This is a genomic window from Gallibacter sp. Marseille-QA0791 (assembly GCF_965119705.1).
GTDB classification, from domain to species: domain Bacteria; phylum Bacillota; class Clostridia; order Peptostreptococcales; family Anaerovoracaceae; genus Lentihominibacter; species Lentihominibacter excrementipullorum.
Genome location: NZ_CBCPMH010000001.1, coordinates 2,709,445 through 2,824,787 on the forward strand (window position 1 = coordinate 2,709,445; position 115,343 = coordinate 2,824,787).

124 protein-coding genes and 2 pseudogenes (2 of these 126 only partly in view) are annotated in these 115,343 nt (G+C 45.6%); 112 read left to right on the top strand and 14 right to left on the bottom strand.

The window, feature by feature from the left end; all coding sequences use genetic code 11:
* From ACQY69_RS12445 to ACQY69_RS12600, 32 genes are all read left to right on the top strand, one after another.
* Positions 1-467, top strand: partial view of an AAA family ATPase gene (locus ACQY69_RS12445; protein ID WP_138271652.1) — the 3' end only. Its footprint begins 565 nt before the window's first position; 467 of the gene's 1,032 nt are visible here — the last part of the coding sequence; its start codon lies beyond the left edge, outside the window; the stop codon is at positions 465-467.
* A 429-nt stretch (positions 468-896) separates the two neighbouring features.
* A complete protein-coding gene (mobV, locus tag ACQY69_RS12450) occupies positions 897-1,862 on the top strand; it encodes a MobV family relaxase (RefSeq protein WP_117515764.1) in 966 nt (321 codons plus the stop codon).
* An 8-nt stretch (positions 1,863-1,870) separates the two neighbouring features.
* Positions 1,871-2,725, top strand: coding sequence for a ParB/RepB/Spo0J family partition protein (locus tag ACQY69_RS12455; RefSeq protein WP_117515763.1), 855 nt, complete (start codon positions 1,871-1,873; stop codon positions 2,723-2,725).
* Between the two features lie 76 nt (positions 2,726-2,801).
* Positions 2,802-3,032, top strand: coding sequence for a YdbC family protein (locus ACQY69_RS12460; RefSeq protein ID WP_117515762.1), 231 nt, complete (start codon positions 2,802-2,804; stop codon positions 3,030-3,032).
* Between the two features lie 70 nt (positions 3,033-3,102).
* A complete protein-coding gene (locus ACQY69_RS12465) occupies positions 3,103-3,294 on the top strand; it encodes a stage II sporulation protein R (RefSeq protein WP_117515761.1) in 192 nt (63 codons plus the stop codon).
* A gap of 54 nt (positions 3,295-3,348) precedes the next feature.
* Positions 3,349-5,235, top strand: coding sequence for a recombinase family protein (locus tag ACQY69_RS12470; protein WP_428260825.1), 1,887 nt, complete (start codon positions 3,349-3,351; stop codon positions 5,233-5,235).
* Positions 5,236-5,276: 41 nt separating this feature from the next.
* A complete protein-coding gene (locus ACQY69_RS12475) occupies positions 5,277-6,134 on the top strand; it encodes a hypothetical protein (protein ID WP_428260826.1) in 858 nt (285 codons plus the stop codon).
* A 64-nt stretch (positions 6,135-6,198) separates the two neighbouring features.
* Positions 6,199-6,864, top strand: coding sequence for a PC4/YdbC family ssDNA-binding protein (locus ACQY69_RS12480; protein ID WP_428260827.1), 666 nt, complete (start codon positions 6,199-6,201; stop codon positions 6,862-6,864).
* Positions 6,865-6,874: 10 nt separating this feature from the next.
* Positions 6,875-7,846, top strand: coding sequence for a DUF3991 domain-containing protein (locus ACQY69_RS12485; protein ID WP_428260828.1), 972 nt, complete (start codon positions 6,875-6,877; stop codon positions 7,844-7,846).
* Entirely contained in the window at positions 7,830-8,252 is a 423-nt protein-coding gene (locus ACQY69_RS12490; protein ID WP_428260829.1) for a DUF3846 domain-containing protein, read from the top strand. Before ACQY69_RS12485 ends, ACQY69_RS12490 begins: the two co-directional genes overlap by 17 nt.
* 102 nt (positions 8,253-8,354) lie before the next feature.
* Positions 8,355-8,852, top strand: a complete 498-nt coding sequence (locus ACQY69_RS12495; RefSeq protein ID WP_428260830.1) for a JAB domain-containing protein — start codon at positions 8,355-8,357, stop codon at positions 8,850-8,852.
* 102 nt (positions 8,853-8,954) lie between these two features.
* Positions 8,955-9,281 carry a plasmid mobilization protein gene (locus tag ACQY69_RS12500; protein WP_428260831.1) on the top strand — a complete coding sequence of 109 codons (327 nt, stop codon included), beginning with the start codon at positions 8,955-8,957 and terminating at the stop codon, positions 9,279-9,281.
* Positions 9,281-10,609, top strand: coding sequence for a relaxase/mobilization nuclease domain-containing protein (locus ACQY69_RS12505; RefSeq protein WP_428260832.1), 1,329 nt, complete (start codon positions 9,281-9,283; stop codon positions 10,607-10,609). The genes ACQY69_RS12500 and ACQY69_RS12505 overlap by 1 nt, the downstream gene beginning before the upstream one ends.
* Before the next feature lie 127 nt (positions 10,610-10,736).
* On the top strand, positions 10,737-10,997 hold the full coding sequence (locus ACQY69_RS12510; protein WP_428260833.1) for a type II toxin-antitoxin system Phd/YefM family antitoxin: 261 nt from the start codon (positions 10,737-10,739) through the stop codon (positions 10,995-10,997).
* Positions 10,987-11,301: a type II toxin-antitoxin system RelE/ParE family toxin gene (locus tag ACQY69_RS12515; RefSeq protein ID WP_428260834.1), complete on the top strand. Its 315-nt coding sequence runs from the start codon at positions 10,987-10,989 to the stop codon at positions 11,299-11,301. The genes ACQY69_RS12510 and ACQY69_RS12515 overlap by 11 nt, the downstream gene beginning before the upstream one ends.
* A 67-nt stretch (positions 11,302-11,368) precedes the next feature.
* On the top strand, positions 11,369-12,118 hold the full coding sequence (locus ACQY69_RS12520; protein WP_428260835.1) for a PcfB family protein: 750 nt from the start codon (positions 11,369-11,371) through the stop codon (positions 12,116-12,118).
* An 8-nt stretch (positions 12,119-12,126) separates the two neighbouring features.
* Positions 12,127-12,318: a hypothetical protein gene (locus ACQY69_RS12525; protein ID WP_428260836.1), complete on the top strand. Its 192-nt coding sequence runs from the start codon at positions 12,127-12,129 to the stop codon at positions 12,316-12,318.
* Positions 12,305-14,113, top strand: a complete 1,809-nt coding sequence (locus ACQY69_RS12530) for a VirD4-like conjugal transfer protein, CD1115 family (RefSeq protein WP_428260837.1) — start codon at positions 12,305-12,307, stop codon at positions 14,111-14,113. The genes ACQY69_RS12525 and ACQY69_RS12530 overlap by 14 nt, the downstream gene beginning before the upstream one ends.
* Positions 14,114-14,154: 41 nt before the next feature.
* Entirely contained in the window at positions 14,155-14,430 is a 276-nt protein-coding gene (locus ACQY69_RS12535) for a glutamyl-tRNA amidotransferase (RefSeq protein WP_428261060.1), read from the top strand.
* Positions 14,431-14,671: 241 nt separating this feature from the next.
* Entirely contained in the window at positions 14,672-15,508 is an 837-nt protein-coding gene (locus ACQY69_RS12540) for a hypothetical protein (protein ID WP_428261061.1), read from the top strand.
* Positions 15,509-15,521: 13 nt separating this feature from the next.
* Positions 15,522-15,908 carry a PrgI family protein gene (locus ACQY69_RS12545; RefSeq protein ID WP_428260838.1) on the top strand — a complete coding sequence of 129 codons (387 nt, stop codon included), beginning with the start codon at positions 15,522-15,524 and terminating at the stop codon, positions 15,906-15,908.
* A complete protein-coding gene (locus tag ACQY69_RS12550; RefSeq protein WP_428260839.1) occupies positions 15,880-18,222 on the top strand; it encodes a VirB4-like conjugal transfer ATPase, CD1110 family in 2,343 nt (780 codons plus the stop codon). The genes ACQY69_RS12545 and ACQY69_RS12550 overlap by 29 nt, the downstream gene beginning before the upstream one ends.
* Positions 18,222-19,763 (top strand): lysozyme family protein, encoded by a 1,542-nt coding sequence (locus tag ACQY69_RS12555; protein ID WP_428260840.1) that lies wholly within the window; start codon positions 18,222-18,224, stop codon positions 19,761-19,763. Before ACQY69_RS12550 ends, ACQY69_RS12555 begins: the two co-directional genes overlap by 1 nt.
* Positions 19,764-20,097: 334 nt before the next feature.
* Positions 20,098-20,688: an MptD family putative ECF transporter S component gene (locus ACQY69_RS12560; protein WP_187301817.1), complete on the top strand. Its 591-nt coding sequence runs from the start codon at positions 20,098-20,100 to the stop codon at positions 20,686-20,688.
* Positions 20,688-21,410, top strand: coding sequence for an energy-coupling factor transporter transmembrane component T (locus ACQY69_RS12565; RefSeq protein WP_428260841.1), 723 nt, complete (start codon positions 20,688-20,690; stop codon positions 21,408-21,410). The genes ACQY69_RS12560 and ACQY69_RS12565 overlap by 1 nt, the downstream gene beginning before the upstream one ends.
* Positions 21,411-21,423: 13 nt before the next feature.
* On the top strand, positions 21,424-22,887 hold the full coding sequence (locus tag ACQY69_RS12570; RefSeq protein ID WP_428260842.1) for an ABC transporter ATP-binding protein: 1,464 nt from the start codon (positions 21,424-21,426) through the stop codon (positions 22,885-22,887).
* A gap of 7 nt (positions 22,888-22,894) precedes the next feature.
* On the top strand, positions 22,895-23,848 hold the full coding sequence (locus tag ACQY69_RS12575; protein ID WP_187301820.1) for a helix-turn-helix domain-containing protein: 954 nt from the start codon (positions 22,895-22,897) through the stop codon (positions 23,846-23,848).
* A gap of 111 nt (positions 23,849-23,959) precedes the next feature.
* Positions 23,960-25,726: an ABC transporter ATP-binding protein gene (locus ACQY69_RS12580; RefSeq protein ID WP_428260843.1), complete on the top strand. Its 1,767-nt coding sequence runs from the start codon at positions 23,960-23,962 to the stop codon at positions 25,724-25,726.
* A 2-nt stretch (positions 25,727-25,728) separates the two neighbouring features.
* Positions 25,729-27,477, top strand: coding sequence for an ABC transporter ATP-binding protein (locus ACQY69_RS12585; RefSeq protein WP_428260844.1), 1,749 nt, complete (start codon positions 25,729-25,731; stop codon positions 27,475-27,477).
* Between the two features lie 22 nt (positions 27,478-27,499).
* Positions 27,500-27,880 (top strand): metal-dependent transcriptional regulator, encoded by a 381-nt coding sequence (locus tag ACQY69_RS12590; RefSeq protein ID WP_428260845.1) that lies wholly within the window; start codon positions 27,500-27,502, stop codon positions 27,878-27,880.
* Positions 27,881-28,093: 213 nt separating this feature from the next.
* Positions 28,094-29,059, top strand: a complete 966-nt coding sequence (locus tag ACQY69_RS12595) for a helix-turn-helix transcriptional regulator (RefSeq protein ID WP_428260846.1) — start codon at positions 28,094-28,096, stop codon at positions 29,057-29,059.
* A gap of 11 nt (positions 29,060-29,070) precedes the next feature.
* On the top strand, positions 29,071-29,565 hold the full coding sequence (locus ACQY69_RS12600; RefSeq protein ID WP_428260847.1) for an N-acetyltransferase family protein: 495 nt from the start codon (positions 29,071-29,073) through the stop codon (positions 29,563-29,565).
* A gap of 265 nt (positions 29,566-29,830) precedes the next feature.
* Here the strand turns inward: ACQY69_RS12600 and ACQY69_RS12605 are convergent, their stop codons facing one another.
* The 4 genes from ACQY69_RS12605 to ACQY69_RS12620 form a co-directional block, all read right to left on the bottom strand.
* Complete coding sequence (locus ACQY69_RS12605) at positions 29,831-32,341, bottom strand: ABC transporter permease (protein WP_428260848.1); 2,511 nt, start codon at positions 32,339-32,341, stop codon at positions 29,831-29,833.
* Between the two features lies 1 nt (position 32,342).
* Complete coding sequence (locus ACQY69_RS12610) at positions 32,343-33,017, bottom strand: ABC transporter ATP-binding protein (protein ID WP_428260849.1); 675 nt, start codon at positions 33,015-33,017, stop codon at positions 32,343-32,345.
* A gap of 119 nt (positions 33,018-33,136) precedes the next feature.
* On the bottom strand, positions 33,137-34,054 hold the full coding sequence (locus ACQY69_RS12615) for a sensor histidine kinase (protein ID WP_428260850.1): 918 nt from the start codon (positions 34,052-34,054) through the stop codon (positions 33,137-33,139).
* Entirely contained in the window at positions 34,055-34,735 is a 681-nt protein-coding gene (locus ACQY69_RS12620) for a response regulator transcription factor (protein ID WP_428260851.1), read from the bottom strand.
* A 285-nt stretch (positions 34,736-35,020) separates the two neighbouring features.
* Between ACQY69_RS12620 and ACQY69_RS12625 the strand changes: the two genes are divergently transcribed.
* The 18 genes from ACQY69_RS12625 (at position 35,021) to ACQY69_RS12710 (ending at position 45,011) form a co-directional block, all read left to right on the top strand.
* Positions 35,021-35,215, top strand: coding sequence for a hypothetical protein (locus tag ACQY69_RS12625; protein WP_428260852.1), 195 nt, complete (start codon positions 35,021-35,023; stop codon positions 35,213-35,215).
* 18 nt (positions 35,216-35,233) lie between these two features.
* On the top strand, positions 35,234-35,881 hold the full coding sequence (locus ACQY69_RS12630; RefSeq protein ID WP_428260854.1) for a flavin reductase family protein: 648 nt from the start codon (positions 35,234-35,236) through the stop codon (positions 35,879-35,881).
* Positions 35,882-35,982: 101 nt separating this feature from the next.
* On the top strand, positions 35,983-36,393 hold the full coding sequence (locus ACQY69_RS12635) for an ester cyclase (protein WP_428260855.1): 411 nt from the start codon (positions 35,983-35,985) through the stop codon (positions 36,391-36,393).
* 40 nt (positions 36,394-36,433) lie between these two features.
* On the top strand, positions 36,434-36,829 hold the full coding sequence (locus ACQY69_RS12640; protein WP_428260856.1) for an SRPBCC family protein: 396 nt from the start codon (positions 36,434-36,436) through the stop codon (positions 36,827-36,829).
* A 28-nt stretch (positions 36,830-36,857) separates the two neighbouring features.
* Positions 36,858-37,040: a DUF4177 domain-containing protein gene (locus tag ACQY69_RS12645; RefSeq protein WP_428260857.1), complete on the top strand. Its 183-nt coding sequence runs from the start codon at positions 36,858-36,860 to the stop codon at positions 37,038-37,040.
* Positions 37,041-37,061: 21 nt separating this feature from the next.
* Complete coding sequence (locus tag ACQY69_RS12650) at positions 37,062-37,394, top strand: DUF3795 domain-containing protein (RefSeq protein ID WP_428260858.1); 333 nt, start codon at positions 37,062-37,064, stop codon at positions 37,392-37,394.
* Between the two features lie 45 nt (positions 37,395-37,439).
* On the top strand, positions 37,440-38,033 hold the full coding sequence (locus tag ACQY69_RS12655) for a hypothetical protein (protein WP_428260860.1): 594 nt from the start codon (positions 37,440-37,442) through the stop codon (positions 38,031-38,033).
* 42 nt (positions 38,034-38,075) lie between these two features.
* The gene (locus ACQY69_RS12660; RefSeq protein WP_428260861.1) at positions 38,076-38,534 is read left to right on the top strand and encodes a GNAT family N-acetyltransferase; all 459 of its coding nucleotides are present in this window, start codon (positions 38,076-38,078) and stop codon (positions 38,532-38,534) included.
* A 25-nt stretch (positions 38,535-38,559) separates the two neighbouring features.
* A complete protein-coding gene (locus tag ACQY69_RS12665; protein ID WP_428260863.1) occupies positions 38,560-38,994 on the top strand; it encodes a GNAT family N-acetyltransferase in 435 nt (144 codons plus the stop codon).
* Positions 38,995-39,019: 25 nt separating this feature from the next.
* A complete protein-coding gene (locus tag ACQY69_RS12670) occupies positions 39,020-39,187 on the top strand; it encodes a hypothetical protein (protein WP_428260864.1) in 168 nt (55 codons plus the stop codon).
* Between the two features lie 137 nt (positions 39,188-39,324).
* The gene (locus ACQY69_RS12675; RefSeq protein ID WP_428260865.1) at positions 39,325-39,771 is read left to right on the top strand and encodes a helix-turn-helix domain-containing protein; all 447 of its coding nucleotides are present in this window, start codon (positions 39,325-39,327) and stop codon (positions 39,769-39,771) included.
* Between the two features lie 170 nt (positions 39,772-39,941).
* Positions 39,942-40,385, top strand: a complete 444-nt coding sequence (locus tag ACQY69_RS12680; RefSeq protein ID WP_428260867.1) for a hypothetical protein — start codon at positions 39,942-39,944, stop codon at positions 40,383-40,385.
* A gap of 133 nt (positions 40,386-40,518) precedes the next feature.
* Positions 40,519-40,890: a helix-turn-helix domain-containing protein gene (locus ACQY69_RS12685; protein ID WP_428260868.1), complete on the top strand. Its 372-nt coding sequence runs from the start codon at positions 40,519-40,521 to the stop codon at positions 40,888-40,890.
* 178 nt (positions 40,891-41,068) lie between these two features.
* The gene (locus ACQY69_RS12690; RefSeq protein WP_428260870.1) at positions 41,069-42,361 is read left to right on the top strand and encodes an IS110 family transposase; all 1,293 of its coding nucleotides are present in this window, start codon (positions 41,069-41,071) and stop codon (positions 42,359-42,361) included.
* Between the two features lie 51 nt (positions 42,362-42,412).
* Complete coding sequence (locus ACQY69_RS12695; RefSeq protein ID WP_428260871.1) at positions 42,413-42,541, top strand: hypothetical protein; 129 nt, start codon at positions 42,413-42,415, stop codon at positions 42,539-42,541.
* A 365-nt stretch (positions 42,542-42,906) separates the two neighbouring features.
* Positions 42,907-43,533, top strand: coding sequence for a CatB-related O-acetyltransferase (locus ACQY69_RS12700; RefSeq protein ID WP_428260872.1), 627 nt, complete (start codon positions 42,907-42,909; stop codon positions 43,531-43,533).
* A 255-nt stretch (positions 43,534-43,788) separates the two neighbouring features.
* Positions 43,789-44,397, top strand: coding sequence for a class I SAM-dependent methyltransferase (locus tag ACQY69_RS12705; protein WP_428260873.1), 609 nt, complete (start codon positions 43,789-43,791; stop codon positions 44,395-44,397).
* 53 nt (positions 44,398-44,450) lie between these two features.
* Positions 44,451-45,011, top strand: coding sequence for a TetR/AcrR family transcriptional regulator (locus tag ACQY69_RS12710; protein ID WP_428260874.1), 561 nt, complete (start codon positions 44,451-44,453; stop codon positions 45,009-45,011).
* A gap of 2 nt (positions 45,012-45,013) precedes the next feature.
* Here the strand turns inward: ACQY69_RS12710 and ACQY69_RS12715 are convergent, their stop codons facing one another.
* Complete coding sequence (locus ACQY69_RS12715; protein ID WP_428260876.1) at positions 45,014-45,520, bottom strand: helix-turn-helix domain-containing protein; 507 nt, start codon at positions 45,518-45,520, stop codon at positions 45,014-45,016.
* Between the two features lie 156 nt (positions 45,521-45,676).
* Between ACQY69_RS12715 and ACQY69_RS12720 the strand changes: the two genes are divergently transcribed.
* Positions 45,677-46,057 carry a GNAT family N-acetyltransferase gene (locus ACQY69_RS12720; protein ID WP_428260878.1) on the top strand — a complete coding sequence of 127 codons (381 nt, stop codon included), beginning with the start codon at positions 45,677-45,679 and terminating at the stop codon, positions 46,055-46,057.
* Positions 46,058-46,070: 13 nt separating this feature from the next.
* Here the strand turns inward: ACQY69_RS12720 and ACQY69_RS12725 are convergent, their stop codons facing one another.
* Positions 46,071-46,394, bottom strand: coding sequence for a helix-turn-helix domain-containing protein (locus ACQY69_RS12725; protein WP_428260879.1), 324 nt, complete (start codon positions 46,392-46,394; stop codon positions 46,071-46,073).
* 102 nt (positions 46,395-46,496) lie between these two features.
* On the opposite strand from ACQY69_RS12725, the pseudogene ACQY69_RS12730 reads away from it, so the two are divergent.
* Positions 46,497-46,622 (top strand): annotated as a pseudogene (locus ACQY69_RS12730) (TnpV protein); the annotation flags it as partial.
* Between the two features lie 61 nt (positions 46,623-46,683).
* On the opposite strand, the gene ACQY69_RS12735 reads toward ACQY69_RS12730, so the two are convergent.
* A complete protein-coding gene (locus ACQY69_RS12735) occupies positions 46,684-47,682 on the bottom strand; it encodes a helix-turn-helix domain-containing protein (protein ID WP_428260880.1) in 999 nt (332 codons plus the stop codon).
* Between the two features lie 182 nt (positions 47,683-47,864).
* Between ACQY69_RS12735 and ACQY69_RS12740 the strand changes: the two genes are divergently transcribed.
* From ACQY69_RS12740 to ACQY69_RS12800, 13 genes are all read left to right on the top strand, one after another.
* A complete protein-coding gene (locus ACQY69_RS12740; RefSeq protein ID WP_428260882.1) occupies positions 47,865-49,667 on the top strand; it encodes an ABC transporter ATP-binding protein in 1,803 nt (600 codons plus the stop codon).
* On the top strand, positions 49,660-51,414 hold the full coding sequence (locus ACQY69_RS12745; RefSeq protein ID WP_428260884.1) for an ABC transporter ATP-binding protein: 1,755 nt from the start codon (positions 49,660-49,662) through the stop codon (positions 51,412-51,414). Before ACQY69_RS12740 ends, ACQY69_RS12745 begins: the two co-directional genes overlap by 8 nt.
* A gap of 5 nt (positions 51,415-51,419) precedes the next feature.
* Positions 51,420-52,010: an MptD family putative ECF transporter S component gene (locus tag ACQY69_RS12750; protein ID WP_428260885.1), complete on the top strand. Its 591-nt coding sequence runs from the start codon at positions 51,420-51,422 to the stop codon at positions 52,008-52,010.
* Positions 52,010-52,759 (top strand): energy-coupling factor transporter transmembrane component T, encoded by a 750-nt coding sequence (locus tag ACQY69_RS12755; RefSeq protein WP_204682490.1) that lies wholly within the window; start codon positions 52,010-52,012, stop codon positions 52,757-52,759. The genes ACQY69_RS12750 and ACQY69_RS12755 overlap by 1 nt, the downstream gene beginning before the upstream one ends.
* Positions 52,756-54,237: an ABC transporter ATP-binding protein gene (locus ACQY69_RS12760; RefSeq protein ID WP_428260886.1), complete on the top strand. Its 1,482-nt coding sequence runs from the start codon at positions 52,756-52,758 to the stop codon at positions 54,235-54,237. The genes ACQY69_RS12755 and ACQY69_RS12760 overlap by 4 nt, the downstream gene beginning before the upstream one ends.
* Positions 54,238-54,240: 3 nt before the next feature.
* Positions 54,241-54,612 carry a metal-dependent transcriptional regulator gene (locus tag ACQY69_RS12765; protein WP_428260887.1) on the top strand — a complete coding sequence of 124 codons (372 nt, stop codon included), beginning with the start codon at positions 54,241-54,243 and terminating at the stop codon, positions 54,610-54,612.
* Positions 54,613-55,078: 466 nt separating this feature from the next.
* Complete coding sequence (locus ACQY69_RS12770) at positions 55,079-55,582, top strand: hypothetical protein (RefSeq protein WP_428260889.1); 504 nt, start codon at positions 55,079-55,081, stop codon at positions 55,580-55,582.
* A gap of 484 nt (positions 55,583-56,066) precedes the next feature.
* Entirely contained in the window at positions 56,067-56,372 is a 306-nt protein-coding gene (locus ACQY69_RS12775) for a helix-turn-helix domain-containing protein (protein ID WP_084730545.1), read from the top strand.
* 364 nt (positions 56,373-56,736) lie between these two features.
* Complete coding sequence (locus ACQY69_RS12780) at positions 56,737-57,588, top strand: ABC transporter ATP-binding protein (protein WP_428260890.1); 852 nt, start codon at positions 56,737-56,739, stop codon at positions 57,586-57,588.
* Positions 57,585-58,334: an ABC transporter permease gene (locus ACQY69_RS12785; RefSeq protein WP_428260891.1), complete on the top strand. Its 750-nt coding sequence runs from the start codon at positions 57,585-57,587 to the stop codon at positions 58,332-58,334. The genes ACQY69_RS12780 and ACQY69_RS12785 overlap by 4 nt, the downstream gene beginning before the upstream one ends.
* A 210-nt stretch (positions 58,335-58,544) precedes the next feature.
* Positions 58,545-59,147, top strand: coding sequence for a transcriptional repressor LexA (lexA, locus tag ACQY69_RS12790; protein ID WP_428260893.1), 603 nt, complete (start codon positions 58,545-58,547; stop codon positions 59,145-59,147).
* 22 nt (positions 59,148-59,169) lie between these two features.
* Positions 59,170-59,331, top strand: a complete 162-nt coding sequence (locus ACQY69_RS12795; protein ID WP_428260895.1) for a hypothetical protein — start codon at positions 59,170-59,172, stop codon at positions 59,329-59,331.
* 535 nt (positions 59,332-59,866) lie between these two features.
* Positions 59,867-60,337, top strand: a complete 471-nt coding sequence (locus ACQY69_RS12800) for a sigma factor-like helix-turn-helix DNA-binding protein (protein WP_428260897.1) — start codon at positions 59,867-59,869, stop codon at positions 60,335-60,337.
* A 42-nt stretch (positions 60,338-60,379) separates the two neighbouring features.
* Here ACQY69_RS12800 and ACQY69_RS12805 read toward each other — a convergent pair whose 3' ends face one another.
* A complete protein-coding gene (locus ACQY69_RS12805; RefSeq protein WP_428260898.1) occupies positions 60,380-61,771 on the bottom strand; it encodes an ATP-binding protein in 1,392 nt (463 codons plus the stop codon).
* 610 nt (positions 61,772-62,381) lie between these two features.
* Between ACQY69_RS12805 and ACQY69_RS12810 the strand changes: the two genes are divergently transcribed.
* The 16 genes from ACQY69_RS12810 (at position 62,382) to ACQY69_RS12885 (ending at position 75,768) form a co-directional block, all read left to right on the top strand.
* Positions 62,382-62,756, top strand: a complete 375-nt coding sequence (locus tag ACQY69_RS12810) for a type II toxin-antitoxin system PemK/MazF family toxin (RefSeq protein WP_428260899.1) — start codon at positions 62,382-62,384, stop codon at positions 62,754-62,756.
* Positions 62,757-62,859: 103 nt separating this feature from the next.
* A complete protein-coding gene (locus ACQY69_RS12815) occupies positions 62,860-63,099 on the top strand; it encodes a helix-turn-helix domain-containing protein (protein ID WP_428260901.1) in 240 nt (79 codons plus the stop codon).
* An 11-nt stretch (positions 63,100-63,110) separates the two neighbouring features.
* Positions 63,111-64,298, top strand: a complete 1,188-nt coding sequence (locus ACQY69_RS12820) for a tyrosine-type recombinase/integrase (protein ID WP_187301848.1) — start codon at positions 63,111-63,113, stop codon at positions 64,296-64,298.
* A 349-nt stretch (positions 64,299-64,647) separates the two neighbouring features.
* A complete protein-coding gene (locus ACQY69_RS12825) occupies positions 64,648-65,088 on the top strand; it encodes a hypothetical protein (RefSeq protein ID WP_428260903.1) in 441 nt (146 codons plus the stop codon).
* 80 nt (positions 65,089-65,168) lie between these two features.
* A complete protein-coding gene (locus ACQY69_RS12830; protein ID WP_428260904.1) occupies positions 65,169-65,555 on the top strand; it encodes a hypothetical protein in 387 nt (128 codons plus the stop codon).
* Positions 65,556-65,723: 168 nt separating this feature from the next.
* On the top strand, positions 65,724-66,236 hold the full coding sequence (locus tag ACQY69_RS12835; RefSeq protein ID WP_428260905.1) for an L-2-amino-thiazoline-4-carboxylic acid hydrolase: 513 nt from the start codon (positions 65,724-65,726) through the stop codon (positions 66,234-66,236).
* 36 nt (positions 66,237-66,272) lie between these two features.
* Positions 66,273-67,571, top strand: a complete 1,299-nt coding sequence (locus tag ACQY69_RS12840) for a serine dehydratase subunit alpha family protein (protein ID WP_428260907.1) — start codon at positions 66,273-66,275, stop codon at positions 67,569-67,571.
* Between the two features lie 75 nt (positions 67,572-67,646).
* Positions 67,647-68,630, top strand: coding sequence for a MerR family transcriptional regulator (locus ACQY69_RS12845; protein WP_428260908.1), 984 nt, complete (start codon positions 67,647-67,649; stop codon positions 68,628-68,630).
* Between the two features lie 5 nt (positions 68,631-68,635).
* Positions 68,636-69,088, top strand: a complete 453-nt coding sequence (locus tag ACQY69_RS12850; protein ID WP_428260910.1) for a hypothetical protein — start codon at positions 68,636-68,638, stop codon at positions 69,086-69,088.
* 129 nt (positions 69,089-69,217) lie between these two features.
* Positions 69,218-70,495 carry a sigma-54 interaction domain-containing protein gene (locus ACQY69_RS12855; RefSeq protein WP_428260911.1) on the top strand — a complete coding sequence of 426 codons (1,278 nt, stop codon included), beginning with the start codon at positions 69,218-69,220 and terminating at the stop codon, positions 70,493-70,495.
* On the top strand, positions 70,456-70,626 hold the full coding sequence (locus ACQY69_RS12860; protein WP_428260912.1) for a helix-turn-helix domain-containing protein: 171 nt from the start codon (positions 70,456-70,458) through the stop codon (positions 70,624-70,626). The genes ACQY69_RS12855 and ACQY69_RS12860 overlap by 40 nt, the downstream gene beginning before the upstream one ends.
* Before the next feature lie 241 nt (positions 70,627-70,867).
* Positions 70,868-71,293, top strand: a complete 426-nt coding sequence (locus tag ACQY69_RS12865) for a hypothetical protein (RefSeq protein WP_428260914.1) — start codon at positions 70,868-70,870, stop codon at positions 71,291-71,293.
* An 84-nt stretch (positions 71,294-71,377) separates the two neighbouring features.
* Complete coding sequence (locus ACQY69_RS12870) at positions 71,378-72,592, top strand: CaiB/BaiF CoA transferase family protein (RefSeq protein ID WP_428260915.1); 1,215 nt, start codon at positions 71,378-71,380, stop codon at positions 72,590-72,592.
* On the top strand, positions 72,589-73,791 hold the full coding sequence (locus ACQY69_RS12875) for a CaiB/BaiF CoA transferase family protein (protein ID WP_428260917.1): 1,203 nt from the start codon (positions 72,589-72,591) through the stop codon (positions 73,789-73,791). Before ACQY69_RS12870 ends, ACQY69_RS12875 begins: the two co-directional genes overlap by 4 nt.
* A 15-nt stretch (positions 73,792-73,806) precedes the next feature.
* Entirely contained in the window at positions 73,807-75,177 is a 1,371-nt protein-coding gene (locus tag ACQY69_RS12880; protein WP_428260918.1) for a Na+/H+ antiporter NhaC family protein, read from the top strand.
* 108 nt (positions 75,178-75,285) lie between these two features.
* Positions 75,286-75,768, top strand: coding sequence for an N-acetyltransferase family protein (locus ACQY69_RS12885; protein WP_428260920.1), 483 nt, complete (start codon positions 75,286-75,288; stop codon positions 75,766-75,768).
* Positions 75,769-75,943: 175 nt separating this feature from the next.
* On the opposite strand, the gene ACQY69_RS12890 is transcribed toward ACQY69_RS12885, so the two are convergent.
* Positions 75,944-76,183: a helix-turn-helix domain-containing protein gene (locus tag ACQY69_RS12890; protein ID WP_428260921.1), complete on the bottom strand. Its 240-nt coding sequence runs from the start codon at positions 76,181-76,183 to the stop codon at positions 75,944-75,946.
* Between the two features lie 243 nt (positions 76,184-76,426).
* On the opposite strand from ACQY69_RS12890, the gene ACQY69_RS12895 reads away from it, so the two are divergent.
* The 5 genes from ACQY69_RS12895 to ACQY69_RS12915 all read left to right on the top strand — a co-directional run bounded on the left by ACQY69_RS12895 (position 76,427) and on the right by ACQY69_RS12915 (position 82,551).
* Positions 76,427-77,836: a sigma-54 interaction domain-containing protein gene (locus ACQY69_RS12895; RefSeq protein ID WP_428260923.1), complete on the top strand. Its 1,410-nt coding sequence runs from the start codon at positions 76,427-76,429 to the stop codon at positions 77,834-77,836.
* Positions 77,837-78,164: 328 nt separating this feature from the next.
* Complete coding sequence (locus tag ACQY69_RS12900; RefSeq protein WP_428260924.1) at positions 78,165-79,550, top strand: Na+/H+ antiporter NhaC family protein; 1,386 nt, start codon at positions 78,165-78,167, stop codon at positions 79,548-79,550.
* A 99-nt stretch (positions 79,551-79,649) separates the two neighbouring features.
* Positions 79,650-80,081 carry a hypothetical protein gene (locus ACQY69_RS12905; RefSeq protein ID WP_428260926.1) on the top strand — a complete coding sequence of 144 codons (432 nt, stop codon included), beginning with the start codon at positions 79,650-79,652 and terminating at the stop codon, positions 80,079-80,081.
* A 44-nt stretch (positions 80,082-80,125) separates the two neighbouring features.
* Entirely contained in the window at positions 80,126-81,340 is a 1,215-nt protein-coding gene (locus ACQY69_RS12910) for a CaiB/BaiF CoA transferase family protein (protein WP_428260927.1), read from the top strand.
* Positions 81,337-82,551, top strand: coding sequence for a CaiB/BaiF CoA transferase family protein (locus tag ACQY69_RS12915; protein ID WP_428260929.1), 1,215 nt, complete (start codon positions 81,337-81,339; stop codon positions 82,549-82,551). Before ACQY69_RS12910 ends, ACQY69_RS12915 begins: the two co-directional genes overlap by 4 nt.
* A 213-nt stretch (positions 82,552-82,764) precedes the next feature.
* Here the strand turns inward: ACQY69_RS12915 and ACQY69_RS12920 are convergent, their stop codons facing one another.
* Together ACQY69_RS12920 and ACQY69_RS12925 are read right to left on the bottom strand one after the other, a co-directional pair.
* Positions 82,765-83,166, bottom strand: a complete 402-nt coding sequence (locus ACQY69_RS12920; RefSeq protein ID WP_428260931.1) for a hypothetical protein — start codon at positions 83,164-83,166, stop codon at positions 82,765-82,767.
* Complete coding sequence (locus tag ACQY69_RS12925) at positions 83,150-83,365, bottom strand: helix-turn-helix transcriptional regulator (protein WP_428261062.1); 216 nt, start codon at positions 83,363-83,365, stop codon at positions 83,150-83,152. The genes ACQY69_RS12920 and ACQY69_RS12925 overlap by 17 nt, the downstream gene beginning before the upstream one ends.
* A 618-nt stretch (positions 83,366-83,983) precedes the next feature.
* Between ACQY69_RS12925 and ACQY69_RS12930 the strand changes: the two genes are divergently transcribed.
* The 6 genes from ACQY69_RS12930 (at position 83,984) to ACQY69_RS12955 (ending at position 90,754) form a co-directional block, all read left to right on the top strand.
* Positions 83,984-84,559, top strand: a complete 576-nt coding sequence (locus ACQY69_RS12930; RefSeq protein ID WP_428260932.1) for an HDIG domain-containing metalloprotein — start codon at positions 83,984-83,986, stop codon at positions 84,557-84,559.
* The gene (locus tag ACQY69_RS12935; protein WP_428260933.1) at positions 84,560-87,055 is read left to right on the top strand and encodes an excinuclease ABC subunit UvrA; all 2,496 of its coding nucleotides are present in this window, start codon (positions 84,560-84,562) and stop codon (positions 87,053-87,055) included. It abuts the gene before it with no gap.
* 65 nt (positions 87,056-87,120) lie between these two features.
* A complete protein-coding gene (amrA, locus tag ACQY69_RS12940; RefSeq protein WP_428260934.1) occupies positions 87,121-88,509 on the top strand; it encodes an AmmeMemoRadiSam system protein A in 1,389 nt (462 codons plus the stop codon).
* Positions 88,509-89,414 carry an AmmeMemoRadiSam system radical SAM enzyme gene (gene amrS, locus ACQY69_RS12945; RefSeq protein WP_428260936.1) on the top strand — a complete coding sequence of 302 codons (906 nt, stop codon included), beginning with the start codon at positions 88,509-88,511 and terminating at the stop codon, positions 89,412-89,414. Before amrA ends, amrS begins: the two co-directional genes overlap by 1 nt.
* Before the next feature lie 51 nt (positions 89,415-89,465).
* Complete coding sequence (locus ACQY69_RS12950) at positions 89,466-90,206, top strand: metallophosphoesterase (RefSeq protein WP_428260937.1); 741 nt, start codon at positions 89,466-89,468, stop codon at positions 90,204-90,206.
* Positions 90,203-90,754 (top strand): GDSL-type esterase/lipase family protein, encoded by a 552-nt coding sequence (locus ACQY69_RS12955; protein ID WP_428260939.1) that lies wholly within the window; start codon positions 90,203-90,205, stop codon positions 90,752-90,754. The genes ACQY69_RS12950 and ACQY69_RS12955 overlap by 4 nt, the downstream gene beginning before the upstream one ends.
* Here ACQY69_RS12955 and ACQY69_RS12960 read toward each other — a convergent pair.
* Complete coding sequence (locus tag ACQY69_RS12960) at positions 90,751-91,512, bottom strand: 4Fe-4S binding protein (RefSeq protein ID WP_428260941.1); 762 nt, start codon at positions 91,510-91,512, stop codon at positions 90,751-90,753. The two genes, ACQY69_RS12955 and ACQY69_RS12960, sit on opposite strands and share 4 nt — an antisense overlap.
* Before the next feature lie 222 nt (positions 91,513-91,734).
* Here ACQY69_RS12960 and ACQY69_RS12965 point away from each other — a divergent pair, with 222 nt between their 5' ends.
* The 6 genes from ACQY69_RS12965 (at position 91,735) to ACQY69_RS12990 (ending at position 100,027) form a co-directional block, all read left to right on the top strand.
* Positions 91,735-92,595 (top strand): class I SAM-dependent methyltransferase, encoded by an 861-nt coding sequence (locus ACQY69_RS12965; RefSeq protein ID WP_428260942.1) that lies wholly within the window; start codon positions 91,735-91,737, stop codon positions 92,593-92,595.
* 97 nt (positions 92,596-92,692) lie between these two features.
* Complete coding sequence (locus ACQY69_RS12970) at positions 92,693-92,932, top strand: response regulator (RefSeq protein ID WP_428260944.1); 240 nt, start codon at positions 92,693-92,695, stop codon at positions 92,930-92,932.
* Between the two features lie 496 nt (positions 92,933-93,428).
* Positions 93,429-94,841: a Wadjet anti-phage system protein JetA family protein gene (locus ACQY69_RS12975; protein ID WP_428260946.1), complete on the top strand. Its 1,413-nt coding sequence runs from the start codon at positions 93,429-93,431 to the stop codon at positions 94,839-94,841.
* On the top strand, positions 94,838-95,485 hold the full coding sequence (locus tag ACQY69_RS12980; protein WP_428260948.1) for a DUF4194 domain-containing protein: 648 nt from the start codon (positions 94,838-94,840) through the stop codon (positions 95,483-95,485). Before ACQY69_RS12975 ends, ACQY69_RS12980 begins: the two co-directional genes overlap by 4 nt.
* A complete protein-coding gene (locus ACQY69_RS12985; RefSeq protein WP_428260949.1) occupies positions 95,482-98,796 on the top strand; it encodes an SbcC/MukB-like Walker B domain-containing protein in 3,315 nt (1,104 codons plus the stop codon). The genes ACQY69_RS12980 and ACQY69_RS12985 overlap by 4 nt, the downstream gene beginning before the upstream one ends.
* 19 nt (positions 98,797-98,815) lie before the next feature.
* Positions 98,816-100,027, top strand: coding sequence for a Wadjet anti-phage system protein JetD domain-containing protein (locus ACQY69_RS12990; RefSeq protein ID WP_428260950.1), 1,212 nt, complete (start codon positions 98,816-98,818; stop codon positions 100,025-100,027).
* Positions 100,028-100,058: 31 nt separating this feature from the next.
* Here ACQY69_RS12990 and ACQY69_RS12995 read toward each other — a convergent pair whose 3' ends face one another.
* Positions 100,059-101,396, bottom strand: coding sequence for an ATP-binding protein (locus tag ACQY69_RS12995; RefSeq protein WP_412118499.1), 1,338 nt, complete (start codon positions 101,394-101,396; stop codon positions 100,059-100,061).
* 124 nt (positions 101,397-101,520) lie between these two features.
* Positions 101,521-102,465 (bottom strand): DDE-type integrase/transposase/recombinase, encoded by a 945-nt coding sequence (locus tag ACQY69_RS13000; RefSeq protein WP_428260286.1) that lies wholly within the window; start codon positions 102,463-102,465, stop codon positions 101,521-101,523.
* 276 nt (positions 102,466-102,741) lie between these two features.
* Here ACQY69_RS13000 and ACQY69_RS13005 point away from each other — a divergent pair, with 276 nt between their 5' ends.
* The 14 genes and pseudogenes from ACQY69_RS13005 to tet(W) form a co-directional block, all read left to right on the top strand.
* Positions 102,742-103,197, top strand: coding sequence for a MarR family winged helix-turn-helix transcriptional regulator (locus ACQY69_RS13005; RefSeq protein WP_428260952.1), 456 nt, complete (start codon positions 102,742-102,744; stop codon positions 103,195-103,197).
* A 55-nt stretch (positions 103,198-103,252) separates the two neighbouring features.
* Positions 103,253-104,167 carry a radical SAM mobile pair protein B gene (locus ACQY69_RS13010; protein WP_428260954.1) on the top strand — a complete coding sequence of 305 codons (915 nt, stop codon included), beginning with the start codon at positions 103,253-103,255 and terminating at the stop codon, positions 104,165-104,167.
* Positions 104,160-105,032 carry a bifunctional DNA-formamidopyrimidine glycosylase/DNA-(apurinic or apyrimidinic site) lyase gene (gene mutM / locus ACQY69_RS13015; RefSeq protein WP_428260955.1) on the top strand — a complete coding sequence of 291 codons (873 nt, stop codon included), beginning with the start codon at positions 104,160-104,162 and terminating at the stop codon, positions 105,030-105,032. The genes ACQY69_RS13010 and mutM overlap by 8 nt, the downstream gene beginning before the upstream one ends.
* Complete coding sequence (locus tag ACQY69_RS13020) at positions 105,029-105,469, top strand: acetyltransferase (RefSeq protein ID WP_428260957.1); 441 nt, start codon at positions 105,029-105,031, stop codon at positions 105,467-105,469. The genes mutM and ACQY69_RS13020 overlap by 4 nt, the downstream gene beginning before the upstream one ends.
* Before the next feature lie 136 nt (positions 105,470-105,605).
* The gene (locus tag ACQY69_RS13025) at positions 105,606-106,505 is read left to right on the top strand and encodes a Fic family protein (protein WP_428260958.1); all 900 of its coding nucleotides are present in this window, start codon (positions 105,606-105,608) and stop codon (positions 106,503-106,505) included.
* Positions 106,492-106,647, top strand: coding sequence for a hypothetical protein (locus ACQY69_RS13030; protein WP_428260960.1), 156 nt, complete (start codon positions 106,492-106,494; stop codon positions 106,645-106,647). Before ACQY69_RS13025 ends, ACQY69_RS13030 begins: the two co-directional genes overlap by 14 nt.
* A gap of 79 nt (positions 106,648-106,726) precedes the next feature.
* Positions 106,727-107,620 carry a Fic family protein gene (locus ACQY69_RS13035; protein ID WP_428260961.1) on the top strand — a complete coding sequence of 298 codons (894 nt, stop codon included), beginning with the start codon at positions 106,727-106,729 and terminating at the stop codon, positions 107,618-107,620.
* A gap of 1,144 nt (positions 107,621-108,764) precedes the next feature.
* Positions 108,765-109,742 (top strand): DUF6017 domain-containing protein, encoded by a 978-nt coding sequence (locus ACQY69_RS13040; protein ID WP_428260963.1) that lies wholly within the window; start codon positions 108,765-108,767, stop codon positions 109,740-109,742.
* Between the two features lie 21 nt (positions 109,743-109,763).
* Complete coding sequence (locus ACQY69_RS13045; protein WP_087164009.1) at positions 109,764-109,982, top strand: DUF5348 domain-containing protein; 219 nt, start codon at positions 109,764-109,766, stop codon at positions 109,980-109,982.
* 75 nt (positions 109,983-110,057) lie between these two features.
* Positions 110,058-110,540, top strand: a complete 483-nt coding sequence (locus ACQY69_RS13050) for a PcfB family protein (RefSeq protein ID WP_428260965.1) — start codon at positions 110,058-110,060, stop codon at positions 110,538-110,540.
* Positions 110,537-112,321 carry a VirD4-like conjugal transfer protein, CD1115 family gene (locus tag ACQY69_RS13055; RefSeq protein ID WP_428260966.1) on the top strand — a complete coding sequence of 595 codons (1,785 nt, stop codon included), beginning with the start codon at positions 110,537-110,539 and terminating at the stop codon, positions 112,319-112,321. Before ACQY69_RS13050 ends, ACQY69_RS13055 begins: the two co-directional genes overlap by 4 nt.
* The gene (locus ACQY69_RS13060) at positions 112,318-112,539 is read left to right on the top strand and encodes a hypothetical protein (RefSeq protein WP_428260968.1); all 222 of its coding nucleotides are present in this window, start codon (positions 112,318-112,320) and stop codon (positions 112,537-112,539) included. Before ACQY69_RS13055 ends, ACQY69_RS13060 begins: the two co-directional genes overlap by 4 nt.
* A 187-nt stretch (positions 112,540-112,726) precedes the next feature.
* Positions 112,727-112,855 (top strand): annotated as a pseudogene (locus ACQY69_RS13065) (Maff2 family mobile element protein); the annotation flags it as partial.
* 652 nt (positions 112,856-113,507) lie between these two features.
* Positions 113,508-115,343, top strand: the 5' portion of a protein-coding gene (tet(W), locus tag ACQY69_RS13070; RefSeq protein WP_002586627.1) for a tetracycline resistance ribosomal protection protein Tet(W). Its footprint extends 84 nt past the window's final position; only the first 1,836 of its 1,920 coding nucleotides appear in the window; it begins with the start codon at positions 113,508-113,510; its stop codon lies beyond the right edge, outside the window.

Genomic DNA, 115,343 nt, shown 5'->3' on the forward strand with positions numbered 1-115,343 from the left:
TAACGGGGAGCGCCGACGCTACCTTTGTGTTGGAAAAGGAGAAACGGGCATCCGACACCGCCAAGCTGTATGTGACGGGCAGGGACACGCCCTATCAGGAATATACGCTCCGTTTCCGTGATTGCAGTTGGGAACTTGTGGAGAGGAAAACGCAGGAGCAGCTTGCGAAAGAAACGATACCAGATGTCCTTTTTCGGTTGGTGGATTTTATGAGGGATAAGGAAGAATGGGCAGGCACGGCAACGGAGCTGTTAGCCGCAATGGGGGAAACGGAAACCATACCCACGGTGATTACGAAATGGCTGAATGAATACCGCACCACATTTTTAAGTGAGAACTGTATCAGCTACCAGTACAGCCGCAAAAAGGATGGCAGGCAGATTGCCCTTGCAAGGCGGGAGGGTGACAGCGGTGACGGTGGTGACGGCGATATTGGGATACCCCCTGTTACTGTCATTGAAGCTTAAAGCCGTGTAAAGCGGGCGGCTCTGCCCTGCGGGTGACAGCGGTGACAGTGATTTTAGGATACCCCGCCGCTGTCACCCCTACGGGAGAACACCCCGTAAACGCAAGATACAGGCGTGGGATTTACCCGCCTTTTTCGGCGTGTAAAACCACCCCTGCGGTCAGAAAAATCCTTCCGATTTTTCCGACTGCGTTTACAGGGTGTAACACACTACACTTTGCCCTGCAAAGTCGTGTGCCAGACGTTCCCTCTGGACTCCCTTATGGCAGGTCTTACGCCCTGCTATCCTGCGCCGTGCGGCTTCGGATAAAAGAATGGCGGCATGACGGTGACGGCTCTTGTGAGGGGGTATCCCAAAACTGCTGTCACCGCCGTCACCGCTGTCACCCAAAGGGCAGTTTACCCGCCGAAGAAAGGAAGATGATGGATTATGCCCTATGCAATCCTGCGTTTCCAGAAACGCAAAGCGGGCGGCGTTGCGGCTTGTGAACGCCACAACGAACGGAAGAAAGAAGCCTACAAAAGCAATCCAGATATCGACATGGAACGCTCTAAAAATAACTATCACCTTGTTGCACCGCCACGCTACACCTACAAGAAAGAGATTAACCGAAAGGTAGCCGAAGCAGGGTGCAGGACAAGGAAAGACAGCGTGATGATGGTGGAAACGCTTATCACGGCTTCGCCAGAATTTATGAACCAGTTACCGCCCGAAGAACAGAAAGAGTATTTTACGCTGGCTCTGGACTTCATTTCGGAGCGTGTCGGGGAGAAAAATATCCTCTCCGCAGTCGTCCACATGGACGAGAGAACGCCGCATATGCACCTCTGTTTTGTGCCGATTACGCCAGACAACAAGCTGTCAGCGAAAACCATTTTAGGCAACCAGAAATCATTATCCGAGTGGCAGACCGCCTACCATGAGCGAATGTCTTCACGTTGGAATCAGCTTGAGAGAGGTCAATCTTCGATGGAAACCAAGCGGAAACACATCCCCACATGGCTCTATAAGCTGGGCGGCAGGCTTGATAAACAGTATGAAGAAATCGTGTCTGCCCTTTCTGACATCAACGCCTTTAATGCAGGGAAGAAGCGTGACAAGGCTCTGGAACTGATTGCGGCATGGCTCCCAGACGTGGAGAAATTCTCTAAGGAAATCAGTAAGCAGAGAGCCTATATCGACAGCCTAAAGGAGCAAATCGGGCAGGAATCGGATTATGCGGGGCGTATGCGTGATGAAAAGTACGAGCAGGAATTAAAGGTGCAGAAAGCGAATCAGAAGATATTTGAATTGCAGAGAACCAATGAGCAGATGGGGCGGCTATTAAAGAAAATCCCGCCAGACGTATTAGAAGAATTGCAGAAAACAGGAAGAAATAAATCAAGAGAAAGGTAGGAAACTGATTGAAGAAACAGGATTTTAAGGTGTTAAAGACTAAAGATTTGTACCCGTTTCCCGACAATCCGTTTCATGTGGCGGAAGATGAAACGCTGTCAGAATTAGCGGAAAGCATCAAGGAATTTGGCATTGTCACGCCGATAATCACACGCCCGAAAGAGGACGGGAACGGCTATGAAGTGATTGCGGGACAGCGGCGTGTCCGTGCGTCTGAACTTGCAGGGATAAACACAATCCCCGCTTTTGTCCTGCCCTTAGACCGTGACCGAGCCATCATCACCCTTGTAGACAGCAATTTGCAGCGTGAGAATATCCTGCCGAGCGAGCGGGCGTTTGCCTACAAGATGAAATCCGAAGCCATGAAGCGGCAGGGTTTCCGCACGGATTTAACCTCGTCACAAGTTGTGACGAAGTTGCGGACGGACGATAAGGTGGCACAGGGCTTCGGCGTGGGCAGGATGACCGTGCAGCGTTTTATCCGCTTGACGGAACTGATACCGCCGATTTTGCAGATGGTGGACGAGGGGAAAATCGCCCTCACGCCTGCGGTGGAACTGTCCTTTTTGAAGAAAGACGAGCAGGAAAACCTCTTTGCCACGATGGAGAGTGAAGAAGCAACGCCCTCACTCTCACAGGCACAGCGGATGAAAAGCCTAAGCCAGAGCAGGCGGCTTGACATGGATACGATATTTGCGATTATGACGGAGGAAAAGGGAAACCAGAAAGAAACCTTGAAAATCAACACAAGCAGGCTGAAAAAGTATTTTCCGAAGAACACAACGCCGAAGCAGATGGAGGAAACCATCATCCGACTTCTGGAACGTGAGTTGCAGAGGAAACGGGGCAGGGACAGCCGCTAATCTTCTTTTTTCGGTAGGTAAATGCAGAAATTTGGAACAGGAGAAAGACAGAATTTTAAGGAAAATGAGGTAAGGAATGAAAGAAATCCAGTATAAGATTGTAAAGGAAATCGCCGTATTGTCTGCGAGTGACAGCGGCTACACAAAGGAAATCAATCTTATCTCATGGAACGGGAGAGAGCCGAAATATGACATCCGCAGCTTTTCTCCGAACCGTGAGAAGTGCGGAAAAGGTATCACATTGAACGCTGATGAAGCGGCGGCACTCCTTAAAGCATTACAGAAAGAATTAAACAGCGGGGATTGATGGTATCTGATTGACAGGGTGGGGCGTTTCCAGACGTTCTCCTGCCCTGTCTGGAAAGGAAGATTTAAGTATGGGCGAGGATAAGAAAGCAGATAAAAAGAGTAAGCGTATCGTGCCGAAAGCACCAGTGCAGATGATAGTCAGCCGTGAATATGTCGGCACACAGACAGTCACAGAAGCATTTATCCCGATTATTTCCGAGGATATTCGGAAGAAGATTGCCGAGGGTGACACCTTCGACAAGGAGGGGCTGTCCGCTTAGAATGTACGCAATGGGACATGAAAACAGATAGGACAGATACGGAGGTTTTACAGTATGGCAGGAATAAGAACGGAGAATAAGGTTTACGAAGTCGGCATGTACTGCCGCTTGTCAAAGGACGATGGCACGGATAACGAGAGTGCGAGCATTGCGACACAGAAATCCATCCTCACGGATTATGTGAAAAAGCAGGGATGGCACTTAGCAAAAACGTATGTGGACGATGGTTACTCTGGTACGAATTTCCAAAGACCAAGTTTCCAGAACATGATTAAGGACATTGAAAACGGACTGATAAACTGCGTGATTACGAAAGATTTATCACGTCTGGGGAGGAACTATCTTGACTGCGGCTTATATCTGGAAGTGTTTTTCCCAGAGCATAACGTGAGGTATATAGCGGTCAATGACGGCGTGGACACGCTCAATAAATCGGCGATGGACATCACGCCCTTCCGCAACATCCTAAACGAAATGTATTCTGCCGATGTGTCGGTCAAGATAAAATCGGCGTACCGTGCGAGGTTTCAGCAGGGGAAATTCATGGGGACGACAGCACCATACGGATATGTCAAAGACCCTGCCGACCATAATCACCTATTGATTGATGATAAAGTGGCACACGTTGTAAGGGAAATATTTGACCTTGCGTTAGCAGGCAACGGAATCGCCAAAATCTGCAAGCACATCAACAAACAACATATCTTACGCCCCGCCGCTTATGCGGTGGAGCGTGGGGAAACAGGCTATGAACGGTACTTTGAGGGTAACGAGGAAAACCGTTATATTTGGAGCGAGAACAGCGTAAGGGGCATTTTAAGAAGCCCGATATATGCGGGAAACCTTGCAGGCTACAAGCGGATTGCCGCCAACATGAAAAGCAAGAAAAGACCATCCAAGCTACCCGAAGAATGGGAAGTGATATCTGACACCCATGAGGGGATAGTCACGCAGGAAGAATTTGATACTGTCCAACAGCTTATGACGAGCCGCAGGCGGGAGCAGAATGCAGGGGGATTTGAGAATATCTTTTCGGGCGTTATCAAATGTGCGGACTGCGGCTATGCGATGCGGGCGGCGAGTGCCAACAGGAGGAAACGCCCCGACATCATCGACTGCGTACAATACACCTGCAATAATTACGGCAGATATGGCAATGTTATGTGTACCGCACACAGCATTGAAGCGAGGGATTTATTCAATGCTGTCCTTGCTGACATCAACCGATTTGCGGATATGGCGGTCAATGATGAAAAGACGGTAAGGGTGATTGAAAAGCGGCTCACGGAAACAGACCAGAGCAGGGCAAGGACACTGGAAAAGGAGCAGAGAAAGCTGAACAAACGCCTTGCAGAACTGGACAGGCTGTTTTCCTCACTCTATGAAGATAAGGTGATGGAGCGTATTACGGAGCGGAATTTTGAGATGATGTCGGGGAAATACCAGAAAGAGCAGCTTGAAATTGAAGCAAGGCTGAAAGAGGTAACGGAAACGCTCAACGACAGCTATGAGAAATCGCAGGGTGTCCGTGACTTCCTCTCCTTAATCCGCAACTATCAAGGAATTAAGGAATTGGACGCAACCATCATAAACGCACTCATAGACAAGATACTTGTTTCGGAATGTGAGAAACTTACAGACGGAACAATACGGCAGGAAATCAAGATTTATTATAAATTCATCGGCTTTGTCGGTGAATTACATATCACACCCACAAAGCGGTGGACAGCGTTAAAGCCTAAGAATTGTACGGTGTGCGGTGCTGAATATGTTCCCCGCTCTGCAATATCAAAGTATTGCCCAGAGTGCAGGAAAAGGATAAGAAAGGTTCAAGGAACGGAAACGAAACGCAGGGGCAGGGAGCGAAACAGACAGGCATGTATTGAACTGTCCGCAAAAAATGACCGACTGACCTGGAGCAGAGATCAGGCAGAATCATAAGACAGGGGAATGAAAATGAGGAAGTTGAGATCTTCCGGTATGTGACGGAAGAAACATTCGACGCATATCTCTATCAGCTGGTGGAGAACAAACAGAAATTCATCAGCCAGGTCATGACGGGGAAATCCCCTGTGAGAAGCGCCGAAGATTTTGATGAGGCGGTTCTTTCCTACGCAGAAATCAAAATGCTTGCAACGGGAAATCCTCACATCAAGGAAAAGATGGATCTTGATATTCAGGTATCCAAGCTGAAGCTTTTGAAGCAAAATTTTCTAAGTGAAAAGTATTCCCTTGAAGATAGGATCGAGCGGGTTTTTCCTGCACAGATAAAGTACTATGAAGAGCAGATACAAGGGTTTAACGAAGATATTGCTTTCTTAAATTCACAGCCTTCCGATGAAAAGGAATTTGCAGGGATGTTAATAAAGGGAGAGAATTTTGTGGAAAAAGCGCAGGCGGGAGAGCGGATTTTACAGGAGTGCAAGGCGATGAAAAGTCCTGATCCGGTTTTTCTGGGTGAATACCGCGGCTTTAATATGGAGCTTTCTTTTGATACAGTTGCAAGGGAGTTTATGATTATTTTAAAACGCTCCATGCAGCATACGGTAAAACTCGGAAACGATGCAAGCGGCAATATCATAAGGATCGACAATGTTCTTTCAGGTATTGAAAAGCGGGCTGCTGTTGTAAAAGCGGAATATGAAAATGTTTTGACTCAGCTTGATAAAGCAAGGATAGAGACCAGCAAAACCTTTGAACATGAAGATGAGCTCAAGGAAAAGTCCGCAAGGCTTGATGAACTTAATATCCTTTTGAATCTGGATGAAAAGGAAAATACCGTAATTGATGTGGAGCCGGAAGAGCTTCAGGATGTGCCGGACAGAGAATATGAACGATAGGACATCATTATTTAATATATGAGCGTGCAGGGCAGAAAAAAGGCGCGCTCAGGATACATACCGGATGGCGATCCGAGGTCATTCGGTTTTTTTATTGCCCGGAAAGGAGGTGGAAGTTATAGGAGAAAGGCGTGATATTAACAGGGAACTACTTGAGAAAATGGAGGTGGAATATGGAAGGTATGTAAACGATTTGCTTGGAAAAAAGCCGGAGGAAATCATAAAAAGCTCTTATGAAACTGTGATCAGGGACGAGATTTTATTCATGATAGAAGGGAATTACTTTTCTCATGAACAGATGATGGATCTTCTTAGCTTTGAAAATCCGCTCGAAATCTGCACGACTGCATGGAAAGAGTGCAATGAGGTGGACACAGAAGAAATAAGGGAAAGTGTTGATGAGTATTTACAGGAATTGAAAGATGATATGAAAAGAAAGGAAGAGGAACTTATGATAAATAACAATGATATCAGTTTTGAAATCGTAGAACATATAGGAGTGATTTCTCAGAATCAGCATGGCTGGGCAAAGGAACTTAATGTCGTATCATGGAACGGCAAAAGACCTAAATTCGACATTCGCGATTGGTCGCCTGATCACACCCACATGTCGAGAGGGCTTACTTTAAGCGAGCATGAAATGAAAAATCTTAAGGATATTGTAGCAGACAAAGATCTGACAATACCTGCAGGCTCCCGTGATAAAAAGGAAAAGGATTATGAAAGATAAGGTGATATAAATGGGCTGGGTGACTACGCAAGAGATCGAAAAGACCAGACAGATCGATCTTCTGACATACCTGAAGCTTTATGATCCGAGTGAGCTTGTCAGGATCGGAAATGGTATTTATTCGACCAGAACTCACGATAGTCTTAAGATCAGCAACGGTGCATGGATGTGGTTTTCCAGAGGGATCGGAGGCTACAGCGCGCTTGATTACCTTATAAAAGTAAAGGAGATCCCGTTTGTTGAAGCCGTTAATTTATTAAACGATAAGGGGTGCGCATATCGCAGCACCCCTGCTTCATCTAAAGGAAAACTTCAGGATAAGAAGCTGCTGCTTCCGGAAAGAAACGAAAGGAGCAGCAGAGTAGTTGCATATCTTTGCAGGAGAGGAATCGATCTTGAGATCATAAAATACTGCATTGAAAATGACCTTTTATATGAATCCAGGGAATATGGCAATGCGATTTTTGTGGGATACGATAATGAGAATGTCCCAAGGTATGCATCTTTTCGTGCCACAAACGGGATGAGGATTTTAGGTGATGCTGCCGGAAGTGATAAGAGGTACTGCTTCAAAATATTAAGTCCGGCAAGTAATAGTACGCATATTTTTGAAAGTGCGATCGATCTGCTTAGCTTTGCTACCCTGCGAAAAATGGACGGATTTAACTGGAAAGAAGAAAACCTTGTATCCCTTGCTGGCGTATACAGACCGAGAGCTGACGGCACATCAAAAGTGCCTGTTGCTCTTCAGAAGGTCCTTTCGGAAAACTGCAGGACATATGATCTGCATCTTCATTTTGATAATGATTTTGCAGGAAGAACCTCTACAAAGGGACTTATGAAGGCTCTTGAGGGTGTGTATGCGGTCTACGATGAACCGCCGCCATACGGCAAGGATTTTAATGATTATTTATGTAGAAGAATACGATTTTCTGAAATAGAAGAGGAAAAGGAGATGATGAAAAATGGGAGAGAACGCTAAGCTGAAGGTACTGTATATTGAACCGATGAAAACTCCAAAAATCGTTGAAATCGATGGTGATTTAGAGTCTATGCAAAACCTTGTTGGAGGATATATTGAAGAGTATATGCCTTTTGAAGATGAGGTCGCGATCGTTTGTAACGATGAAGGAAAGATCAATGGACTTGAACCAAACCGAGGGATATTTGATAAGGAAGGCGAGCTGCAGGATATAATCTGCGGTTCTTTTTTTATCTGCTATGCGCCGGTAGAAAGCGAAAAATATCTTTCGCTTCCGGATAATCTCAGAAAAAAATATGAAGAAATGTTCCGTCATCCCGAGATGATCACGCGTAAAGACACAGGCGATATCAGGATAATGAGGTTGCCTTTGCCTGAAAAAACGATGGAAAGAGAGGAGAGATAGAGATGGAGATGACCCTTGCTCAGCTTAAGGAATATGTTGAAAGCATGCCAGAAGAAACGATGGTAGTGGTCGATATGTCGGTATATTTGGAGGATGATGAAGATGGAGAATAAGTATGAGCTCGACATGGTAAGTATAAGGCTTGTGAAGGAGCCGGGCATTTTTTCTGATAAAAAGGTAAGAGGTGTAGATGATGCAGTAGAGGTGATCGGAGAATATATCAGTGAGTATGACAGGGAGATATTTTGTGTCATGAATGTAAAAACGGACGGCAGCGTGATCAATATGAATATCGTAAGTCAGGGTACACTCAACAGTTCAGAAGTAAGTCCGAGAGAGGTTTTCAAGAGCAGTATCCTTTCAAATTCAGCAGCTGTCCTGCTTTTCCACAATCATCCGAGCGGTGATGTAAAGCCCTCTAAGCAGGATTACGAGGCGACTAAAAGACTGGTTCAGTGCGGTAAGCTCTTAGGCATACCGGTCATGGATCACATCATAGTCGGTGCAGGAAGAGGATATAAGTACAGTTTTTTGGCGCATAATGAATTGGGACTGTCATACAAACAGGCAGTTAAAAAGAGGGAGGTACAGGAGCGGTAAGCTCATGTACCTCTTTTAGCAAGCACTGCATTTCTACTCCTGCGGAGCAGAAATGCCTGCTTTTTAGGGGAGACCCCTAAGACCCCGGAAAGGAGAAAAGATATGAAACGAACAATCAAGAAACAGATATGGCTTAACAGAGAAGAGGCACAGCAGCTCCAGAAAAAATCAAAGAAGGCGTGCCTTACGGAAGCCGCGCTCATAAGACAGCTTCTTTCAGGTTACGAGCCGAGGGAAGCTCCGGGAGATGAGTTCTATAAATTCAACAGGGAGCTTTCCCATATCGGAAACAATCTGAACCAGATCGCCATAAAAGCAAACAGCAGCGGACAAGTAAGCACGCAGGATTTAGATACGGAACTCAGAAGGCTCCACGCATTTCAGGCGGCGGTGGAAGAAGCCGTTTTTGGATACGGAAAAGGCAAGTGATGGGAACCACGAAGATATGGAAGGTCAAGACCAATCTTGCGAGGGCGATCGACTATGCGACGGATTCAAGGAAGACTGCTCTGAAATCGGATATTGGGAATGTGATCGGGTATGCGTCGGATGAAGGAAAGACTTTGAGCGGAAGATATGTGACCGCGCTCAACTGCAATGTGACTTATGCAAAGGAGCAGTTCGAAACGATCAAGAAGCGGTTTGGCAAGGAAGATGGAATCTTAGCGTTTCATGCTTATCAGAGCTTTGCAGATTATGATGATATTACACCGGACATGGCGCATGAGATCGGGGTGAAGCTCGCCGAAGAGCTTTGGGGAGACCGTTTTCAGGTGATCGTGGCTACACATCTTAATACAAAGTGTCTTCACAATCATTTTGTGATCAACTCGGTATCATTCGCGGACGGGAAAAAGTATCATGACTGCCGGAGTACTTACCGGCATATGAGGGAGGTATCAGACAGCATTTGCAGACAGTACGGACTTACCGTAATCGAAAAGCCAACAGGGCGCGGAGAACCTTTGCACCTGTCACAGAAGGAAAAAGCCGGAATACCTACAAGATATAGCATGGCAAGGGAAGCTGTTGATGAAGCGATAAGCCTCAGTCTAAATTTACGGGAATTTGAACTGCATTTAAAGAGCCTTGGTTACAGCGTGCAGTTGAGTCAAAGACGAAAATACTGGACAGTGACACCTAAAGGGTGGAAAAAACCGATTCGGCTTATGCGGCTCGGAAAAGAATATACGAACGAACGGATCATGCAGAGACTGTCTGCCAATCCGGAAAGTGTTCGGTTCAAAAGCTTTCAAAAGCGTAAGCCTTTGAAAAAGCAGTATTTCCTGCTAACGAGAAAAGATCGTATAGGAAAAGTGGGAGGTTTACGGGGGCTTTACCTGAAATACTGCTATATGCTCGGCTATCTTCCAAAGTACACGCAAGATGCAAACAAAGTACCTGAAATTTTAAGAGAAGACCTGCTTAAATGCGAGAAGTATACAAAGCAGATCCGGCTCCTCAGCAAGTATGAAATCCATACAGATGAGGAGCTTTTTTCTTTTTTGGAACAAAAGGAGCGTGAAAAGGAAGATATAACGGAGATGAGGGAAATATTACGAAAGGAATACAGACGGGTACTTCCGGAGTCTGAAAAGAAGCAGCTTAAAGCGCAGATAGCAGCTCTTACAAGTGCCTTAAAGGATATCAGAGGGGAGGTGAGACTTGCAGAGGATATAAAAGTGAACACTGAAAGTATGGCAAAGAAAATGGAACAGATCGAAAGAGAAAATCAAAGGGAGGTGATGAGCAGATGATGGCAGGGGTGCGCGGAACGGATACCGAAAAAAGAGAATCAGAGAAGGCTTGTTAATATTGCAAAAATGGCATAATTATGATAAAATAACGCCATAAAAAGAAGAGATAGATAATGGAGGCAGAGAGATGATTAATATAAGACCGGTTTCTGATTTGAGAAATAACTTTACGGAGATTGAATCCATTGTAAAAAATGGCGATGCAGTTTATCTGACGAAGAACGGATATGGTTCCATGGTGGTTTTAAGTCTTGAGCAGTATGCCGCACTGACGGAAGAAGTAGAGATGAAGTTGGACGAGGCGGATAAAGCGGCAGCAGCAGATGAAACACGCTATACCGCCGGCGAAGTGTTTGGAAGGGTGAGGGAGCGTATTAATGGGAAATAAAAAATATGATGTGCGCTTTCTTCCGTTATTCGAAGAGGATTTATATGAAATCGTTGCTTACATTACGGAGCATTTGAAAAATCCGGTGGCAGCAAATAAGCTGATTGATGATGTAGAAAACGCTATTATAAAAAGAAGCAGCTGTGCAGAGAGTTTTGAACCATACCATTCAGTAAAAGAAAGAAAATACCCATATTACAGAATCTATGTGGGGAATTATGTTGTGTACTATGTTGTGATCGACGACGTAATGGAAGTTAGAAGAATTCTTTACAACAAAAGAAATGTAAAAGACAAGTTATAAAAGTGCTGAAAGAACCCGATTTTTCGGGTTTTTTAGTGCCATTAGTTGAGAGGGAGGTGATGAGCAGATGATGGCAGGAGGAGATGCTGCAGAACAGGTCGTGAGATTATCTCTTGAAGGGCTTGAGGTGGCGGTAAGGATAAGCGGAGAAGGCGCGAAAAATCTTGCCGTGATTTTAGCGGCAGCTCTCAGAGAAGAGCATAAGACGAAAGGAAAAGCAAGGCTCACGAATCTGATCAAGTCCGGAAAGGAATTAAAGGTGTTTTCTGTTCGGAACGGAGATCTTAAAAAGTTTTCTTCCGAGGCGAAGCGGTACGGTGTCCTTTATTGCGCGCTGAAGGATAAAAGCGATAACAGTGATCATGCGACAGTTGATGTGATCGCGAGGGCTGAGGATGCTTCCAAGATCCAGAGGATCATGGAACGCTTTGAACTTGCTTCTGTCGATAAAGCAGAAGTTTTGGGAGAAGTGCAAAAGTCAGTTGAGGAGCGAAAGGCGAGAGCAAATGAGATCCCGGAAAAGAGCAGAGATGATCTTTTAGCCGATGAAGTCAAGGTAAAGCCGGTAGGAAAGGGCGACATAGAGCTAAACCCCCAGATTGCAAAGACAGAAAAAAGCCCTCTGTCCGCGCAAAGCTCAAAGGAATCAGTCCGAACCATGGAGGGTACTGTTAAAGGAGATAAGCCGTCAGTAAGGAAAAAGCTTGAGGCATATCGCGAGGATATTGACAGGAAGAAAGGATCGGAGCCGGCAAAAGACGCGGTGCTGCCTGATAAAAATAAGGCGGTTGCTAAAACAGAAAGAAAGGAACGGTGATTCGAGTTATGAGAGAAGAGAAGCTGTATATAAAACTCGATGGATATGAGCAGAGCATTCTTGTCCGCGCGCTGAATGATCTAAGGAACAGCCTGCTTGAAAATGCAAGATCCACAGATGCGGTCGATGAGCTTATTATCAAGACCGCTAACGCGAAGCGGAAAACGGTGAGGGGAAAAGAAAATTATGAGGAGAGATGATAACAAAACGGTTTTCCTCCTTGCGCTTTTTGGTATCGTCCCTGTAACCTGGCTGGCTCTTAAAACAGCACCGTATATGCAGGGTAATATATTAGAGATATTTCTCGAAGCAGATAAAGTGTTTGAGAAACCGTTATCAATAAAGTGGTGCAGCGACAGTATCAGGACGGTCGCTGTTTTTATTTTGCTCTACCTTTTAGTGATCGGGATCGCACTGAGCATGCGCAGAAACTATCGCAGAGGTGAGGAACACGGTTCTGCCAGATGGGGAAATGCAGCGCGGATAAACAAGAGATATAGGAAGCGCGGGGGATTTAAAAACAAGATACTGACGCAGAATGTGATGCTGGGTCTTAACGCCAGAAAACATATGCGCAACTTGAATATTCTTGTGTGCGGAGGATCGGGAGCAGGAAAGACGAGGTTTTATTGTAAGCCCAATATCATGCAGGCGAATACTTCTTTTGTTGTCCTTGATCCGAAGGGAGAAATCGTTCGCGATGTAGGGTGGCTGTTAAAGAAGAAAGGCTACGAAGTCAAAGTGCTCGACCTTATCAATATGGAGAAAAGTCACTGCTATAACCCATTTGTATATTTAAAAGATGATAACGATGTACAGAGACTGGTAACGAATCTGTTCAAAAGTACAACTCCGAAAGGCAGTCAGACGCAGGATCCGTTTTGGGATACAGCCGCCTCCATGCTGCTTTCCGCACTCATTTTTTATCTGAAGTATGAGGCGCCGGAAGATGAACAGAATTTTCCCATGGTCATGGAAATGCTCCGGGCAGGAGATGTCAGTGAGGAGGACGAAAGTTACTACAGTCCGCTCGACAGTCTGTTCTTTGATCTGGAAGCAAAAGATCCGGATCATATCGCGGTGAAGTACTATAAGAATTATCATTCGGGGAGTGCGAAAACTTTGAAATCCATCCAGATCACCCTCGCGGCGCGACTTGAAAAGTTCAACCTGGAAAGTGTGGCGGCACTTACCGTTACCGACGAAATGGAGCTTGCCTCTATGGGCGAGAAAAAAATAGCGCTGTTTGCTCTCATTCCCGACAATGATACGAGTTTTAATTTTCTCGTGAGTATCCTCTATACACAGATATTCCAGCAGCTTTTCTGGCTTGCAGATCATAAGTATAGAGGCGCACTCCCAATGCATGTGCATTTTGTCATGGATGAGTTTGCAAATGTAAGCCTTCCGGAGGACTTTGACAAGATCCTTTCGGTCATGCGTTCCAGAAGCGTTTCCGTATCCATTATCCTGCAAAATCTGGCGCAGTTGAAGACTTTGTTTGAGAAACAATGGGAGAGCATTGTCGGAAACTGCGATACCTTCCTCTATCTTGGAGGGAATGAGCAGAGCACACATAAGTATGTATCGGAGCTGCTCGGAAAGGAAACGATTGATCTGAACACTTATGGCAAGTCAACAGGAAGGAACGGTAATTATTCAACGAATTATCAGTTGTCGGGTCGGGAGCTGATGACACCGGATGAAGTGCGTATGCTGGATAATCGGTACGCACTTCTTTTTATCAGGGGAGAAAGACCTGTGATGGATCTGAAATATGATCTTTTAAAACATCCGAATGTTTCCGAAACAGCAGATGGCGGCATGGAGCCATATATTCATGGAGAAGCTAAAGCAGCTGTAGCGACGATTCTTGCAGAGAGCTTTTATGCGGGAAAAGAAACTTTACAGCCCGAAGAGCTTTCAGAAGGTGAATATGTTCTGCTGTCGGAATCAGACATACAAGAGCTTTATGAAATGGAGGAGGATGTATGAGAAAAAGAAAAAAACGTAAAGAAAATCATTTGAGAAAAGGCATGGTGCTTTATATAGCGATAGTGTTAATGAGCACCATAGGGACAGGGGCTGCATTTGCCGCAAGTGATCCGCTTTCGGTAATAGATAACCTGTCAACATTCATATTCAGTTTGATCCGGGCGTTAGGGCTGATCCTTACGGGTTTTGGGATCGTGCAGGTGGGGCTTTCATTCAAAAGTCATGATCCGAGCCAAAGAGCCAATGGATTTCTTACTCTTGCGGGAGGTATCGTGATCACCTTTGCGAAAGAAATCCTGAATCTGATTATAGGATGAGCATAGGATTAAAAAGGCAGCTACATGCTGCCGATACATAGAGCATAGATCTTTTCATTCGTGCTGCAGAGAATATGAGGCTGTGTAGTAGGAATGTGAAGAGCTACAAAACCTGCTTAAAAGAAATGCATATACCTTTTGTTACATAGCCTGATCGGAAAACCCTGTCAGGCTTTTCAATTTTTTGAGTCAGGAGGTGATATGGACATGAATAAAGAACTTAAGCAGGGAGGTGATGTATGTGTCGGACAACTGGGTCGTGCAGAATCTGCAAAATTCACTTGAAAACTGGAATGAAAAACTCGCTGAAGTATGGGAGCTTCTTACGGAGTCCCCGGAAGATTTCCGCGGCGGAGGGATATGGGAGATCATTCAGGATATCCACGGAGCGTTGATGGCGATAGGACTGGCACTATTGGTCCTGTTTTTCGTTGTAGGCGTGATTAAAACCTGCGGGTCGTTTACAGAGGTCAAAAAGCCGGAGCATGCGGTAAAGCTGTTTGTTCGCTTTGCCATCGCCAAAGGTGTTGTGACATACGGATTGGAACTAATGATGGCACTCTTTGAGATCGTGCAGGGGATCATAAGCACGATCATGAAAGCTTCGGGGCTTGGAAACAACAATGAACTAATACTTCCGGATGAGATGGTGGAGGCGATTGAAGACTGCGGGTTCTTTGAAAGCATACCGCTTTGGGCGGTCACACTCATATGCAGCCTTGTGATTACGATCCTGTCTTTCATCATTATTCTAAGCGTTTATGCGCGTTTTTTCAAACTGTATATCTACACAGCGATCGCGCCGGTGCCGCTTTCAACATTCGCCGGAGAACCGACGCAGCAGATCGGTAAAAGCTTCTTGAAATCCTATGCGGCGGTATGTCTTGAAGGTGCGATCATACTGCTTGCCTGCATCATTTTTTCGGTATTCGCAGAGTCTCCGCCGGTAGTGAATCAAGATGCGGCGCCTGCTGCCATGGTGTGGAGTTATGTAGGAGAACTCATTTTCAATATGTTGGTACTTGTGGGAGCAGTAAAGCTTGCGGATCGCATAGTAAGGGAAATGATGGGGCTTTAGAAAGGAGTAACAAGTGGAAGTAAAGATAAATCGGGAGATACGGGAATATACGGAATCCATGTTTTTCGGACTGTCGCTTCGGCAGTTCATTTTTTCTGTTCTGGCGTGTATCGTTGCGGTATGTGCATATTTTCTGCTCAGGCCGCATCTTGGAACAGAGACCGTAAGCTGGGTCTGTATCCTTGTAGCGGTGCCGTTTGCGGTAGTGGGATTTGTAAAGTATAACGGTATGACGGCAGAAAAGTTCATATGGGCGTATATAAAGTCAGAGATATTGATACCGAAACGGCTGGTGTTTCGGAATACTAATATGTATTGGCAGCTGATCGAAGAGGGAAAGAAAGATAAAGGGAAAAAGGGGAGATTTAAAAATGATAAAAACACTGAGAAAGACATTTAAACAGGATAAAGAAGGATTTGAAATACCGAAAGGCGTTCAGGATATCATTCCGGTAAAAAAGATTTATGAAGACGGTATTTTTCAGGTAGGGAAAAACAAGTTCTCTAAATCATATAAATTCGAGGATATAAATTATTCCGTGGCAAGCCGTGAGGATAAAGAAGCCATGTTTTTAGAGTACTCCGAAGTTTTAAACTCTCTTGACAGCAGCGCAACGACGAAGCTTACGATCAATAACCGTAAGATCAATCGAGCTGACTTTGAGAAAAAGATCCTGATCGATATGGCGGGAGATGAACTGGATGAATACCGCGAGGAATATAACGATATGCTGCTTAAAAATGTGACCGGTACAAATTCCTTTATTCAGGAAAAGTATGTGACGATATCGATCAATAAAAAGAATGTGGAGGAAGCAAGAAACTATTTTAAAAGAGCGGGCAATGACCTGATATCAGGGTTTGCGCGCCTTGGGGCCTTCTGTGTGGAGCTTGGTATGCAGGAGAGACTGAAAATATTGTTTGACTTTTACAGGAAAGGAGAAGAGGAGTATTTTCATTTTGATCTTAAAGATCACATGCACAAAGGACATGATTTTCGAGATTATATCTGCCCGGATTCCTATGAAAATGAAAAAGACTATTTCAAGATAGGGGATCGTTTCGGCAGAGTGCTGTTTTTACGAGATTATGCTGCGTATATCAAAGACTCTATGGTTGCGGATCTTACGGAAATGAACAGAAATCTCATGCTGTCGATCGATATTGTTCCGGTGCCTACGGATGAAGCCGTAAGAGAGGTGGAAAACAGACTTCTTGGCGTGGAAACAAACATTACCAACTGGCAGCGTCGTCAGAACAGCAATAACAATTTTTCTGCTGTCGTGCCGTATGACATGGAGCAGCAGAGAAAGGAGAGCAAGGAATTTTTAAACGACCTTACTACAAGGGATCAGAGAATGATGTTTGCAGTGCTCACCATCGTTCATATGGCAGATACAAAAGAACAGCTCGATGATGATACGGAAGCTCTTTTGACTATAACGAGACAGCATTTATGCCAGCTTTCCGTTTTAAAATATCAGCAGCTTGACGCACTTAAGACCGTACTTCCTGCGGGGGTTAGAAAGATCGATGCGTTCCGAACGCTTACGACGGAATCGCTCGCGGTGTTTATGCCGTTTCGTGTTCAGGAAATCCAACATGAGAAAGGGATATATTATGGCAGGAATGTTATAAGTAAAAACATGATCATTGCAGACAGACGGCAGCTCTTAAATGGAAATTCCTTTATTCTGGGTGTTTCCGGAAGTGGGAAGTCTTTTGCGGCTAAAAACGAGATCGTAAATCTGGTGCTTTCATCAGATGCGGATATTATCATCATCGATCCGGAGAGGGAGTATGCGCCGCTTGTCAAGGCAATGAACGGAGAAGTGATAGAGATTTCTGCGACAAGTCCGAATCACATCAATGCCATGGATATGGGAAGAGATTACGGAGAGGTTGATCCTGTTATTGAAAAATCACAGTTTATACAGTCTCTTTGCGAGCAGATCATAGCAGGTCATCATTTTGCAAAAGGGCAGCAGTCTATCATAGACAGATGTACGGAGAATATATATCGCCCTTATCAGAACGCCGGGTATGAAGGCATGCCGCCAACGCTTTCGGACTTCAGAGATGAGCTTTTGAGACAGCCGGAACCGGAAGCGATTTCACTTGCTCTTGAACTTGAGCTTTTTACGAGAGGAACGCTGAATACTTTTGCCAAGCAGACCAATGTCAATACAAGCAACAGACTTATCTGTTACGACATCTTAGAGCTGGGAGAGCAGCTTAGAACGGTGGGAATGCTGGTTATATTGGACAGCATTTTAAATCGGGTAACATCAAACAGAATGAAAGGGAAAAGGACATTCATATTCATCGATGAGATTTATCTGCTGTTTATGCACCAATATTCCGAACAATTTCTTTTTAAGCTGTGGAGAAGGGTTAGGAAGTACGGAGCGAATTGTACCGGGATTATGCAGAATGTAGAAGATGCGCTTCATTCGCATACGGCGAGAACAATGCTTGCGAATTCGGAGTTTATCATCATGCTTAATCAGGCGGCGAGCGATCAGCTTGAGCTGGCGAAGCTTCTTCACATTTCAGAACAGCAGCTTTCCTTTATCCGTAATGTCGATGCAGGACACGGCCTTATTAAAGTGGGAAGCGCGCTGGTGCCGTTTGAAAACAACTTCCCTAAAAACAGTAAGCTTTACAGGCTCATGACGACAAAACCGGGTGAGAACTTAGGTGGTGCTGCTTAATGGCTGACATAAAGACGAGGAGTGCTGATAAGGGAACGATAAAGACTCTGGATAAAGCCTCAGTAGCAGCAAGCAGGATGAAACATTCCTATGCCAGAACAAAGGAACTGGTAGAAGAAAAGCAAAAGAGCACCGAAGGCTCGCCGGCAGAATATGCCGTAAACAGGCTTTCCGGCGCAGGGAATACACTTATGCGAAAAGGCGGTGGGAAGTTTAATGAAGCCGGAGGAAAGAGCGTCACTGTTTTGAAAAACGAGATCCGGCAGCGAAGGCAAGGAATAAAGGACAGGGGAGCAGACATAAGCAGATCGTCATACACTGTAAGAAGGCCGGGAACAAAGATAAAAAAGGCAGGGCGAAGCAGTAATGAAATATCGTATTCGGCAAATAAACATGCTTTGTCGAAACGACTTGCGGAAAAACGGCTTACCGGAAAACATGTTAAATATTCAGGCATGAGAAAAGGTGCTGTCAGGGCAACTCATGCAGTGCGAGCGATCGCGGCAAGTTTAAAAACACTTTTTGTATTCCTGTTTGCGGGAGGTTGGATCGCGGTGCTTGCTGTTGTAATATGCTGTCTCTTTGGGGCGGCTCTTTACTTTTTTGGCGACAGCAGTTCCAATGATTATCTCCCCGTGAGTGCAGAAGTGGAAAGCTATACTCCGGTAATAGAAAAGTATGCGAAGGAATACGGGATACCGGAATATGTAGAGCTGATCAAGGCGGTCATGATGCAGGAGTCAGGCGGCAGGGGTACGGATCCCATGCAGGCTTCAGAGTGCAGCTTTAATACGAAGTATCCGAAAAAGCCAAACGGGATAACCGATCCGGAGTACTCCATAAACTGCGGTATCCAATATCTTAAAAGCGCTCTTACAGCTGCTGGAGTCCAAAATCCGGTGGATATGGACAGGATAAAGCTTGCCCTGCAGGGGTATAACTTCGGTGTGGGATATATATCATGGGCGCTTGAAAACCACGGTGGATATTCGAAGGCGGGAGCCGTAGAATATTCCAAACAGCAGGCGAAGAAAAACGGATGGTCTTCATATGGAGACACGGATTACGTGGAGCATGTGCTTAGATATTATCCGTATGGCAACTATTCCTATGATGTTATCTTTAACGGAAGCGGAAAATTGGGACTTCCGATAGCAGGTATGACACAGGGAAATATAACTTCCCATTTTGGACCGAGATCTTCTCCGGGAGGGATCGGCTCAACAAATCATCAGGGACTGGATATCGGATTTCCAACCGGGACAAAAGTACTTGCCTGTGAATCGGGGACAGTAACTTCCGCAGGCTGGAACGGAGGACTTGGAAAATGCATTATCATCAGACATAGTAACAGCCTTGAGACTGTTTACGGACATCTTAGCAAGATCAATGTATCAAAAGGACAGAAAGTAGTGAGAGGTCAGGTGATCGGTGAAGTTGGAAATACAGGTAACTCAACAGGACCGCATCTGCATCTGGGAGTCAGGCTAAACGGCAGTTATGTGAATCCGGAAAAGGGATGGCTGAGCATGGGGAAATAGAAAGACGAGACAGGGTGTTTTTCCTGTCTCTTTACATATATGCGCTCAGTGTAAATAGTGAAGTCCGAGTTCAACATGAATAGAAATCATTATGTGCCGAATGGTAAATATATTAGGGCGAAAAGGTGATAAAAGAGCAAAGCATATATATATGTTTGCATTGCTTGACGGTATATGAAATCAAATATTCGTAACCATTTGGAGTATTTTCAAACTATCCAGAGTGGCACAGTCTATTTGGGTTATAGTAAAATTTGATTATGCGAAATCCTGTTTCGCTATTTTTAATCACAATGGGTTAGAAGCATCTAACTATACTGGAGGTATGTAGAGAATGGAAGCAAGAAGTAACAAACTACAAGCCAAAGACCTTATCAACGTAGGCATTTTCACCGCCATCTATTTTGTCATTTTCTTTGCGGGTATGATGCTGGGATATATCCCTATCTTTATCCCGCTGTTAGGATTGGTGTGCCCCATCCTGTGCGGTATTCCCTTTATGCTGTACTTAACGAAGGTCAAAAAATTCGGCATGGTATCTCTGACTGGCATTATCCTTGGCTTGCTGAATTTAATTATGGGTAGCGGCGTGCTGGTTCTGATTTTTGGTATCATCTTTGGCGTTCTGGGCGATGTAATTTTGCGGGCCGGAAAGTATCAAAGCTGGAAATGCACGCTCCTTGGCAATGGCGTGTTCTCCCTTTGGATCATGGGATATGTAAGCCGGATGTTCTTAACTCGTGACACTTTTTTTGCTTCACTTGTAAGCAGCTATGGACAGGAATATGTAGATACCCTTATGTCCTATACTCCTGGCTGGACATATCCGGTTCTGTTTGTTGTCACTTTTATCGGCGGCATTTTGGGGGCGCTTCTTGGCAAGGCCGTGTTGAAGAAACATTTTGAAAAGGCGGGGATTGCCTGATGGATGCGGCGATTACAACGCTAAAATTTGAAAACAAAGCTGTTATTCCCACCGATCCAAGGACAAAACTGTTTTTGACTGTAACTGTCAGCACCATTATGATTACCGGAGGTACAGGCGGATTTATGAATTTCGTCCGTCCGTGCCTCATGGCTTGTCCGATTATTTTTCTGCTCCTTTCGAGAAAATGGACAGCCGCAGCCAGATTTGCAGTTACATACGCTGTTTTGTTTGCGTTGGAATTAACGGTATTACCGCTGCTCACTGGCACATGGAATTTTATCCTGGGAGCCGCAGTCGGAATTTATACGCATATGCTCCCCGGATTTATCATGGGATATTATCTGGTGAGTACGACAACCGTCAGCGAATTTGTTGCTGCGATGGAGAAGATGCACATTCCACAAAAAATCGTGATCCCTATGTCGGTGGTATTCCGATTTTTCCCCACAGTCAAAGAGGAATATGCAGCCATTCGGGACGCTATGAAGATGCGCGGCATCACTACCTTCCGCAGTCCCATGAAGATGCTGGAATACCGGATTGTTCCTCTGATGATTTCGATTGCCAAAATCGGAGAAGAACTGTCTGCGGCTGCTCTTACGCGAGGGCTTGGAGCGCTGCAGAAACGGACGAATATATGTAAAATCAGCTTTGGGCCTTTGGACTTTTTCTTCTTCCTGCTGGCGATACCCTGTTGGGTCGGTTTCTTTATCTGTTAGGAGGAAGGCGCCTATGATTGAATTTCGCAACATCAATTTTCGATATGCCGGGGGAACGGATGCCGGCGGGCTTGTAAACATTAACTTAATCATCCCGGACGGGCAAGTTATCCTTTTGTGTGGACAATCTGGCTGCGGAAAAACAACCCTGACCCGGTTGGTGAATGGGCTGATCCCAAATTATTATGAGGGCGAGTTAAGCGGTGAAGTCCTGCTGGATGGAAAGAACATCAGCAGACTTCCACTCTATGAAACAGCAAAATATGTGGGGAGCGTTTTTCAAAATCCCCGCACACAGTTTTTTACGGTGGACTCTACTAGCGAACTGGCCTTTGGATGTGAAAATCAGGGCTTGCCTGAAGAAAAAATCATTCAGCGGGTGAAATCGACTGCGGAGCAGTTTGGGATGGAGAACCTGCTGGGGAAAAATATCTTTTCTCTTTCCGGTGGGGAAAAGCAGAAAATCGCCTGCGCCTCTGTATCGGCCAGTGATCCGCCCATCATTGTCCTGGATGAACCATCTTCTAATCTGGATATGTCAGCCACAAAAGATTTGCGCCGGATGATCCAGATTTGGAAACAGCAAGGGAAAACAGTTATTATTGCGGAACATCGGCTCTATTATTTGAAAGAGCTGATAGACCGTGTTATTTATTTGAAAAACGGAAAAATCGAAAAAGATTATCTGGCTTCGGACGCCTTGAAACTGTCCGCAGCGCAACAGGCAGAAATGGGATTGCGGCCTTTTGACCTGGGGGCGTTCCCGGTGGTAGCACATTCTGCTGTAAGCTGCGGTACTATCGAATGTGAGAACTTTCATTTTGCTTATACAAAGCAAAGGGATGCGCTGGATATTGACAGTCTTTCGCTGCCGCAGGCGGGCATTATCGCGGTGATCGGCCATAACGGAGCTGGAAAATCAACCTTGGCCCGGTGCCTCTGCGGATTAGAGAAACACTGTAAGGGCATTGTGAAAGTGGATGGGAAAACGTATAATAGAAAACAGAGGCTGTCCCTGTGCTATATGGTCATGCAGGATGTCAACCATCAGTTGTTTACAGAAAGCACAGAGGAAGAAATGCTCATCAGCATGGCGGAGCCAGCTTCGGATAAGGCGGATGCAATTCTTGACCGATTGGATTTGTTGCAGTTTAAGGAGCGGCATCCGATGGCGCTCTCCGGCGGCCAGAAGCAGCGAGTGGCGATTGCTACCGCCCTTGTTTCCGAGCGTAAGGTTTTAGTGCTGGATGAACCTACCAGCGGCTTGGATTTACAGCACATGAAGGAAGTGGCCGATGAACTCATAACGATACAGGAGATGGGAAAGACCTCTCTTGTTATCACCCACGATTATGAGCTGATCGTCAGTTGCTGCACTCATGTTCTACATTTGGAACACGGTGTGGTACAGGAACAATATGCGCTGGATGCCACAGGGCTTCAGCTCCTCAAAAACTTTTTTATTGAATCGAGGTGATCACAGTTTGAACAGAAGCGACCTGTTTTTTTCGCAGCAAAATATGAATTTGCTCTGCCGGGACGAATCCTGTTCCGTTTATCAGATGAAAAACGAAACAGGAGATGGAACAGCAACCTACTATGAGGTGTATCCCGGAATTGGAGTTATATATAATGACTTCCACATGGCAAGTTGCCCGCCGAGGCGCTTCGACAACACTCACTATATTTCTATCCATCACTGCCGGGAGGGACGCATTGAGTGGGAAGTCAGCAATGGTGCTTATCTTTATCTTGCGTCCGGCGATATTATGCTGGACAGTTCTGCTACGGAAAACAACCATTGCAGCTTTCCCGTAAGTCATTACCACGGGATTACAATTACAATTTCTGTTCCCGAAGCTGCGGAAAGTCTCGGAGAGCTTCTGTCCCTATTTTCTATCGATCTGGAACAGATTGAACACCAATTTGCCTTAAAGGCTCGGCCTTTTATCATGCACGGGAATTCCGTTCCCGACCATGTGATTTCGGAACTCTACCAGGTGCCGGAAAATATCCGCTTGGAATATCTCAGGGTAAAGGTATTAGAACTGTTGGTCACGCTCAAGACAGTAGACCCTACGGTTTTAGGTGTGGAGCGCCCCTATTTTTATAAAACACAGGTAGAGAAAGTTAAAGCAATCATGGCATTTATGACGGAGGAGCCGGAACGTCACTTCACAATGGAGGAACTATCTGAAAAGTTTGATATTTCTACTTCTGCCCTAAAGCAGTGCTTTAAGGGAGTTTACGGCACCGCTATTTATACCTATATGCGGAATTATCGGATGGACCTGGCGGCGTCCCTTCTCACACAAACGGATGAACCGATTACAGTGATTGCCGGAAAAGTCGGTTATACGAACACCAGCAAATTCTCCGAAGCGTTCAAAAAAGTCAAAGGGAAAACACCGCTGGAATATCGAAAAATAAAAATCTAAATGGAGCAAAACGAGGCTTCGCAGAGTGGCAGACAAATTGAATACCTGTAATACTTAGAGAGTACCAAAGAGATTGGTGCTCTCTAATTTTTTGCTAAAGGAGGAAAGGAAATGAAGCAGAAAAGCTGGATTTCTATTGTGTTTTCCTTTGCTTCACAGTGCCGGGGCAAGATTGTCCTGTCCGTCTTATGTGCAATCATCAGTGTGGTTGCCGGACTGATACCTTATTGGAGTGTTTACCAAATTATCACACTCTTTATCGACGGTTCACCTGTGATGGCAGAGGTTTGGAAATGGTGCTGGATCGGACTTGGCGCTTATGCGATACGCTTCTTGCTCTATGGTATTTCAACGAGCCTGTCCCATATATCTGCCTACACCATTTTGGAGAATATTCGTTTGACCCTTGCCCAGCGGCTGATGAAAGCTCCGCTGGGGACAGTCATCGGAGAGTCCGTGGGTAAGCTGAAAAGTGTATTGGTAGACCGGGTAGAAACGATTGAGCTGCCGCTGGCCCACATGATCCCGGAGTGTATCTCCAACCTGCTGCTCCCCGTAGCAGTCTTTGTCTATCTGGCCTGCATTGACTGGCGTATGGCTCTGGCTATGCTGGTGACTGTGCCTCTCGCTTTTATCGCTTTTGCCATGATGATGAAGAATTTTAATAAGCTCTATGCCGATTACATGGAGTCCAATAACTATGTGAACGGCGTGATTGTAGAGTATGTGGAGGGCATTGAAGTTATCAAGGCGTTTAACCAGTCCTCCAGCTCCTATGAAAAATTCACAAAGGCGGTTCAATCTTTCAAGGACTACACCCTCAAATGGTATCAAAGCACTTGGAAGTTGATGAATTTTATTTCTGCGGTGTTACCATCCACCTTTTTGGGGACGCTCCCGATTGGTATGTATCTCTATTGGACCGGCAGCCTGGCCCCGCAGGATCTTGTGATGTGCCTGATCCTCTCGCTGGGGATTGTAGGTCCGCTGATGAACTTTACCACCTATGTCAATGAAACGAAAACGGTTGAATATGCCGTACACGATGTAGACAAGCTGCTCCATGTGGAAGAACTGCCCGATACTGGAAAACCAGTGGAGGCGCAGTCCAAAGACATTCAGCTTCAGGATGTTTCGTTCTCTTATGATAAAGAGAGCGGTAAACAGGTGCTTTCCCATATCAATCTGAAAATCCCGGAGGGAAAGTTTACGGCACTTGTCGGCCCGTCCGGTGGAGGTAAATCCACCATCGCCCGCTTGATTGCCCGTTTTTGGGATGTGAACGATGGAAAAATCACCATTGGCGGTGTGGACATTCGCAGTATGCCGCTGGCCCAGCTTGCCGATATTGTCAGCTTTGTTACACAGGATAACTTCTTGTTCAACTGCTCCATCAAGGAAAATATCCGGCTGGGAAACCCTGATGCTACGGACGAGGAAGTATATGCGGCAGCAAAAGCCGCCTGCTGTGATGAGTTTATACGGAAATTGGACAATGGCTATGACACGATGGCCGGGGATGCGGGGAACCGGCTTTCAGGTGGTGAAAAGCAGCGTATTTCCATCGCCCGTATGATTTTGAAAAATGCCCCCATCGTGATTTTGGACGAGGCAACTGCGTTCACCGACCAAGAGAACGAAGAAAAGATCCAGCAATCCATCGCCGCATTAACAAAAGGGAAAACTTTACTCGTAATTGCTCATCGTCTGTCCACCATCAAAAATGCCGATCAGATCATCGTTCTACAAAACGGACAGGTTGAGAATACGGGCACGCATCAGCAGCTTTTAGATGGCGATGCCCTCTATCGGGATATGTGGGAGGCGCATATCGGAGCGCAGAACTGGTCTGCTGGTTCCGGGAAAGGGGGTAACTGAATATGTTTCGCATTGTAAATCGATTGATCCAATGGACAGGGAAATATAAACGGCGTATTTACATTGGGTTTGTCTATGCTTTCATTCACAGCATTTTTACTGCAATTCCTATTATGCTGGCTGCAAAGGGATTGAGTGCTGTTTTGGATGACTTCAATGGCATTGACCCATTGGAGAGCCAGGACATCTGGATCATGCTGGCGGCTATGATTTTAGCTGTATTGGGCCGATACCTGTTCTCTTATCTCCGAGCTATCACACAGGAAAGTGTCGGATATGAAGCAACCGCTGACGAGAGAATCCGGCTGGGAGATATTTTGAAACGGGTGTCGCTGGGCTTTTTCAGCAAGAACAATATGGGCGAACTTTCCGCAGCCGCTACAACCGACCTCTCGTTTATGGAAATGTTCGCCATGAATATGGTCAACACCGTTGTGAATGGATATATCACCGTTGTTGTCCTGATATTGTTCCTTGCATTTTACAGCCCTCTGGCGGGAGGAATTGCTCTGGCTGGTGTCCTTCTGTCTGCCCTGTTTCTTCACCTGCTGGAGGCGCGCAGCCACCAAAACGCTCCTATCCATCAAAAGGCACAGGACGATATGGTGGAAAATTCCATCGAGTATCTGCGAGGGATGCAGGTGGTGAAAGCCTTTAAGCAGGAAGGTGTGTCTATTGCCGGTATTCGCAAAGCATACAGCGACAGCAAGAAAATCAACATCAAAATTGAAGTGGAATATATGCCCTTCAACTGTCTGCACCTGTTTTCGCTGAAAGCTGCCTCCATCGCCATAGTAGCTGTGGCCGCTCTGCTGACCTATAACGGCAGTATGGAACTTCCTACCATGCTCATGCTGGATATGTTCTCTTTTATGATCTTTGGAAGTGTGGAAGCCATGAACAACGCCGCCCATGTATTGGAGGTCATTGATGCTACGCTGGACAAACTGGACGGCATTGAACACGCTGACATTATAGACAAAGACGGGAAAGATATTTCTTTGCAGAACACGGACATTGCTTTCCGTGATGTGACATTCTCCTACGATAAAGTTCCTGTTTTACGGAATATCAGCTTTTCCATCCCGCAGGGCAGCACTACGGCCATTGTAGGGCCATCTGGCAGCGGCAAGACCACGATTTGTAACCTGATTGCCCGTTTCTATGATGTGGACAGCGGCGAGGTCACAGTAGGCGGTGAGGATGTACGGAACATGACCTGTGACAGTTTGCTCCGCAATATCTCGATGGTCCTTCAAAAGGTCTACCTGTTCCACGATACCATTGAAAACAACATCCGTTTCGGTAATCCAGGTGCAACAAAAGAAGAAATTATAGAGGCCGCGAAAAAGGCTCGGTGCCACGACTTCATTATGGCTCTTCCCGATGGATATGAAACGGTGATCGGCGAGGGTGGCTCTACGCTGTCTGGCGGAGAAAAACAGCGCATTTCTATTGCTCGCGCCATATTGAAAAACGCTAATATCGTAATTCTTGATGAGGCAACTGCAAGTATTGACCCGGAAAATGAGCACCTGATCCAGCAGGCAATCAGTGAATTGACCATTGGAAAAACGGTTATCGTTATCGCTCACCGTCTGGCAACGATTGAACACGCTGACCAGATTTTAGTGGTGGATAAAGGTCAAGTTGTTCAGAAAGGAACACATCAGCAGCTTGTTCAGCAGGAAGGACTTTATCGCCGTTTCATTACAATCCGTGAGCAGGCAGAGGGCTGGAGCATTGCCTGATAATTTGAGGGAGAACTGCAACATGAAACTTCATGCGTCCGGGGAAGACTATCTAGAAGCAATCTTTGTTATTTATAGAGAAAAAGGCATGGTACGCTCTGTGGATGTAGCTCGCTATATGGAGGTATCAAAGCCCAGTGTGTGCCATGCGGTGGCTGCCTTGCGGGACGGCGGCTTTCTCACGATGGACGAGGATCACTTTCTCCATCTGACCAATGTGGGTCGTGAAGTGGCGGAGCATATTTATGAAAAGCACCGTTTCTTTACCGATCGGCTGATCGAAGTCGGAGTAGATCCGGAAACGGCTGAAAGGGAAGCCTGCCGGATGGAGCATGTGATTAGTTCAGAAACTTTTGAAAAGATAAAGGCTGTAGCTAATCCTAATACGAAGAAGGGAAAATAAATAGATTCTTAGGCGGCCCTGAGTATTTTACAGAGCCGCCCTTTTTATTATGGCAAGAAAGATTATAAGTGAAAAAATAGAAACTATTGTAGGAATCTTGCTCGATATTATCTCTTTACATACCGATTGCTGAATGCTGTAAGTGTGAGGTATAATAAAAACATAGCATTGAGCAAGAGATAAATGTAACAGAAAGAAAAAAACGGAGATTACATGAACGCAGTACACACAAGGGATCGTATCTTTCTCATTATGAAGATGCTTTATGAGAAAAGTGATGAAAATCATCCTTTAGCAACAAATGAAATTATGGATTTTCTTGCACAGAATGGAATTACTGTAGACAGGAAAACCTTTAGAGAAGACATGAACTTTTTGATCCAGTCAGAGGATCTTGATATAATCAGGATTAAAAGCTCTCCCAATAAATATTTCTGGGGTGAGCGTGTGTTTGAAATTCCGGAACTAAAGCTATTGATTGACGCAGTTTCCGCAGCTCGTTTTATCAGTCAGGATAAGAGCGATGATCTGATCAAAAAGCTCATTGCTCTGGCAGGAAAGAGCCAGCGCCACGAGCTGATTCGTAATGTACATGGCACTGGGAAAATGAAGGCGGATAACCGCAGGCTGTACTATATTGTAGATATCTTAAACGATGCAATCAATCAGAAGAAAAAGATTAAATTTCAGTATTACGAATACGACGGGCAAAAGCATAAGGTACTCCGCCATGATGGAGAAGAATATATCCTAAGCCCATATGCGCTCTATTGGAATGAGGACAATTACTATCTGGTGGGATTTTCTGAGAAACGGCAGAAGGTGATTACTTTTCGAGTAGACCGCTTATGCTTGCCGGAAATTTTAGAAGAAGCAGCTATCTCAGAACCGAAAGACTTTAATATATCGGATTTTGGCAACAAGGTTTTCCGCATGTTTGGCGGAGAAGAAACGATAGTGAAACTTTTGTGTAAGGACGAATTGATGAAGTACATCATTGACCAGTTTGGCACAGAAGTAGAGACGCAAACGCACAGCGACGGCACTTTTACCGCATGTGTCTCTGTAGAACTTAGTCCGGCTTTTTACGGCTGGGTGTTCCAGTTTGCCGGAAAGATGAGGATACTGTCACCGGAGAAAGCGGTAGATGAATTTAAAAAGATGAAAGCAGCGAATTAAGGAGCAGACAAATGTATATTCGACATATAAGACCAGAAGATGATCGTATGTCTATCAGTGAAATATATGAGCGAAGCTGGAAACATGCGTATAAAGACATTTTACCGGATAGTTATCTGAATGCGATACCACGAGGTCACTGGGCTTCCGTGATAGATAGCCCCGGCTGGAATACACTGATTTTGTTTGACCGGGGAAAAATGGTTGGAACCAGCAGCTTTTGCCAATCTCGTTTTCCGCAATTTGAAGGTTGCGGAGAGATCATTTCTCTGTATCTGCTCCCGGAATATATGGGAAAAGGATATGGAAAAGAATTATTGAAATTCGTGACCGCGGAATTATCAGCGCAGGGATTTCAAGAAATTTTTTTATGGGTGCTGGAAGAAAACAATCGGGCAAGATGTTTTTATGAGCGCTATGGATTTTTGAAGGCAGAAGATGTGATAGAGGAAAAAATCGGCGGCAAAAATGTCCGGGAAATTCGATATGTTTTGAAATCTGGCTGATTGAAAGAGGATACATTCTATGTAGAGATATCGCTTGCTGTTATATGTATGAAATCCGTGTGCTGGTAGATGTTTTGAAAGCAACCAAAACTTGCATGCGAACCGTAAAAGTGTTTGAAGCAAAATTAAATGAGGACAAATAAAACCGTAGCGTGCAGATCACAATGAATTGTGAAATACAGCTACGGTTTTTCTTCTCCGCTGAATTTATATCCCACACCCCAGACAGTAATAATATATCGTGGATTGTCTGGGTGTAGTTCGATTACATTTCATCTTGTCGTAATAATTCTATTATGCTTTCATTTTTCGTTTTTCTCAAAATCAATAAAGTCGATACCACGCAAATTGTAATAATGACTAAGAACAAAATCAAATTTTTTATCATCGGAAAAGCAAATGGAATCGCATATATATTAAGATTTTCAAATACGAAGTAACTTGCTGGTAATCCTATTATCATTGCAATAGCAATAGATAAAATCGTATAGCATAAGCTTTCAGAAACAACCATCTTTTTTATTTGTTTTCTAGTCATACCAACACTTTCTAAAATGGCAAATTCTTTTGAGCGGTTTTGTATGCTTGCAGACATCATATTCAAATAATTGGAAATTGCAAGCAACATAACAATTAATCCGATACTTCCTCCTAACACAGTAATCTGATTCTCTGAATTTTTCATATCTGAATATCTGCTCAATTTTGAATCGACAGATAAGACTTTACTGTCTTTTATCAAATCCATTATTGAATCTTCTGTATTTTTAGAAAATGCCTCTTTGTAATCAATTTTAATCATTTCAATCAATGGCTGTTGCACTATTTTCTCAAAATAATCATCACTGACAATCAAATCTGGATTGTAACCGGCGGAATAATAAGCTGGAAAATCTGTCAAAGCTCCTATCTCAATCGTTCCTTTCTTACTTAAATTATCAGAATTTGGAACAGAAAAGCTGACCTTTTTACCTACCATGCCATTATCTCCTTCAGTAAATATTTTAGAAGCAAAGGCTATTTCTCCATTATCAAAAGCTTCCTTATCAAGTGGAGTCTCTAACTCTTGATTTAACTGTTCAAATTCTAAATCATCAATTCCTACAATTCTACAACTAAACATATTATTGCTATAATCCGCCTGTTGCTTATACATATTTATGTCTTTATCATAATTACCGGGAGTATATCTGGATTGATATAATTCTTTATAATATTCTCCGTAAACATCTTCCTGATAAGGCACAGTTGCCGTTGTAGATTCCAAAGTTCTAACATCTTTCACGCCATTTAAATTCTTTACATTTTCAATTAAATCATTTGTGATCGCTTGTTCTTCATTATCAGAAAGTAAAGTTTGATTTAAAATCATCAAATCATAATCATAGGAATGATTTAAGATGTTCGTTGCATTATTCGCATAAATAACAGTGTTGATTATCAAAAACAAAGACAATGCCAAGCTCAAAGAACACATGATAACCCCAAATTGTTTCTTATCACGGAACAAATTTGTCCTTACCATTGAGCGTATATTGCCACCATTTCTAATTTTACTTTTCCTGTTTGAAGAAGAAGCTCCAATGTATTTGATCGCTTCGACAGGAGAGCAATTCATAGCTATTTTTGCAGGTTTCTGACTGCTGATTACTGTTGTCGCAAAAGAAAACACAGTAGCTATGATAAATACCCACACTGATACTGCTTCAACATCATTTGGCATAATTGTCGGATTAAGGGCGTGTAATAACTGTGGTATTACAATTTTCCCTACTACAGCAGAACAAATCAATCCTAACGGGATTCCAATTACTGTATTCCACAATACCTGCTTATTTATCATTCTTCTAATCTGAATAGAAGTAGTACCGATTGTTTTAAGTTGTCCATAATAACGGATATCTTTATTAACAGAAATATACAACGTATTATAAATAAACAGATATCCACTCATAAAAATAAGCAACAATAATACGCATAGTCCGATAATTGTTTTACAGAAATTTGAAATCGTATCATAATCCGCTTCAATAATCTGCTTCCCTGATATGTTTATCTGGTTCTGCATTTCTGTAATATCACGTTCGGAATAAAGAGGATTTTTAAGAGAGATTTTTAATTCTCCCTGCGTAAAATCTGTTTGTAAAACTCCTGTTGTTCGATAAAAATCCTCTGAAACATACCCTTTATCTGTTCCTGAAGAATAATCTAGGAACCAGCCACTTAATATAAACGTCTTTGTTATCTCTCCGGAATCACTATTTTCTGATAAGGTTTGATACACCAAAGGCAATTCCATTCCTACAGCTGGATTTTCAATCCCCATAGAATTTAAGGCGGTTTTAGAAAGCATAATTTCATTTTCTTTTTGTGGATATTCCCCTTTATAATAATCCAAAGCAGGAATTGTCTGTTTTTCCCAACAAGTATTGTCTAGCCAAAATAATCTTATTTTATCTAATTCTTTGTCTTTATATTTAGACAAAACTGCACATTTTACGCTAAGTCCTGCATACTTCACATTTTCCATTTCACGGATAGCAGACACTTGATCGTTCCTGGGCTCCGTTAATTCTATATCATAATCCATGCCCTGCATTCTTTGTTGACGGAGTGCTACTGTATCCCAATAACTTAATCCAATAGATATTATTGTGCATATTAAGAAAGTCGTCAGGAAGATAGCCAAAATTATCAAGACATTTCGTTTTTTATGTGCCGAGTATGTTGTCTTTGCAAGATCGTTTATTACTTTTTTATTATTGACTTTGAGCACTTTACTCACCACCTCTCACGATTTTTCCATCTTCCAGACGGATAATCCTGTCTGCCATTTGAGCAATTTCATCATTGTGTGTTATCATCACAATTGTTTGTGCCAGCTTTTGGCTAGATATTTTCATCAAACCTAAAACGTCTTGACTTGTTCGACTGTCAAGATTTCCAGTCGGTTCATCAGCAAGAATAATTGCTGGTTTAGTTGCTAATGCTCTTGCTAATGCTACTCTTTGTTGCTGTCCGCCGGATAATTGATTAGGCATAGAATACTTCTTACTCTCTAATTTTAATAATCGAAGTATTTCTTCAATATAATCTTCGTCCGGCTTAACTCCGTCCAGTTTTATCGGAAGTACAATATTTTCATATACATTCATAAGCGGAAGAAGATTATAATTTTGAAAAACAAATCCGATTTTTCTTCTTCTGTAAATTGTTAATTTGTCACGGGACAATTGGGAAATATCTTTCCCATCAATCAATACTTCGCCAGAAGTAGGATTATCCAAACCTCCAAGCATATGCAACAATGTGGATTTTCCACTTCCTGACGTTCCTACAATTGCCAGAAATTCACCCTCTTTAATATCCAGGTCTATACCGTCTAATGCTTTTACCGTGTTTTCTCCCATCTGATAATATTTTTTCAGATTTCTAACTGATAGAATATTCATTTTTGGTCTTCCTTTCTTTGTTTTTTCACAGAATAACAAAGACTTCTTTCTCAAATCTTTCTCAAAAGTGACATTTCTGACACAATTCAAGATTGAGAAAAAAGCCTTGCTTCGTTTGATTAGAAATCTTCACGTGATAAGAAAACCTCGACAGTTGTTCCTTTATTCAATGTGGATTTTACTTTTATATATCCCTGCTGTTTTCTTAATACTTCTCTGGCTAAATATAATCCGATTCCAAATCCCTGCTTGTCTGTTACATTTGAGCCTCTGTAAAATCTTTGGAATATTTTTCCCTGCTCTTCCTCTGGAATACCGATACCATTATCAACAATCTGAACACAAACAAAAGATTCATATAAGATAGATCGAATAGTTACAGTTGCCCCATTAGGAGAGTATTTTATCGCATTTTCAAGGATGTTTGTAAAAACCTCTTCTGTCCATTTTAAATCAGCATATACTTTGTAGGTATGGTATTCTGAAATAAGCTGAATGTCTTTTTTTATTGCGTCAAATTCTACAGATTGACAGCTTTTTTTAATTACAGTATCTAAGTCAACAATTTTAGGAGACACGGAGATAATCTCTTGCTCAGCATAAGAAGATTTAAGCAACTCTTTCATAAAAAAATTTAATTTTCCTGCATTATTTTCTATTTTGTCTACCAATCGAGCAGATTTTGAATCACTTATTCGTTCTTTGAGCAGACCTGTATATAAAATAATATTCGCAAGGGGCGTCTTAATCTGATGGCTAATATTCGTAATCAAAGATTTTATAGTATCCCTTTCTTCCTCAGCAATTTCTTTTTGCATATGGGATATTTCCATGATCCGATTGAGACGTTCAGAAATTGCAGAATCCAGTGATTCATCATATGAAAGGTCTATCTTTTTTCCACTTAATATTTCGTCTGTTTTATCAAGAAAATTTTGATATTGAGTAAATAATTTGTTTCTATACCAGCGAGTTATCAGATATAAAAGTATAATATTTATAATGATAGCTAAGACTATAAGAGCATATATATTCATTTATAAGTTCTCCCACATATAACCCTTTCCGTATACTGTTTTAATATATTTGGGCTTGGAAGATTCATCTTCCAGTTTGTCTCTTAGCCGTCTTATAGCAACGGATAGAGCATTATCTTCCACATATTCTGTTCCTTCAGGCCATACCCATTCCAACAAACGGTCTCTAGTTATAATTATATTTGGATTTGATATTAAAAGGTATAGTATTCGTTGTTCTGTTCTGCTTAACTCTACTGGTATGCCGTTTTTATAAAATTCCATCGTTTCAAAGCGGAACAGAAAGATAGAATCGTTGTATTCTGGCTCATCTTTTATTGGATTTCTTCTAAGCAAGGCTCTGATTCTGGCACGAAGAATCATTAAACTAAATGGTTTTGTAATATAATCATCTGCACCACTTTCAAGTCCTTTTACAATATCTAGTTCCATATCTTTTGCGGTAAGCAAGGCAATGGGAATTGACACTTTCTGCTTAATTTCACGACAAAATTCCAACCCATTACCGTCAGGAAGATTGATGTCAAAAATCATTAAATCGATTTTTTGTTCAGGTATAGCCTTTCTTGCATCTGCAATCGTAGAACATATTATAAAATTCAATTCTTCGCATTGCAAAGATAATTCTATTCCCTCTGCTAAATCAACATCATCTTCTAAAATCAAAATTGTTTTTCTCATTTTTCATTTATCTCCTTATATCAGAAAAATTGATTTAATTACAGAGATTCTATTGGCAACTATTTATACGAGCTATTATAGCAATTATTCTTTTGACCGTAAATGGGTTTACAGAATGTGAAACAAGCTATACTAACAAAAGACAAGAGGAACGAGCCATATCATATTTGAAATATGAGCTGCTTTATTTGTAATTTTTTCAGTAAAACTCTTTCCGGTTGTATATCCATAGTGTATGATCATATAGTCAGAGACAAGAGGTTATGAAACGGAGGAAACATAATTATGAGAATATGTGTAAGATGCGGAACTGAGATGAAAGAAAACTGTACAATAAAGGTGGAAGGCGCTGGTTACGGCATTGTGATGTCTTCTGACGAGAGTAAACTGTTCGGCGGCAGGATCGGCAAGCCGAAGGTAGCAATCTGTCCGAAGTGCGGCGAAGTCTCCATCTATGTGGAAGATGTAGAGAAGCTGTAATATGTGAAAGGTACAGCTATGAAGATAGAGATAGAAAAGGATTTCCCTCAGTATTTTAAGCCGGCATATCCGGAGGAATTTGACTTGTTTTCGCACTTTGAAGTAACGGCGGGCATACCAACCGTTCTCTTTGCTGTCACGACTTGGAAAGAAAACGGAAAACCGAATGTGTGCTTTCATTCGTGGAGCTGCTTTCACGGAGATAAAAGCGCTTTCTTTGCCGTGATGGGCAACCTGTATCAGCATACCCACACCTATGCCAATATCCAAAGGGAAAAATGCTTTTGCATTAACTTCCTTCCGATAAGCTGTTATGATAAGCTGGTAAATACTATTCATCAGAATGAATGGGACGATGACGAATTTGCAGCAGGAGGCTTTACTGTTTCCAACGCCAAAACCATTCACGCACCTGCGATCAGCGAAGCGTTTCTCACGATGGAATGTACCTTGAAAGAAATACAGGATTTAAGCGGTGCGGGTATTACGGCTATGGTAATCGGACAGGTACAGCACATCTCTGTGGAAGAAGCGTATGCACAAGGGTATGAATTAAGATATGGCAAGGACGGATTTATGCTGCTTGTGCCTGCGCCGCAAGACCTTGTTACCGGAGAGCCGAATCAGTCGGCGATTGCCACCGTGCATATTGAGAAATACGACTGATTTGGGGAAGGAAGTGTGAAAATAGTAACTACAAATATAAAAACGCTTAACAGGACAGCACTACCTAATGCGGTCAAGGCAGAAAACTCTGGAGGAACAAAATGGATAATAAGAAGATCGTAAAAGATTTTTATGAAGTGATTGTTTCTGAAAATATGCTTGATAAACTGTCTGAGTATATATCGGAGGACTGTGTATTCAGAATAGGAGAAAAAACTACTTTCGTGGGCGTGGACGGAATGAGACAGCATCTGATAGCTTTGAAAAAAACCTATCCTGACTACACAATGAAGATTCTCCGCCAATATGAGGAGTATGACTATGTTATTTCAGAGTATATTATGAGAGGCACTCATAAAGGTGAATTCGTTGGAATAACGCCCACAAATAAAATTCTGGAAATTACAGGGATTGATATAGATAAGGTTACAAGTGGGAAAATTACCGAACATAGCGGAGCTGCAAACACCTTTGAAACTTTTTTAGAACATCATTTAATCAGACCTGTATAAAGTATGGCTTAGGGCAATGGGAATTAGGGAGAGTGTGAAAATGGCGACTTCAAATATAAAAGCGTTGATTCCGAGCGAGCTTCGGCATGTGTGGGATTTTGTTTTAGACATTGAGAATTACGCTGCTTGGAGAAGTGATTTGAGTAAAACAGAAGTTATCAGTGATAAGCAATTTATCGAATATACCAAAGATGGCTACCCGACGACCTTTACTGTGACGCTTGTTGAGCCATACAGACGATGGGAATTTGATATGGAAAACAGCAATATGACAGGTCATTGGACTGGCATTTTCACTGCAAAAGGCGATGAAACAGAAATTGATTTTACGGAACAAGTGGAAGCGAAGAAATGGTTGCTGAAGCCCTTTGTGAAATCGTATTTGAAAAAGCAGCAGGCACAGTTTGTTGCGGATATAATGAAAAATTTTTCATAAAGACTTATACATAGGAAGGCAGTTTGTTATGAAGAAGTATGAGTATATGGCAGTTGATTTAAGCGCAGAGCCATCATTTAATGTTCATATTAAGCTGGATCGGTATATTGAGAAGCTCAATGAATATGGAAAACAGGGCTGGCGTTTGATTTCCGGAACTGATGACTGGAAGTATTCGATCTTTGAGCGTGAAATTGCTGATGAAGAATAAGAGACAGGAGGCGTATAACCTATGAAAGATCTGATCGGATACTGCGGATTGAACTGCGAAAAATGCGACGCATACATAGCGACCGTCAATGACGATCCGGCTTTGCGGGAGAAAACTGCGAAGCTGTGGGCAGAGCTAAACAACGCCCCGATTCTGCCGGAACATATTAACTGCGAGGGCTGCCGTATGAACGGAGCGAAAACGATATTCTGCGACAGTCTGTGCGGGATTCGGAAGTGTGCGTTAAATAAAGGTGTTTCCACCTGCGGCGACTGCCCGGAATTAGAAAGCTGCCCGACTGCCCGTGCGATTCTCGAAAACAATCCGGCTGCTTTGGAAAATTTGAAAAGGTAAATACATAGATAACCATTTATATTCACGGGAAAGGAAAGATTCATAATGAAGAAGAACGTTATAAAAGCTGGTATATTTGCAGTAGTTTTGATAGTTGCTTTTGCCTTCACAGGGTGCCAAAATGAAAATTCAAATGTTGATGAAAAGAGACCTGCGGAGGGAAGCGTAAATGAGGAGTTTGTATATACGCAAAAGGATATCAAAGAGCCGACCGAATTAGATCTTTCTAAAAATGGAGAGGTTACACTGGAAGTAGAAAATCTTGCAAAACCAGACAAAACCCCTCCAAATGAAAAATCCTTTTTTCTTGCAGTTAAGGCGAAAGAAGACACCGATATTTCTGTGCAATACACCTATAATACTTATGGTAAAGAAGGCGCAATGTTTTGTTGCGATCTGAAAGAAGAAGACGGAACGGAAATCAAATTAGAACCGTTATCTGCTACATATCTGGCACAATCTTCAGAAGAAAGCTATAAAGAAACATGGCTGACTACGGGTATCTTTTTAAAGAGTGGAGAGAATTTGTTTTATTTGAACGGGAAAGACCAGACATTCCCATATTGTATGACGCTTAAAGTAACATTCTTTGAAGCAGAAAAGATAGAAAAAGTGATGCTCTATCCATCTGAAATATGATTGCTTGAGAACATCAAATTCCTGATTTACGGAGACAGGAAAATGAGTATACGGCAAGCTGTTTTAACGGATTTAAATACAGTAAAAAATATTTCAGAACTCACGATTTCAGAGATTTATCCACACTATTATCCGAAAGGTGCAGTGGATTTCTTCCTTGAACATCACAGCGAAGAAAATATTTTAGATGATATAAAAAAGAATCGTGTATTCCTTTGCCTTGATACATCACAGAACATCATAGGGACTATTACTGTTAAGGGCAATGAAATATGCCGTCTTTTTGTTCTGCCTGATTATCAGAGCAAGGGATTTGGCACAGAAATGCTTGATTTTGCGGAAAGAATCATTTCTGAACAGTATTCAAGGGTTGTACTGGATGCTTCATTACCGGCGAAACAGATTTATCTGAAAAGAGGATATAGGGATGTGAAGTTTAATATCATAACCGTGGGAAGCAGCGATTTCTTATGTTACGATGTTATGGAGAAGAAGATATAAATCTCAATGGAGTAAGGTGCTTTGTATGGAAATTAAAAAACTGGATGAAACTCAATTTACTTATGCTATTGATCTGATTTGGTCAACATTTTTACAATTTGAAGCCCCCGATTATTCAGAGGAAGGCATTCAGTCATTCAAAGACTTTATAGATAATATAGAAATAATTAAAACTTTGGAATTTTGGGGAGCATACGATAATAAAGAGCTAAAAGGCGTTATCGCTGCAAATGATAACCGAAAACATATTTGCTGTTTTTTCGTTAAAGCCCGGTATCATAGACAAGGCATTGGCAGAAAACTATGGGAGCATCTTCTCGAAAACAGCCAAAGTAAAGTCATTACAGTAAATTCTTCTCCATATGCAGTTCCCATCTATCATAAGTTGGGCTTTGTGGACTTGGACATTGAACAAGTATCGGATGGTATGAGATATACCCCTATGAAATATGAGCGGTAAAGCATGATTTGAAAATGAGGTAAAAATGAAAGAAAGAAGCTGGCTTATTAGTTTGGGTATAATAATCTACATTATTTTGACCGCTATTGATAGATTTGTATTTAAAATACCTGTTTATGCATATATTCCAATAGCGGTAATTGGAATCGCACTAATAATAACAGGTTTCATAAAGGATAAAAATAAATCGTAATTTGCAGGACTGAAGGCTATAAACTAATAAAAATTTCCTTGTCAAAAAATCTTTGCGTTTATAATAGCGGACTGTAAAAGATGGATTGCTTTTCTTTTTGTTACATTCCACTGATAATATCCTTAGGAGGTAAAACGATGAGTATTGGAAAAACAATATTAAATGTTCGAAAGGAAAAAGGAATGTCACAGGAGGAATTCGGCGAATTATTTCATGTTACCAGACAGACGGTATCAAATTGGGAGAATGAAAAAAACTATCCAGATTTGAATACGTTAGTAACTATGAGTGATATGTTTGAAATTTCTCTGGATAAATTATTGAAGGAGGACAAACAAATGGTAAAAACAATAGATAAGGAAAGATTATACGGGAAGTATTATAAACATAAGCAATCTATTATTGATTTTTTTACAGGTGCTGGTACAGGACTAGTGATTTCGTGTTGTATTTCTCCAGATTCAATTAGAAGAACGGTTATACTTTGCATTGGGATTGCGATCTTTTTAATTGGTGGAGTTAAGAAACTTAGATGGGACAAAGAGGTTGTTAAGTATCTGGAAAAGCAAGAAAAGGAGCAATAAAGATACAAACAAATCCTAAGTTGTTGAACAGGAAGAAATGATTTCGATATTATCTGTCTCTGTCGTTCCAATTCCATCATACGCAGATGGACGGCGCGCACGCGGGCGCGTTTCTGGAAAGGGTACAGACCGAGATTAATAGATTGAAGTAAAGGGAAAGAGAGGATGTTATGAAAAAAGTATGGATCTTAGCAGCGGTAATGATGATAGCGCTTCTGTGCGGCTGTCAGGTAAACGAAGATGCGGGAGCGGATTACGGAGATGATTTTTCAAAGGCGCAGGAGATTGCAGTGATTCCCGCCGGCACATCGGAAGTTACCAAAATCATATCTTCCGGTGAGGACATTGAAGCATTCGTTTCGGGCATGGATGTAGAAAGCTGGAAATTGGCGGATTTGCCGGAGGGAGCGGTGGAAGTCGGAACGTTCGGGCTGTCGCAGGAAAAAACAATAAAGCTGGGTCAGACCGATACCGACGGGACACTTTACGATGTAGCCACGATCACATTATATGAAGAGCCTTATATTACTGCGGAGATCGTCGGGCTGGATATGGACATGACATTCGAAGTGAGCAAAGATGCGGCTGATCATTTGAAGGGGTATTTTGAATAACATTCGGCAATATTTTGCAGCAGATCTGCAAATGTTATACATAGTTGACAAATTGCCAATGACAGTTGGTTGATAAAAGATGGGGTACATGTAATGCTTGCTTTTATAAAAAACAGAGCAAAGGAGACCAACTATGAATTTTAATGAAAAGCTGATTAATTTAAGAAAATCAAAAGGCTTGTCGCAGGAGGAGCTGGGAGCGGATCTGAAGGTATCAAGACAGACTATTTCCAAATGGGAATCCGGACAGTCCTATCCGGATTTTCAAAGACTTGTGCTATTGAGTGATTATTTTGGCCTTACACTTGATGAGCTAGTAAAAGATATCGATGTTCAGGAGGTCAGAGAGAAAAACATCAACAGTGATAAAATTGATTCCATATATAATGATATGAATACAGCAAAGAGCTTTATAAAATGGTATCTGATCATTGCGGGAGCCGCAGCAGGAGTTGTACTTATTCTTATTTTACATTTTGTCTATAATGCGATGTTTAACTGGTAAGGAAGGGAATTTAAGTAAAGCTTTTTAATGTAAGGATTTGTTTAAGGAGCTTCCTGTATAATTCAAATATAGGGAATTTCATGAAAGGTGGTTGAGAAAAAAAGATACCTCAGAGTAAAATAAGATTTGCTGACTTTGAGCGGTTAGTAAAATCTTAAAAAACAGTGAGGTATCTGAAATGAAGTATAACACACAAAACGCAAAAATTGCATCTATTACGGAAAAAACTTTAGTTCTTGGGATTGATGTCGGAAGCGAGACTCATTATGCAAGAGCATTCGACTGGCGTAATTATGAGTATTCAAAAACTCCGCTGGCATTCAGCAATGATGAAGTCGGATTCCTGACATTCAAAGCATGGGTTGAGGATTTAAAAGAAAAACATGGGAAGACTGCTGTGATTCCGGGGATGGAGCCGACAGGACATTACTGGTTCAACCTTGGAAAGTTCCTGCAGGACAGTGGAATGAGACCGGTTCATGTAAATCCACATCATGTAAAGAAATCGAAGGAGATGGATGACAACAATCCAAACAAGAATGACCGGAAAGATCCGAAAACGATTGCCGCCCTGGTAAATGAAGGACGATTCTCTTACCCGTATATCCCCACAGGGATTTATGCGGAGATCCGGAGCCTGTCAAACCTGCGGTTTCAAACCCAGGAAGAAATCACACGCATCCGAAACCGGATCGCACGGTGGATCAGCATTTACTTTCCTGAATATAAAGACGTTTATGGGAAAATGGATGCAGTAAGCGGGCTGATGGTACTTAAGGAGGCACCGCTTCCGGCAAAAATCAGAGAACTGGGAGCGGAAGGGATCAATCAGATCTGGCGGAATGCAAAGCTGAGAGGCGCCGGGATGAAGAGGGCAAAGACCCTGCTATCGGCAGCTGAGCACAGCATAGGGAGCCAGGAAGCCCCGGAAGCAGCAGCGCTGGAGATCGAAAGCCTGTTGGAAGACTATGAGAAATACAAGGGGCGTATGGCAGAGTTGATGGGAAGAATGGAAGAGAAGATCAAAGAGGTTCCATATGTGGAGAAACTCCTGGCGATTCATGGGATCGGATTAAAAACAGTATGCGGCTTTCTTGCAGAAGTTGGAGAACTGAGCAGGTTTGATAACCCAAAACAGGTGCAGAAGCTTGCAGGATACGCAATTGTGAAGAACGATTCCGGAAAACATGCGGGAGAAAGCCATATCAGCTACCGGGGAAGAAAGCGGCTGAGGTATGTGCTGTATGAAGCAGCGATTTCGGTGATTGGAAAGAATGCAGAATTCAGGGAGATCCATCAGTATTATCAGACAAGAGACCGGAATCCTCTGAAAAAGATGCAGTCGGTAATTGCAGTAGCATGCAAAGTTCTCCGGGTATTCTATACGATCCTGAAAAAGGGAGTAGATTACAATGGGGAAAAGATGTTACAGGATATCCGAAGGCCTGGAAGGAACATCAAGGCAGCATAAGAAATCCAGACATTCAGAAAGAACCTGCTGTGGTTGAAGCGAATTGTCGGTATGCTAAACAGACTGACAGTTGGCTTCAGCCACGGAGGAAAAAGGAAGGCTGGAACTGTGAAAAGCAGACAGAACGTGAGAGGAAAACGTCCACTGGCGACAGTGCTGTCACGGGAAGTCGGTCAGTAAATGTTATGTTTACAAAGAATGAGCCAGTAGTCGGCAGGTATAATCACCATAGGGCAGGACCCTGAGAAGGAGCTAAGCTGACACCCTGGTTATGGGCAGGCGGAACGAAGGAAGTGAGGACATCTGCAGGAATGCAGGGAGATCCTGGTAGACACGGGAGGTGCGCTGCCATAGATGGAAGGGTATACACAAGGCCATGTAAAACGAAAAACAGAGACGTTTTATTTCGTATACCCTAAACCGCCTATTTTCGTACCAGATACAGAGAAATGCTCATGATCGAGGCTCATTCATCTGAGATAGAAACTTAAAAAATCCTTGATTTTCAAGGAAAAAACACTTGACTAAATAGGGAGGCTTTTTAAATGACTATATCGGGAAACATATACCCTCGCAAAGGAGATAATCAGACTGTATATTTAAAAAATGTAATTACCGATCCCGGAATCGAAGTAGGGGATTATACGATGTATAACGACTTTGTTCATGACCCGCGGGATTTTGAAAAAAACAATGTTTTATATCATTATCCAATCAATGGGGATTGTCTGAAAATAGGCAAATTCTGTTCGATCGCCTGCGGAGCAAAGTTTTTGTTCACCAGTGCAAATCATACTATGCGATCGCTGTCTACATATCCCTTTCCCATTTTCTTTGAAGAATGGGATCTGAGCGTGAATCAGATAACCGACGCATGGGACAATAAAGGGGATATTGTAATCGGTAATGATGTCTGGATCGGATTTGAAGCTGTTATAATGTCGGGAGTCACGATCGGAGATGGAGCAATCGTGGGCGCTCGTGCAGTCGTTACGAAAGATGTTCCGCCGTATACGATTGTGGGTGGTGTACCGGTAAAGGAGATAAGAAAGCGATTTTCAGATGAAAGAATTTCTGAGCTGTTAAACCTTAAATGGTGGGATTGGCCGGAGGAGAAAATACAGAAGAATATATGTGCGATACAGACGGGAAATATCGACGAACTTTTGTGATTGCGGTTTGTAAGTCTGTGTTTTATAACAAATACCGGGTATTCATATTATCATGTGGTTTAAAATATCCGGTATTTTGTTTATATGGCAGACACAGTTTTGGCACAATACTAAGGGTAAGGGCAGTATTCATGTAATGCTGTCCTTGTGTTTGTCTATTTAAGATAATACAGTGTCAATATAAAATGAATGAACATTATTCATTGACATTTCAAAAAAGAACGCTATACTAATAGATGGAAAGGAGGTCAAGCCATGAACACCACAAAGGAAAACTCAAAAGCATCTTTTAATCAACAGGCTGCCACCTATGATAAAGATATTAAGGGCCGGCACGCCCGCTCCCTTTATCCCATCCTGCTGGAAAAACTATTCCACATTCCTTTTCAGTCAGCTTTGGATTTAGGGTGTGGGACGGGTGAAATGCTGAAGCTCATTCTGCAAAAGGATAATCACAAAGATCTATGCGGCATTGATTTGTCCGAAGAAATGCTGGCTGTTGCGAAGTCGAAACTCCCGGAACAAGTCGAGCTGCTCTTGGGAGACAGCGAGTCGCTCCCATTCCCGGACAACTCTTTTGATGTTGTGTACTGCAACGACTCGTTTCATCATTACCCTGCACCGCAAAATGTCTTAAGGGAAGTACACCGGGTATTGAAGCCGGGAGGAACTTTCCTGATGGGAGATTGCTGGCAGCCCTTTGTAGGGCGCGCGATAATGAATTTTTATATGCGTCATAGCAAAGAAGGGGATGTAAAGATCTATTCTGAAGCGGAACTCGTTTCTATGCTTTCCGTATATTTTCATAATGTATTATGGGAACAGGTTGGTAATACGGCATGTATTGCTATGGGCGAAAAATGATTAGCATTCATTAGAGTGGGAGTGTGATCATAGAAAGAAAGGAGAGCCAGACTATGCGTGTTACAAAGGAGCCGGAAGTGCGCAAGCAGGAAATTTTGGATACTGCGCTTAAATTGTTCGGAGAAAATGGGTATGAAAAAACTTCGATTTCTGATATAGCGAAAGCAATCGGTATTGCACAGGGTTTATGTTATCGCTACTTCCCATCTAAAGAAGCGCTGTTTGACAGCGCGATTGAACAATATGCGGATGTCTTGCTGGAGCAGTTTGCAGGCATTGAAAAGAACAAATACAAGACTTTACGACAGGTTATTGAAGGCATGCCTGCCACTGTGGAAGAACGTGACAAGAAATACTATTCTGTTTTTCACGGGGAAGAAAATAAGAAATTTCATGATCAGCTTTCTCTCAAAGTGTGCGAGAAGCTGGTGCCGCTTGTAGAGGAATTGTTGCTATGCGCTCGACAAAAAGGCGAAATTCAGTTTGATGATATTCAGACCGCTGCGGTGTTTTGCGTATATGGGCAGCTTGGTATCCTGCTGTCAGACGATTTGACAGAAGAAGATAAGTCGAAAAGGATTCGTGAATTCCTCATATTTGCACTTCGCCTTTGAAACTATTTTTCCCGTGTCAGGAATATTCCAATGGCTGAAACAATAAAGAGAATCGGTGCTGTTCGAGTAAACAGCCATTCCAGTGAGTGAAAGGTTACCCCAAGAACGGCGGCTTCGGGATCATTGTAATCCCACTTCAAGTAAGGGCTTTCCAACGCCAACAGGATTACGAAAATCGTTATGATAATTAGGCACAGTGAAATGAAAATCCAGCGAAGGATCTTTTTCCTTGTAACTTTTCTATGCGCAAGCTGCAAATTTATTACTTCAAGCTTTTCGGAGATCGCCTTCAAGTCTTCAGCCTGCGATTCGGATACCTTTTCACCGAGAAGGATATGCACCGGTGTATCAAGTACCTCTGATAAGGAGATCAACATATCAGAATCAGGAACGGAGCGTCCCTGTTCCCCTTTTGAAACTGTTTGTCGCACAACATTCAGTTTGACAGCAAGTTCCTGTTGTGAAAGTCCTTTTGATTTTCGTATCGATTTGATATTTTCGCTGAGCATTAGGGACATCCTCCTTTGTTGGTGGTAGCTTTATTATAAATGAAGTTGTGCGTTGATAACAAGCAACGTATTTTAACATCTTTGAAAAGCAGTAATTGCAGGTTGCTCTCTGAGCCCATATCATGAAATCGATACAAAACAAGGAGATGATAGAATATGATCCGTTATTTTGCAGATGATAACATTTTAAACGCAAATGAATTCATCCGCTTTGCCAATCAGGTATGGCCGGGTGATTACGATGAAGAAAAGACAGAAGCAGCGCTCAAAAGGACAATTAACATAACCGCCAGAGATGGTGAGACATTGGTCGGCTGCCTGCGTATCCTTACAGACGGATGCTTTTTCGGCACGATCACGGAACTTTTGGTATTGCCAGCCTACCGGAAACAGGGGATCGGCAGCAGACTTCTTCAAATGACAAGAGAACATACGCCGACTATGCTGTATTTTGGTGCTCAGCCGGGGCTCGAACCATTCTATGAAAAGAACGGTTGCGAGAGGAGCCTTCAATCATACCTGATAAAAAAGCGATAAAAATGCGATTTTTTTAAAATGGAAAAAGCGTTCTATCAGAACGCGCAGCCAGCTCCAGAATGGAGCTGTTTATGGGGGCTTGAGGGCGCTGCTCACTGTCCTCCCGAAGCAGCTCCGGGTTGAAGTAGCGTTCTGCGGGCAGCTTGCAAATGCGGATGAGCTGCATCACAACCGGCACGCTGGGTATTGTGCCGCACAGCTCAATATTTGCAAGATAGCGCGGGTCAATGCCGACCTTTTCGACCAGCTCCCGGCGGGACATTTTCACAGCTTCACGCGCCTGCTGAACATCTGCACCGAAGGTTTCAAATCCAGGGCAATCTTTTACATTCGGCATATCACATCACCCTATTACATTCTATTGTTCATAGGATGTGCTGGGAATGATGCGATATGCGCTTTAGCTTCATTTTATAATTCGTTATTGGAGAGAAATTGCATGATGGAGGCGGCGGGCGTTACCGAGGAACTGAAAGCCCATGACCCCATGCGCTGGGTGGGGTTAATGAACACGCTGAAAGCGCAGGCGGAGGAAATTATAGAAAATGAATTGATATATATTTAGCATAGGCAAAAGGCCGAAACACAAGCATAAGTGTTTGCTTGTATTTCGGTCTTTCATTTTGTCAATCCCACCCGTTGGTCTTGTTGCGATATTCGGATGGCGAAAATCCTGTTTCTTTTCTAAACCAATCTGAAAAACTTCCTTGATTTTTGAACCCTATGGAATGGGCAATTTCATAAATACTAATCCCTGGATGTTCCAGTTGTTTTTGCGCCTTCTCTAAACGCATTTTTTGAATATAATCAGGGATGCTTTCTCTATAAACCAAACGAAAGAGATAAGAGAGTTTGTTTTTATTGGTATAAAAAATCTTTCCTAACGTTTCAAGTGTAAGGTGCTGATCGCAATGATTTTGCAAAAAGGCTGCTAAACGATGTATCATGGCAATCGTATCTTCATCCAATGCTGATGTATCAGGAAATGCTTTTTGATGTTCTTGCTGTATCTGTATCAACGAAAGTAATTCCAGTACCTTGCTCTCAAAATAAAGGCTGCCGCTTTGGGCTGATGGGTTGATTCGGCAGATTTGAGCAAACAGATATTCAAGTTCCGGCATCGTTACCATACCAGACAATCCTTCAACAGAGTGGACAAGTTCCTGATGGTCTACAGAAAAACATTTCGGGAGGAAGGAACGGAAATATCCCGGCAGCATCGTTACAGATACGCAACGCATTGTACCGCCCTCGGATATTCCAGCACGAAACCTTGAGGCATTGTTGATATAACCGACCAGATGATTTTCTGTCCGTACACACCGGGCAGAATAAGAGGCCACAGTGTTCCCTTGAAAATGTGGTACTAATGGCGGCGCATAATTGCCTACTGCAAGGAAAGAAGGGTGTTCGTAATTTAATTCTACTTCTTTCTTAAAAGTCAAATCAGCGATTGTAACCGCACACAAATTACGAATTGGTTGCACCCAATAATATCCCTCCCCCACATCCGGCGTGGGACGATAAGTGATGCCACTGCCTTTGATCTGATTGTTACCAGAAACAGGGCGTAAAGATATTTGCCTGAATTGAGGTTCAAATATCTGCTCTATGATATTTTCCAAAAGTAATGCCCCCTTTTTCGGCTTCTGGCACGAACCTTTCGGCTGTCAGCACAAAGGCCGTTAACCATATTGACCAAAGTATAAAATGACGCTAATGTAGAGATGTGTTAGTGATGTCTAACCGATAGAATAACACAAATAAAGAAAAAATGCAAATCGCATTTGGAAAGGGGTGTCCATCTATGGCACAAAAAAAGCAGGCAAGTGGAATATCACGCCTGATGCAATTTGCAGGAACCAAGAAATACTTAGTTTTTTTTTCCTGCGTGTTATCTGCAATCAGTACGGTTCTTTCGCTTTGCCCGTTCATTTGGCTTTGGTTTGTAGCAAAAGAAATATTTACCGCTCTTCCTGATCTCAGTCAAGTTTCTATTTCTGCTCTGATGCAATATGCGTGGCTTGCTGTGGCGTTTGCTGCGGGTGGTTTTTTGCTCTACTACATTGCGCTGCTTTGTTCTCATCTGGCGGCTTTTAGCGTTGCAAAAAACATGAAAATGACCGTTTTACAGCACCTGACGACATTGCCTCTTGGATTTTTTGGCAGTCAGGGCAGCGGCAAGATCCGCAAAGTGATTGATGAAAACTCTGACTCCACAGAAGCATTTATCGCTCATCAGTTACCAGATTTAGTGGGAGCTTTTATTACGCCTTTTACTATTTTGGCGTTTTTATTTATTTTTGATTGGCGGCTGGGTCTGCTTAGTTTAATTCCTCTGGCTTTGGGGTTTGTCGTGCAGGGCGCTGTCATGGGAACTACCGCTCCAAAATACATCAAACAAGTGCAGGATGCAGGGGAAACAATGAACCGCGAAGCTGTCGAGTATGTGCGGGGCATCCCTGTTGTAAAAGTATTTCAGCAGACTATTTATTCTTTCAAAAGTTTTTACCGTTCTATTCTGAACTACAAAGAAAACATTACAGCCTTTGCTCTTGTCTGTGAATGGCCTATGAGTATTTTTTACGCGTTAATCAATGCGTCATTTTTACTTTTAATTCCCTTTGGTCTGCTATTCCTTTCCGGGGCCGCAGATTACCGGGGGTTTGTGATCGACTGGCTGTTTTATATTCTGTTCACGCCAGCCTGTGCAGGAATGATTAACAAGATCATGTATGTGTCCTCTTATAAAATCGCGGCAGAAGAAGCCGTCAAGAGAATTGATTCCCTTTTAGGTGAAAAGCCGCTGGACAAAGCAAAACAGCCGATGGCGCCTGATGGGAATAACGTTACTTTCTCCCATGTCACGTTTACTTATCCGGGGGCACATACACCAGCGATAAATGATTTGTCATTTGAACTCCCGTCTGGAAAGACCTATGCGCTTGTAGGAGTATCCGGCTCTGGAAAAACAACGGCGGCCAGCCTTATTCCACGTTTTTTCGATGTGGATGAAGGCAGTATTAAAATAGGCGGTGTAGATGTTCGGGATATTTCAGATAAATGTCTTTCTGAACGAACTGCATTTGTACTTCAAACGACGCGGTTGTTTAAGACCAGCATTTTAGAGAATGTGCGTATGGCCCGTCCCACCGCAACAGAGGAGGAGGTCCTGTCAGCACTTCATCAGGCACAATGCGATGAGATAATTCAGAAATTTCCGCAAGGTATTCATACAACTATCGGAACAGAGGGAGTCTATCTTTCTGGAGGCGAGGTGCAGCGGCTTGCTTTGGCAAGGGCTGTTTTGAAAAATGCACCAATCATCATTTTAGACGAGGCAACTTCCTTTGCGGATGCCGAGAACGAGTACCAGATACAAAAGGCATTTGAGCATTTGATGAACGGTAAAACGGTTCTGATGATTGCCCATAGACTAACTACGGTTCAAAATGCAGACTGTATCCTTGTTATGGCTGATGGAAAAATCTCAGAAATGGGAACACATGAAGAATTACTGGCCTTGAATGGCATTTATGCAAATATGTGGCAGGAGTATCAACAATCTGTTACATGGAATTTAGGAAAGGAGGTTGTGGCTCATGCTTAAACGATTGTTTGCTCTTAGCGATAAAGGAGCGGCAGACTTAAAAAAGGGCGGTGCTGCCTCCGCGTTTTCAAGTCTTAGTCTGTTTGTGCCGATGGCACTGTGTCTTATGCTTTTGCAAGAAATTTGTAAGCCCCTTTTAGGCGAGAAGGCCGATAGTCCTAACATTTGGCTCTATACCGTTCTTGCAGTAGTCAGCGTTGTTGTCATTTTCATTGCGAATTTTATTGAATATCGCTGTACCTATATTGCAGCTTATGAAGAGAGCGCGACACGGCGTATTACTTTGGCAGAAAAACTCCGCAAACTCCCGCTGTCTTATTTTGGAGAACATGACCTTGCAGAAATGACAACTTCCATGATGAGTGACTGCAATGAGTTGGAACGGACTTTTTCTGGTGCCATACCAAAGATGATTGGTTCCATTATCAGTATTATTCTTATTATGGTCGGGTTGTTTGCTTTTGACTGGCGTATGGCATTGGCTTTGTTCTGTGTTGTACCCGTAGCATTACTGCTGATCGTGGGCAGCAAAAAGTTACAGGACAGAATGGGAACCAGAAGAATGGGGGCGAGGCTTGCTGCTGCCGATGGTATTCAGGAGTTTTTGGACAACATTGCAGACCTTAAAACCTGTAATCAAACAGAAAAGTATTTGACAGAACTTGAAACAAAATTACAGGATGTGGTTAATGCGTCTGTCAAAGTAGAGCTTACTTCCGGCACGTTGCTGACCTCTGCTCAAATGCTTTTGAGACTCGGTCTTCCTTTGGTTATTTTAGTGGGAACTACTTTGTTGATCGGTGGTGGTATAGATTTCTTTACCTATTTACTGTTTTTGCTGGCAGCATCAAGGGTATATGAACCACTAAGCGGCGTTATGATGCAGTTGTCTGAAATCTTCAACGCCAATCTGCAGATCAAGCGTATGAAAGAAATGGAAAGCCAGCCGGAGCTGTCTGGAACAGATAGCTGTGCGAATAAAGGATATGACATTACCTTTGACCATGTTTCCTTTTCCTATCAGGACGGAGAAACTGTTCTGAAAAACGTGAGCTTTACAGCAAAGCAAGGAGAAGTAACAGCCTTAGTCGGCCCATCTGGAAGTGGTAAAAGTACCGCCGTAAAGCTGGCAGCCCGCTTTTGGGATGCAACGGGTGGAGAAATCCGACTTGGCGGCATCAATATCAGGACAGTTGAACCGGAAACGCTGCTTTCCAATTACTCGATTGTTTTTCAGGATGTGGTTTTGTTCAGCGATACAATTATGGAGAATATCCGTATTGGCCGAAGAAACGCCACGGATGAAGAAGTCATTGCGGTTGCAAAGGCCGCCTGCTGTGACGAGTTTGTATCTCGTTTCCCACAAGGGTATCAGACAATGATTGGAGAAAACGGTTCTACCCTGTCCGGCGGTGAACGTCAGCGTATTTCCATTGCAAGGGCATTGTTAAAGGATGCTCCTGTTATTCTGCTCGACGAGGCCACAGCATCCCTTGATGTGGAGAATGAAACCTCTGTGCAAAACGCAATCACCCGGCTAACGAAAGGAAAGACGGTTCTTGTTATTGCACATCGTATGCGTACTGTTGCTGGTGCAGATAAAGTTGTTGTTCTGGAACAGGGAAAAGTTGTTCAGCAAGGTGCGCCTTCCAAACTCATAGAGGAAGATGGATTATATCGCCATCTTGTAGAATTGCAGCAGCATAGTCAAACATGGACAATAAACACAAAAAGTCAGGAGGATTGATTACTATGAATACGAAAACGGCTCGGATTGGAGCAAAAGACCTTGTTACAATTGGCATTTATTCAGCCATCTATCTTGTCATTACCTGTGCGCTGGCTTTTTTAAGCCTGATTCCAATTATGTATCCGCTAATGACGATTATCTGCCCGATTGTCGGAGGCATCCCCTTTATGCTCTTTCTGACGAAAACAAAAAAATTTGGCATGATTACCATTATGGGCATTTTGATGGGCCTTGTCATGCTTTTGACTGGTATGGGATATTGGAGCCTTATTACAGGAGTAATTGCCGGACTTTTGGCTGACCTTGTATGGAAAGCTGGAAAATATTCCAGCGCAAAAATGAGTATCGTAACAAATGGAGTATTCAGCCTTTGGTATATCGGCAACTATATGGCGGTATTTGTAACCAGAGAGGCTTACTTTCAGCACGCAGTTGAAAGCTATGGTCAGGCATGGGCCGATACGATTCAAACTTACCTGCCAAATTGGATGGCGGTTGTGCTGTTAATCGTTTGCTTTATCAGCGGACTTGTGGGTGGTTTGATTGGAAAGAGCCTGTTGAAAAAGCATTTCAAGAAAGCAGGAATAGCATAATGTCCTGGGAATTGCTGAGTGCCTCAAAAAAATCAAAGGGAGTTACTCTCGATCCGCGCACAAAACTAATCGTGTTGATTACTATTTGCTTTTTGGTTCTCGGCGGCGAGGGCGGCGGTCTTGCGTTGGTTACAAAGCCAATGCTGACCGCTATCCCCATTCTGCTACTTTTCTGTTTTGGAAAAAAGAAAGCGGCTCTCGTTTGCGTGATCATTTATGTGACCTGCTATCTTGGGGAACAGTTTGTTGTGCCTGTGACTACCGGGGCTACAAATTTTGTTTTGCTCTTTTTGTGCGGCTTTATTTCCCGTGTGTTGCCAGGACTGGCAATGGGATATTACACCGTTCGTACAACAACAGTCAGTGAGCTTGTAGCCGCCATGCAACGTATTCATTTGACGGAAAAGCTGATTATTCCTCTGTCTGTTATGTTCCGCTTTTTCCCCACAGTGGGCGAGGAATACCATGCGATTGGTGACGCTATGCGGATGCGGGGGATTCGGTTTGGCGGGAAGAAAACTGTCAAAATGCTGGAATATCGGTTTGTCCCGATGATGATTTGCTCTATTAAAATTGGTGAGGAATTGTCTGCGGCGGCTTTAACCCGCGGACTTGGAGCGCCAGTACGCCGTACTAATATCTGCAAGATCGGGTTTAAGGCATTAGACATAGTTCTCATTGCATTTTGTGTTGTGCTTTTCATTCTGACCATCTTACGGAAATTTGGACTGCTGGGGGTGTTGGCATGATTGAATTTCAAAATGTTTCTTTTTCCTATGAAAACGGCGATCATGCCGGACAGCTTCATAACATCAATTTTACGATTCCGGACGGCCAGGTTGTCCTGCTCTGCGGTGAGTCAGGCTGTGGGAAAACCACATTGACCAGGCTGTTAAACGGACTTATACCAAACTATTATGAGGGACGGCTTGAAGGGCGTGTTTTTATTGATGGGAAAAGTATTGTAGAAAAACCGTTGTACGAAATTGCTTCTCTGACAGGCTCGGTATTTCAAAATCCACGGAGTCAGTTTTTTGCCGTTGATACAAATTCTGAATTGGCTTTCGGATGTGAAAACTTGGGGATAGCGGAAAATGAGATTATCGCCCGGATGAAAAGAACAGTGGCGGAGCTGCATATTGAAACGTTGATGGACAGAAGTATCTTTGCGCTTTCAGGAGGAGAAAAGCAAAAAATAGCTTGTGCGTCGGCAGCCATGATGGAGCCGGAGATTTTTGTATTAGATGAACCATCTTCCAATCTGGATATAAAATCTATTCGTGAACTTGCAGAAGTTATTACACTTTGGAAAAATCAAGGCAAAACTATTTTAATTGCTGAACACAGACTAAGTTATTTAATGGATTTGGCAGACCGCGTTCTTTACATGAAAGACGGACAGATTGAGAATGACTTCTCAATGGCCGATTTCCGAAAAATCCCCCCGGATGAAATATCGCGTATGGGACTTCGTTCTCTTTACCCGGTGACATTCCACAATCATCACACTTTTACAGCAAAGAACAAAGACGAAATCATTTTATCCGATTTCCGATTTGCGTATGCTGAGAGCTTAGTGTTAAAAGTTGAACATCTTGTAATTCCACAAGGCAGCATTGTGGGGGTTATAGGCAATAATGGCGCAGGAAAAACAACTTTCGCCCGTTGCTTATGTGGTTTGGAAAAAAAGGCATCCGGGGCAATTACGATAAAGGGGAAAACTTACTTACGAAAAAAACGTCTCAATCAATGTTATATGGTGATGCAAAATCCAAGCCATCAACTTTTTACAGAAGATGTGTTGGATGAAGTTCTTTTGAGTATGGATGGAGACGAAGAAGAAAATCGGCCAATAGCAGAGAAAATTTTATCTGATCTAAATTTGACGCCATTTACTGAACGGCATCCTATGTCTTTGTCTGGTGGTCAGCAACAACGAGTGGCAGTAGCCAGCGCTGTGGCATCTGGCCGGGAAATCATGATTTTTGATGAACCGACCAGCGGATTAGACTTTCGCCACATGGAGGAAGTCGCAAAGGTGCTTGGAAAATTGCAAAAAGCGGGAAAAACATTGTTCATTATTACGCATGACCCGGAATTGATAGAAAGATGCTGTGATTACTTCATTTTCATTGAAAATGGAGAAGTGAGTTGGCATGGCGGCTGGAATTTGCAAAATAAACAGCAGTTAGAATTATTCTTCGGGCCACAAAGGAAAAGGAGATGAAAGATGAAACTTCATGCGTCCGGGGAGGACTACCTGGAAACCATCCTTGTTCTCCAAAAGAAACGCGGTATGGTACGCTCCGTAGATGTGGCCCGGCACATGGAGGTGTCAAAGCCCAGCGTGTGTCATGCGGTGGCTACCTTGCGGGACGGCGGCTTTCTCACAATGGACGAAGATCACTTTCTCCATCTAACCGATATAGGCCGCGAGGTTGCCGAAAAAATCTATGAGCGTCACTGCTTCTTTACCGAGCAGCTTATCGCCGCAGGCGTTGACCCCAAGACTGCGGAGGCCGACGCCTGCCGGATTGAACACATCATCAGCGATGAGAGCTTTGACCGGCTGAAAGAGGCAGCCGCACAAGAGCAAGAATAAACCGAATAAGCCAAGCGATCCTGCCCCGACCAACGGGGAAAAGAAAAAAACCGTTGCAGGGCAGGTAGTTTTGTGCGCCCATAATGGATTTTCGGGGTACTGCGGCGGTTTTGAGTAACATCAAGGCCGCCGTTCTCCATGCCCTTATGAGGATGACGACCCTGTGCTGAATGTAGCGGCGGCTTTAGGAGGGAGCCGCCGTGAAGCGAGAACAGCTTCGACATAATCCGGCAGGAATTTACCTGCCAAAAAAAGCCTGTCCCCGGCAACGGGGACCTATGCACAAGAAGATGAACTATACCATGTAGAGAAACAGCAAAACACACCAGATAGCGTCTGGCTGGATTATATCCAGTCAGGCGTTTTTTGTCATATCCTGCGGTTCTCCGTAGGTTGCCGGTCCCCGCCATCTCCATTTCAATTCACCGTTCACCCACCAACCCCTGAATTGAAATGGAGGACAAGTATGTTTGATAAGAAAAGTGAATATGCCCTGAACAAGCACGATCAGGACAGCATCATCTACATAAGCGTCAGCGGACACATCCGGCTCACCCGCGCCGACTTTTCCAGTGAGGAAGAATTTCTGAAATGGAAAGCCTGGTCTGATGAGGATTATCACGAGAGAGAAAAAAGCGGCCGCAGCTTCAACGACAACCGTGTGGATCTGAATGAGTGCCTGGATGTGGTCGGAGCGGTTCAGTCCGCCGAAGATGAATTTTTCTCCGAGCTTCTGAAGGCGGATGCCCAGGCAGAGGAAAAGGCTTTGCGGGAAAAACGGCTGGCTGCATTGAAAGCCATTCTGAACGCAAAGCAGTATCGCCGGATTTGGCTGTACTATGCTGAAAGGAAGTCTGTCACCGAGATTGCCAGACTTGAAGGAGTGACGAAGGCCAGCATCTCCCTCTCACTTGCCAGGGCAATCAAAAAAATTTCAAAAAAGTTCGCGGTGGGCCTCAAAAATAGCTAACAAATGGCCTTAAAAAATGTGATAGGTGAAGGACACATTTTCCTCACCCTTCACAGAACCATGACAACTGAATATACGGTATTGCAGGTACGAAACCCGCGTGATGAGCGACATAAGGTGCGCCGCCAGGACGATAGCTTCAAGGAGGTGATGGGACAAGCTATCTGAGCGATCAACGCATACCTTAGACTCGGACAGGCACTCCGGGCGCGATGACAGCGCGGGGGTTAAAGATACTTTCTCACGACCTCCCACAGACTTGAGGGGGAACCCTGCGGCACACGCTTTGAACGATGCTGCGGAGTTATGACAGCCCTGCCAGGGGCGGCCTGTAATATCCCCACCGCTGGGGATGCGTGGCAAATACAGCGGGCTTGAAGTTACTGAAAAGTCAAGGCAGCCGCGCCGAAGTGCGCCGTATGTTACAACGGCTCCAACCAGATCGGCGCGGCTGCTTTTTTATTCTCGAAGGAGGCGAACAATTATGACTTCAAATTCGCCTGTTTGTTATGCGAATATTCCGTCCGGGACTTCCGGGCGTACTCATACAGAAAGATACTCCGCTGTTCAGCCTGCGGGCTTTGGTAAGATCGGCATGACGATTGAAGAAGCTGCCGACTATACCGGCATTGGACGCAACACCCTCCGCCGCCTTGTGGATTGGGGAAAAATCCCGGTCCTGCGGATTGGGCGTAAATCTATTGTCCGCGTGGATGTGATTTGCTGCTTCATGCAGATCAACGAGGGCCGCGACCTTCTGGACCGTAATCAGGTCCTTGCAGTGAAATAAATATTGAAACCTTGAAATTTAGCAAGGGGATCGGCAGCAGACTTCTTCAAATGGCAAGAGAACATACGCCGACTATGCTGTGTTTTGGCGCGCAGCCGGGGCTCGAACCATTCTATGAAAGAACGGCTGCGAGAGGAGCCTTCAATCATACCTGATAAAAAAACGATAAAAATGCGATTTTTTTAAAGTCGTAAAACCCAGTGATTCCAACGGTTTCAAGGGAAAATTCGATTTGTATTTGCGGGGGGGGGTAATGACCGCTTTTCCTATTGATTTGCCTTATAAATGCTGGTATCATATCAGCGAAAACCGATTGAGCCGGACAACTGATGTCACCCTTCGGGCGACAAACATAGGAGGAATTATGGAGAAAGAGATGATTCGCCTTGAGCACATTTCCAAAAAATTCGGAGATGATCTCGTGCTCAGGGAGATTAACGCCAGCCTGCACCGCGGAGAGATACTCGGCTTTTTGGGGCCGAGCGGAGCGGGCAAGACTACGACCATAAAGATCATAACAGGTCAGCTCAGGCAGACTTCGGGGAAGGCATATATCCTTGGAGTGGATTCCGAAGAGATCGACGAGTCCATATACGAAAGGATAGGCATAGTCACAGACAACAGTGGTATTTACGAATACCTGACCGTTTATCAGAATCTCAGATATTTTGCCAGGATACTGAAAGTACCTGAAGAGCGTATCGAAGAGGTGCTGAAGCAGACAGGTCTCTGGGAGCACAGGAAAAAGCAGGCGGGAAAGCTTTCCAAAGGGCAGACGCAGAGGCTGGTACTGGCAAGAGCCGTTCTGCACAGGCCACAGGTGCTTTTCCTCGACGAGCCTACGTCAGGACTCGATCCTTCGACGGCTCTCGAAATACACAAGATGCTTTTCCGGCTCAGGGATGAAGGCATGGCGATATTCCTGACGACCCATAACATGGAGGAGGCCACTAAGATGTGCGATCAGGTGGCGCTGCTAAACGAAGGGGTCATAGTGGAGCTGGGCTCTCCGGGGGATATCTGCCTTAAATACAACAGAGAAAAGAAATACAGGATACTCCTTGCCGACGGCAGCAGGCTCGAGCTTAAAAACAGCGCGGAAACGGCTGCACAGATAGAAGAATGGATGAGGAACAGCCAGATAGAGACTATTCATTCGTGCGAGCCGACGCTGGAGAGCGTTTTTCTTGAAGTAACGGGGAGGGAGCTGTCATGAAGACCATACACTGGAACAAAGTCGCTGCCATAATGGACACCAAGACGCGTGCCTTTTTTGGCAAGAATTGTATCATAATGCCCATATTCGCGATCGTGTTCACCTTCATCATGAAGCTGCTCTATGTTAATGTCATGGAGGGCGAACCGGGGATGGATGAGTTCGCAAGAGGATATTCACTGGCGATGGGTCTTGTAATGGGCATAGGGATGATAGGCATATACTGCCCGGCTCTGCTGCTGGCTGAGGAAAAGGAAAAGAACACGCTGAGAGTGCTGATGACATCATCCGTGAACGGGCTGGAATTCTTTCTGGGAAGTATCATACCCGTATTTCTGGCAACGGGCATAGTATGTTTTCTGCTGATCCCTGTCAGCGGATATGATATGGCGGCTGCGGATATACCGGCATTTGCCGCCGTGATTCTGATGGCGTCCCTTATAAGCTGTATTGTCGGTATGGTGCTGGGGATATTCGCGAAGAATCAGGTGAGCGCGGGCACTGTCATAACGCCGGTGCTCATGGTATTCATGCTGATACCGATGTTTGCCAATCTAATAGAAGCGCTGGAGAAGATCTCGCAGTTCACCTTCACGGGCATCGTCATGGAAATGATGATGAGGATGATGGAAGGCGGTAAAAGCCTGGTAACCGCGCAGGGAATAGCGGTGATGGCGGTGGAAGCCGCGCTGGCTGTCGTGCTGTTCATATGGCTCTACAAGAGGAACGGCTTCGAGCGGGAATAATTATAAATACCAATACATATCTGATTCTTATAAAATCCAACAGATATGGCAGTTGGATCAGACGAATATATAAAGATGGGGTATTACTAAAGATGGGGAGCTATTTCCCCATCTTGTTTTATATTCAAAAAAGCACTTGCAGTTTGCAGAGATGGGCGTATAATGATCCTATCGGAAACAGATTGATTCTGATAGAAACGGAGAGACATAATGAGAAGTAAAAGTATCGATACAATGAAAAAAATCAAAACCTTTGCAGAGGAATATTATATGCTCCATTATCAATCTCCGAGCATGGCACAGATCGCAGAGAATGTCGGGATCGCACGAAGTACAGCGTACAAGTATCTGGTGGAGATGGATCATCGAGGGATGATTTCTTACGACGGTAAAGAAATTCGTACAAAAATTATCGATCACTCTAATCCGAGATTGATCCGAGCGGCGGTACTTGGAAATATCGCATGTGGACTTCCCAATGTTGCAGAAGAAAATATCGAAGAATATGTATCGCTTCCGGAGAGTCTGTTTGGCAGAGGAGAATTCTACATCCTGCGAGCAAGAGGTGAGTCTATGATCGAAGCCGGAATTGAAGATGGAGATCTGGTAGTAATAAGGAAGCAGTCTGATGCCAACGATGGGGATATCATAGTAGCTCTTGTTGAAGAAGAAGCAACATTAAAGAGACTGTATCGCGATGAAGAAAATGGACGTATCATTCTGCACCCTGAAAACAAGGATATGTCCGATATCGTTGTTGACAACTGTATCATACAGGGAATAGCAGTAAAGGTAATTAAGGATTTGAATTAAGACGGTATGAGAGGTGAAGCGTATGGGAGTGGAATATTATAAAGGCAAACCTATTCCTTTATATGAAATAATTGCGAATAAAGGAACGACGCTGGAATTTGCACTGGACGGTACAGGCATATTTCATGTCCGAAGCTTTGATAAGGAAGGTAATGATAAAGGAATTTCGCAACTTCCGATATAAGATAATAACAATTGTCTTTGGGAGGTGAAAGAATGGAGAGAGGAAAATATATCATCACTTGCCCCATATGCGGAAAGCGGCTGTTCAAGAGCCAGTCGCATAATGGATGTATTATAGATGTACAGTGTTCTAAATGTGGGAGCTATTTAAATATCAAACATGTTGACTGTACACTGAGTGTTTGTGAAACGGTCGCTGAATATAAAGGAAAAGAAAATGAAAAGTAAAACTGAATAATGAGGATAGCAGAAGAACCGGTGAACTGGGCAGGAACCCTTAAGGCCGGCGCTGCTATCCGAGAGTTTGTGAATGGTCTGTACTTGACAAAGAATCATTAAGAGCCTGGCAAAACATAAGTGATCCTGCTTCAGGATATGTTTTGTCAGGTTTTTTTGTTGCCTTTTTCAGATCGCTTATGTTGGGAGGCTCGGAACGGAGCACCCTGTGAGAAGAAAATGGCAGCCTGACATGGCGAAATATCCGTGATCTCCGATTTCAAACAAGTTGGAACAGTTTGGAATTCGGAGGTCAGGAAATGAAATTTAATTATAATACAGAGAAGAAAAAATATATTAGAAAATGGGAAGTGCTGGAGAAAGAATATGAAACAGCCGGAATGGATAAGAGCTCGATTGAAGAAATGAAACGCTTTGATTGGGAGCTTTTTAAGAAAGAACGGGTTTTCTGCAGACATAATCAGTATCTGGAAGTCAGTTATCCATATAATGAAGGGAAAAGCCCAGAGCAAAATTCTTTGATGCTAAAGTTTATAGAGAAGTTTTCATATGAAGAACGATATTTTCAGGACAGTAGATATGGATGGATCGAGGAAATTGAAAATACGAGTCTGATAAAGAAAATAAAAAACCTTAACATCGCAGAAATAGAAATACTGACAATGTATGTTTTTGAAGAGAAATCACAGACAGAAATTGCAGAAAAGATGAATCTCACTCAGCCAAGTGTTTCGAGGCGTATTAGAGTGATAAAAAAGAAACTGAAATAAACAGTAGCAAAAGAGGGGCGGCAGATTGCCGCCCCTTGAAGACTATTTTAGTAAGTCGTTGTTGATATCCCAGTACCCCTTTGTATCAGAGCCAATTCGTTTAATGATGCCTTTGCTTTTTAAAGATTGAATTCGTAGCGATACTGTTTTTCGACTGATACCAAGCTTATCTGATAAGACAGAGTAGGTGTAGGCGGGATCTTCGATAAGAAGTGATAAAATTTCCTGCTCTTTCTCAGTCACCTTCTCAGTCACCCTCTCAGTCACCCTCTCAGTCACCTTCTCAGTCACCCTCTCAGTCACCCTCTTTAGATAGGTAGATATCAGCATGTCTTCAGAAGCAGTGAATTTGATCATAATATCGCCGGGATTTACCGTATATTCCGGAAGCGGTGCGCCATAAGATTTGCAGGCACTGCATATTTTTTCAACACCGCGACCCCAGTTTTCAATAAAGCCGGCGAGATAGTATACATTGGCAATTCCGGGATTATATGGCTTTGAAGCATGTTTGGTCATCAAATTTTCGATTGTCCAGTTTTCAGGCAGTCTGCCGCAGTTGGCAATATAGAGTCTGTCTTCATACACACTAATCTGAATCGGAATACCGCTTTCATATTGTTTATGACATAGAGCATTCAGTAAAGCTTCTCTTAATGCCTCATCAGGAACAAAATAGCGCTCAATCCGCTGCATGCCGTCATAAGTGATTTTAGCCTTCATGTATTTGAGATGGAGAACTTCCATGATCTGATCGATCTGTTCGATCAGAGAACCATGTATTTCATCCTGATAAAGCAGATCAGCGTCGGTTTCAAAAAAACCGATTTTTGTATAAGCACCTAACTGCCACTTGTCTGGATTGTTACAGAACAGCAGCATGGCGGCGTTTGTATAGTATCTGCCGTTGGTAAGGTGGAGTTTTTCCATTAAAACATCGGTAGGCTCATCAAGAACGCTTTTATCAATCCGCCCTTTTTTGATCGCGAGTTCTTTAAATCGTTCAACAAGCTTGCTGTCAATGTCGTCAATGGTAAAAGCAGTAAGCGGCATATTATCCCATGTTGCACCTCGCTTTCGGAGAATAAAGCGTTCGAGCTCGGGGCCGGACAGGGTCTGTAGGGTGCTGCCGCTTCGATAGTAATAAACTCCTTTACAGGAAACAGCCACCGGGTAAGGGGGAATTGTAATCCTGATATATTCATTTTCATCTTCTGATAACAGATCAACATCCACAACAATACCCATTGCATTCCGAACCTTGTTTGGGATATCTTCGAGCAGTTTTTTGGTGTTGGTAAGACCTATAACATGACCGTTATCATCGATTCCAATATAGATCGTTCCACCTTGTGCATTGGCAAAACCGCAGATCCATTCCAGATAGTCATCTCTCCATTTTGATTTCCATTCTATATTTTGATTTTCAGGCATGTTGAGTACCTCTCTGCACTAAATTTAACCAGTATATCAATATTGTATTCATAAATGGAGATCTTATCAAGATTTAATTCTCCGTTAGAGATTGCAGGGAAAAAAATAGAAATAAATATAGGCGTATATTTTTGGGTTTACGGGTGCCTACCACATAGGAGGAACGATGAAAGCTTATAAGAAGCAGACAAAATAAAAACCTCCGATGAACCTTCATAACAGAATACTCAGTCCATCAGATACATTGTCTATGGTAATACGATGAGTATAAGCGCCATTTGCGGATACGCCTATTACAAGAACTTGTAAGCGATAAATATTCGGCAATAAACGACAGGCAGCTCCTGTCCTGCGCGATGACCACCATAGAGGATAATGATACTCCCGTCCAGCCACAGCCCTGCAAAGCAGGATCACGCAATGGGGGCGGCTCTGTGAGAACCACAGTTGGGGTGAGAGTCCCGTGGAGCAAGTACGCTGCTTGCCGTTTGATGGATTCCTCACTTCCGGGATGTCGAGGACAAATATGGAAGATATCATATAGAAATGTTTTGCTGGCAGAAGGCATTTACTGCTATTCTGCCGGCTCTTACATAGGAGGTAGGCAGATATGGAAGAGAGAAGTTTTAAAAGAGGGGAGATTTATGTAGCGGATTTGAGTCCGTATGTAGGATCGGAGCAGGGAGGAATTCGCCCGGTGATTATATTACAGAATAATTTGGGGAATATATTCAGTCCAACACTGATCGTGGCGCCGCTAACAAGTAGGTATAAGAAGCGTAATCTACCCACCCATTATTTGATAGAGGATGTAGAGGAGCTGAAAACAACTTCGCTGGTGCTTTTGGAACAAATAAAGACAATAGATAAACGGAGAATAACCGAGTATATTGGACAAGCATCAAAAGACGATATTAAAAATATTGAAAAAGCATTAACGATCAGCTTGGGATTTGAAATCCCTGTTGAAATCGATGCTCCTTAATCGGGAGTATTTTATAAAAGATTAAAAAATGAAAATCGCACATTTCACAAAAGAAAAAGAATGCGGTATGTTAAAAGCAGATTCTATATAGAAGGAGTCATCCATGGATATAAAAACCAATAGTCAGTTAATGAGAGTATATGTGTCAAGCGAAGTTAAATTTTACACGATAAGTGATTTAATGAAACTTCTGGGCTGGAGTGAAGCTACCGTACAGAAATTATTTAACGATCCGAAATTCCCGGCAGCTAATTTTGGCAGGAATAAAGTGGTGGAGGCTCATGCACTGATCGACTATTTCTCAAGGCGGCACGACAAGCATAAAGAAGTTTACTGGAGATAGGAGATGTTGAAATGGCAAAAGGAAAACCGAAAAAAGGAATAAACGGTGAGGGTACTTTCCGGTATAAAGACAGTGGGAAAATTGAATACAGAATTTCATACAGAGATGAATTCGGATCTATTCGCAGAAAGTCCTTTACCGGTATTGATGAAGATGAATGCGTATATAAGGCTGAAGTGTTTCTGGCTAAGGAGGAAAAGCGGCAGCGAGGGATTGACGTAAACGCGACGATACCGGAAATCGTCAAGTATCGTTATGATTTGGATTTACAAAAAAATTATGTTGGCGAGCAAGGATATTCACGAAACATGGGAACCTTGGGAATTATTAAGAGGAATAAAATCGGGAGTATTCCGATTGCTGAGTTGACAGAGCTGCATATAGATATATTTCTTTCTTCAATAACGAATTATTCAAACAGCGTTATAGGAAAGATTTATCAGCAGATGAGGATGGCGTTTGCTATTGCGTTGAAAAAAGGCATAATCGAAGAAAATCTTATGCTTTCTGAAGATTTGAGATGCCCAAAATCAAATAAGAAAGATAAGAAAGTAAGAGGGCTTACCGAGGAAGAGCAGGATAGATTTGTGAAAATGTTAGAAGAATATCGAATTCCAAGAAATAGAAATGATTACAGACTTCAGCTGTTGATAGAATTGTTTAGTGGAATGAGGATGGGAGAAGTTAATGCACTGAGCCCTGATAACATTGATTTCAAAAATAAAATCGTTCATGTCCGGTCTACTGTATCGAGAGGGTTAGAATACAGAGATTTCATAAAAGATGGTACCAAGACTTATACTGGTATTCGTGACATACCGATGAACAAGATGTTGGAAAAATACTTGTTAGAAGCGATGAAGAAAATGAAGAAGAATCCGCATAATCTGGTTTTTTATGATTTTAATAAGAAAAGTATTGTTTCAACGAGTCAGGTAAATTGCTTTTATCGAAGAGTGTGCGAGAAAGCAGATATTGAATATAACGGACAGCATTCTCTCAGGCACACGTTTGCAACACGATGTATAGAAGCGGGAATTCCCCCGGTAGTTTTGAAAAATTGGTTGGGACATAAAAACATCCATATTACCCTTGATACCTATGCAGATGTATTTGACAGAATGAATTTCAACGCAGTTGAAAAATTGGAAGATTACATCGGGACTTTTGAAGCTGGGAATAGGGAAGCAGTTATTTAGTTATTGGGAAATCATTATATATGATATTCCGGATTTTATAATACGATTAAAGAAGATCTAATTGTAAAGCTTAAAGCCTGAGGCTTAAACGGTAAGAGGTTAATTGGAGACAGAATAGGGGACGAGTGGAAAGTAAAAGCCTGAAACTAAGTAATATCAAAGGGTATAGAGCTTTCGCAATCCCGTCATCTCCACCACTTTTTGGCCTGGAATGCTGATGCGTTCCGGGCTGTTTTTGTAAATAATATGAAAAATAGTGAAATAATAGTGAAAAAATAATGTAACTAAGTCAAAAAAGGTTATAATAGAATCAGCATATGAAATACAGAGTAACGAAGGATATGTAAAAATGATAAAGGTTACGTTGACCAACGAAATACTGAAAAGAATCACTGCTATTAATGAGAATCGGTTCTCACTTAGCAAGACCTGTATGCCTGCAGCAACAAGGAACAGATTGAGAAAGAACTCAAAGAAAAAAAGTTCTTATGCATCAAACCGGATTGAGGGAAATCCGCTTACTGAAAATCAGGCAAGCGAGGTTATTGAAAGAGATCCTCACAGACACTTTCTGAAACCGGAGCAGGAAATCCGCAATTATTTCCTGGCGCTGAATATGCTTGAAAAAATGGCAGAGCAGAGAGAAGCTTTCTCTTTGGAAATGATACTTAAGGTTCAGGCAGTAGTGGAGAAGGGTGCTTCAATGGAAGTTTTCAGTACGACAATGGTACATTCACCTGCGTGCCTCATACACTGGAGGAAACAGCTGAAAAAGAGGCAACTCATCTGACGCCCGGAAATATCCGGTATTATTCCTGCGATTACTGCGGCAGGATCTATGAGGATGAGGCGGGAACAAAGGAAATCTCTTTGGAGGAGACCATAATCGAAAAGCTCCCTGACCACACGCCGGACGGAACTGGCTGGTATTCGGATGAAAATAACCACTGGAACAGATGTGAATGTGGTGAGAAGATCAACATCGCTCCGCATTCATATATATGGGTGACAGATAAGGAGGCGACCGCGACGGAAGCAGGATCCAGACATGAGGAATGTGATGTCTGCGGATTTGCGAAGGCGGCAGTAGAGATCCCTGCCACAGGCACGACGGCAGATACCGGTAAAAATGACAGCCCAAATGCTCCGGAGACCGGTGATCATAATAGTTACCTGCTGTGGTTTGTCCTTCTGGCGGTATCGGGATCGGTTCTGGCCGGAACAGCAGTTTACAGACGGGGAAGAAATATCAGATAAAAGAGTAAGTCGGGAGATCGAACCTTTTGCGGTTCGGTCTCTTTTTTCATTTATATCAACCGTTTAATTTGTTACACCCTATTGACTCAGCCCTTAGGGCGGAGTTCATAATCTGATGTAAAGACAGATGAACAGGATGAACAAAAGGTGAAAGAGGAGGATGAGTTCATGAGTACGATAAACAACAAACCGACTATAGTAGATGATGAGAAGACGACACTGGTGAGAAATGCCATAGAACACAGGGCAACATGGTTCTATCTTCTGCTCGATGAGGCGCGAAAGAGAGGCTTGGACATGGAAGCGGTGGGGCGAGCAGCTATTTACAGATGCGGATGCTTTCACGGAGTAGAGAGGATGCTCAAGAACTGCGAAGATCCGGAAGATCTGCGCTCATTTTTGAAGGTTTTCGCAGATGAAACGGGGCAGAAGGTTTTTGAGATGGAAATCGTTGAAAATACCGAGGATAAGCTGTATATAGATTTTCACTACTGTCCGCTGGTGGCGGCATGGCAGAAGCTGGGAGTCAAGGAAGATGAGATACCGCTCCTGTGCGATATAGCAATGGATGGAGACAGGGGGATCTGTTCCAGGATGGATGGATATGAGTTCAAACTGGGTAAGGTCATCGCCAAAGATGAGGGTATATGCGAGATAAGGATAGAGCGTCACAGCAAGTAATGACATGGTGGGAAGATAACGAGGGGGTTAAGATATATGAACAGAGAAGTGGAGACCGCGTATAAGAAAATATTGAGATATGAGCTCGTGCCTGCTTTTGGATGTACTGAACCGGGTGCTGTCGCCTATGCCGCATCGAAAGCGCGAACACTTCTTGGGAAATTTCCGGAGCATCTTGATGTGATCTGCAGTGGCAATGTCATTAAAAATGTGAAGGGTGTCGTGGTGCCAAATTCCGGCGGGCTGCATGGCATAGAAGCAGCAGCTGTGCTGGGGGCGATGCTCGATTGCGGTGACAGTGAGCTGGAGGTCCTCAGTTGTGCCGGAGAAGAGGACAGGCAACGAACGAAGGAGCTTTTGGGAACAGGCTACTGCAGCTGCGGACTGGAGCTGGGAGAAGGAAACATGTACATCCGCGTTCTGGCGGCCGGTGGTAACGATGAGGCCGAGGTGAGGATAAAAGAGCGCCATACCAATGTGATCTATATGAGGAAAAACGATGATGTATTGTTGGACATTTCCTCCGACGACGATCAGAGCGATATGGAAAGAAGCAAGGCCCTTCTCAATGTAGCGGATATACTGGATTTTGCAGAGACAGCAGATTACAGTGACATAGAGGAGCTGCTCCGGGATCAGGCTGAGTTGAACATGGCGGTGGCAGAGGAAGGCATCAGGAAAGTCTATGGCGCCGCGGTGGGAAGGACGTTGCTGGAAAACAACGAGAATGACATAAAGACCAGGGCCAAGGCTTATGCTGCGGCTGCCTCCGATGCACGCATGGGCGGATGTGCGTTTCCTGTGGTGGTCAATTCATGCAGCGGAAATCAGGGGATCACCACAAGCATACCGGTGGTTCTTTATGCCAGGGAGCTGGGCATAGGGAAAGACAGGCTGTATCGCGCTTTGCTGCTGAGCAATCTCATAGCTGTACATATAAAGCGTCATATCGGTGTGTTGTCGGCTTTTTGCGGCGCGGTGAGCGCTGGCTGCGCCAGTGGGGCAGCTATAACTTATCTGTATGGAGGAACGTATCAGCAGATATGTCATACTATCGTAAACACTTTGGCTAATGTAGGCGGGATAGTGTGCGACGGTGCGAAGGCCAGTTGCGCGGCCAAGATAGCTTCATCTGTAGATGCGGCGCTTCTCGCTCACGATATGGCGATGGCAGGCAGCAGGTTCGCCGGCGGAGAAGGTATCGTGGCGGAAGATGTGGAAAAGACCATAGAAAACATCGGTATCGTCGGAAAGGATGGAATGAAAGAGACTGATATCACCATACTGAAGCTGATGCTGGAGGATGAGAACAGGAAACGGAGAAAAGACAACTGACTGTGTACGGGATATTGACTCATACTTTAATAAGCGTTATAGTACTGTTAGTTACATATAACAGGATGGAGGAGTATGAATACTAAAACCGTTTGCGAGAAATTATCTGTGACCCCTAAGATGCTCAGGGTATATGAGGAGCATGGGTTGATCAAACCTAAACGGCTTGAGAACAATTATCGGGATTATTCCGTGGAAAATCTGGTTCAGATAGAGACCATCGCTATTCTGAGGAGGCTCGGGTTTTCCGTAAATGAAATAAAGTCGATACTGGCTTTCGACAGGACGAATAACGAGTATCTGGACATGTTCTATCTTCAATACAAGGCCCTTGAGTCCCAGATAACGGAGCTGATGGAGATAAAACGGGAGCTGAAGGGAACTATCAACAAGATGATAGAGAACCGTGATGGGGAGAGTCTCGATAAGATCATCTTGACCGGACGGGAAAACAGGAACAATAAGCTGATAAATTACGACGATATCATCGACTCATGGAATTTTGACGAAATGGCATCGGATTTTATAAATCGATATATGAAAGAAGATATCCCTTATCAGCGGACGATAAGAAAACTGCAGGATATGATAAAGACCATGGACGATAAAACCTTTACTGATGTAGGGTGCGGCACATGCAATCTGTGGGAGGAAAGCGGCGAAGGCACGGATGTGCTGGCCATTGACAAGAGCCTTCATATGCTTCTGGAAAGCAAGAAAAAGTTTCCGTGGGTGAAGGTGGCTATGGACGATATCCTTTCTCCGGACATGAAGCTTTATCGGAAAAGCGACGTAGTCGTATCAGCGTTCATGTTGCACCACATAGAATATCCGGATCAGTTCAAGGCTATAGACAATATCCTGGGGCTTTGCCGTGATGGAGGCACCGTTCTCATTGCGGACAGGTGTTATCAGGACTCCTCACTGAAAGGTGCAGATCCGACGGAGTTCTTCATAATCGCGGAGGAAGTGGAAGAATATCTTCGATTGAAAAGGACTGACGTGTATGCGGAGTTTACCGACGATAACATGGTGATCTTCAGAGCGGAACGGCGATGAGGCGGATGTCGGCACAGGAAAAAGGAGTGGGCGAAGTTTTATCAATAACAGCAACACATTGGAACCGTCAGTTCTTGCCGGATTCCGGGAAAGTTCTGATAATCCGGCATGCCGAACACGACAACTTGCCGAATTATCGTTATTTCCATAAAATCCGGCAGCTCGAACACAAACCTGTGCCGGATTTCCCTGTGGAGCGAGAAATCCGGCAGCATTTACAGTCAGTTCATATCAGAAACTTCGGCAGTAACGCTCATGTGCGGGCGATACTGCCGATTTTTTATGCCGGAATGAAAATCCGGCAATCGCAGGCGTCAGGACTGCCGGATTTTAGTCGGTACGAAAAGATTCGGCAAGCAGCTGTGTTGCAACTGCCGGATTTCACTTTGTATAGAAGAATCCGGCAAATAGCAGCGTTTTCAGCCTTTTTAGGGATGCGCTGCGGATGGGTGCTTTGATTTTTGCCTTTCTGTTTCCTTTGGATCTTGACAGCCGTGCGTCTTGACATCTGCATTCGCTGTAGTGTAAAGTAGTGGAAAAATTCAATCTATTTTCATGAGCAAAAGAAACGTTAAAAGGTGAGAGAGATGAGATATAGTGCGTTTATCAGGCAAAATTATGATATCCTCCAGGAAATAATAGATAATATGCGGACAGGTATCTGGATAACCGACGGTGAGGGAAAGGTTCTCATCGTAAACAATGAGTCTGTGAAGACCGGCGGTTTGACGAGGGATGAGGTGATTGGGCGAACCATGGATGAGCTGCTGAAGGTTGGATACATAACGGAGTCAGCGACTCTCAAGGTTATGGCCAGCCGTAAGGAGGAATGTATCGTTGAGGAGCTCGGGACAGGGGGACATTGCATGACTACCAGTATCCCAATGTTCTGTCAGGGAGAGATAGACATCATAGTGTCGGTCGAGAGGAATATCAGCGAGGTGGAAAAACTGAAGTCGCTGCTCAACGAACAGGTGGAGATGAAGAAGGAACTTCAGAAGGAGCTTTTGAAATTTCAGAGCCGCAAGGATGAGCTCTGTGGCAGGATGGTGACCAGGAATATCAATATGCTTCACATCAGAGAAATGGCTGAGGACATAGGGAAGATAGATGCTGCGGTTATGATAACGGGAGAGTCGGGAACAGGAAAAGAAGTCATCGCCGATATCATACATAAGAGCAGTCGTCGTCGTGAAGCACCTTTTGTGAAGGTCAACTGCGCGGCTATACCGGAGACGCTGATGGAATCGGAGTTTTTCGGATATGAACAGGGTGCATTCACAGGAGCCGGTGGCAATGGTAAGATAGGTCTTTTTGAGCTGGCGGATGGAGGTACGCTTTTTCTTGATGAGGTGGGAGAGCTTTCCATACCGATACAGTCAAAGCTGTTGAGAGTGCTTCAGGACAAGGAGGTACGGCGCGTCGGTGGGGAAAAGAGCATTTCTGTAGATATAAGAATAATAGCGGCTACCAACAGAGACTTGAAGGCAGAGGTGGCAAAGGGAACCTTCAGGAAAGATCTCTATTACAGACTGTTCGTGGTGCCGATCGCTCTTCCGCCCCTCAGGGAAAGAAAGGAGGATATCGAACTGCTCACTAAGCATTTTCTCGATATCTTCAACAAACAGTACAATATGAAAAAAACCATAGGTCCGGAAGCGATGGAGATAATGGAGCGTTATCAATGGCCCGGAAATGTGAGAGAACTGCGTAACGTCGTCGAGCGGCTGGTGGTGAGCGGAGCGGGGAACGACATATCGCGGATACAGGTGGAATTTTGCCTGAAGGGAAGCATGAGCTCCGCTTTTGAAATAGGGGGGGGTATATGGCGGCGGAAGAAGAGCTGTATCTTGACGACATGGTAGGAAGATATGAGAAACAGATTATCCAGGACGTACTGAAAGAATGCGGTACGGTAACAGCGGCTGCCAGGGTGCTTCACGTGGATAAATCTACGATATCGCGAAAGATGAAGAAATATGGCATCAAAATCTGAAAGCTGTTGTAATATCGCAAAACGGTTGTAGCTATGCAATCGCACGATAATAAAAGCTGAAAATACTGAAAATTCTTATAACCGCAGCGTTCGAAAGAGGGCTTGTTGTAATGACGCAACAGGCTCTCTTTTTTGAGCGTTGAAATTTCAACGTTTTCGCGTTGGCATGGCGTTTGCTCTTTAAAATGGCAGTAATAATTTTTCTCAAGACCAATAGTATTTCTGTAAAGGAGGATTGAAAATGGCTAAAATTCAAGCGGAAATGAGAGACAGACTTTGTGAGGTGAGAAAGGGCAGCGATGTTACTGAGCTGAAATTCAAGCTTTCCATCAATGGCGAGGATATGCATTACCCCGGGGAGATGATTTCCGGCTGCAAGCTGATGGAAAAGTGTATCGATTGCTGTACCGAGCTGAGCAATATCAGAGATAAAGGAGATGGCGGCCTGTTTGTAAACACCGAGGGCAATATCCTTCATCCGGTACATATGCTGGACGCAGTGGAGATCATTTGCTGGCTGATAAAGCAGGGAAACAGATCCAGAGTTTATGGATACGAGATGTATAAGACATCTGAGTACAATCAAAAGACTCTTCGTTCTGAGGTGTTCGATGAGCCTATCCTGACCGTCAAAGGACAGGTTACATTCGTAGTGACAGAAGCATAGCGAAGGCCGAAAACACTGTATGCGGGATTGCGGACATCCCGGAAAGGGAGGTGTCTATCCGGGACGACAGGATAGGAGGAAAAAATGGCGAGGATATTGGATGGGATAAGGATAGTAGACTTCACTCAGGGTCACATGGGCAGTTACGGAACAATGCTGCTGGCTGATTTCGGCGCCGAGGTGATAAAGATAGAGGATCCTCGGACGGGAGGAGACGTCTTGCGGAACAGCTTCCCCAAGAACAAGAAGGGAAGCGCGTATCACGCCTATATGAACAGGGGAAAGAAGAGCGTTTGCATAGACAGAACCTCGGAAGCCGGGCAGCAGCTGATAATGGAACTCATAAAAACGGCCGACGTGGTGTGCGAATCCTTCGTGGCCGGCGAGATGGAAGAGTGGGGCCTGGGCTATGAAAAGGCAAAGGCGGTGAACCACGGTATCATATATGCGTCCCATACGGGATTTGGAAAGACGGGGCCTTTCAGCAACACGGCCGGCAACGACATCACGGCAGAGGCGCTGTGCGGACTGATGCAGATAACGGGATTTCCTGAACAAGTCCCTACAGCCCACGGATCCAGAATGGCCGACCAGTTCGGAGGTGTGTTCCTGGCCTTCGCCATAGTGGCGGCGCTGATGGAAAGGGATATCTCGGGAGAGGGGCAGCAGATAGATATCGCGTCTACCGACTGCATGTTTTCCGCCCTCGAAGATATCCTCATCGCGGAGATGATGACGGGGAAGCGGTTCAAGAGGGAAGGGAACCAATCCAGAGCCATAGCCCCTTATGACACCTTTGAAGTGAAGGACGGCATAGTTTCTACCGCGGTATCCACCAACGCCCAGTGGGAAAAGTTCTGCAAAGCCATGGGTATGGAGGAGCTGCTGGAGGACCCCAGATACGCCACCAATGAATCACGCGGTGAGAATTACCTGACCAGCCTTCGGGAGATAATCGCCGGGAAGCTGGGAAAGATGACGAAGTGGGAGATAGAGGAGACGCTGCGGCCGCTGAACATACCCAGCGGGCCGGGATACACGGTTCCCGAAGCTTTTGATAATGAGCAGCTGAAGGTAAGGAACATGGTCGTTGAAGTAGATGATAAGCAGATCGGCAGGATAAAGATGCCGGGCGTGCCTATCAAGATGTCGGGAATCGACGACACTCCGGCAGGGTCAGCCCCACTGCTGGGAGAAGACACGGAAGACTTTCTGACAGCGCTGGGGCTGGACGAGAAAAAAATCGGAGAGATGGCCGCAAAAGGCATCGTGATATGTGGAGGAGGTGACAGGAAATGAGACCACTTGAAGGGATTACAGTACTTGATTTCACGCAGGCCTACAGCGGACCATACTGCGCCATGAACCTGGCCGATTACGGTGCCAGAGTCATCAAGGTGGAGCGGGTGGACGGAGGAGACCAGTCCAGATTCTGGCACCCTTACGCGCCTAATGGAAACAGTGGTTATTTTGCCATCTACAACCGCAACAAGGAAGGGATAGCAGTCGATTTGAGCGCACCTGAAGGTAAGGAAGTGATAAAAAAACTTTACAGTCAGGTGGATGTGGTACTTGAAAATTTCAAATACGGCACCCTCGATAAACTGGGTGTCGGATATGAGGAGATGAAAAAAGTCAATCCTGAAATAATTTTTGCTTCAATCACAGGTTTCGGTCAGACGGGACCACTTCGTACCAATACAGCTTACGACAATGTTATCGAATGTATGTGCGGATTTATGGAAATGACCGGGTTTCCCGAAGATATGCCGCTTCGCTCCGGTGCGTCGGTAGGCGATAGCTATACGGGGCTGACTATGGCTCTGGCCATCGTGCTGGCATGCTACGATAAACGGCGAACGGGCAAAGGAAGAAGGCTGGACGTGGCCATGCTTGACACCATGTTCGCCACCATCGAAGACGCCGTACTGGCTTATGCTCTTACGGGAAAGCAGATAAGCAGAACGGGCAACGCCAAGCCGAAGGAGATAGTTCCATATGATGCCTACTCCTGCGCTGACGGCTTTTTTGCCACCGGGATAAACGATGAGACCATGTGGCCGGACTTCTGCAAGGCCATCGGCATGCCGGAACTTGAGGATGATCCCCGGTATGCCACTAACGATTTGAGATGCGAGAACTTCGAGAGCTTTACGGAGCTGATGAAGAGTGTGCTGTCGGAGAAGACTCAGGACGAGATATTCGAATCATTCGCCAGATTCGATATCCCGGCGGCGCCAACGCTGGATCCTCTCGATGCCATGGATCATCCCCAGATTGTAGAGCGAGATATGGCGATAGAATTTGACGACGCCAATGTTGGACCTCTGAAGACCTTCGGCATTCCGGTGAAGTTCAGCAGGACTCCCGGGCGCATAAAGAAGTCGTCTCCGAAGCTGGGAGAGAATACCGTGGAAGTTCTGACAGAAGCCGGGTTTTCCAGGAAGGAGATAGAGAAACTGGCGGAAGCAGGGGTCATAGGAGTGCAGGAAGAGTAAAGAAAGGAGGAGTGTATGAGTAGTGGATTTGAATGGTTATGTCTCATACCGCCGTTATTTATAGTAGTCTGGGCGGTCATAACCAAGAAGACGTTTTCAGCCCTGATAATAGGAGCCGCGTTATCATATGTTCTAATGTATCAGTTGGATTTCTTCACGCCGTTTGTCGACGCGCTGTATGCTGTCATCATGGATGCGGATACTGTGTGGGTGATCCTGCTGACCATATTCATCGGCATATTCATAGAGCTGGTAACACATTCGGGAGGTGTGGACGCACTTACCCAGTATATACTCAAAGTTGCCACCAACAGAAGACGGACGCTGCTGAGCACTTTCGTGCTGGGACTTTGCTTCTTCATCGGAGATGTTTCCAACATCGGGACTATCGGAGCGGCTATGAAGAAGACGGCCGACAAGAACAGAGTGCCGAGAGAGGCGTTGGCATACATCCTGGATTCTACGGCAGCGCCTGTGTGCATACTGGTGCCGGTCAGTTCCTGGGGCGTATTCTTCGCGGGGCTGTTCATGGCTGAGAAATCACTGGATCTTACCGGTTCGGCTATTTCCAATTACATGCACGTGATACCGTTCATGTTCTATTCCTTCGCGGCAATACTGGTAGTATTCCTGTTCTCGGCAGACTGGCTGCCCAAGATGGGGATGATGAAGACCGCTTATGAGAGAGTAGACAGCGGCGGGAACGTGTACAGTGATCGCAGCGCCTACCTCAATGAGGGTCAGGATGATACAGAAGTCGTAAAGGTCGCTCCGTGGAAGAGCCTGCTCTTTATCGTACCTCTGGCCATACTGGTGATCTGGGCTATTCTGGGAATGTTCATGGAAGGCGCCATGATAGCCATCGCCATATGTGCGGTGATGTACATACCTCTCAAGGTCATGAAATTCAATGATTACTGCAGATGCTGCATGGAAGGTACCAAAAACATGATTTCTCCGGTGATAATAATAATCGGAGCCTTCATGGTGAGAGATGCGCTGGTTGCAATGGAGCTCCCTGAGTACGTCAGCGGCGCGGTTGAGTCCATACTGAGTCCTGCCGTATTCCCGGCCATCGCCTTCGTAGTCGTTGCCATACTGTCCTTTACGACGGGAAGCAACTGGGGTGTGCCGGCAGTGATGATACCTATCATCGTTCCTATTGCCGTGGGAATAGGCTGCAATCCATATATAATCCTGGCGGCTATTGCCTGCGGAGGATGCTTCGGAAGTCATGCCTGCTTCTACTCGGACGCCACGGTATTTACATCGGCCGTCTGCAAGATAGAGAATATGGATCATGCATTGAGCCAGTTGCCGTATTGTCTGCTGTCAGCGGGACTTGCCACGCTGGCCTTCCTGGTGACAGGAATTGTGATAAATTAGACTGTAATATCAAAGAACTGCTGTGTCAGCGAAAGACCACTGACGCAGCAGTTCTTTTTATGTGGTATAATAGACAATCAAATAGAAGAATGGAAAGAGAGAGGATATATGAACGAAGTAAGATTTAAAAGGGCAGACAGACATGATACAGGACTTGTTTTGAACTTTATAAGAGAGCTGGCAAAGTACGAGGAGATGGAGGATGAGGTGATAGCGACTGAGGAGCTGCTGGAGGAATGGCTCTTTGAAAAGAAGATCGCTGAAGTGATATTTCCGTTGGAGGATGGAAAGGAAGTGGGATTTGCGCTGTTTTTCCATAATTTTTCCACATTTTTAGGCCGTGCAGGGATATATCTGGAAGATCTGTATATCATGCCGGAGTATCGTGGGCGGGGATACGGTAAAGCCACGCTTCGCGAGTTGGCGAGAATAGCGGTCGAGCGGCGCTGCGGTCGTCTGGAATGGTGGTGTCTGGACTGGAACAAGCCAAGCATAGATTTTTATCTGGCTCTGGGAGCGGAGCCTATGTCGGAATGGACGACTTACAGATTTGAAGGGGAATCGTTGAAAAAGATGGCCGGGATGAAGTGATAACAAATCCTGTTCGTGTAAAGGCTGTTTTTCCGAAGATAGCAGCGGATATCGCGGATGCATCATAGATGTGTTCGTGATATTTTTTGTGGCGGGAGTCTGATGAAAAATATCACAGATGTGCGCCAGAAAGAAATTATACGATACTGTAGTGGACGGAAAAGGTCGAATGGACTCAATCCATGAGCCCTTCAAAGAATTCACTGATATCGGCGTTGAAAATCTTACAGAGAGCTACAAGCTCGCTCACCTTTATGTTCATCCTGTTGGTCTCTATCTTCGCGTATGTGCTTTTGGAAATTTCTATTTCAAGGAGCTGCAGGTGGGCTACGACCTGGTCCTGCGTCATGTGGGCCCTTTTTCTCAGTTGCTGTATATTGTGCCCGATGTCCATATCGGGTCTGATTTTTTGCATATCTCCAGATCCTCCAGATCTTTTGAAAGAATAAAAGGGATTCTTGATTATATTTGATGTTTCAATTATAATATTTCGTAATAGCGAAATGTTTCGCAATAGCGAAATGCGTGAAGAACGGACAGCTGCCGATGATAATATGATCAGTTTCCGCATTTTTTCAGGAAATGATTCATATAATTGATCGAAACGCTATGGAAAGGGAGGGGCCTTGAAGGGAGCAGATTCGACGGGAGGTATTTGATGAAGGGGATAAAAGAGAAAACGCTGATAGAAGAGCACTACAGGGAACTCCTCAATATAATGGACACGCTGAAGGTGGGTGTGTTTATAACAGATGGACAGGGGAACGTGCTGATGGTCAACAAGGAATCAGAGCGTACCGGGGGTGGGATGAGCCTGGACGAGATCCTGGGAAAGAACATGGAATATCTTCAGAAGGTCGGATATGTGGACGAGTCATCTGTATTGAAGGCTATCGAGAGCGGGGAGGAGTGCCGCATGATACAGAAGCTGGCAGATGGCGGGAGCCTGTACGTTACTGCCGTGCCATACATCAGGGACGGGGATGTAGAGCTGGTGATATGCACGGAGCGTGATGTGACAGAGACGAAGATACTGGAAAACCTGTTGTCAGAGACAAAAACTCTTTCGGAGAGACAGGCAAAGGAGTTGGAATATCTGAGGGCAAACAGCGAGGCCAGGCGTCCCAAGATCATTGCCAAAAGCAACAGTATGAAGCGGATATTGAATACGGTAAGAAGGATAGCACAGCTGGATACGACGGTGCTGATATCGGGGGAGTCAGGCGTAGGCAAGGAAGTGATAGCTAATTACATATTCAATATGAGTAACAGAGACGACAAGCCCTTCGTCAAGATAAATTGTGCTGCTATTCCGGATAACCTGTTGGAGTCGGAGCTGTTCGGATATGAAAAGGGTGCTTTTACGGGGGCTGATACTAAAGGAAAGGCGGGATTGTTCGAGATAGCTAACGAGGGGACACTCTTCCTCGATGAGATAACGGAAATACCGCTGAAGCTGCAAGCCAAATTTCTCAGAGTCCTGCAGGAGCGGGAATTCATGCGGATAGGCGGCAAAGAATCGATAAAGGTCAATGTGCGTATCATCGCAGCTACCAACAGGAATCTTAAAGAGGAAGTGGAGCAGGGAAATTTCAGAGAGGATCTCTACTACAGGCTCAATGTAGTCCCTTTGGAGATACCACCGTTAAGAGATCGAAAGGAAGATATAGAGGCGTTGGCGGCACACTTTGTGGACGAGTTTTCCGAGGAGTACGGTATCTCCAAGGTCATATCGGCTGAAGCGATGACGGAGCTGACTCACGCGTATTGGCATGGGAATATACGTGAACTCCGCAACATGATAGAGCGTCTCGTTGTCAGCTACGATGGAGAATATATCACGGCCAGACAAGTGAAAAATCTGCTGTTTTCGGCCCAGAAGGGGAGGACAAGAGCGGTTGCCGGAGAGAATGTCACCCTCAGTCAGCTGATGGACGAGTATGAGCGGGAAATCCTGATGACATATCTGGAGCAGTATCAGACGGCGGCTGAAGTAGCCAGACAGCTACATGTAGACAAATCTACCATAGGGAGAAAATTAAAAAAATACGATATAATATCTAAATAGTCGATGGAAAGACCGGGTGGTCACAAAGAAGTTGCATGTTCACAACTCTCGAGGTTGCGGACACGCAACTTTTTTCTTTTGCTCAAAAAAGCCTTCAAAAGAGGTAAGTTTTCGGAGTGATGAGCATATATAAAGAACCGGGACGGTGGAAAAAAGAGGTGGAGTTGCAGAATAACTACCCGCGCGGCACAATCATATTTTTTGAAAAATTTATAAAACGTTGAAAAATCAATGATTTCAAAAAAATAGAACAGGTTGGCACGGTTGTTGCGATTAATATAGGCGTGTACACGAAAAAAATCAAGAGAATGAAAGGAGTGAAAACCATATGGACAATTTCGGGATACTGACATTGTTGCCGCCATTGGTGATCATAGTCTTCGCACTGGTCACCAAGAGGACCTTCGAAGCTCTCCTGCTGGGAGCAGTTATCGGATTCTTCATGACGGACACGTGGAATGTAATAGGAGCAACGCTCGATGGATTTATGTCTACATGCGCCGAAAACATATGGATGATACTGGTATTCGGTCTGCTGGGTGGATTTACCTTCCTGCTGCAGCGTTCGAAGGGAGCACTTGGATTTGGTAAGTTCATCAGAAAGTTCGCCAAATCCGAAAAATCCACATTGATACTAGGATGGATACTGGGGATCATCGTATTCATGGATGATTATCTCAACATTTTGACCATTTCGGCATCTCTGAGAGAGACATGTGACAAATATAAGTCTCCAAGAGAAATGCTGGCTTACGTCATAGACTCCACGGGAGCTCCTGTATGTGTGTTGATACCGCTGTCGACATGGGCTGTATTCTACGCCGGAGTAGTAGGTGAGGAAGCAGGCATGGTAAGCTACGGAAGCGGTATGGACATATATATCCAGTCATTGCCGTTTATACTCTACGGTTGGGTCGCAGTTATCGTCGTTCCTCTGGTTATCTTCAGAATAATACCGATGTTCGGACCGATGAAGAAGGCGTATGAGAGAGTCGCCACTACCGGAAGAGTTTACTCTGAGCAGAGCGACAAATACAACAAAGGTATAACGGAATTCGATAAGCTGATGGAATCCGAGAAGATGGATGACGATGGTAAGAAGGGCAACATCTGGTTCTTCCTCGTACCACTGGCAGTGGTCATCTTCCTCTGTATCTACACGGGAGACCTGCTTATAGGTCTGGCATTCGGTATCATCGTGATGCTTATCATGTACCTGCCTACCAAGGCGCTTTCATTCAGCGAATTCTGTGAAGGTTTCGCATCAGGGTTTGCCTCTATGGTACCGATGATGTTCATCACCATGGGAGCACTCACTGTACAGGTATCGATGGACGGAATAGGTCTGCCTGACTTTGTCATCGACGCGGTACTGCCGTTTATGAACGCAAGTCTGTTCCCGGCTATCACCTTCCTGGTTGTAGCGGGACTGTCCTTCATCACAGGAAGCAACTGGGGAATCCCGGCGCTTACGATACCTATCCTCATCCCGCTGGCGCTGGCAGGAGGCGCGAACCCTCTCGTAGTATTCGGCGCCATCGTATCGGGTGGAACATTCGGAAGCCATGCCTGCTTCTATTCTGACGCTACAGTGCTCACTTCGCAGTGCTGCGGTATAGAAAATATGGAGCATGCGCTCACGCAGATACCGTTTGCAGCGGTAGCGGCGGGATTGACGACTATCGGATTCTTAATATGCGGTTTCGCGTTTTAGATCCCAAACAGGTTAAAAACGGAATGGGCCGCGTACTTACAGAGCGTGCGGCTCACATCATTTAAGACATGAATATTTATCAGACAAGGAGGAAAAACAATGGCTAAAATCGAAGCTGAAAAGAGAAGCAGTCTCAGTGAAGTGAAGAAAGGGAGCGACGTTACAGAACTGAAGTTCAGGCTTTCCATCCATGGGGAGGATATGCACTATCCGGGAGAGATGATCTCAGGATGCAAGCTGATGGAAAAGTGCATCGACTGCTGTACTGAGTTGAGCAATATCAGAGACAAGGGAGACGGCGGCCTCTTCGTACATACGGAAGGCAACATCCTCAGACCGGTCCACATGCTGGATGCGGTAGAAATCGTGGTATGGCTCATCAAGCAGGGAAACAGATCGAGAGTCTATGGATACGAGATGTATAAGACATCGGAATACAATCAGGAGACGGATCGCTCCGAGGTATTCGATGAACCTGTACTGACAGTAAAGGGAGACGTTACGTTCGTAATAAACGATCCGGGCAAATAAGCAGACCGGGTAGATAAGCAAATCGAAAGAATGCGGAGGGAGAAATGTCCAGAATATTAGACGGGATCAGGGTCATCGATTTTACCCAGGGCCATACGGGCAGCTACGGGACGATGCTCCTGGCCGATTTCGGAGCGGAAATCATAAAGATAGAAGATCACAAGACCGGAGGCGACGTGATGAGAAGCAGCTTTCCAAAGAACGAGAAGGGAAGCGCTTACCATGCATATATGAACAGGGGGAAGCGCAGCGTATGCGCCGACAGACATTCGCAGAAGGGTCAGGAAATAATAGCAAGGCTCATCGAAACAGCGGATGTGGTCTGCGATTCATTCCCTGCCGGGGAGCTGGAACGCTGTGACCTCGATTACGACAGAATGAAGGAGAGAAACCCACGGATAATATACGCGTCTCAGACGGGGTTCGGCAAGACGGGTCCTATGAACAATACTGCCGGCAATGATCTTACTGCGGAAGCTCTGTGTGGGCTGATGCAGATAACAGGCTATCCCGAGGATAAGCCGACAGCCCATGGCTCACGGATGGCCGACCAGTTCGGAGGAGTTTTCCTGGCTTTTGCCATAATAAGTGCGCTGATGGCCAGAGAGACGACAGGAGAAGGCCAGAAAATAGATATATCTTCTGCCGATTGCATGTTCACCGCGCTCGAAGATAGTGTTGTAGAGGCGGCAATGTCAGGAAAACGATTCGAACGGGAAGGCAACCGCTCCAGGAGTATTGCTCCCTACGATACATTCGAAGTTAAGGACGGCATCGTATCTACAGCGGTGTCCACCAACGGCCAATGGAAGAAATTCTGCGAGGCCATGGATATGGAAGAACTGTTGGACGATCCGAGATACGCCACCAACGAATCGAGAGGCGAGAATTACGATACAAGCCTGAGGAAGATCATTGCCGATAAGTTCAAGGATATGACCAAGTGGGAGATAGAAGCGCTGCTGAGGCCCTATAACATCCCAAGCGGTCCGGGCTACACGGTGCCGGAAGCTTTCGACAGCGAACAGCTCAGTGCCAGGAACATGGTGGTAGAGGTGGAAGATAAAGCACTCGGAACTGTTAAAATGCCAGGATTTCCTATAAAGATATCAGGGGCAGATGATGTGCCGGCGGGATCAGCGCCTCTCCTCGGAGAAGATACGGAAGAGCTGCTGCGTGCTGTCGGTTATGATAGCGGAGAAATAGCGGCTATGGCTGAAGAAGGAATTATAATGTGCGGAGGAGGTGACGGCAAATGAGGCCATTGGAGGGAATAACAGTATTGGATTTCACACAGGCTTACAGCGGACCTTACTGCGCGATGAATCTGGCCGATTACGGCGCCAGGGTCATAAAGGTAGAACGAATAGAGACGGGCGACCAGTCCAGATTCTGGAATCCATATGCGGCCAACGGAAACAGCGGCTATTTCGCGGTATACAACCGTAACAAAGAAGGCATAGCTGTCGATATGAGCGAGCCTGAAGGAAAAGAAGTGATAAAGCGCCTTTATGGGAAGGTAGATGTGGTTCTGGAAAACTTCAAGTTCGGCACATTGGATAAGCTGGGGCTGGGGTATGAGGAAATGAAGAAAGTCAATCCCGATATAATCTTTGCCTCCATAACGGGATTCGGACAGACAGGTCCTCTCAAAACCAATACAGCTTACGATAATGTCATAGAGTGTATGAGCGGTTTCATGGAGATGACGGGTTTTCCGGAATATCCGCCGCTTCGCTCGGGCGCGTCTGTGGCGGACAGCTATACGGGGCTGACGATGGCCTTGGCGATAGTGTTGGCATGTTATGATAAAAAGCGTACCGGTAAAGGCAGGAGAATAGATGTGGCTATGCTGGATACGATGTTCGCTACAATAGAGGATGCTGTGCTGGCTTACGCGCTGACAGGAAAAGAGATCAGCAGGACAGGCAACGCAAAGCCGAGGGAGATCGTACCGTACGATACATATTACTGCGCGGACGACTTCATCGCGGTGGGGATAAATGATGAATCTATGTGGCCTGATTTTTGCGAAGCGATCGAGATGCCGGAGCTGGAAAAGGACCCGAGATACGCGACCAACGATTTGAGATGTGAGAACTTCGAGAGTTTCACGGCATTGATGAGGGACTGCTTCAAGGACAAGGAGTGTGCATGGCTCATGAAGAGGTTTGCCATGTACAACATTCCGGCGACGCCTATCGTAGACCCGGTGGATGCCATGACTCATCCTCAGATGCTGGCCAGAGATATGATAATAGAGATCGAAGACCCAAATGTGGGACGGTTTAAAGCGTTTGGCATACCGGTAAAGTTCAGCGGGACTCCTGGATATGTGAAAAAGCCGTCGCCTCTGCTGGGAGAAAACAGCCGCGATGTCCTGGAAGAAGCAGGATACAGCCAGGAAGAAATAGAGAAGCTTATCACCGATGAAATAATAGGAGCGCCGGAGACTGCTCCGGCGGAATGAGACTGAAAAAGTCTTCCTGATAAACGAATCCGGCCCGTCGGATATTTTCCGACGGGCCGGATTTTTGCAGGCGGCCCTTTCCGGACAGCCTGCACCTCTGTGTTGCTGCAGTCCTCGGGCAAATCGGCGATGTGGAGCTCCTCCGTCATGGATTTCAGGAGCACAGGCAGAGGGAGGGATTTATCATTGCTTTTCATCGGAACTACCTCCTTGCTACATCTTCTTTTCCAGTGCATTGCTTATGATGATGAGGATGACAGGCTGGACAGCCACGATTACGCCTGTGACGATGGCGGAAAATATGTAGTCGAAGGCGATGAATATGACGGTGGCCAGGCCCAGCAGTGTCATAGTCGCCATATTGGCAATATTGCCCGCCTTTTCTCTGATGGCTATGTTGCGCTCATCCATGACGCTGACCCTGTAGTCGTCGTCCCTGGAGAGCATTTTGTTGTGGAAGATATTCATATGGGAAACGGAGAAGATGACAGCCATAAGGACGGCCAGAGCCATGTCCGCTTTTCCTGGCAGGTCGGTCAGAATAATAATGAGTATCAACGCCAGCGAAGCGGCATATCCAAGGTACCATATCATATTTTTACTTCTTCGTTTCATGGTCGTCCTCCTCGTAGATAAAGATGTCTTCTATGGCCATATCGAAATATCTGGCTATCCTGAATGCCAGCAGTATGGAGGGATTGTACCTCCCGTTTTCCAGGGAGCCGATGGTCTGGCGGGAGACCTCCAGCGCGGAAGCCAGCTCCTCCTGATTGATTCCCCGGGTTTTTCTCAGTTCTTCCAAACGATTCTTCATTGTCAAACCTGCCTGATGTGTGTTGCGGCTGCTCTCGATGGAAAGCAACCTTTCCATATGGATATGGTAGCAGCTGAGCAGTGTGATGTCAAGTAAACTTTCCATTTTGTCGAAGGCAGAGTCCTTTTTTGACTCGGATTATACTTTTTTTGCGAAAATGCAGAAAAAAAGTATAACAGATGTGTCGAAGACGGGGAAATGGCCTTGAATATAGGGGGTATTTTGATGTTGAAAGCTGCGGCAGAGGCAGAAAACAGCAGTAAAAATGTCAGTATTTCCAATATTTGGAGGATATTAGCGGGGGCGAGTTATACTTGAAAAACAGATTTTGCAACGAAAGAGTATAACTTTCCATCAAAAAGCGGCATTTTCGGCATGGCAGTAACGAACGATACCCATGGAAGGTATATAGACTTCATATAATGCAGGCGGCCCGGTCATGGGCAGTCTGGAGGCGTATGTCAGGACGTGACAATATGCTGCTGACAGCCGCTGGATGTGCTGCCGATGTACGCCAGCGGCCCTTCGCCGTCAATGCTACTGCCACCCTTGTCTCGCCGCCGCACCCTTTACCGGCGGTGGACAATGTGATAATATCAATAAAAGGAGGTAACTGACATGGAAAAGAAATTATCGAGGGAGGAAGCCTGGGCGCTTCTGACGGAATATAATGAGTCGCCGTCGCTGCTGAATCACGCGTTGACGGTGGAAGCGGTGATGGAGCATTTCGCGCGGATAAACGGTGAGGACGAGGAAGTCTGGGGAGTGACAGGTCTGCTTCACGATCTGGATTATGAGAAATATCCTGAGGAGCACTGTATCAAAGCTGAGGAGATAATGACTCGAAGAGGGATAGATCCGATCTACATCAGGGCCATGAAGTGTCACGGGTACGGAATTTGTACTGATACCGAGCCGGAAAGTCTGATGGAAAAGGTGCTGTATACCATCGACGAGCTGACGGGGCTGATACACGCCGCATGTCTGATGAGGCCGTCAAAGAGCGTGCTGGATATAGAGGTGAAGTCCGTGAAAAAGAAATTCAAGGACAAGCATTTCGCTGCGGGAGTGGACAGGGGCATAATACGCAAGGGCTGCGAGATGCTGGGGATGGAGCTGGACGATGTGATCCGCGAGACCATCGCCGGAATGAGAGAAAAAGCTGAAGAGATAGGTTTGAAGGGGAATCTTTAGATGAAGAGCAGGACAGACCGCAGGATAGAAGTGCGCGGGGCAAGGGTCCATAATCTGAAAAACGTGGATGTCGATATTCCCCTCAACAGGATAGTGGGCATCGCCGGCGTTTCAGGTTCGGGAAAATCATCGTTGGCACTGGGAGTACTCTATGCGGAAGGTTCCAGAAGATACCTGGAATCTCTGTCTACATATACCAGGAGGCGGATGACCCAGGCATCCAGAGCGCAGGTGGATGAGGTGATGTACATCCCGGCGGCGCTGGCGCTTCATCAGAGACCGGCAGTGCCGGGTATACGAAGCACATTCGGCACCGGGACAGAATTGCTCAATAGTCTCAGACTGATGTTTTCCAGATTGGCAAGTCACAGGTGTCCCAATGGACATTATATAGAGCCGACTTTGGATGTGGCAGCAGAGCGGGAACTGACATGTCCCATATGTGGGGAAAATTTTTTCGGGCCGTCAGCGGAGGAACTGGCGTTCAACAGTCAGGGAGCGTGTCCTGAGTGCGAAGGGACCGGCGTGGTATGGGCTGTGGATGAGAAGACACTGGTGCCCGACGAAACGCTGACTATAGACGAGGGAGCCGTAGCGCCGTGGAATTCTCTCATGTGGTCTTTGATGACAGACGTTTGCCGGGAGATGGGTGTTCGCACAGATATCCCATTCAGGGAACTGAGCGACAGGGAGAAGGATATCGTTTATCACGGGCCTGCGGAAAAGAAGCATATCTTTTACAGAGCGAAGAATTCTCAGCAGGCGGGAGAGCTGGATTTTACATATTACAACGCCGTTTACACGGTGGAGAACGCATTGGCCAGGGTCAAAGACGAGAAAGGCATAAGGCGAGTGGAAAAATTCCTCAAGAGGGATATCTGCCCTCAGTGTCATGGTACGCGCCTTTCGGAAAAAGCCAGGGCGCCGAAGCTGCGTGGCCTTTCCCTGGATCAGGTCTGCGCCATGACGCTGAGAGATGTGTCGAGGTGGGTAGAGGGAGTACCGGATTCCCTGCCGGAGGAAATGAGATCCATGGCCGGGAGCATATGCGAGTCTTTCCATGATACGGCGAGGCGGCTGCTGGATCTGGGGCTGGGGTATCTGACCCTGGACAGAGCCGCCTCAAGCCTTTCGACAGGAGAACGACAGCGGATGCAGTTGGCGAGAGCCGTCCGCAACAGGACTACGGGAGTGCTGTATGTGTTGGATGAGCCTTCCATCGGTCTTCATCCTTTCAATATGACAGGACTTGCGGAAGTGATGAACGACCTGATAGATGATGGGAATTCGGTAATACTGGTGGATCACGATATCCAGATACTGTCGAAGGCTGACTGGGTAGTCGAAATGGGACCGGACTCAGGCGCCGATGGGGGTCGCGTGATAGCCGAGGGCAGGCCGGAGGAACTGGGAAAAAACAGCGCTTCTAAAATAGGTCCGTTTTTGTCGGGAGCACGCCATGTGAAAAGAACGTACCGCTGCGATTCGATGAGGGAAGACCTTTTCAGCCAGGGGCGCATCCATCTTTCGATCGACACAATACATACCGTCAAGCCATTGGAAGTGGATTTCCCAAAGGGAAAGCTGTCGGTGGTGACAGGTGTGTCAGGTTCCGGGAAAACAACGCTGATACTGGAAAGTCTTGTCCCGGGGCTGGAATCGGTCATTGATGGAAGGAAGCTGCCGGAGCATGTGAAGAAGGTCGATGCTGAAGGCATTACACAAATAAAGCTTATCGATGCCGTACCTATCGGCATCAACGTTCGTTCCACGGTAGCTACTTACGCTAATGTACACGATGAGCTGCGAAAGATATTCGCTAAGACGGAGGGCGCAAAGAAGGCGGGATATAAAGCAGGTGATTTTTCATATAATACGGGGAAACTGCGTTGCCCTGTCTGCGACGGCACGGGGCAGATAAGTCTGGACGTCCAGTTCCTGCCGGACGTCAGCATCACGTGCCCGGAATGCCGTGGAAGCCGGTATGGAAAGGATGCCGGAAGCATCAGGTGTCGGATGGAAAATGGTGAATACTATTCGCTGCCGGAGCTGATGTCCATGGATGTGAAGACGGCGTTGGATGTGTGCAGCGGATCCAGAAAAGTGAAGCAGCGCCTCCAGGTGCTCTGTGATCTGGGCTTGGGGTATCTGACTTTGGGAGAAGAGACCCCGGGCCTTTCCGGTGGTGAAGCTCAGCGGCTGAAGCTGGCCAGTGAGATGGGAAAAGGGCAGGGCGGATCCGTATTCGTTTTCGATGAGCCTACCATAGGGCTTCATCCTCTTGACGTGGAAGCGTTGATGAATGTGTTTCAATCGCTGATAGACAGCGGCGCCACGGTCATCGTGATAGAACATGACCTGGATGTGATCCGCAGCGCCGATTATATCGTCGATATGGGGCCGGACGGAGGCGAAGAGGGAGGCCGTATCGTTGCTGTTGGAAGGCCGGAGGACATAAGGAAGGCACCGGACAGCAGGACCGGCAGATTCATATAAGGCGCAGGCAAGCGAAGGCAGGTAAGCGAAGGCAGGCCAGCGCACACATTAAAGGAGGGAGAGAGATGTATGTAACGGGAGCGATAATGGTACCTCATCCGCCGCTGATAATACCTGAGGTGGGGCGTGGACAGGAATTGGCGATACAGGCTACTATCGACGCTTACCATAAGGCAGCTGAAAAGCTTAAGTCGTGGGAGCCGGAGACGGTAGTCGTGCTGTCGCCCCATACGGTGATGTATGTCGACTATTTCCACATATCGCCGGGAGCGGGAGCATCGGGTGCTTTCGGGCAGTTCGGCGCACCTCAGGTGAAGCTGGATGTGAGGTATGACACGGAGCTTGTAGAAGCGCTGGCGCAGGAAGCCGGCAGATGCGGGATACCGGCAGGGACCTTGGGTGAACGGGAAAGGAGACTGGATCATGGGACAATGATACCTCTCTGGTTCCTGAACAAGTATTATACCGATTATCGTGTGGTCAGGATAGGGCTGTCGGGGCTGGCCTTTTCCACTCACTATGAACTGGGACAGTGCATCCGGAAAGCCGCAGATTCGTGCGGCCGCCGCATCGCAGTCATTGGAAGTGGGGATCTGTCCCATAGGTTGAAAGAAGACGGCCCTTACGGGTTCCGGAAAGAAGGCCCGGAATATGACAGACGTATCATGGACGTTATGGGCCGCGGGGATTTTGGGAAGCTGTTGGAGTTTGCGGAAGGTTTCTGTGAAAAGGCTGCTGAGTGCGGTCACAGATCCTTCGTCATCATGGCGGGAGCACTTGACTGTCTGGAGGTAAAGGCGGAGCCGCTTTCATATGAAGGGACATTTGGCGTCGGGTACGGCGTCTGCACTTATGAAGTCATGGGCGAAGGGGTAGATCGTGATTTCCTCAGTCAGTATGAGGAAAGGATGATGCGGGACGCTGAGAAATCACGCGAAGAAGAGGACGCATATGTGGCTCTCGCCCGCCGCTCGGTAGAAACGTATGTGAAGACGGGCAGGAAGATGGATATTCCGACGGGACTGCCCGACGAGATGTATGAAAGGAGGGCGGGAGCCTTCGTATCTCTCAAGGAAGAAGGAAGACTCAGGGGTTGTATCGGCACTATCGCTCCGGTGCGCCCTTCGCTGGCGGAGGAAATAATAGAAAATGCTGTAAGCGCAGCGGCCAGGGATCCGAGATTCCCAGAAGTGAAGGCAGGAGAGCTGGGAAAACTTGTATACAGCGTGGATGTGCTTGGAGAACCTGAGGAAATATCATCGCCGGAGCAGCTGGATGTGAAACGTTATGGAGTCATCGTTACCCAGGATCACCGGCGGGGCCTGCTGCTGCCTGACCTGGAAGGGGTCGATACCGTGGAGCAGCAGATCTTTATCGCGAAGATGAAAGCCGGAATAGATGAAGAAGCGACAGATGTTAGGCTGGAGCGATTTGAGGTGGTGAGGCATTTCTGATGGAAGGGAAATATGGCGCTGCTGACGTAAAGGAAAGCGGTTGTTCAGTCGGCGACCGATCCGGCAGGCGAGGGAGGGGTTACGAAGTATGCCCTGTCTGCCCCCATCACTGCCTTCTGAAAGAAGGTCAATACGGGAGGTGCGGAGCCAGAAAGAATGAGGACGGCCGGATAATCTGCGCCAATTACGGTATGATCACATCGCTGGCTCTCGATCCCATGGAAAAAAAGCCGCTGTCCCGATTTTTTCCCGGGAGCATGGTGCTGTCCACAGGGAGCTTCGGCTGCAACCTGTCCTGTTCCTTCTGCCAGAATCACGAGATTTCCATGGCGGGAGCGGGACAGGTGGGTTGCAGTGAGATATCTGCCCGGGAGCTGGCCGAGTTGGCAAAAAGGTATGAGAGCAACGGTAATATAGGCGTGGCCTTTACCTACAACGAGCCGCTGGTGGGATACGAGTTCGTTCGCGATGTTGCACGACTGGTGCATGGATATGGTATGAAGAGCGTGATGGTGACCAATGGTTTTGCGGAGCTATGGGTGCTGGATGAGCTGCTTCCTCATATGGACGCCATGAACATCGATTTGAAAGGATTTACTGAGGAATGGTATGAAAAGCTGGGCGGCAGGCTTGATACGGTGAAGTCTTTTATCAAGGGAGCGGCGGCAGGCTGTCACGTGGAGCTGACTACGCTGATAGTCCCCGGAGAGAACGATTCACAGCAGGAGATGGAGGAAGAGGCGCGCTGGATCGCATCTATAGATGAGGAGATACCTCTCCACATCACAAGATTCTTTCCGCGATACGAGATGAGGGACAGAAAGGCGACAGATGTGGGGAAGATATACGGATTGAAGGCGGTGGCGGAGAAGTATTTGAAGTACGTGTACGCGGGAAACTGCTGAGGGGTGAAGCCCGCAGCCCGCGGTGTATGCATGTGAAGGAGATGATTTGGCATGGCATTGTATGCGCTGGGAGACCTGCACCTGGGATTTCAGCGGGGCAGGTCAATGGATGCATTTGGCAAGGTGTGGAAAAATCACGAGAAGAAGATCGAAAAATACGTGAATAGGACAGTGGGCCCTGACGACACGCTGGTCCTCACCGGAGACCATTCCTGGGGGAGGAAGCTGGATGAAAGCCGGGAAGACCTGGCCTTCATCGAATCGCTGCCCGGCCGGAAGATACTGCTCCGGGGGAACCATGACATGTTCTGGGATGTGAGCAAGACGGAGCGTCTCAATCAGGAATTTGCCGGAAGACTGTTTTTTCTTCAGAATAACTTCGCCGTCTATGAGGACTACGCTCTGGTGGGGACAAAGGGATATACCTTTGAAGGACCGTTTTATCTGGATCTTCAGGGAAATGTCATCGGCTGGGACGCGGAGCGGGAGCAGCACGCGGAGAAGCTGGTGGCACGGGAAACGGAGCGTCTGAGAACATCCTTCGAAATGGCCCGGCAGGCCGGATACAGGAAGTTCGTCATGTTTCTCCACTACCCGCCCACAAATATCCTGGAAGAGACCTCGCCTTTCACGGAGATGGCCCGGGAGTACGGGGTTTCCGCCGTGATCTATTCCCACTGCCACGGGGAAAGCCGGTTCGGCGACAGTATCAGGGGAGTTTGCGACGGCATCAGGTATATGCTGGTGTCGGGAGATTATCTGGGCTTTCGTCCGGAGTTGGTGATAGAATGAGAGTAATTTGTTTCGGAGATTCCAATACATATGGGTACGACCCGCGAGGATGGCTCGGCGGCCGCTACGATGAGGAAAACCGCTGGGTCGATATCCTCGCCCAAAAGACGGGATGGAAAATCGTCAACAGGGGTCAGAACGGAAGGGAGATACCGGGCGCGCCAGTTCCAATACATGGCGATGTCGATTTGTTCATCGTCATGCTTGGGACCAACGATCTGCTGCAGGGTCATCGCCCGGAAGCCGTGTCGAAAAAGATGGAGCTGTTCCTTCTGAGGCTGGAGCTGATTCGGGAAAAGATCCTGCTGGTGGCGCCGCCGCCAATGAAGCCGGGGGAATGGGTGCCGACTCAGGAACTGGCAGACGATTCCGTCGCGCTGGCCGGGTGCTACAGGATGCTGAGCCAGCGCCTCGGAGTGCAGTTTGTCGATGCCGGCCAGTGGGAGATCCCACTGGCCTATGACGGCGTACATTTTACCGAAGAAGGTCACAGAGCTTTTGCGGAAGGTCTTTACCAATACCTGAGAAAATCATATGAGCTGCGCTAGAGATATAGCTGATACTCTTTTCTGTCGGAAGTTGCTTTGCTGAGCATCGTGCTGAGAGCTGCCAGCATCTCCCGGTCTACGTCGCGGGCGGAAACGGGACAGACGGCAATGCATCGCATGCAGGAAATACAGGTCTGGTCTTTCACATTGACAGGGTCGTTTTTATCGATGGCCTGAACCGGACATTTCTCCGCGCACAGGCCGCATTTCGTACATTTGCTGTCCGGCACAGGCACCAGCTTCATCAGCTTCAGTTCTTTGTAAGGCCGGCTTCCGGGCAGCGACGGTTCAGACGAAGAACCGGCAGACAGCTTTTCGAGTATCTTTCTGGAAAAGTCTCTTAATTGCAGCTGGTCGGCGGTATCCGGTCGTCCTGCTGCGAATTGCCGGGCGATGGAATGCTCGGCTACAGCGGCGACAGCAGCGATTGCGTGAAATCCCGCATCGGCTGCCACGTCCCGCAGTTCGACCAGTGTGTCTTCATAGGCACGGTTGCCATAGACGCAGAGGAGGATCGCTTTCGCTCCGTTTCCATCGATGGCGGAGAGACGTCGGACAGCAGTCACAGGCACACGGCCGCCGTAGGATGGGACTGCAATGACAGCGATATCATCAGCTGTAAGGCGGACTGCGGAAAAATCGGCGCGGCTGTCTGTCAGGTCTACGATATGACTCTCTGATGCCAGCCCCTTTGTCAGCGTATCGGTGACTTTTTTCGTTCCACCGGTCGGGCTGAAACAGATCTTATAACATTTCATCTATAATACACCTCCTGTTCCTCGGAGATGAAAGTATATCACCCGGGAAGTGTGAAGTCAAGGAATGGAGGGAAGTTGCTGCACTTGACAAGTTAGGCATTGCTAACTATAATGATCTTATCGAGGCTCCGGTTTTTTAGTGGCGAATGTGAGAAGAAAAGCTGATCCCCAACAGCGGATGCGAAAGTGGGATTGGTGTTCCGGGAGGAAAACTATTGTCGGATGAAGGAGAAAGAAGGTGGGATCATGTCCGTCGAAAGAATACAAACACAGGAAAGGAAACAAATTCAGAAAGCGATACGTCTGGGAAACCACGGGGAAGATTACGGAAGCTGGATGTCAAATCCGGTGTTTTATATGGCGGGCGGGGCGGCGGTTTTTGCGGCATTGCTGGCGGTGCTGTCGTTCGCCGTGCTTTCCATCACTGCTATCGGTATCCTGTTTGTGGTCATCATAGTGGGACTGCTGGCCATTATTGGCTGGCTCGCGTGGATCCGACGGCAGTATGATTTTAATGGAGGCAGGATCATGGAGCGGGTGCATCAGACCATCCTGTCTCATATGGAGTATGACGGTAAAGGGATATTGCTGGATGTGGGCTGCGGTTCAGGGGCGTTATCAATCCGCGCAGCGCTGACGTGGCCGGAAACGACGGTCGTCGGTATCGACTACTGGGCCGCTGTCTATAACTACAGCCAGCCTCTCTGTGAGAGAAACGCCGCCAGCGAAGGCGTGGGAGATCGTTGTACTTTTCGGTATGGCGATGCCAATAAGCTGGATTTTCCGGATGGATATTTTGACGCTGTTGTGAGCAATTATGTTTATCACAATATCACCGGAGCTGACAGACAGGATTTGCTGATGGAAACGCTGAGGGTGCTGAAAAAGGGCGGTACCTTCGCCCTCAACGATGAAATGAAGCCGCGGATGTATGGGGATATGGAGGCCTTCGCACAGAAGCTGCGGGACATGGGGTATGAGGATGTGCATCTGATAGATACAGCTGAAGAAGCCTTTGGCTCCCACCGACGGGCGGCGATGATGCTGCTGGGTGAATCGCGGATGTTGGTGGGAAGGAAATAGCATAGCCGCGGCATGGGGCCGGATAAAAAACATGTATTCCGTCCGGGCTTTCTGCTATAATCAAAGGGATCGAAATATCTCTTGCGGAGGATGTGCTGTGTTTACGATTCTTGTTTTGGAAGACGATGTGGAATTGAATGAAACGATGACCTACGGGTTGGAAAAAGAGGGGTATCGCGTCATTTCAGTGCATTCCCGGGAAGAAGCGGAGAAGGCGGCGGAAAACAGCCCGCTGGCTCTGGCGATACTCGACGTCAATCTGCCTGATGGAGACGGATTTCAGTTCTGTGGATGGCTGAAGGCAAAAAACAAGTCCCGGTCCTGTTCGTCTCGGTAAGGGATCTGGAAGAAGACGTTTTGCATGGGTATGAGCTTGGCGCTGACGATTACGTGACCAAGCCTTTTTCATGATAGTGTAAAATAATTGTGGAGTTTTCAGAGAAATAAAAGAAGAGACCGACTCCAAAGTGATAAAATATGTTTGACCAAAAATAAAATCATCACGAAAGGAAAAGGTCTCTATAAAAACAATTATACAACACATTGCAAAAAAACTCATTCACAAAATATTGGAGAGAGCATATTCCGGAGGCATAACGGATATCGATGCCCTGTCCAGTGATGTCCTCGGGGATTGCAAGGAAGCAGCGAGAGGAATCGTGGAGGCTATCACCGCCAGGCTCAATAAGCAGATACGAGATGACAAAGAGCGAAGAAAGGCGGAAGGGCGTGCAGTTTGTCTCTGTATTTTTCTCATGCCATATGTTATGATGAAATTAATGAGATTCATACGCTCTGTCTTTCAGAAGGAGTTAAAGAAGGTGAATGTATAGATGTCTTTTTTTGAAACGATCAACGAGAAATTTTTCAATCCTTTCTGTTGCAAGAACAGAGCCCTGTATTTTGAGTGTATCAGCCAGTTGATAGAAAAGTCGAAGGAAATATCCGTTCTTTATGAAACAGATGCCAGAAATACGTTGATACTATATCTTCAAAATTGCGCATACTCCATAGAAACGGAAAACATCGGAGAGGAGATTGCCGGCGGAAAGACTTCTCAGGAAAACGCGTCTACGATCCTGCGCTATTTTCGTGCATGCGGATGGATCACTCCTCAGGAAATCGGACGCAGCGGTGATAACATCGCGTCCGTATCGGCGCATTGCCGCAAGCTGATAGACGCTATTCATAAGATCTTTGACAGGGATGTGAACGGTGCTATTACGAATCATATCTTTTCCATGTATGAAATATTGAAATTTTCTTTAAGCAAGGACAACGCCCGGTCGATACGCCCCTATCATAATATCCTTGTTCCGCTGGTAGAAAATGAGTGCGATTTGAAAAACGAACTTCTGATTCTGAAAGACAGCATTCAAGAGATCATGCGAGCAGTCATGAAGATGGCAGACGCCAACAGTTTCGGACAATTTCTGATGAAGGACGAACTTCTGAACCGCTTTTTCAACGATTACTTCTTTATCAAAAAAAGCGGCTTGATACCGTCATACATTTCGGAAATCGACAGAATGATGGGAAAACTGCGCCGTTCGGAACTTTACGATCGTATGCTGCAGGAATATATGAGAATAGAGAATACGGACAAAATACACGCAAGGGAGAAGATAGACCGACTGTTCAACGAGTTGGACAGCTTCATCAATCTTGAATACCAGCAGGAAATGTCATATATCGACCGGAAAATCAACAATTACTATAATCTGTATTCCACCAGGATGATGATGGTGCTCAGCGAAAATACCAACCTGGAGCACGAATTGAATCGGATACTGCTGTTCTTAAAAAATCTCAACGAGGATAATCGGGCAGAAGCGATCTCAAAGCTTTCGGAAGCGCACCGGCTTATGAGTATAAGATATATCGGAAGGAAGTCTTTTGAACGGCGTAAAAAGAGAAATCCCAACGAAAATAATGTAGGCCTTGTTTTAGAAGAACTGTCGACAGAAGAAAAGCAGCGTCTGACGGACGAACTTCTGTTGGAGACACCCGATCGGTACAGCATGGATAATGTAGAGAAGCATTTTGACGAGATTATGAAAGGAAGGGAGAGAATTTCCGTAGAAGAGTGTGGAGTACATACCCGTGACGATGCGACGATGATTGCAGCCAGCATGATATATTCGGGTACGACAGGCTTTCCTTACGAAGTAGAATTCCGAGACGGCATGGTGGAGACTGAGGCCGCGAGGATAAGCGATATCAATATTAAGAGGAAGAAATTATGAGTGATATAAATTTACAGATAACGGTAAAAGAGGAAAGTAACCATCTGTTTAAACGTTGTATACGGAAGCTGTTGGAGTCTACTTTTATTTTGAGGGACAAGGACGACAAGCTGTATCAGTTTGTCTCCAGAGAATCCAACCGGCATGATATTTCCGATTATCTGCGGATGATTGGATTTGATGTGATACTGGAGGAAAAAACGGGAGTGTGCATGCTGGTTGCCAGTGAAGAGGATGTGGATACGGTAGGTTTGAAGAGGGCCAATGTAGTGACGTTTTCTACGTTGCAATATCATCTTTTGCTGGTGTGCTGGGAAGTTTATCTGGAGAATATCGGATACAGCGAAGGAAATTTTGTAACAAAGGGAGATCTCATAGATAAGATCAGATCCTATGATGTCCAGTTGACGCGTACGGAGCTTAACGCGGCGTTCCGTCTGTTTAAAAAATACAGTCTGATCAATTTCAACGACGATGAAGGAGGCGAGGACATGATGATACAGCTCTATCCCTCGTTGCAATTCGGTTGGGATCTTCCGCAGTTTCAGACTGTAGCGCGAGAATACCTGAAAGATGAAACGGAAAATATCGCTGAGACGGAAGATGAGATCGTCCCGGAGGAATTTGAGGAGGAAGAAGAATGATCCTGCTAAGAAAAGTGCGGCTGATCAACTGGTACGGGTTTTCCAATGCGACGGCTCCCATCGGTTTCTTCACGCTGATTGCCGGAAAGAATGGAAATGGGAAATCCGTCATGCTTGATGCTATCAAGTATGCGGCGTATGGGGATACGGTATTCAACAAGTCGTCGGAAAGCAAAGGAAGCCGTACGTTGTCATCCTATACGAGAGGCCTTCTTGATGCCACGGCCGGGACATATATGCGTCCGGCTGACCGGGTGCCTAATGTATACAGCCATATCGTACTGGAATACTTTGACGATGCGGAGAACAAATCTTTCCTGCTCGGCACGGTGATCGAAACCAGTGCGGCCAACAATTGTCAGACATATCGATATGTGATGGACCGTACGGTCATGGAGCAGGTAGAGCATACATATGAAGAAAATGGCGTTATCATGCCGTGCAGCGCTTCCTTCCTTCAGAAAAAATACAGGCTGAAGCTGCTGAACAGAGAGCAGGGTCTTCCTAAATTCCTGCAGATGACAGGGTTGAAACTGAATCTGAGACAGCTTCCCACATACCTGCGTAAACTTCGGGGAATCATGTCCTATGATCCTAACGCCCGAATAGATCGGTTTATCAGGGAGAGCGTCCTGGAGGAACGAAATGTGGATTTCGGAAAGCTGATAGAGGCAAAGGAGAACATCGAAAAGCTGAGGGAGAGTTTTGAATTCATTCAGCAGGAGATAGGAGAGCTGGATGAGATAATCGGGGAGTACGATTCCTGTGAACGTGAGAATAACCGACTGTTGGCCGATGATATACGTATCGTCTACAAAAAGAAGAAAGAACTGAAACGTGAGATCGAACGCCAGAACGGTGAACGAGAAGCGGCCCGGAGAAGAAAGGAAGACCTGGAGAAAGAACTGGATATTCTCGAACGCAGGCAGAAAGAAATCGACAGTCAGCTGGTGCAGGTGAGAGTCGGTTTGGAGCAGCTGGACAGCACCAGGATGATCGCAGAAGAAAGTCGGAGAGCAGAGGAGTTGCAAGCGGAACAGAAGACGTTGATGGAATCGTGCAAAAAACTGGAACATTTTCAGACGGTGGTCGAGGAGCTGATGGATGAGTTTTCTGAGGAAGAAAAGCTTCCGGAAGATCATAAAGTACTGATGTCTCTGTGCAGTCATGGTTATACGGCTGCGGAAAAGGCGGCGGCAGTGACCGGGCTCAAACGGAAAACAGATGGATATTATGACGGTTTGATCATGAAAATCGCAGAGATCAAGAGAACGCTGGATCAATTGGAACGAAGTCTGGACGTGCAGCACCGTATCATAGAAGATTGCAAGAAACATCGCAATACATTTGCTCGTATCCCCGAGTATGTGGGACTCCGCAACGAGATCAACCGGGAATTTGAAAAGAGAGGTATAAAGGCAAAAGCGCGTTTTGCCTGCGAATACGTGATCGGCCTGAAAGATGAAAAATGGCGAGACGCTATCGAAGCGTTCCTGGGGCCGCGCAGGTACACGATATTGGTAGAGCCCCGGTATTATGATATTGCGGACGATGTGCTGAATCGTTCGAAGCATCGATACGCTCATCTGTTCAACACAAAGCTGTTGATGAAGAAAAAGATACGTGTGGAAAAAGATTCGGCAGTTTTAAAGCTGGAAATCAAAAATCCGATAGCACAGCAGTATTTCGACTATCAGCTGGGAAGGATTCACGCTGTAGAGTTGAGTGCTGTAAAAGAGTATGAAAATGCCATCTCAGCGGAAGGCCGTGTGTCTATAGCCATGGACAGCTATTTCCTGCGCTTTGACAGGATACATTCTTATTATTTGGGGCAGAAGACCTTTGAACTCAATCGGATACGGGCTGAAAAGGAAATTGCAAGACTGAATGAGGATAAAAAAGTCGGATTGGCGGAAAAAGGGGAGTTGGAAGACCGCAAGAGCCGTATAAGGCAGTACCAGGAAATGTTCCGGGAGTACGACTATGACGCTCACCGGAAGTACCAGATGGTTTCGGAAGATGTCAGGGCATCAAAAGCTCAGCTTATGCGCCTGAAAAAAGCCCAGGAGGACAATCAGAAATATCTGGAATTGAATGAACTGGACGGACGACTTTCAGACGAGCAGGAAGCAATTCGGGCTGAATATAATGCAAAGCTTCGGGAAAAGAGCGGGCAGGATGCCGTAATACAGAGGAGTCAGGATAAGATCGAGGAGAAGACTGCGGCTCTGGAAGAGCAGGAGGAGAGATTCGGACAGTATAAAATTCAACATTACGCAATCGTGAGACAGACGGTAGAGGCGTATGAAAAGTATCTGGAGAATGGAAGGAAGGGACCGGGCGGTCTCCTGGCGGAAGAGACCAGAAGACGTATAACAAGAAGTATAGAACAGCATAAAGGAATGCTGATGCAGAAGCAGGCGGATTATAACGCAAAACATGCCGGGAACATGTTGCCGAGAGGAATGGAAGGACGAGAACAGTATGCAGGACGAAGGGAGCGCATCTGGATGGACAACCTGCAGGAGATCCGTCAGAAGCTGGCGGAACAGACTCGCAGATACGAGGATATATTTAAGAACGAATTCGTGTTGACCATACTCAAGTCCTGCGAACGTGCCAAAGAAGATCTGAGACAGATCAATGGAGAATTGGATAAATTGGATTTTGCGGCAAAGTATCAGTTTGATGTCAATTATGTGAAGGACGGATCGGAATATGCAAAGGTGATAGAATATGCCCGCTATCTGGATGAGCGGGAGCAGTTGGGAGGTAGCGGTGAAGGTCAGATGATCTTTGATACCATGGCTGTTGTATCAAACGAGGAAGGTGAGAAGCTGGAAGCAGAGATGAAGAGGATAATCAACCGTATCATCGAAAAGAACAGTGAGGAGGCGATCGCCCGCTTTGCCGATTATCGGAACTATATGAATTACGAGATATTGATGAGCAATCAGGTACTGACTCGGGCAAAGCTGTCTCGTCAGACCGGATACAACTCCGGTGCGGAAGTACAGATTCCGTATCTGTTGATTCTGTCTTCGGCTCTTTTGATGATCTACAATCAGCGCGTCAATTCTACCCGGCTGGTATTTATCGATGAACCATTTGCCAAGATGGATCCGGGGAATGTGAAATTGATGCTCAAATTCATGCGGGAACAGAGACTTCAGGTGATCTTCTGCTCTCCGGACAAGACAGAATCCATCGGGAACGAGTGCGAAGTGATTCTGCCTGTACTGCGCGTGCATGCAGACAGCATGCAGCTTGGGATCGTACAATTTCACGAAGAGAACGTGAGCAGCTTGTAAATAGGCAAATGAGGCGGATATGGTGAATTACGAGGAAAAGATGCTGACGGTTCTGGCGGAAAAATACAGGAAGAGCAAAAAAGACAGCGGAACCAATGTGATCGTGAGGCGGACAAAACTGACTCCGTCTAAGCTTTATAAGGACTACAACCGTAACGACGGAGATATATTACAGATCGAAGCTGTAAATCAGGTGATCTTACGGTGCAGTGAAAAAGGTTTCGTGACCTACGAAACGGAAGGATTCAGCAACGAGATTGAGAACATCTATCTGGTGGATGAAAAGATAGAGGAAATCGAAAGCTATCTGGCGAAAAAGTACGGATATGAGCCGAAATCTGTAAAGCGCAAGCATGTGGAAAATTTGCTCTCTTTATATGGCGGACGCACTCCCGCGGCGGAACGGGAGTGCGGTAAGCTGCGCCGAGCTCTGGAAAAGAACAAAATTCCGTCCAAATATCATCAGACGGAAGATTTATTGAAAGCCCTTGTATTTATTGAGAATAATGAAAAAGAACTTTATTTGAGAGAAGCTTCTTTGTTGATATACGGTGACTCCAAATATCTGGAGGAGCATACGCTGACCGCTGTGTGTAATGCGCTTCGGGATCATCTCGACCGGCCCTGCGGCGAAACGGAATTGGAAGATGAGATACTCAGCGAATATCACATTGCCAGAGAAAAGCAGAAACTTTGCCTGAAGGGCGACATTATACTGCATATCCATGGGAAAGAACTGGACTTAGGGCGTCTATCAAACGGCATTGAATTTTTTGCGGATGAGATAGATAAAATCGGGCAAATACAGGTTCGAACGCCTTTTTTTACGACGGTAGAAAACTACACATCTTGGTTAAGATGCTGTGGGCAGGAAGAAAGTTTCTTTTATTTGGGTGGCTATGCCACTCGTTCTCAGCGGGGTTTTCTGAAGAAAATATATTATGATAACCCGTCTCTCACATATCGCCATTTTGGAGATATTGATGCCGGAGGCCTTTACATTCACGAACATTTATGTCGCGTGACCGGAATCCCGTTTCAGATGCATCTGATGTCGCGCGCGGAATTAGAGGATGTACGTTTTCAGTCCTGTCTGTGCTCCTTGTCAGATAATGACCGCTTGCGCCTCGAATCCTTGGAAAAACAGGAAGTATATCGAGACCTAACAGAATATATGCTGGAGCGCGGTGTGAAGCTGGAACAGGAAATCGTAAGCTACTACGAGTATTAAGCTTTTATAAGATGCGATGCACACTTGAATATTATATTTTTTGTTTCAGCGCCACCCCGATCAACCTGTCCGTCTGATCAGCCATAAACAGTGGAATGTTCAGCACATCGTCATCCAGCTTCAGATTATCCAGCGAAAACCGCACGCGGAGCTTGACCTGATCCGGGAACAGTTCTTTGAATTTTTTGAGGCTCTTGCAGGCAGTATTGGCTTCAGATTTGACTTCTATGGGGAAAATATCGTTTTCACGCTGAATCAGGAAATCCACTTCATAAGGAGGATTTGTCTGTGACCAGTATCGGGGAGTCATTTCAAACTGTGTAATCAGAGTCTGAAGTACGAAGTTTTCAGTTAATGCCCCTTTGAATTCAGTAAACAACCGATTACCCTCGCCAAAGGCAGTCGGCGCCAACTGTGCCAGTCGGCGGAGCAGCCCCACGTCTACCAGATAGATCTTAAAGGCGGAAAGATCATCATAGGCAGACACAGGCAGGCCAGGAGCAGTACTGCGGTAGATCTTATGAACCAGGCGGGCGTCCACCAGCCATTGTAAGGCATTCTCATATTCGCGGGCTCTTGCCCCTTCTTTGACGACTTTATAGATAAACTTTTTGTTTTCCCTCGCCAGCTGGGACGGGATCGACTTCCAGATCATTGAAATCTTGGGGAACTCGCTGATATTGGGGTGTTTGGCAAAGTCTCGCTCGTAGGCATCGATAATCCCGGACAAGGCTTCCTGCATGGCATCCACATCCCGTGCCTCTGTCCACATCTTGACGGGTTCCGGCATGCCGCCGGTCACATAGTACATCTTCAGCTTTTCATACAGAGGATTAAAGAAGGCGTCGGGAATCGGCTCAATAGTGTTGATCATTTCCAGATATTTTGCCAGATTTTCATCTCCGTTGGCCAGCAGGAATTCCGTAAAGGTCATGGGATCGATCTGCATGAAGTTGACTTTACCTACCGGGAAAGAAGATGGCTTTGCCAGGGCAATGCCCAGGAGGGAGCCGGCGCAGGCAATGTGATACTGGGGCGCATTCTCACAGAAGTACTTCATGGAGTTGATGACCTTAGGGCAATCCTGTATCTCGTCGAAAATGATGAGAGTTTTTTCCGGTATAATCTTTTGACCGCTCGCCAACATCAGATTCTGTAAAATCCGGTCCACATCTTTTGTAGTTTCAAAAAACTGCTTATACTCTTCATTTTCGTCAAAGTTGAAATAGGCAGTGCTTTCGTAATAGCGTTTGCCGAATTCCTTTAGGACCCAGGTCTTACCGACCTGACGCACACCTTTTAAAATCAGAGGCTTGCGATAGGGAGAATTCTTCCAGTTTAGCAGTTTCTTTAAAATAAATCTTTCCATATGTATACTCCATCACATTTTTATGAGATATTTGGTGTCTTTTGATCACACTTTTATTATATGAAAAAGCGATAAAAAATACAAGCTCATCATAAAATTATATATGTTTTGGTGTGTAGGTTTGTCAAACATATGTTACACCGTCATTTAAAAAATTAAGCAAGGTCTGTCTGGGAGAGAGCCATCCAAGAGGTCTCATGGGAAAGTCGTTGTATCGCCTGTTATGGACTTTGAGTTGTCTGCTGAAATCTTCGAATGAATAGAAGCGATGAGCTGCATAAAAGTACTCATTGTCTTTCCTGTGGGAGCGTTCTACTTTGCCGTTATGTCTGGGGGTGAAGGGCTTGATTTTACGATGTTGAATGTCAAGGTCTTTCAATTTTTTCTCAAACATCGTGAGATCATTGTCTGCCTTGCTGTTACCAAAACGTTTTGTGAACTCAAATCCATTATCCGTCTGGACGCATTGGACTTTGAAGGGGAAGGCTTTCAGCATATGCTCCAGAAATACTGCAGATGAATAAGTGGATGCTTCCTGAAAGGCTTCTACATAACGGAACCGCGAGAACTCGTCGATAGCGGTATACTGGTAGAATTTTTCTCCTTTCACATCGCCGACCATGCAGGAAGAAGGTACGTGCTTCACGTCGATCTGCACACGCTGACCGGGGTACAGCATCTGTTCATAAGGCTTAGGAGTGTATTTCGGGTTTGGAAGCTTTTGAGGAGCCATATCAAGCCTTTTGAGGACACGCCAAAGACCTGTGATGGAGCGTGAATAACCGCGCTGTGTAAGCTTAACCCAAAAGACGACCAGACCTGTGTGAGGGTTCCTCCTGCGCATATCCCGGATAAGTTTGAGCTCTTCGGGAGTATGCTGGTTGGGATGGGAATGAGGACGTCTGGAACGATCGCGCAGGGAATCCCAGGAGCCATCGTAGCGAGCTTTCCAACGATAGATATACTGACGGTTAGTCTTGTATTTGATAGCTGCTTTGGTGACTCCATAACGTTCAGCGTATTTAATAAGTGATAGACGGTATCTCATATCCTGTGTTATACTTGCCATGCGAGGATGCTCCTTTATGTATTTTTGTTTTGTGGTGATTCAAATATAACACAAAGTGAACCTATCCTCGCTTTTTATTTATTCACTTGTAACATATGTATTGTAATCCTACAATCATAAAATTATATATGTTTTGGTGTAATTTAATCACATTATCATTGAAAATCTCGAGCATGGCTGCTTATCAAGGGAGATACATCTTGACAGGGGGACGTATTTTCACTATAATACAGTAAATAAATTGACTGTAAATAAATAGATTGAAGGCGGTGGACTATGAACAAAGAAGATAGGAAAAACGCATATCTGTACTGCAAATTCAGAGATGAACAATTCGCCCTCTACGACGAATACGCGAAACGCAATGGCATGCTGATGAAGACTCTGCTGGTGGTCAACGTTCTCTTTTACGCAAAAGACGGGATGACTCAGACGGAGATATGCAGGAGGACTTTCCAGTCCAAACAGACCGTCAATCTTATCATCAAGAACCTGCTGTCCGACAACTACGTTACTGTCACCGAAGTGCCTGAAAACAAACGGAACAAGATCGTTCGGATGACAGAAGCAGGCCGGGCATATTGCGAAAAAGTCGTCAGACATATCACATGGGCGGAAGATACGGCGATGTCGATGCTTACGCCGGAGGAACAAAAGCAACTGATCAACCTTTCCAGAACCTTTACAAAAAATCTTACCATGCTGGTAAATCAGGAAACGGAAGAAATATAGAGATGGAATTTTACGAAGTCATCAATAAAAGGTGAATTTGTGTGGGAGTATTACGATGTCTGATGAAAGCAGAAAATTGCCGCTGATACGGGAAACTGCGGTAAAAAGCGTCATTACAAAGTCAAATCTGCCCGTATGCGAATACTCGGTCAATCCATATGTGGGCTGTACCCACGGCTGCCGGTATTGCTATGCGTCCTTCATGAAGCGTTTTACAGGTCATCAGGAGCCATGGGGGACCTTCCTGGACGTCAAGATGTGGCCGGAAATCAGGAACCCGGAGAAATACGCAGGCAGGGAACTGTTCATCAGCTCTGTGACCGACCCTTATCTGCCGCAGGAGGAGCAATACGGCCGTACGCGCGCGTTGCTGGAGCAGCTGAAGGGAAGCGGCGCCAGGATAAGCATTTCCACAAAGAGCGATCTTATACTGCGGGATCTGGACCTGATACGGACCTTCCCGCAGGCCCGCGTCTCATGGTCGATCAATACGCTGGACGAAAGCTTCAGGGAAGATATGGACAATGCGGTCAGCATCGAGCGGCGGCTTGCGGCCATGAAAATATTTCACCGGGCCGGCATCCGCACGACCTGTTTTGTCTCGCCCATATTCCCCGGAATCACCAATGTCAAAGCCATTATCCGCCGGGTAAAGGGACAGTGCAATCTGATATGGCTGGAAAATCTCAACCTGCGGGGAAGCTATAAGGCGGAAATCATGGATTACATACGGGAAAAGCACAGGAAACTGCTGCCTCTTTACCTGAAAATTTACAGGAAGGGAGACCGCACTTATTGGGAAACGCTGGACGCGGAGCTGAAGGCCTATGCCGCAGAAATCGGTCTCGACTATGTGACGAACGACGACAGTGTGAAGCGGTCATTCGATGCGTCGCCTGTGATCGTCAACTATTTTTATCACGAGAAAATCAAAAAATCAGCGAAGAAAGGTGGTGAAAGCCATGCCTGAACTGCCGGAAATAGAGACGGTAAAACGGATAATCGGACCGCAGATACGAGGGCTTGCGATAGAAAGTATCTCCGTCAGACGCCCGGAGGTCATCGCCCACCCTGCCGCCGACGAATTTTGCCGCCGCCTCAGGGGACAAACCTTTGACGCCACAACGCGCCGGGGAAAATTTCTCGTCATCCGGCTTGAAAGCGGCGATAAGGTCATCATCCATCTGCGGATGACCGGCTGCCTGCTGGTAACGCCGGCGGACTATCCGGAGGAAAAGCACACGCATATCGTTTTCCGTATGGATAACGGCAAGGCGCTGCGGTTTTCGGATACCCGCCGTTTCGGACGTCTCTGGCTGCTTCAAAAGGAGGAAGCGGATACATACAGCGGGATGGAAAGGCTAGGCAAGGAACCGCTTTCCCCGGATTTTACCGCGGAGTATCTGGCCTCGAAGCTGGGAAAACGAAAGAAAGCTGTCAAGGAATGCCTGATGGAGCAGGGAGCGATCGCCGGGATAGGGAACATCTATTCCGATGAAATACTGTTTGCAGCGGGGATATATCCGGCGCGACCGGCGAACAGCCTGACAGGAGAAGAGTGGGAACGCCTTGCCGAGGTCATCCCGGAGCGGCTGTCGTTCTTTATCCGAAAAAACGAAATATCTCCGGAAGAATATCTGGAAACAAAGGGCCGGGATTACCGCAACACGCCATTTTTACAGGTTTACGGTCACGAGGGAGAGCCGTGCCCGACATGCAAAACGTCGCTCTGCCGCATGGTTATCGGTGGGCGAAGCAGCACATATTGCCCCAGCTGCCAACAGGGGGATAAAGAATTCAACGAGTCCCGGAAAACAAAGGAGCAGACAGTATGAGAATAGAGGAAGTGAAAGTCAGGACACCTGATTTGCTGGAGCGGTTGCTGGAGGTATGGGAAAACTCCGTAAGAGCCACCCATCTGTTCCTGTCGGACGATGAAATCAGCAGCATAAAAGAATATGTGCCGCAGGCGTTGAAAGAGGTCGCCCATCTGATGATTGCGAAAGATGGCGCGGGCCGTCCGACAGCCTTCATGGGAGTGGAGAACGGGACATTGGAAATGCTGTTCATCGACCCGGAGGAGAGAGGAAAAGGGTTGGGAAAGTCTCTGGTACAGTATGGAATCAAAAACTGCGCGGTTGAGAGGCTGGCTGTAAATGAGCAGAACCCGCAGGCCAGGGGATTTTATGAACACATGGGCTTCAGGGTTTATGGGAGGACAGACCTCGATGAACAAGGCAATCCTTATCCTCTCCTGTATATGAGTCGCTGATGGTAATTGAAATTTCCGAAAACGGCAAAAATATGCTGTACGATGCAGAGGCTTGCTGGATTTATTGCCGGTAATATGGTATATTATAATATAGATTCATATGGTATTGGATTCGATTGATAACGGAGGAAAGCAGATGCGGTATCTTTCAGTTGCTGAAATAGCAAAAAAATGGAATATATCGGAACGCAGTGTGAGGAATTACTGCGCTCACGGGCGTGTGCCGGGTGCTTTTCTTACCGGAAAAACATGGAATATTCCTGAGGACGCGGAAAAACCGGAGCGCTTAAATAAAAAGAAGGAACATCCGCTTACACTGCTGGACATTTTGCAGGACCAAAAAGCGAGCAAATATTCCGGCGGTATTTACCATAAAACACAGATTGATTTAACGTATAACTCAAACCATATTGAAGGTAGCCGCCTGACCCATGAGCAGACCAGATATATTTTTGAAACCAATACCATTGGTGTGGAAAACGAAGTTCTCAACGTAGACGATGTGATCGAAACCGTAAATCATTTTCGATGTATCGATATGATCATCGACCATGCAAAGGCAGCTTTGACTGAGAAATTTATAAAGGAGCTTCATCTGATCTTAAAAAGCGGAACCAGCGATTCCGGAAAAGACTGGTTTGCATTGGGGGATTATAAAAAAATGCCTAATGAGGTTGGCGGTATGGAAACTGCTCTACCTGAAGAAGTTGCCGGCAAGATGAAAGCATTGTTGACAGAATATAACGCAAAAGAAGAAAAAACATTTGAAGGTATTCTGGATCTCCATGTAAAATTTGAGCGGATCCATCCGTTTCAGGACGGTAACGGTCGTGTGGGCAGGCTGATCATGTTCAGGGAATGTTTGAAATATAATATCGTGCCGTTCATTATTGAGGATAACCTGAAGATGTTTTACTATAGGGGATTAATGGAGTGGGACAATGAAAAAGGCTATCTGACAGACACATGTCTGGCGGCACAGGATAAATATAAAGCGTATTTGGATTATTTCAGGATCCCATATGAAGTCAGATGATATTCTGTTTGTAAAAACAGGAGGGGCAGTTGGAAAGTCTTATTTTGTGCAAGAAATCCCAGAAGAAGCCATGATTGTAGAACTGGTGATTCATCAGCCAGATAAAAATGTATCTGCCGGATTTTTTATATTGTTCCGATAATGCACCAAACATTATTCCGATAGCGTTGCTGTTATTCCGATAATGGGGTATATTATTATCTAAGCGAGGTGAAATACTTATGTATATATCAGTGAAACAGGCGGCAGAAAAGTGGAAAATTTCAGACAGAAGAGTACGAACCTTATGCTCAGAAGGAAAAATCCCGGGAGTTACCCGTGAAGGACGTAGCTGGAAGATACCGGAAGAGGCAAAGAAACCGGAGGATGGTCGATATAGGTCTGCGGAAAGCTTGTTAGAGGTGATCGACCGAAAGAAAGCGGAATTGGACACCAGGCGCCCATTGACAGAAGGAGAAATAGAGCGTTTTACAGAGGAATTTGTGGTGGAGTACACTTATAATTCCAATGCGATCGAAGGCAATACGCTGACCTTGCGGGAAACAGATATGGTGCTGCGTGGTCTCACCATTGATCAAAAACCTCTCAAAGACCATATGGAGGCGGTCGGCCATAAAGACGCTTTTTATTTTGTACGGGATCTGGTAAAGGAGCAGACGCCATTATCAGAGAGTGTGATAAAGCAGATTCATTATCTGGTGCTGGCGGATAAAAAGGATGACCGTGGAGTCTATAGAAAAGTTCCGGTAAGAATCATGGGGGCAAAACATGAGCCGGTACAGCCTTATCTCATTCAACCTAAGATGGAACAGTTGCTGGAAACTTATAGAATTAGCACCGAACATATCATTTCAAGGCTCGCATGGTTCCATATTGAATTTGAAGGCATTCATCCGTTTATAGACGGCAATGGCCGTACGGGGCGGCTGCTTGTAAATCTGGAACTGATGAAAGCGGGATATCCGCCGATTGATATTAAATTTACAGATCGGGTAGCCTACTATAAAGCCTTTGATGAATACCATACAAAGCACAATTCGAGAGCCATGGAGAAATTATTCGCAGGATATCTGAATGAAAGACTGGAGAGTTATTTGATCATGCTGAAAGAGTGAAGATCATGGCAGATCCTACTGCAAATAATTGCGATAACTCGCAAAAATTTTCACTAGAAGTTGTAGAATTCAGATTGAAGATGATGGAATGTACCATGTTCTGTTGGACGAGGAGCAGCTTTTAGGAGAGTTTGAATCTGTATTAAGCAGTTTTACGATGGGAAACGACGCTGAATACATCAGAAACATTCAGAAGGCCAATCGAAAAAATGGAGACGAGATGAGCTTTGTATTATTGTAGAATTTTGAGAGATCTTTTGTTATGATATAAATTGGGAAGACGGTTTCTACCCAGTTTAACCGGGAGAGTATTTGTATGTAAAATTTGAAATTGAGACATATATTCCATTGAGAAATGAGGAAATGTGATGGCTAATGAAAATGAAATCATTATATTTCAAGGAAAGATAAAAGTATCTCTTTGCCGGTTAAAATAGAAAATGAATCCGTTTGGTTGAATAGAAGCCAAATGGCAGAATTGTTTGGACGCGATGTAAAAACCATTGGAAAGCATATCAACAATGCCCTGAAAGAAGAATTATCCGAATAAAATTCCGTTGTCGCAAAATTTGCGACAACTGCTTCTGACAATAAAAAATATATGGTTGAACATTACAATTTAGATGTTATCATTTCAGCTACCACTTATTGCACTATTTGCCCGTGAATCTGCGTAGAGTTACGAAGATTAGCGTAGGTTTAGGGCAAAATATAAAAATTTGAAAAAGCGCCGGAGAACCCATAGTATCAAGGTTTAAAGGCTTTTGAAAGGATATAAAAGATATGATAAAAATACTTTTCGTGTGTCACGGCAGTACACCAATCAAAGTCCAGAACCCTTGATATTCCTTGACTTTTTGAACATTACAAAGGAAATTTACTACTAATTTACTACTTACTGATTGCCCTGTCGTGATATAAAGAAAAATAAATGAAACCGCAAAGGCGGCGTTTCCCACTTCCACCCCGGAAGAACAGGAACGCCGCTTTTTTTATGCCCTCATGTTACGCAGTAGGGGCAGAAAGAGCCTTGATATATAAGGCTTCCAGAGCGCGGAACCGGGGAAGCAAGGGAAAGATACCTTTTCCCTCAAAATCCGCGTTCTACTGCGTAACAAATCCACAGCAAAGGAGCTGATTAGCTATGGCAGTTTTCAGAGTGGAACGGAACACGGGATATACCGTAATGAGCAACCACCACTTACGCAACAAGGAGCTGACCTTAAAAGCAAAGGGCTTGTTGTCACAAATGCTTTCACTTCCCGAAGATTGGGACTATACCCTTGCGGGGCTGTCCCATATCAACCGGGAAAGTATCGACGCTATCCGTACCGCCGTTTGGGAACTTGAAAAAGCCGGATATATCACAAGGCGGCAGGGACGAGACGAGAAAGGCAAAATGACCGCCATTGAGTACACCATTTACGAGCAGCCACAGCCCCCGGAGTTGGAAAAGCCGATATTGGAAAAACCAACAGCGGGTAATCCGGTATTGGAAAATCCGACAACGGGAAATCCGACGTCGGAAAATCCAATGCAAATAATTAAAGAAGAACAAAAGACTAATCTATCAAAAAAAGAAAAACCAAATACAGATACACAAAGTACCCATTCCATTCCTATCCATTCCCCTGACCCCTCTCCTTTTGAGGGCGCGGCAGAGCCGCCGGAACAGAAACGAAAGGAACCGAACGACGCATACCGGGTATATGAGGAAATCATAAAAGACAATATCTGCTATGACATTCTCAAACAGGATATGCCCTACGACCATGACCGGATAGATGAAATCGTTGACCTTATCCTTGAAACAGTCTGCACAAAGCGCAGGACAATCCGTATCGCCGGGGACGACTACCCGGCAGAGCTTGTGAAGTCAAAGTTTATGAAACTGGACAGCGAACATATCCGGTTCGTCCTTGACTGTATGCGGGAGAACACCACGAAGATACGCAACATCAAGCAGTACCTACGGGCGGCACTGTTCAACGCGCCGTCCACTATCGGCAATTACTACACTTCCCTTGTCGCCCACGATATGGCAAGCGGCGCACTGGCTCCGCGAAAGCCCCAGTTTGGCGACCCGGACTATTATTCATGCAACGAGGGCGAAAGCCTTTAAACAACACAAGGAGGATTTTTTATGGCACAGAGAACCGGAGCATTGGTATTTGACGAGCTGACCGACCGTTACGACATTCGCTTTGACCTTTCCGACTACTACGGGGGCTTGCATTGCGGCGACTGTCTGGAAGTATTCGTAAGGGGGAAATGGAAGCCGACCCGTATGGAGTACGGGCAGAACTGGTATCTGGTAGGGGTACGCGCCGAGGACTTGAACGGGCTTAGGGTACGGATTTAATGAAAGCGGCAGGCACAGGGCAACCAGGAAACGACTGCCCTTTTTTTCTGCCCGGAAACGAAAGGAGGACGATAATTGCAGGAGGAAGTCAACGAAAAAGTGATTGTCCTGTCAATCAAGACCGGAAAACTGTCTGCGGAAGTGCTGCAAAAATCCATGAAATTCTTTCTCTCACAGGTAAAGAAGCAGGCAAACAAGCGGCAAATGCCCCACGGCAAGCAGACCCTAAAGCAGCTTATGAAGCAGAACGCAGGCGTTTCCAATATCGAAATCACGAAGGACAATATCAAAGCCTTTGAGAGTACCGCGAAGAAATACGGGATTGACTTTGCGCTGAAAAAGGACGCGACGGAAAGCCCGCCCCGGTACCTTGTTTTCTTTAAGGCGCGGGACGCTGACGCGCTGACCGCAGCCTTTAAGGAGTTTTCCGCAAAGAAGCTCTCACGGGAGCAGAAGCCCTCTATCCGAAAGGCATTAGCCGTTTTCCGGGATAAGGCGAAACAGCTCAATGCGAACCGGGAGAAAGTCAAGAACAAGGAAAGGGGGATTGACCGTTGAACAACATAGACTTGAAAAAGCTGATTATCCCGAATATCCCCTATCTGCTCTTTGTCTGGTTCTTTGACAAGGCAGCGCAGGCTTTTAGGCTTTCGCCGGGGGCTGACCTGTCGGAAAAGCTGCTTTCCCTTGGGACGGGATTTTCCGCAGCCTTTGGGGACGCCGCGCCGAGCTTACACCCTATGGACTTGCTTATCGGCGCAGCGGGGGCGGTGCTTATCCGGCTGATTGTCTATTTCAAAGGCAAGAACGCGAAGAAGTACCGGAAAGGCATGGAATACGGCTCTGCCCGTTGGGGAAATGCCGAAGATATTAAACCGTATGTAGACCCGGTATTTGAAAACAATGTCATTCTAACCCAGACCGAGCGGCTTATGATGAGCAGCCGCCCGAAGCAGCCAAAGTATGCAAGGAATAAAAATATCCTTGTAATCGGAGGTTCCGGCAGCGGCAAGACGAGGTTTTTCGTGAAGCCGAACCTAATGCAAATGCACAGCTCCTACGTTGTCACAGACCCGAAAGGAACCGTATTAGTTGAGTGCGGGCAGCTCTTACAGCGGGGCGGCTATAAGATAAAAGTGCTGAATACGATAAACTTCAAGAAAAGTATGCACTATAACCCGTTCGCCTATCTCCGCAGCGAGAAAGACATTCTGAAACTGGTAAATACCATAATCGCCAACACCAAAGGCGACGGGGAAAAATCCGGGGAGGATTTCTGGGTAAAGTCCGAACGGCTCTTTTACTGCGCCCTTATCGGCTATATCTGGTATGAAGCCCCGGAGGACGAGAAGAACTTTACGACGCTGCTTGAAATGATAAATGCGTCGGAAGCCCGCGAGGACGACCCGGAATTTCAGTCCCCGGTTGACCTCATGTTTGAACGACTGGAAGAAAAAGACCCGGAGCATTTTGCCGTCCGGCAGTACAAGAAATTCCTGTTAAGTGCGGGTAAGACACGTTCCTCAATCCTCATAAGCTGTGGGGCGCGGCTTGCCCCCTTTGACATACGGGAGCTACGGGAACTTCTGGAAACCGACGAAATGGAGCTTGACACACTGGGCGACCGGAAAACGGCACTGTTTGTTATCATCAGCGACACGGACGACACCTTTAACTTTATTGTGTCTATCCTTTACACGCAGCTTTTCAACTTGTTATGTGATAAAGCTGACGACGTGTACGGCGGGCGGCTGCCCGTCCATGTGAGGTGTCTGTTAGACGAGTTTGCAAATATCGGGCAGATACCAAAGTTTGAAAAGCTGATTGCCACTATAAGGAGCCGGGAAATTTCTGCTTCTATCATCTTGCAGAGCCAGTCACAGCTAAAGGCAATCTATAAGGACAACGCCGATACCATAGTCGGCAACTGCGACACCACCCTTTTCCTTGGTGGCAAGGAGAAAACCACACTGAAAGAAATGTCGGAGCTTTTGGGGAAAGAAACCATTGACAGCTTCAACACTTCCGAAACCAGAGGGCGGGAGCTGTCCCACGGGCTGAACTACCAGAAGTTAGGCAAGGAGCTTATGACACAGGACGAAATCGCCGTCATGGACGGCGGGAAATGTATCTTGCAGTTACGGGGTGTGCGCCCGTTCTTTTCGGACAAATTCGATATAACGAAGCACCCGAAATATAAGTACCTTTCCGACTACGACAAGAAGAACGCTTTTGATGTGGAACGGTACATGAAGCGCCGCCCCGCAATCGTGAAGCCGGACGAACCTTTCGACTGTTACGAAATCAGCGGAGTAGATTTGCAGGAGGACACACCATGAACAGACGTATCAGAAAGAAAAAAGCGAAGCAGCAACAGGAAATGATAGATAACTTTGTGGCGGCACTGGTAGAACTCAAAGAAGCCATAGACGCCGCAGAACGGGAATACTGGCGTAAATGGGCGGAGGAAAGCACACGGCAGTTTGCCGAAACCATTTTACGCCAGTGTGAACGCCGATACGGGAGAAAGGAGGAATTACAGCAACCGACTACATAACCATTGGTTACATGATACGCGCCCCTACTGGGAAATCCATGTTTCCCCACTCTTACAACTGAATACCGCTGCGCCGCAGAATTTCAAACGGCGCGGGGACTTATGACCGCGGCAGTTACCAAAACTGACCGCCGTTTTTTATGCCCTTTTTCGGGCAGCCGCTATTGCGGCAGGAAAGGAGAATTTCATGGAATTTTTCAACAGCGCAATCGAAGTTTTACAGACCCTTGTTATCGCACTGGGAGCCGGACTTGGTATCTGGGGAGTGATTAACCTCTTGGAGGGCTACGGAAACGACAACCCAGGGGCAAATGCTCATGTACGGTAAGGAAGCAAGCAACCGAAAACAAGAGATAGACCGCCAGCACTACACTATTCCGAACCAAAGACCAAAAGATAAGCATTGTGGGAAAATCTAAACTTTTGGATTTTCCTACAATGCCAACTACGGCGGAATCCCTCCCACTCCTTATATCTTTCTGTATACATTGAATTTGTATTTAGTAAAATGCAGACAACACCACGGATCGGCTTTTGGTTGGACAATTCCAACCAAACACCACAGCAGACAGCAGAAAACATTCTGAACGCTAGGAAGCCGGTATGATTGTTACATATAAGGGGAAGAAAAATTTCTTTTAGGTACTTGCTTTCCTAAAACTGATGTGATACAATGATTTAATCCAGAAAAGGAGTAAAAAATATGCGGCAAGGTATTCTTAAATAAAACTATAATCAAATAGTGGGAACAAAGGATTATGATAGCTCCTTTTGTAGGGGCTTAGTTTTTTGTACCCAATTTAAGAATACTTTTGCCTTATCAATTTTGACATATCCCCAAAAACAGCAATCACAAACAGGTGTATGCTGTATATGTGTATGTCCGCAACTTATAATCCCCAGTGGTAAAAGTATTTTACTGCTGGGGATTTTTATGCCCTTTGGGGCTGTAAAGGGAGGACAATCACATGAAAATAATCAATATTGGAATTCTTGCCCATGTAGACGCTGGAAAGACGACCTTGACGGAGAGCCTGCTATATGCCAGCGGAGCCATTTCAGAACCGGGGAGCGTCGAAAAAGGGACAACGAGGACGGACACCATGTTTTTGGAGCGGCAGCGTGGGATTACCATTCAAGCGGCAGTCACTTCCTTCCAGTGGCACAGATGTAAAGTTAACATTGTGGATACGCCCGGCCACATGGATTTTTTGGCGGAGGTGTACCGCTCTTTGGCTGTTTTAGATGGGGCCATCTTGGTGATCTCCGCTAAAGATGGCGTGCAGGCCCAGACCCGTATTCTGTTCCATGCCCTGCGGAAAATGAACATTCCCACCGTTATCTTTATCAACAAGATCGACCAGGCTGGCGTTGATTTGCAGAGCGTGGTTCAGTCTGTTCGGGATAAGCTCTCCGCCGATATTATCATCAAGCAGACGGTGTCGCTGTCCCCGGAAATAGTCCTGGAGGAAAATACCGACATAGAAGCATGGGATGCGGTCATCGAAAATAACGATGAATTATTGGAAAAGTATATCGCAGGAGAACCAATCAGCCGGGAAAAACTTGCGCGGGAGGAACAGCAGCGGGTTCAAGACGCCTCCCTGTTCCCAGTCTATCATGGCAGCGCCAAAAATGGCCTTGGCATTCAACCGTTGATGGATGCGGTGACAGGGCTGTTCCAACCGATTGGGGAACAGGGGGGCGCCGCCCTATGCGGCAGCGTTTTCAAGGTTGAGTACACCGATTGCGGCCAGCGGCGTGTCTATCTACGGTTATACAGCGGAACGCTGCGCCTGCGGGATACGGTGGCCCTGGCCGGGAGAGAAAAGCTGAAAATCACAGAGATGCGTATTCCATCCAAAGGGGAAATTGTTCGGACAGACACCGCTTATCAGGGTGAAATTGTTATCCTTCCCAGCGACAGCGTGAGGTTAAACGATGTATTAGGGGACCAAACCCGGCTCCCTCGTAAAAGGTGGCGCGAGGACCCCCTCCCCATGCTGCGGACGACGATTGCGCCGAAAACGGCAGCGCAAAGAGAACGGCTGCTGGACGCTCTTACGCAACTTGCGGATACTGACCCGCTTTTGCGTTGCGAAGTGGATTCCATCACCCATGAGATCATTCTTTCTTTTTTGGGCCGGGTGCAGTTGGAGGTTGTTTCCGCTTTGCTGTCGGAAAAATACAAGCTTGAAACAGTGGTAAAGGAACCCTCCGTCATTTATATGGAGCGGCCGCTCAAAGCAGCCAGCCACACCATCCATATCGAGGTGCCGCCCAACCCGTTTTGGGCATCCATAGGACTGTCTGTTACACCACTCTCGCTTGGCTCCGGTGTACAATACGAGAGCCGGGTTTCGCTGGGATACTTGAACCAGAGTTTTCAAAACGCTGTCAGGGATGGTATCCGTTACGGGCTGGAGCAGGGCTTGTTCGGCTGGAACGTAACGGACTGTAAGATTTGCTTTGAATACGGGCTTTATTACAGTCCGGTCAGCACGCCGGCGGACTTCCGCTCATTGGCCCCGATTGTATTGGAACAGGCATTGAAGGAATCGGGGACGCAGCTGCTGGAACCTTATCTCTCCTTCATCCTCTATGCGCCCCAGGAATACCTTTCCAGGGCTTATCATGATGCACCGAAATACTGTGCCACCATCGAAACGGCCCAGGTAAAAAAGGATGAAGTTGTCTTTACTGGCGAGATTCCCGCCCGCTGTATACAGGCATACCGTACTGATCTGGCCTTTTACACCAACGGGCGGAGCGTATGCCTTACAGAGCTGAAAGGATATCAGGCC

Bases quoted from the DNA above. Each gene is read 5' to 3' on its own strand.
- mobV (WP_117515764.1), top strand. From the start codon at position 897: ATGCCCTATGCAATCCTGCGTTTCCAGAAACGCAAAGCGGGCGGCGTT.
- ACQY69_RS12460 (WP_117515762.1), top strand. From the start codon at position 2,802: ATGAAAGAAATCCAGTATAAGATTGTAAAGGAAATCGCCGTATTGTCT.
- ACQY69_RS12465 (WP_117515761.1), top strand. From the start codon at position 3,103: ATGGGCGAGGATAAGAAAGCAGATAAAAAGAGTAAGCGTATCGTGCCG.
- ACQY69_RS12470 (WP_428260825.1), top strand. From the start codon at position 3,349: ATGGCAGGAATAAGAACGGAGAATAAGGTTTACGAAGTCGGCATGTAC.
- ACQY69_RS12480 (WP_428260827.1), top strand. From the start codon at position 6,199: ATGGCGATCCGAGGTCATTCGGTTTTTTTATTGCCCGGAAAGGAGGTG.
- ACQY69_RS12485 (WP_428260828.1), top strand. From the start codon at position 6,875: ATGGGCTGGGTGACTACGCAAGAGATCGAAAAGACCAGACAGATCGAT.
- ACQY69_RS12490 (WP_428260829.1), top strand. From the start codon at position 7,830: ATGGGAGAGAACGCTAAGCTGAAGGTACTGTATATTGAACCGATGAAA.
- ACQY69_RS12495 (WP_428260830.1), top strand. From the start codon at position 8,355: ATGGAGAATAAGTATGAGCTCGACATGGTAAGTATAAGGCTTGTGAAG.
- ACQY69_RS12500 (WP_428260831.1), top strand. From the start codon at position 8,955: ATGAAACGAACAATCAAGAAACAGATATGGCTTAACAGAGAAGAGGCA.
- ACQY69_RS12505 (WP_428260832.1), top strand. From the start codon at position 9,281: ATGGGAACCACGAAGATATGGAAGGTCAAGACCAATCTTGCGAGGGCG.
- ACQY69_RS12510 (WP_428260833.1), top strand. From the start codon at position 10,737: ATGATTAATATAAGACCGGTTTCTGATTTGAGAAATAACTTTACGGAG.
- ACQY69_RS12515 (WP_428260834.1), top strand. From the start codon at position 10,987: ATGGGAAATAAAAAATATGATGTGCGCTTTCTTCCGTTATTCGAAGAG.
- ACQY69_RS12520 (WP_428260835.1), top strand. From the start codon at position 11,369: ATGATGGCAGGAGGAGATGCTGCAGAACAGGTCGTGAGATTATCTCTT.
- ACQY69_RS12525 (WP_428260836.1), top strand. From the start codon at position 12,127: ATGAGAGAAGAGAAGCTGTATATAAAACTCGATGGATATGAGCAGAGC.
- ACQY69_RS12530 (WP_428260837.1), top strand. From the start codon at position 12,305: ATGAGGAGAGATGATAACAAAACGGTTTTCCTCCTTGCGCTTTTTGGT.
- ACQY69_RS12535 (WP_428261060.1), top strand. From the start codon at position 14,155: ATGGTGCTTTATATAGCGATAGTGTTAATGAGCACCATAGGGACAGGG.
- ACQY69_RS12550 (WP_428260839.1), top strand. From the start codon at position 15,880: ATGATAAAAACACTGAGAAAGACATTTAAACAGGATAAAGAAGGATTT.
- ACQY69_RS12555 (WP_428260840.1), top strand. From the start codon at position 18,222: ATGGCTGACATAAAGACGAGGAGTGCTGATAAGGGAACGATAAAGACT.
- ACQY69_RS12560 (WP_187301817.1), top strand. From the start codon at position 20,098: ATGGAAGCAAGAAGTAACAAACTACAAGCCAAAGACCTTATCAACGTA.
- ACQY69_RS12565 (WP_428260841.1), top strand. From the start codon at position 20,688: ATGGATGCGGCGATTACAACGCTAAAATTTGAAAACAAAGCTGTTATT.
- ACQY69_RS12570 (WP_428260842.1), top strand. From the start codon at position 21,424: ATGATTGAATTTCGCAACATCAATTTTCGATATGCCGGGGGAACGGAT.
- ACQY69_RS12580 (WP_428260843.1), top strand. From the start codon at position 23,960: ATGAAGCAGAAAAGCTGGATTTCTATTGTGTTTTCCTTTGCTTCACAG.
- ACQY69_RS12585 (WP_428260844.1), top strand. From the start codon at position 25,729: ATGTTTCGCATTGTAAATCGATTGATCCAATGGACAGGGAAATATAAA.
- ACQY69_RS12590 (WP_428260845.1), top strand. From the start codon at position 27,500: ATGAAACTTCATGCGTCCGGGGAAGACTATCTAGAAGCAATCTTTGTT.
- ACQY69_RS12595 (WP_428260846.1), top strand. From the start codon at position 28,094: ATGAACGCAGTACACACAAGGGATCGTATCTTTCTCATTATGAAGATG.
- ACQY69_RS12600 (WP_428260847.1), top strand. From the start codon at position 29,071: ATGTATATTCGACATATAAGACCAGAAGATGATCGTATGTCTATCAGT.
- ACQY69_RS12610 (WP_428260849.1), bottom strand. From the start codon at position 33,017: ATGAATATTCTATCAGTTAGAAATCTGAAAAAATATTATCAGATGGGA.
- ACQY69_RS12615 (WP_428260850.1), bottom strand. From the start codon at position 34,054: ATGAATATATATGCTCTTATAGTCTTAGCTATCATTATAAATATTATA.
- ACQY69_RS12620 (WP_428260851.1), bottom strand. From the start codon at position 34,735: ATGAGAAAAACAATTTTGATTTTAGAAGATGATGTTGATTTAGCAGAG.
- ACQY69_RS12625 (WP_428260852.1), top strand. From the start codon at position 35,021: ATGAGAATATGTGTAAGATGCGGAACTGAGATGAAAGAAAACTGTACA.
- ACQY69_RS12630 (WP_428260854.1), top strand. From the start codon at position 35,234: ATGAAGATAGAGATAGAAAAGGATTTCCCTCAGTATTTTAAGCCGGCA.
- ACQY69_RS12635 (WP_428260855.1), top strand. From the start codon at position 35,983: ATGGATAATAAGAAGATCGTAAAAGATTTTTATGAAGTGATTGTTTCT.
- ACQY69_RS12640 (WP_428260856.1), top strand. From the start codon at position 36,434: ATGGCGACTTCAAATATAAAAGCGTTGATTCCGAGCGAGCTTCGGCAT.
- ACQY69_RS12645 (WP_428260857.1), top strand. From the start codon at position 36,858: ATGAAGAAGTATGAGTATATGGCAGTTGATTTAAGCGCAGAGCCATCA.
- ACQY69_RS12650 (WP_428260858.1), top strand. From the start codon at position 37,062: ATGAAAGATCTGATCGGATACTGCGGATTGAACTGCGAAAAATGCGAC.
- ACQY69_RS12655 (WP_428260860.1), top strand. From the start codon at position 37,440: ATGAAGAAGAACGTTATAAAAGCTGGTATATTTGCAGTAGTTTTGATA.
- ACQY69_RS12660 (WP_428260861.1), top strand. From the start codon at position 38,076: ATGAGTATACGGCAAGCTGTTTTAACGGATTTAAATACAGTAAAAAAT.
- ACQY69_RS12665 (WP_428260863.1), top strand. From the start codon at position 38,560: ATGGAAATTAAAAAACTGGATGAAACTCAATTTACTTATGCTATTGAT.
- ACQY69_RS12670 (WP_428260864.1), top strand. From the start codon at position 39,020: ATGAAAGAAAGAAGCTGGCTTATTAGTTTGGGTATAATAATCTACATT.
- ACQY69_RS12675 (WP_428260865.1), top strand. From the start codon at position 39,325: ATGAGTATTGGAAAAACAATATTAAATGTTCGAAAGGAAAAAGGAATG.
- ACQY69_RS12680 (WP_428260867.1), top strand. From the start codon at position 39,942: ATGAAAAAAGTATGGATCTTAGCAGCGGTAATGATGATAGCGCTTCTG.
- ACQY69_RS12685 (WP_428260868.1), top strand. From the start codon at position 40,519: ATGAATTTTAATGAAAAGCTGATTAATTTAAGAAAATCAAAAGGCTTG.
- ACQY69_RS12690 (WP_428260870.1), top strand. From the start codon at position 41,069: ATGAAGTATAACACACAAAACGCAAAAATTGCATCTATTACGGAAAAA.
- ACQY69_RS12695 (WP_428260871.1), top strand. From the start codon at position 42,413: ATGCTAAACAGACTGACAGTTGGCTTCAGCCACGGAGGAAAAAGGAAG.
- ACQY69_RS12700 (WP_428260872.1), top strand. From the start codon at position 42,907: ATGACTATATCGGGAAACATATACCCTCGCAAAGGAGATAATCAGACT.
- ACQY69_RS12705 (WP_428260873.1), top strand. From the start codon at position 43,789: ATGAACACCACAAAGGAAAACTCAAAAGCATCTTTTAATCAACAGGCT.
- ACQY69_RS12710 (WP_428260874.1), top strand. From the start codon at position 44,451: ATGCGTGTTACAAAGGAGCCGGAAGTGCGCAAGCAGGAAATTTTGGAT.
- ACQY69_RS12715 (WP_428260876.1), bottom strand. From the start codon at position 45,520: ATGCTCAGCGAAAATATCAAATCGATACGAAAATCAAAAGGACTTTCA.
- ACQY69_RS12720 (WP_428260878.1), top strand. From the start codon at position 45,677: ATGATCCGTTATTTTGCAGATGATAACATTTTAAACGCAAATGAATTC.
- ACQY69_RS12725 (WP_428260879.1), bottom strand. From the start codon at position 46,394: ATGCCGAATGTAAAAGATTGCCCTGGATTTGAAACCTTCGGTGCAGAT.
- ACQY69_RS12740 (WP_428260882.1), top strand. From the start codon at position 47,865: ATGGCACAAAAAAAGCAGGCAAGTGGAATATCACGCCTGATGCAATTT.
- ACQY69_RS12745 (WP_428260884.1), top strand. From the start codon at position 49,660: ATGCTTAAACGATTGTTTGCTCTTAGCGATAAAGGAGCGGCAGACTTA.
- ACQY69_RS12750 (WP_428260885.1), top strand. From the start codon at position 51,420: ATGAATACGAAAACGGCTCGGATTGGAGCAAAAGACCTTGTTACAATT.
- ACQY69_RS12755 (WP_204682490.1), top strand. From the start codon at position 52,010: ATGTCCTGGGAATTGCTGAGTGCCTCAAAAAAATCAAAGGGAGTTACT.
- ACQY69_RS12760 (WP_428260886.1), top strand. From the start codon at position 52,756: ATGATTGAATTTCAAAATGTTTCTTTTTCCTATGAAAACGGCGATCAT.
- ACQY69_RS12765 (WP_428260887.1), top strand. From the start codon at position 54,241: ATGAAACTTCATGCGTCCGGGGAGGACTACCTGGAAACCATCCTTGTT.
- ACQY69_RS12770 (WP_428260889.1), top strand. From the start codon at position 55,079: ATGTTTGATAAGAAAAGTGAATATGCCCTGAACAAGCACGATCAGGAC.
- ACQY69_RS12775 (WP_084730545.1), top strand. From the start codon at position 56,067: ATGACTTCAAATTCGCCTGTTTGTTATGCGAATATTCCGTCCGGGACT.
- ACQY69_RS12780 (WP_428260890.1), top strand. From the start codon at position 56,737: ATGGAGAAAGAGATGATTCGCCTTGAGCACATTTCCAAAAAATTCGGA.
- ACQY69_RS12785 (WP_428260891.1), top strand. From the start codon at position 57,585: ATGAAGACCATACACTGGAACAAAGTCGCTGCCATAATGGACACCAAG.
- lexA (WP_428260893.1), top strand. From the start codon at position 58,545: ATGAGAAGTAAAAGTATCGATACAATGAAAAAAATCAAAACCTTTGCA.
- ACQY69_RS12795 (WP_428260895.1), top strand. From the start codon at position 59,170: ATGGGAGTGGAATATTATAAAGGCAAACCTATTCCTTTATATGAAATA.
- ACQY69_RS12800 (WP_428260897.1), top strand. From the start codon at position 59,867: ATGAAATTTAATTATAATACAGAGAAGAAAAAATATATTAGAAAATGG.
- ACQY69_RS12805 (WP_428260898.1), bottom strand. From the start codon at position 61,771: ATGCCTGAAAATCAAAATATAGAATGGAAATCAAAATGGAGAGATGAC.
- ACQY69_RS12810 (WP_428260899.1), top strand. From the start codon at position 62,382: ATGGAAGAGAGAAGTTTTAAAAGAGGGGAGATTTATGTAGCGGATTTG.
- ACQY69_RS12815 (WP_428260901.1), top strand. From the start codon at position 62,860: ATGGATATAAAAACCAATAGTCAGTTAATGAGAGTATATGTGTCAAGC.
- ACQY69_RS12820 (WP_187301848.1), top strand. From the start codon at position 63,111: ATGGCAAAAGGAAAACCGAAAAAAGGAATAAACGGTGAGGGTACTTTC.
- ACQY69_RS12825 (WP_428260903.1), top strand. From the start codon at position 64,648: ATGATAAAGGTTACGTTGACCAACGAAATACTGAAAAGAATCACTGCT.
- ACQY69_RS12835 (WP_428260905.1), top strand. From the start codon at position 65,724: ATGAGTACGATAAACAACAAACCGACTATAGTAGATGATGAGAAGACG.
- ACQY69_RS12840 (WP_428260907.1), top strand. From the start codon at position 66,273: ATGAACAGAGAAGTGGAGACCGCGTATAAGAAAATATTGAGATATGAG.
- ACQY69_RS12845 (WP_428260908.1), top strand. From the start codon at position 67,647: ATGAATACTAAAACCGTTTGCGAGAAATTATCTGTGACCCCTAAGATG.
- ACQY69_RS12850 (WP_428260910.1), top strand. From the start codon at position 68,636: ATGTCGGCACAGGAAAAAGGAGTGGGCGAAGTTTTATCAATAACAGCA.
- ACQY69_RS12855 (WP_428260911.1), top strand. From the start codon at position 69,218: ATGAGATATAGTGCGTTTATCAGGCAAAATTATGATATCCTCCAGGAA.
- ACQY69_RS12860 (WP_428260912.1), top strand. From the start codon at position 70,456: ATGGCGGCGGAAGAAGAGCTGTATCTTGACGACATGGTAGGAAGATAT.
- ACQY69_RS12865 (WP_428260914.1), top strand. From the start codon at position 70,868: ATGGCTAAAATTCAAGCGGAAATGAGAGACAGACTTTGTGAGGTGAGA.
- ACQY69_RS12870 (WP_428260915.1), top strand. From the start codon at position 71,378: ATGGCGAGGATATTGGATGGGATAAGGATAGTAGACTTCACTCAGGGT.
- ACQY69_RS12875 (WP_428260917.1), top strand. From the start codon at position 72,589: ATGAGACCACTTGAAGGGATTACAGTACTTGATTTCACGCAGGCCTAC.
- ACQY69_RS12880 (WP_428260918.1), top strand. From the start codon at position 73,807: ATGAGTAGTGGATTTGAATGGTTATGTCTCATACCGCCGTTATTTATA.
- ACQY69_RS12885 (WP_428260920.1), top strand. From the start codon at position 75,286: ATGAACGAAGTAAGATTTAAAAGGGCAGACAGACATGATACAGGACTT.
- ACQY69_RS12890 (WP_428260921.1), bottom strand. From the start codon at position 76,183: ATGCAAAAAATCAGACCCGATATGGACATCGGGCACAATATACAGCAA.
- ACQY69_RS12895 (WP_428260923.1), top strand. From the start codon at position 76,427: ATGAAGGGGATAAAAGAGAAAACGCTGATAGAAGAGCACTACAGGGAA.
- ACQY69_RS12900 (WP_428260924.1), top strand. From the start codon at position 78,165: ATGGACAATTTCGGGATACTGACATTGTTGCCGCCATTGGTGATCATA.
- ACQY69_RS12905 (WP_428260926.1), top strand. From the start codon at position 79,650: ATGGCTAAAATCGAAGCTGAAAAGAGAAGCAGTCTCAGTGAAGTGAAG.
- ACQY69_RS12910 (WP_428260927.1), top strand. From the start codon at position 80,126: ATGTCCAGAATATTAGACGGGATCAGGGTCATCGATTTTACCCAGGGC.
- ACQY69_RS12915 (WP_428260929.1), top strand. From the start codon at position 81,337: ATGAGGCCATTGGAGGGAATAACAGTATTGGATTTCACACAGGCTTAC.
- ACQY69_RS12920 (WP_428260931.1), bottom strand. From the start codon at position 83,166: ATGAAACGAAGAAGTAAAAATATGATATGGTACCTTGGATATGCCGCT.
- ACQY69_RS12925 (WP_428261062.1), bottom strand. From the start codon at position 83,365: ATGAAGAATCGTTTGGAAGAACTGAGAAAAACCCGGGGAATCAATCAG.
- ACQY69_RS12930 (WP_428260932.1), top strand. From the start codon at position 83,984: ATGGAAAAGAAATTATCGAGGGAGGAAGCCTGGGCGCTTCTGACGGAA.
- ACQY69_RS12935 (WP_428260933.1), top strand. From the start codon at position 84,560: ATGAAGAGCAGGACAGACCGCAGGATAGAAGTGCGCGGGGCAAGGGTC.
- amrA (WP_428260934.1), top strand. From the start codon at position 87,121: ATGTATGTAACGGGAGCGATAATGGTACCTCATCCGCCGCTGATAATA.
- amrS (WP_428260936.1), top strand. From the start codon at position 88,509: ATGGAAGGGAAATATGGCGCTGCTGACGTAAAGGAAAGCGGTTGTTCA.
- ACQY69_RS12950 (WP_428260937.1), top strand. From the start codon at position 89,466: ATGGCATTGTATGCGCTGGGAGACCTGCACCTGGGATTTCAGCGGGGC.
- ACQY69_RS12955 (WP_428260939.1), top strand. From the start codon at position 90,203: ATGAGAGTAATTTGTTTCGGAGATTCCAATACATATGGGTACGACCCG.
- ACQY69_RS12960 (WP_428260941.1), bottom strand. From the start codon at position 91,512: ATGAAATGTTATAAGATCTGTTTCAGCCCGACCGGTGGAACGAAAAAA.
- ACQY69_RS12965 (WP_428260942.1), top strand. From the start codon at position 91,735: ATGAAGGAGAAAGAAGGTGGGATCATGTCCGTCGAAAGAATACAAACA.
- ACQY69_RS12975 (WP_428260946.1), top strand. From the start codon at position 93,429: ATGTCTTTTTTTGAAACGATCAACGAGAAATTTTTCAATCCTTTCTGT.
- ACQY69_RS12980 (WP_428260948.1), top strand. From the start codon at position 94,838: ATGAGTGATATAAATTTACAGATAACGGTAAAAGAGGAAAGTAACCAT.
- ACQY69_RS12985 (WP_428260949.1), top strand. From the start codon at position 95,482: ATGATCCTGCTAAGAAAAGTGCGGCTGATCAACTGGTACGGGTTTTCC.
- ACQY69_RS12990 (WP_428260950.1), top strand. From the start codon at position 98,816: ATGGTGAATTACGAGGAAAAGATGCTGACGGTTCTGGCGGAAAAATAC.
- ACQY69_RS12995 (WP_412118499.1), bottom strand. From the start codon at position 101,396: ATGGAAAGATTTATTTTAAAGAAACTGCTAAACTGGAAGAATTCTCCC.
- ACQY69_RS13000 (WP_428260286.1), bottom strand. From the start codon at position 102,465: ATGGCAAGTATAACACAGGATATGAGATACCGTCTATCACTTATTAAA.
- ACQY69_RS13005 (WP_428260952.1), top strand. From the start codon at position 102,742: ATGAACAAAGAAGATAGGAAAAACGCATATCTGTACTGCAAATTCAGA.
- ACQY69_RS13010 (WP_428260954.1), top strand. From the start codon at position 103,253: ATGTCTGATGAAAGCAGAAAATTGCCGCTGATACGGGAAACTGCGGTA.
- mutM (WP_428260955.1), top strand. From the start codon at position 104,160: ATGCCTGAACTGCCGGAAATAGAGACGGTAAAACGGATAATCGGACCG.
- ACQY69_RS13020 (WP_428260957.1), top strand. From the start codon at position 105,029: ATGAGAATAGAGGAAGTGAAAGTCAGGACACCTGATTTGCTGGAGCGG.
- ACQY69_RS13025 (WP_428260958.1), top strand. From the start codon at position 105,606: ATGCGGTATCTTTCAGTTGCTGAAATAGCAAAAAAATGGAATATATCG.
- ACQY69_RS13030 (WP_428260960.1), top strand. From the start codon at position 106,492: ATGAAGTCAGATGATATTCTGTTTGTAAAAACAGGAGGGGCAGTTGGA.
- ACQY69_RS13035 (WP_428260961.1), top strand. From the start codon at position 106,727: ATGTATATATCAGTGAAACAGGCGGCAGAAAAGTGGAAAATTTCAGAC.
- ACQY69_RS13040 (WP_428260963.1), top strand. From the start codon at position 108,765: ATGGCAGTTTTCAGAGTGGAACGGAACACGGGATATACCGTAATGAGC.
- ACQY69_RS13045 (WP_087164009.1), top strand. From the start codon at position 109,764: ATGGCACAGAGAACCGGAGCATTGGTATTTGACGAGCTGACCGACCGT.
- ACQY69_RS13060 (WP_428260968.1), top strand. From the start codon at position 112,318: ATGAACAGACGTATCAGAAAGAAAAAAGCGAAGCAGCAACAGGAAATG.